This is a genomic window from Amorphus suaedae (assembly GCF_053629675.1).
In genome coordinates this window covers 795029-908102 of the sequence record NZ_JBRJIT010000001.1, presented here as the reverse complement: position 1 = coordinate 908102, position 113074 = coordinate 795029, and the positions used below count along the sequence as shown (strand labels likewise).

At 68.6% G+C, this 113074-nt stretch carries 103 protein-coding genes and 1 tRNA gene (2 of these 104 cut by a window edge); 54 read left to right on the top strand and 50 right to left on the bottom strand.

Annotation, left to right across the window (positions count from 1 at the left end; all coding sequences use genetic code 11):
* The 3 genes in view from AB7M35_RS04050 to AB7M35_RS04040 are tightly spaced (at most 23 nt apart) and all read right to left on the bottom strand, a layout consistent with a single transcriptional unit that may run on beyond the window.
* Nucleotides 1-9: the 5' end (the start) of an efflux RND transporter permease subunit gene (locus AB7M35_RS04050; RefSeq protein ID WP_453957478.1), read on the bottom strand. 3225 nt of this gene lie to the left of the window's left edge; 9 of the gene's 3234 nt are visible here — the first part of the coding sequence; it begins with the start codon at nucleotides 7-9; the stop codon falls past the left edge of the window.
* Nucleotides 6-1115: an efflux RND transporter periplasmic adaptor subunit gene (locus AB7M35_RS04045; RefSeq protein WP_453957476.1), complete on the bottom strand. Its 1110-nt coding sequence runs from the start codon at nucleotides 1113-1115 to the stop codon at nucleotides 6-8. Before AB7M35_RS04045 ends, AB7M35_RS04050 begins: the two co-directional genes overlap by 4 nt.
* Nucleotides 1116-1138: 23 nt before the next feature.
* Nucleotides 1139-1693: a PadR family transcriptional regulator gene (locus AB7M35_RS04040; protein ID WP_453957474.1), complete on the bottom strand. Its 555-nt coding sequence runs from the start codon at nucleotides 1691-1693 to the stop codon at nucleotides 1139-1141.
* Between the two features lie 266 nt (nucleotides 1694-1959).
* Here AB7M35_RS04040 and AB7M35_RS04035 point away from each other — a divergent pair, with 266 nt between their 5' ends.
* The gene (locus AB7M35_RS04035; protein WP_453957473.1) at nucleotides 1960-2280 is read left to right on the top strand and encodes a hypothetical protein; all 321 of its coding nucleotides are present in this window, start codon (nucleotides 1960-1962) and stop codon (nucleotides 2278-2280) included.
* A 151-nt stretch (nucleotides 2281-2431) separates the two neighbouring features.
* Here the strand turns inward: AB7M35_RS04035 and AB7M35_RS04030 are convergent, their stop codons facing one another.
* Complete coding sequence (locus AB7M35_RS04030; protein ID WP_453957472.1) at nucleotides 2432-3325, bottom strand: sugar kinase; 894 nt, start codon at nucleotides 3323-3325, stop codon at nucleotides 2432-2434.
* Nucleotides 3326-3532: 207 nt separating this feature from the next.
* On the opposite strand from AB7M35_RS04030, the gene AB7M35_RS04025 reads away from it, so the two are divergent.
* The 3 genes from AB7M35_RS04025 to AB7M35_RS04015 all read left to right on the top strand — a co-directional run bounded on the left by AB7M35_RS04025 (nucleotide 3533) and on the right by AB7M35_RS04015 (nucleotide 5290).
* Entirely contained in the window at nucleotides 3533-3802 is a 270-nt protein-coding gene (locus AB7M35_RS04025; protein ID WP_453957471.1) for a bacteriocin, read from the top strand.
* 163 nt (nucleotides 3803-3965) lie between these two features.
* Nucleotides 3966-4316, top strand: coding sequence for a lysozyme inhibitor LprI family protein (locus AB7M35_RS04020; protein ID WP_453957470.1), 351 nt, complete (start codon nucleotides 3966-3968; stop codon nucleotides 4314-4316).
* A gap of 167 nt (nucleotides 4317-4483) precedes the next feature.
* Complete coding sequence (locus AB7M35_RS04015) at nucleotides 4484-5290, top strand: DUF72 domain-containing protein (protein ID WP_453957469.1); 807 nt, start codon at nucleotides 4484-4486, stop codon at nucleotides 5288-5290.
* Nucleotides 5291-5311: 21 nt separating this feature from the next.
* On the opposite strand, the gene AB7M35_RS04010 is transcribed toward AB7M35_RS04015, so the two are convergent.
* Complete coding sequence (locus AB7M35_RS04010; RefSeq protein WP_453957467.1) at nucleotides 5312-6181, bottom strand: LysR substrate-binding domain-containing protein; 870 nt, start codon at nucleotides 6179-6181, stop codon at nucleotides 5312-5314.
* 103 nt (nucleotides 6182-6284) lie between these two features.
* On the opposite strand from AB7M35_RS04010, the gene AB7M35_RS04005 reads away from it, so the two are divergent.
* Nucleotides 6285-6668 carry a tautomerase family protein gene (locus AB7M35_RS04005; RefSeq protein ID WP_453957465.1) on the top strand — a complete coding sequence of 128 codons (384 nt, stop codon included), beginning with the start codon at nucleotides 6285-6287 and terminating at the stop codon, nucleotides 6666-6668.
* 128 nt (nucleotides 6669-6796) lie between these two features.
* Here AB7M35_RS04005 and AB7M35_RS04000 read toward each other — a convergent pair whose 3' ends face one another.
* Complete coding sequence (locus tag AB7M35_RS04000) at nucleotides 6797-6967, bottom strand: hypothetical protein (RefSeq protein WP_453957463.1); 171 nt, start codon at nucleotides 6965-6967, stop codon at nucleotides 6797-6799.
* A 229-nt stretch (nucleotides 6968-7196) separates the two neighbouring features.
* On the opposite strand from AB7M35_RS04000, the gene AB7M35_RS03995 reads away from it, so the two are divergent.
* From AB7M35_RS03995 to AB7M35_RS03980, 4 genes are all read left to right on the top strand, one after another.
* Entirely contained in the window at nucleotides 7197-8417 is a 1221-nt protein-coding gene (locus AB7M35_RS03995; RefSeq protein WP_453957461.1) for an alpha/beta hydrolase family protein, read from the top strand.
* A gap of 84 nt (nucleotides 8418-8501) precedes the next feature.
* Entirely contained in the window at nucleotides 8502-8696 is a 195-nt protein-coding gene (locus AB7M35_RS03990; RefSeq protein WP_453957460.1) for a hypothetical protein, read from the top strand.
* A gap of 54 nt (nucleotides 8697-8750) precedes the next feature.
* The gene (locus tag AB7M35_RS03985) at nucleotides 8751-9440 is read left to right on the top strand and encodes an SOS response-associated peptidase (protein WP_453957458.1); all 690 of its coding nucleotides are present in this window, start codon (nucleotides 8751-8753) and stop codon (nucleotides 9438-9440) included.
* An 85-nt stretch (nucleotides 9441-9525) separates the two neighbouring features.
* Complete coding sequence (locus AB7M35_RS03980) at nucleotides 9526-10317, top strand: NYN domain-containing protein (protein ID WP_453957456.1); 792 nt, start codon at nucleotides 9526-9528, stop codon at nucleotides 10315-10317.
* A 432-nt stretch (nucleotides 10318-10749) separates the two neighbouring features.
* Here the strand turns inward: AB7M35_RS03980 and AB7M35_RS03975 are convergent, their stop codons facing one another.
* The gene (locus tag AB7M35_RS03975; RefSeq protein WP_453957454.1) at nucleotides 10750-14475 is read right to left on the bottom strand and encodes a vitamin B12-dependent ribonucleotide reductase; all 3726 of its coding nucleotides are present in this window, start codon (nucleotides 14473-14475) and stop codon (nucleotides 10750-10752) included.
* A 514-nt stretch (nucleotides 14476-14989) separates the two neighbouring features.
* On the opposite strand from AB7M35_RS03975, the gene AB7M35_RS03970 reads away from it, so the two are divergent.
* The 4 genes from AB7M35_RS03970 (at nucleotide 14990) to AB7M35_RS03955 (ending at nucleotide 19092) form a co-directional block, all read left to right on the top strand.
* The gene (locus AB7M35_RS03970) at nucleotides 14990-15943 is read left to right on the top strand and encodes a diacylglycerol/lipid kinase family protein (protein ID WP_453957452.1); all 954 of its coding nucleotides are present in this window, start codon (nucleotides 14990-14992) and stop codon (nucleotides 15941-15943) included.
* Nucleotides 15940-16764, top strand: a complete 825-nt coding sequence (locus AB7M35_RS03965) for a metallophosphoesterase family protein (protein ID WP_453957451.1) — start codon at nucleotides 15940-15942, stop codon at nucleotides 16762-16764. The genes AB7M35_RS03970 and AB7M35_RS03965 overlap by 4 nt, the downstream gene beginning before the upstream one ends.
* Nucleotides 16765-16909: 145 nt before the next feature.
* On the top strand, nucleotides 16910-18526 hold the full coding sequence (locus AB7M35_RS03960) for a peptide chain release factor 3 (protein ID WP_453957449.1): 1617 nt from the start codon (nucleotides 16910-16912) through the stop codon (nucleotides 18524-18526).
* A 152-nt stretch (nucleotides 18527-18678) separates the two neighbouring features.
* Nucleotides 18679-19092 (top strand): NADH:ubiquinone oxidoreductase subunit NDUFA12, encoded by a 414-nt coding sequence (locus AB7M35_RS03955; protein ID WP_453960603.1) that lies wholly within the window; start codon nucleotides 18679-18681, stop codon nucleotides 19090-19092.
* Nucleotides 19093-19205: 113 nt separating this feature from the next.
* Here AB7M35_RS03955 and AB7M35_RS03950 read toward each other — a convergent pair whose 3' ends face one another.
* From AB7M35_RS03950 to AB7M35_RS03915, 8 genes are all read right to left on the bottom strand, one after another.
* Complete coding sequence (locus tag AB7M35_RS03950; RefSeq protein WP_453957447.1) at nucleotides 19206-20078, bottom strand: NAD(P)-dependent oxidoreductase; 873 nt, start codon at nucleotides 20076-20078, stop codon at nucleotides 19206-19208.
* 94 nt (nucleotides 20079-20172) lie between these two features.
* Complete coding sequence (locus tag AB7M35_RS03945) at nucleotides 20173-21336, bottom strand: trans-sulfuration enzyme family protein (RefSeq protein WP_453957446.1); 1164 nt, start codon at nucleotides 21334-21336, stop codon at nucleotides 20173-20175.
* 186 nt (nucleotides 21337-21522) lie between these two features.
* On the bottom strand, nucleotides 21523-22407 hold the full coding sequence (locus AB7M35_RS03940) for an ABC transporter permease (RefSeq protein ID WP_453957445.1): 885 nt from the start codon (nucleotides 22405-22407) through the stop codon (nucleotides 21523-21525).
* On the bottom strand, nucleotides 22407-23114 hold the full coding sequence (locus tag AB7M35_RS03935) for an ABC transporter permease (protein ID WP_453957443.1): 708 nt from the start codon (nucleotides 23112-23114) through the stop codon (nucleotides 22407-22409). The genes AB7M35_RS03940 and AB7M35_RS03935 overlap by 1 nt, the downstream gene beginning before the upstream one ends.
* 159 nt (nucleotides 23115-23273) lie before the next feature.
* A complete protein-coding gene (locus tag AB7M35_RS03930) occupies nucleotides 23274-24050 on the bottom strand; it encodes an ABC transporter substrate-binding protein (RefSeq protein WP_453957441.1) in 777 nt (258 codons plus the stop codon).
* Nucleotides 24051-24246: 196 nt separating this feature from the next.
* Nucleotides 24247-25026, bottom strand: a complete 780-nt coding sequence (locus tag AB7M35_RS03925) for a transporter substrate-binding domain-containing protein (RefSeq protein WP_453957440.1) — start codon at nucleotides 25024-25026, stop codon at nucleotides 24247-24249.
* A gap of 135 nt (nucleotides 25027-25161) precedes the next feature.
* Complete coding sequence (locus tag AB7M35_RS03920; protein ID WP_453957439.1) at nucleotides 25162-26073, bottom strand: c-type cytochrome; 912 nt, start codon at nucleotides 26071-26073, stop codon at nucleotides 25162-25164.
* 130 nt (nucleotides 26074-26203) lie between these two features.
* Entirely contained in the window at nucleotides 26204-26668 is a 465-nt protein-coding gene (locus tag AB7M35_RS03915; protein WP_453957438.1) for a c-type cytochrome, read from the bottom strand.
* A 249-nt stretch (nucleotides 26669-26917) separates the two neighbouring features.
* Between AB7M35_RS03915 and AB7M35_RS03910 the strand changes: the two genes are divergently transcribed.
* The gene (locus AB7M35_RS03910; RefSeq protein WP_453957436.1) at nucleotides 26918-28414 is read left to right on the top strand and encodes a CoA-acylating methylmalonate-semialdehyde dehydrogenase; all 1497 of its coding nucleotides are present in this window, start codon (nucleotides 26918-26920) and stop codon (nucleotides 28412-28414) included.
* A 112-nt stretch (nucleotides 28415-28526) separates the two neighbouring features.
* Here the strand turns inward: AB7M35_RS03910 and AB7M35_RS03905 are convergent, their stop codons facing one another.
* A complete protein-coding gene (locus AB7M35_RS03905) occupies nucleotides 28527-29462 on the bottom strand; it encodes a serine hydrolase domain-containing protein (RefSeq protein WP_453957435.1) in 936 nt (311 codons plus the stop codon).
* Nucleotides 29463-29596: 134 nt separating this feature from the next.
* On the opposite strand from AB7M35_RS03905, the gene AB7M35_RS03900 reads away from it, so the two are divergent.
* From AB7M35_RS03900 to AB7M35_RS03875, 6 genes are all read left to right on the top strand, one after another.
* Nucleotides 29597-30211 (top strand): ATP-dependent Clp protease proteolytic subunit, encoded by a 615-nt coding sequence (locus AB7M35_RS03900; RefSeq protein ID WP_453957434.1) that lies wholly within the window; start codon nucleotides 29597-29599, stop codon nucleotides 30209-30211.
* Between the two features lie 7 nt (nucleotides 30212-30218).
* On the top strand, nucleotides 30219-30563 hold the full coding sequence (locus tag AB7M35_RS03895; RefSeq protein WP_453957433.1) for a hypothetical protein: 345 nt from the start codon (nucleotides 30219-30221) through the stop codon (nucleotides 30561-30563).
* A 183-nt stretch (nucleotides 30564-30746) separates the two neighbouring features.
* Complete coding sequence (locus AB7M35_RS03890) at nucleotides 30747-31571, top strand: aldo/keto reductase (RefSeq protein WP_453957432.1); 825 nt, start codon at nucleotides 30747-30749, stop codon at nucleotides 31569-31571.
* 122 nt (nucleotides 31572-31693) lie between these two features.
* Nucleotides 31694-32494, top strand: a complete 801-nt coding sequence (locus AB7M35_RS03885; protein ID WP_453957430.1) for a YdcF family protein — start codon at nucleotides 31694-31696, stop codon at nucleotides 32492-32494.
* Nucleotides 32495-32615: 121 nt separating this feature from the next.
* A complete protein-coding gene (locus AB7M35_RS03880) occupies nucleotides 32616-33284 on the top strand; it encodes a glutathione S-transferase family protein (RefSeq protein ID WP_453957428.1) in 669 nt (222 codons plus the stop codon).
* A 188-nt stretch (nucleotides 33285-33472) separates the two neighbouring features.
* Complete coding sequence (locus tag AB7M35_RS03875) at nucleotides 33473-34777, top strand: UDP-glucose dehydrogenase family protein (RefSeq protein ID WP_453957426.1); 1305 nt, start codon at nucleotides 33473-33475, stop codon at nucleotides 34775-34777.
* A gap of 23 nt (nucleotides 34778-34800) precedes the next feature.
* Here AB7M35_RS03875 and AB7M35_RS03870 read toward each other — a convergent pair whose 3' ends face one another.
* Entirely contained in the window at nucleotides 34801-35412 is a 612-nt protein-coding gene (locus tag AB7M35_RS03870) for a helix-turn-helix domain-containing protein (protein ID WP_453957424.1), read from the bottom strand.
* 100 nt (nucleotides 35413-35512) lie between these two features.
* Here AB7M35_RS03870 and AB7M35_RS03865 point away from each other — a divergent pair, with 100 nt between their 5' ends.
* The 7 genes from AB7M35_RS03865 to AB7M35_RS03835 all read left to right on the top strand — a co-directional run bounded on the left by AB7M35_RS03865 (nucleotide 35513) and on the right by AB7M35_RS03835 (nucleotide 42858).
* On the top strand, nucleotides 35513-36667 hold the full coding sequence (locus AB7M35_RS03865) for an NAD(P)/FAD-dependent oxidoreductase (protein ID WP_453957423.1): 1155 nt from the start codon (nucleotides 35513-35515) through the stop codon (nucleotides 36665-36667).
* On the top strand, nucleotides 36664-37953 hold the full coding sequence (locus AB7M35_RS03860) for a TRAP transporter large permease (protein ID WP_453957421.1): 1290 nt from the start codon (nucleotides 36664-36666) through the stop codon (nucleotides 37951-37953). Before AB7M35_RS03865 ends, AB7M35_RS03860 begins: the two co-directional genes overlap by 4 nt.
* A gap of 92 nt (nucleotides 37954-38045) precedes the next feature.
* On the top strand, nucleotides 38046-39023 hold the full coding sequence (locus tag AB7M35_RS03855) for a TRAP transporter substrate-binding protein (protein ID WP_453957419.1): 978 nt from the start codon (nucleotides 38046-38048) through the stop codon (nucleotides 39021-39023).
* 13 nt (nucleotides 39024-39036) lie between these two features.
* Complete coding sequence (locus tag AB7M35_RS03850) at nucleotides 39037-39579, top strand: TRAP transporter small permease (protein WP_453957417.1); 543 nt, start codon at nucleotides 39037-39039, stop codon at nucleotides 39577-39579.
* Nucleotides 39576-41030: a M81 family metallopeptidase gene (locus AB7M35_RS03845; protein ID WP_453957415.1), complete on the top strand. Its 1455-nt coding sequence runs from the start codon at nucleotides 39576-39578 to the stop codon at nucleotides 41028-41030. Before AB7M35_RS03850 ends, AB7M35_RS03845 begins: the two co-directional genes overlap by 4 nt.
* Nucleotides 41027-41881 (top strand): alpha/beta fold hydrolase, encoded by an 855-nt coding sequence (locus AB7M35_RS03840; protein ID WP_453957413.1) that lies wholly within the window; start codon nucleotides 41027-41029, stop codon nucleotides 41879-41881. Before AB7M35_RS03845 ends, AB7M35_RS03840 begins: the two co-directional genes overlap by 4 nt.
* Nucleotides 41878-42858, top strand: coding sequence for an ornithine cyclodeaminase family protein (locus AB7M35_RS03835; RefSeq protein ID WP_453957411.1), 981 nt, complete (start codon nucleotides 41878-41880; stop codon nucleotides 42856-42858). Before AB7M35_RS03840 ends, AB7M35_RS03835 begins: the two co-directional genes overlap by 4 nt.
* A gap of 22 nt (nucleotides 42859-42880) precedes the next feature.
* Here the strand turns inward: AB7M35_RS03835 and AB7M35_RS03830 are convergent, their stop codons facing one another.
* The 8 genes from AB7M35_RS03830 to AB7M35_RS03795 form a co-directional block, all read right to left on the bottom strand.
* On the bottom strand, nucleotides 42881-43813 hold the full coding sequence (locus tag AB7M35_RS03830) for a diguanylate cyclase (RefSeq protein WP_453957409.1): 933 nt from the start codon (nucleotides 43811-43813) through the stop codon (nucleotides 42881-42883).
* A 275-nt stretch (nucleotides 43814-44088) separates the two neighbouring features.
* A complete protein-coding gene (locus tag AB7M35_RS03825) occupies nucleotides 44089-44523 on the bottom strand; it encodes a TM2 domain-containing protein (protein WP_453957407.1) in 435 nt (144 codons plus the stop codon).
* 90 nt (nucleotides 44524-44613) lie between these two features.
* The gene (locus tag AB7M35_RS03820) at nucleotides 44614-45879 is read right to left on the bottom strand and encodes a flavin-dependent oxidoreductase (RefSeq protein WP_453960601.1); all 1266 of its coding nucleotides are present in this window, start codon (nucleotides 45877-45879) and stop codon (nucleotides 44614-44616) included.
* Nucleotides 45880-46059: 180 nt separating this feature from the next.
* Complete coding sequence (locus AB7M35_RS03815; protein ID WP_453957406.1) at nucleotides 46060-46518, bottom strand: cupin domain-containing protein; 459 nt, start codon at nucleotides 46516-46518, stop codon at nucleotides 46060-46062.
* A 76-nt stretch (nucleotides 46519-46594) separates the two neighbouring features.
* The gene (locus AB7M35_RS03810; protein WP_453957404.1) at nucleotides 46595-47770 is read right to left on the bottom strand and encodes an ABC transporter substrate-binding protein; all 1176 of its coding nucleotides are present in this window, start codon (nucleotides 47768-47770) and stop codon (nucleotides 46595-46597) included.
* A gap of 329 nt (nucleotides 47771-48099) precedes the next feature.
* On the bottom strand, nucleotides 48100-48384 hold the full coding sequence (locus AB7M35_RS03805; RefSeq protein ID WP_453957402.1) for a helix-turn-helix domain-containing protein: 285 nt from the start codon (nucleotides 48382-48384) through the stop codon (nucleotides 48100-48102).
* A 158-nt stretch (nucleotides 48385-48542) separates the two neighbouring features.
* Nucleotides 48543-48833 carry a hypothetical protein gene (locus AB7M35_RS03800; RefSeq protein WP_453957401.1) on the bottom strand — a complete coding sequence of 97 codons (291 nt, stop codon included), beginning with the start codon at nucleotides 48831-48833 and terminating at the stop codon, nucleotides 48543-48545.
* A 109-nt stretch (nucleotides 48834-48942) separates the two neighbouring features.
* Nucleotides 48943-49428 (bottom strand): winged helix-turn-helix transcriptional regulator, encoded by a 486-nt coding sequence (locus AB7M35_RS03795; RefSeq protein WP_453960600.1) that lies wholly within the window; start codon nucleotides 49426-49428, stop codon nucleotides 48943-48945.
* A gap of 133 nt (nucleotides 49429-49561) precedes the next feature.
* Here AB7M35_RS03795 and AB7M35_RS03790 point away from each other — a divergent pair, with 133 nt between their 5' ends.
* The 6 genes from AB7M35_RS03790 to AB7M35_RS03765 all read left to right on the top strand — a co-directional run bounded on the left by AB7M35_RS03790 (nucleotide 49562) and on the right by AB7M35_RS03765 (nucleotide 60457).
* Nucleotides 49562-50449: an SDR family oxidoreductase gene (locus AB7M35_RS03790; protein WP_453957399.1), complete on the top strand. Its 888-nt coding sequence runs from the start codon at nucleotides 49562-49564 to the stop codon at nucleotides 50447-50449.
* Between the two features lie 171 nt (nucleotides 50450-50620).
* A complete protein-coding gene (locus AB7M35_RS03785) occupies nucleotides 50621-51235 on the top strand; it encodes a HupE/UreJ family protein (protein WP_453957398.1) in 615 nt (204 codons plus the stop codon).
* Nucleotides 51236-51239: 4 nt separating this feature from the next.
* Nucleotides 51240-52019: a hypothetical protein gene (locus tag AB7M35_RS03780; RefSeq protein WP_453957397.1), complete on the top strand. Its 780-nt coding sequence runs from the start codon at nucleotides 51240-51242 to the stop codon at nucleotides 52017-52019.
* 2 nt (nucleotides 52020-52021) lie between these two features.
* The gene (locus tag AB7M35_RS03775) at nucleotides 52022-52651 is read left to right on the top strand and encodes a DUF1007 family protein (protein WP_453957395.1); all 630 of its coding nucleotides are present in this window, start codon (nucleotides 52022-52024) and stop codon (nucleotides 52649-52651) included.
* Nucleotides 52652-52738: 87 nt separating this feature from the next.
* Nucleotides 52739-53359, top strand: coding sequence for a hypothetical protein (locus AB7M35_RS03770; protein WP_453957394.1), 621 nt, complete (start codon nucleotides 52739-52741; stop codon nucleotides 53357-53359).
* 231 nt (nucleotides 53360-53590) lie between these two features.
* Nucleotides 53591-60457, top strand: a complete 6867-nt coding sequence (locus tag AB7M35_RS03765; protein WP_453957392.1) for an autotransporter outer membrane beta-barrel domain-containing protein — start codon at nucleotides 53591-53593, stop codon at nucleotides 60455-60457.
* A gap of 142 nt (nucleotides 60458-60599) precedes the next feature.
* On the opposite strand, the gene AB7M35_RS03760 is transcribed toward AB7M35_RS03765, so the two are convergent.
* Complete coding sequence (locus tag AB7M35_RS03760) at nucleotides 60600-61286, bottom strand: TetR/AcrR family transcriptional regulator (protein WP_453957391.1); 687 nt, start codon at nucleotides 61284-61286, stop codon at nucleotides 60600-60602.
* A gap of 231 nt (nucleotides 61287-61517) precedes the next feature.
* Here AB7M35_RS03760 and AB7M35_RS03755 point away from each other — a divergent pair, with 231 nt between their 5' ends.
* The 5 genes from AB7M35_RS03755 (at nucleotide 61518) to AB7M35_RS03735 (ending at nucleotide 70634) form a co-directional block, all read left to right on the top strand.
* On the top strand, nucleotides 61518-62621 hold the full coding sequence (locus AB7M35_RS03755) for an efflux RND transporter periplasmic adaptor subunit (protein WP_453957389.1): 1104 nt from the start codon (nucleotides 61518-61520) through the stop codon (nucleotides 62619-62621).
* An 8-nt stretch (nucleotides 62622-62629) separates the two neighbouring features.
* The gene (locus AB7M35_RS03750; protein ID WP_453957387.1) at nucleotides 62630-65752 is read left to right on the top strand and encodes an efflux RND transporter permease subunit; all 3123 of its coding nucleotides are present in this window, start codon (nucleotides 62630-62632) and stop codon (nucleotides 65750-65752) included.
* Nucleotides 65753-65815: 63 nt separating this feature from the next.
* A complete protein-coding gene (locus tag AB7M35_RS03745; protein WP_453957386.1) occupies nucleotides 65816-67420 on the top strand; it encodes an efflux transporter outer membrane subunit in 1605 nt (534 codons plus the stop codon).
* Nucleotides 67420-68661, top strand: a complete 1242-nt coding sequence (locus tag AB7M35_RS03740) for an efflux RND transporter periplasmic adaptor subunit (RefSeq protein ID WP_453957384.1) — start codon at nucleotides 67420-67422, stop codon at nucleotides 68659-68661. Before AB7M35_RS03745 ends, AB7M35_RS03740 begins: the two co-directional genes overlap by 1 nt.
* Nucleotides 68662-68666: 5 nt before the next feature.
* Nucleotides 68667-70634, top strand: coding sequence for a MacB family efflux pump subunit (locus AB7M35_RS03735; protein WP_453957383.1), 1968 nt, complete (start codon nucleotides 68667-68669; stop codon nucleotides 70632-70634).
* A gap of 112 nt (nucleotides 70635-70746) precedes the next feature.
* Here AB7M35_RS03735 and AB7M35_RS03730 read toward each other — a convergent pair whose 3' ends face one another.
* From AB7M35_RS03730 to AB7M35_RS03695, 8 genes are all read right to left on the bottom strand, one after another.
* Complete coding sequence (locus tag AB7M35_RS03730; protein ID WP_453957382.1) at nucleotides 70747-71469, bottom strand: DUF5765 domain-containing protein; 723 nt, start codon at nucleotides 71467-71469, stop codon at nucleotides 70747-70749.
* A 216-nt stretch (nucleotides 71470-71685) separates the two neighbouring features.
* A complete protein-coding gene (locus AB7M35_RS03725; RefSeq protein WP_453957380.1) occupies nucleotides 71686-72912 on the bottom strand; it encodes an amidohydrolase family protein in 1227 nt (408 codons plus the stop codon).
* 10 nt (nucleotides 72913-72922) lie between these two features.
* Nucleotides 72923-73429 carry a GAF domain-containing protein gene (locus tag AB7M35_RS03720; protein WP_453957378.1) on the bottom strand — a complete coding sequence of 169 codons (507 nt, stop codon included), beginning with the start codon at nucleotides 73427-73429 and terminating at the stop codon, nucleotides 72923-72925.
* 14 nt (nucleotides 73430-73443) lie between these two features.
* Entirely contained in the window at nucleotides 73444-74754 is a 1311-nt protein-coding gene (locus tag AB7M35_RS03715) for a TRAP transporter large permease (protein ID WP_453957377.1), read from the bottom strand.
* 12 nt (nucleotides 74755-74766) lie between these two features.
* Nucleotides 74767-75291, bottom strand: coding sequence for a TRAP transporter small permease subunit (locus AB7M35_RS03710; protein WP_453957376.1), 525 nt, complete (start codon nucleotides 75289-75291; stop codon nucleotides 74767-74769).
* A 184-nt stretch (nucleotides 75292-75475) separates the two neighbouring features.
* A complete protein-coding gene (locus AB7M35_RS03705; protein WP_453957375.1) occupies nucleotides 75476-76471 on the bottom strand; it encodes a TRAP transporter substrate-binding protein in 996 nt (331 codons plus the stop codon).
* 61 nt (nucleotides 76472-76532) lie between these two features.
* Nucleotides 76533-78227 (bottom strand): hydantoinase B/oxoprolinase family protein, encoded by a 1695-nt coding sequence (locus AB7M35_RS03700; RefSeq protein WP_453957374.1) that lies wholly within the window; start codon nucleotides 78225-78227, stop codon nucleotides 76533-76535.
* Nucleotides 78224-80287 carry a hydantoinase/oxoprolinase family protein gene (locus tag AB7M35_RS03695; RefSeq protein ID WP_453957373.1) on the bottom strand — a complete coding sequence of 688 codons (2064 nt, stop codon included), beginning with the start codon at nucleotides 80285-80287 and terminating at the stop codon, nucleotides 78224-78226. Before AB7M35_RS03695 ends, AB7M35_RS03700 begins: the two co-directional genes overlap by 4 nt.
* A 104-nt stretch (nucleotides 80288-80391) precedes the next feature.
* Here AB7M35_RS03695 and AB7M35_RS03690 point away from each other — a divergent pair, with 104 nt between their 5' ends.
* Complete coding sequence (locus tag AB7M35_RS03690; RefSeq protein ID WP_453957371.1) at nucleotides 80392-81099, top strand: GntR family transcriptional regulator; 708 nt, start codon at nucleotides 80392-80394, stop codon at nucleotides 81097-81099.
* Between the two features lie 42 nt (nucleotides 81100-81141).
* On the opposite strand, the gene AB7M35_RS03685 is transcribed toward AB7M35_RS03690, so the two are convergent.
* The 6 genes from AB7M35_RS03685 to AB7M35_RS03660 form a co-directional block, all read right to left on the bottom strand.
* Nucleotides 81142-81864: a haloacid dehalogenase type II gene (locus AB7M35_RS03685; RefSeq protein WP_453957369.1), complete on the bottom strand. Its 723-nt coding sequence runs from the start codon at nucleotides 81862-81864 to the stop codon at nucleotides 81142-81144.
* Between the two features lie 701 nt (nucleotides 81865-82565).
* Nucleotides 82566-83249 (bottom strand): cephalosporin hydroxylase family protein, encoded by a 684-nt coding sequence (locus tag AB7M35_RS03680; RefSeq protein ID WP_453957368.1) that lies wholly within the window; start codon nucleotides 83247-83249, stop codon nucleotides 82566-82568.
* Complete coding sequence (locus tag AB7M35_RS03675) at nucleotides 83246-84019, bottom strand: class I SAM-dependent methyltransferase (RefSeq protein WP_453957367.1); 774 nt, start codon at nucleotides 84017-84019, stop codon at nucleotides 83246-83248. Before AB7M35_RS03675 ends, AB7M35_RS03680 begins: the two co-directional genes overlap by 4 nt.
* 24 nt (nucleotides 84020-84043) lie before the next feature.
* A complete protein-coding gene (locus AB7M35_RS03670) occupies nucleotides 84044-85186 on the bottom strand; it encodes a DegT/DnrJ/EryC1/StrS family aminotransferase (protein WP_453957366.1) in 1143 nt (380 codons plus the stop codon).
* Nucleotides 85187-85189: 3 nt separating this feature from the next.
* Complete coding sequence (locus AB7M35_RS03665) at nucleotides 85190-86416, bottom strand: class I SAM-dependent methyltransferase (protein WP_453957364.1); 1227 nt, start codon at nucleotides 86414-86416, stop codon at nucleotides 85190-85192.
* The gene (locus AB7M35_RS03660) at nucleotides 86413-86976 is read right to left on the bottom strand and encodes a dTDP-4-dehydrorhamnose 3,5-epimerase family protein (protein ID WP_453957363.1); all 564 of its coding nucleotides are present in this window, start codon (nucleotides 86974-86976) and stop codon (nucleotides 86413-86415) included. The genes AB7M35_RS03665 and AB7M35_RS03660 overlap by 4 nt, the downstream gene beginning before the upstream one ends.
* A 206-nt stretch (nucleotides 86977-87182) precedes the next feature.
* On the opposite strand from AB7M35_RS03660, the gene AB7M35_RS03655 reads away from it, so the two are divergent.
* The gene (locus tag AB7M35_RS03655; RefSeq protein WP_453957362.1) at nucleotides 87183-88340 is read left to right on the top strand and encodes a glycosyltransferase family 2 protein; all 1158 of its coding nucleotides are present in this window, start codon (nucleotides 87183-87185) and stop codon (nucleotides 88338-88340) included.
* A gap of 64 nt (nucleotides 88341-88404) precedes the next feature.
* Here AB7M35_RS03655 and AB7M35_RS03650 read toward each other — a convergent pair.
* Together AB7M35_RS03650 and AB7M35_RS03645 are read right to left on the bottom strand one after the other, a co-directional pair.
* Nucleotides 88405-88480: transfer RNA gene (locus AB7M35_RS03650), tRNA-Lys, on the bottom strand.
* A gap of 250 nt (nucleotides 88481-88730) precedes the next feature.
* Nucleotides 88731-89513, bottom strand: a complete 783-nt coding sequence (locus AB7M35_RS03645; RefSeq protein WP_453957361.1) for a DUF4394 domain-containing protein — start codon at nucleotides 89511-89513, stop codon at nucleotides 88731-88733.
* A 182-nt stretch (nucleotides 89514-89695) separates the two neighbouring features.
* Between AB7M35_RS03645 and AB7M35_RS03640 the strand changes: the two genes are divergently transcribed.
* Complete coding sequence (locus AB7M35_RS03640; protein WP_453957360.1) at nucleotides 89696-90283, top strand: sigma-70 family RNA polymerase sigma factor; 588 nt, start codon at nucleotides 89696-89698, stop codon at nucleotides 90281-90283.
* The gene (locus AB7M35_RS03635) at nucleotides 90280-90987 is read left to right on the top strand and encodes an anti-sigma factor (RefSeq protein ID WP_453957358.1); all 708 of its coding nucleotides are present in this window, start codon (nucleotides 90280-90282) and stop codon (nucleotides 90985-90987) included. Before AB7M35_RS03640 ends, AB7M35_RS03635 begins: the two co-directional genes overlap by 4 nt.
* Before the next feature lie 24 nt (nucleotides 90988-91011).
* On the opposite strand, the gene kdsA is transcribed toward AB7M35_RS03635, so the two are convergent.
* The 5 genes from kdsA to secG form a co-directional block, all read right to left on the bottom strand.
* Entirely contained in the window at nucleotides 91012-91887 is an 876-nt protein-coding gene (gene kdsA, locus AB7M35_RS03630) for a 3-deoxy-8-phosphooctulonate synthase (protein WP_453957357.1), read from the bottom strand.
* A gap of 34 nt (nucleotides 91888-91921) precedes the next feature.
* On the bottom strand, nucleotides 91922-92761 hold the full coding sequence (locus AB7M35_RS03625) for a class I SAM-dependent methyltransferase (RefSeq protein ID WP_453960598.1): 840 nt from the start codon (nucleotides 92759-92761) through the stop codon (nucleotides 91922-91924).
* 199 nt (nucleotides 92762-92960) lie between these two features.
* Nucleotides 92961-93833 carry a VOC family protein gene (locus AB7M35_RS03620; RefSeq protein ID WP_453957356.1) on the bottom strand — a complete coding sequence of 291 codons (873 nt, stop codon included), beginning with the start codon at nucleotides 93831-93833 and terminating at the stop codon, nucleotides 92961-92963.
* Between the two features lie 10 nt (nucleotides 93834-93843).
* A complete protein-coding gene (locus tag AB7M35_RS03615) occupies nucleotides 93844-95472 on the bottom strand; it encodes a CTP synthase (protein WP_453957354.1) in 1629 nt (542 codons plus the stop codon).
* Between the two features lie 102 nt (nucleotides 95473-95574).
* Nucleotides 95575-95997 carry a preprotein translocase subunit SecG gene (gene secG, locus AB7M35_RS03610; RefSeq protein WP_453957352.1) on the bottom strand — a complete coding sequence of 141 codons (423 nt, stop codon included), beginning with the start codon at nucleotides 95995-95997 and terminating at the stop codon, nucleotides 95575-95577.
* Nucleotides 95998-96374: 377 nt separating this feature from the next.
* Here secG and aspS point away from each other — a divergent pair, with 377 nt between their 5' ends.
* The 8 genes from aspS (at nucleotide 96375) to AB7M35_RS03570 (ending at nucleotide 106529) form a co-directional block, all read left to right on the top strand.
* Nucleotides 96375-98150, top strand: coding sequence for an aspartate--tRNA ligase (aspS, locus tag AB7M35_RS03605; protein ID WP_453957350.1), 1776 nt, complete (start codon nucleotides 96375-96377; stop codon nucleotides 98148-98150).
* 575 nt (nucleotides 98151-98725) lie between these two features.
* Nucleotides 98726-98911, top strand: a complete 186-nt coding sequence (locus AB7M35_RS03600; RefSeq protein ID WP_453957348.1) for a hypothetical protein — start codon at nucleotides 98726-98728, stop codon at nucleotides 98909-98911.
* 51 nt (nucleotides 98912-98962) lie between these two features.
* The gene (locus AB7M35_RS03595; RefSeq protein ID WP_453957346.1) at nucleotides 98963-100696 is read left to right on the top strand and encodes an ABC transporter ATP-binding protein; all 1734 of its coding nucleotides are present in this window, start codon (nucleotides 98963-98965) and stop codon (nucleotides 100694-100696) included.
* Complete coding sequence (lanM, locus tag AB7M35_RS03590; protein WP_453957344.1) at nucleotides 100683-103658, top strand: type 2 lanthipeptide synthetase LanM; 2976 nt, start codon at nucleotides 100683-100685, stop codon at nucleotides 103656-103658. Before AB7M35_RS03595 ends, lanM begins: the two co-directional genes overlap by 14 nt.
* Complete coding sequence (locus AB7M35_RS03585; RefSeq protein WP_453957342.1) at nucleotides 103639-104307, top strand: hypothetical protein; 669 nt, start codon at nucleotides 103639-103641, stop codon at nucleotides 104305-104307. Before lanM ends, AB7M35_RS03585 begins: the two co-directional genes overlap by 20 nt.
* Nucleotides 104300-105073, top strand: coding sequence for a phytanoyl-CoA dioxygenase family protein (locus AB7M35_RS03580; protein ID WP_453957340.1), 774 nt, complete (start codon nucleotides 104300-104302; stop codon nucleotides 105071-105073). The genes AB7M35_RS03585 and AB7M35_RS03580 overlap by 8 nt, the downstream gene beginning before the upstream one ends.
* Nucleotides 105070-105732: a CatB-related O-acetyltransferase gene (locus AB7M35_RS03575; RefSeq protein ID WP_453957338.1), complete on the top strand. Its 663-nt coding sequence runs from the start codon at nucleotides 105070-105072 to the stop codon at nucleotides 105730-105732. The genes AB7M35_RS03580 and AB7M35_RS03575 overlap by 4 nt, the downstream gene beginning before the upstream one ends.
* Complete coding sequence (locus tag AB7M35_RS03570) at nucleotides 105729-106529, top strand: hypothetical protein (protein WP_453957336.1); 801 nt, start codon at nucleotides 105729-105731, stop codon at nucleotides 106527-106529. Before AB7M35_RS03575 ends, AB7M35_RS03570 begins: the two co-directional genes overlap by 4 nt.
* Here AB7M35_RS03570 and AB7M35_RS03565 read toward each other — a convergent pair.
* Together AB7M35_RS03565 and AB7M35_RS03560 are read right to left on the bottom strand one after the other, a co-directional pair.
* Nucleotides 106522-106857 (bottom strand): hypothetical protein, encoded by a 336-nt coding sequence (locus AB7M35_RS03565; protein ID WP_453957334.1) that lies wholly within the window; start codon nucleotides 106855-106857, stop codon nucleotides 106522-106524. The two genes, AB7M35_RS03570 and AB7M35_RS03565, sit on opposite strands and share 8 nt — an antisense overlap.
* Before the next feature lie 81 nt (nucleotides 106858-106938).
* Nucleotides 106939-108534 carry a serine hydrolase gene (locus AB7M35_RS03560; protein WP_453957332.1) on the bottom strand — a complete coding sequence of 532 codons (1596 nt, stop codon included), beginning with the start codon at nucleotides 108532-108534 and terminating at the stop codon, nucleotides 106939-106941.
* Between the two features lie 297 nt (nucleotides 108535-108831).
* Here AB7M35_RS03560 and AB7M35_RS03555 point away from each other — a divergent pair, with 297 nt between their 5' ends.
* The 3 genes from AB7M35_RS03555 to AB7M35_RS03545 all read left to right on the top strand — a co-directional run bounded on the left by AB7M35_RS03555 (nucleotide 108832) and on the right by AB7M35_RS03545 (nucleotide 111471).
* On the top strand, nucleotides 108832-109251 hold the full coding sequence (locus tag AB7M35_RS03555; protein WP_453957330.1) for a CopG family transcriptional regulator: 420 nt from the start codon (nucleotides 108832-108834) through the stop codon (nucleotides 109249-109251).
* Between the two features lie 204 nt (nucleotides 109252-109455).
* Nucleotides 109456-110754, top strand: a complete 1299-nt coding sequence (locus AB7M35_RS03550; RefSeq protein WP_453957328.1) for an extracellular catalytic domain type 1 short-chain-length polyhydroxyalkanoate depolymerase — start codon at nucleotides 109456-109458, stop codon at nucleotides 110752-110754.
* Nucleotides 110755-110961: 207 nt separating this feature from the next.
* The gene (locus AB7M35_RS03545) at nucleotides 110962-111471 is read left to right on the top strand and encodes a DUF421 domain-containing protein (RefSeq protein ID WP_453957326.1); all 510 of its coding nucleotides are present in this window, start codon (nucleotides 110962-110964) and stop codon (nucleotides 111469-111471) included.
* Between the two features lie 73 nt (nucleotides 111472-111544).
* On the opposite strand, the gene AB7M35_RS03540 is transcribed toward AB7M35_RS03545, so the two are convergent.
* Nucleotides 111545-112231 carry a DJ-1/PfpI family protein gene (locus AB7M35_RS03540; RefSeq protein ID WP_453957324.1) on the bottom strand — a complete coding sequence of 229 codons (687 nt, stop codon included), beginning with the start codon at nucleotides 112229-112231 and terminating at the stop codon, nucleotides 111545-111547.
* Nucleotides 112232-112316: 85 nt separating this feature from the next.
* Between AB7M35_RS03540 and AB7M35_RS03535 the strand changes: the two genes are divergently transcribed.
* Nucleotides 112317-113074, top strand: partial view of a GlxA family transcriptional regulator gene (locus AB7M35_RS03535; protein ID WP_453960595.1) — the 5' portion only. The gene runs 211 nt beyond the window's last position; 758 of the gene's 969 nt are visible here — the first part of the coding sequence; the start codon lies at nucleotides 112317-112319; its stop codon lies beyond the right edge, outside the window.

The following is a 113074-nucleotide window of genomic DNA, read 5'->3' as shown; positions in this document are numbered from 1 at the left end:
GTCGATCACGAGCGGACTCCCGGCGTGCCTTCGACAGGCGTCACGGTTTCACCGTCGACCACGTAGTCCTGGCCGACGGTGATGACCGTCACCGTTTCGGGAAGCCCCGTCACCCAGACGCCGTCCGTTCCCTGGTCGACGATGGTGACCGGGTGGAAGCCGACGGTTCCGTCGTCAGTGACCGTGCGCACGCCCACGGCCCCGCTGTCCGCCAGCGTCAGGACGGCGGGCGACAGGTGGTGCACGCTGATCGGCTCGAGGGGGATCTCGGCAAGCGCGGTGACGCCGTCGCGCAGTGCCCCGTCCGGATTGGGGACCTCGATCTCGACGGTAAAGGTGCGGGTGTCGGGGTCGGCGGCGCGGGAGATGAAGGCGATGGTCCCGTCGACCTCCTCGCCGGTGACGAGCGACACGTGTGCCTTCATGCCGGACTGCAGCTTGCCGATGTCGCGCTCCGACACCTGGCCGGTCACCGTGATCGGGTCGACGTCGATGATCGTCACGCAGATGTCGCCGATGGCGAGCATGCCGCCGATGTCCGTCATCGGGTCCTCCACCGTGCCGGTGACCGGCGCGGTGATGGTGGTGCGGTCGAGCTCCAGCTGCGCCTCGGCGACAGTGGCCGTCGCGGCATCGAGCTCGGCCTTCGTCGCGGCGACGCGGGTTTCCGATTCGAACTGGCGGGCGCGCAGCTTGGTGGCCGCCTCGAAGTTGAGCTTCGTCTTGGCGGCTTCGGCCTGCGCCTTGAGGAGCTGCGCTTCACGGGCACCGCGATCGAGCTGGCACAGCACGTCGCCGGCGGTGACCTCGTCGCCGGCCGAGACGAGCCGCTTGTCCACCCGGCCGTTGGTTTCCGCCCGCACCGCCACCCGCGCTTCGGCCTCGGTCCGGCCGCGGATCTTCAACGACGTGCGCCGGTCCTCGGCGGAGAGTGTGCTCACCTGCACGCGGAATGGCTCGGCCTCCTTCTCGGCCGCGCGCTCGGCCGGCGGGGGCGCCGCGTTGGGGGAATCCGCCTGTCCGCCGATCACCACGTCGCCGGTGCTCATCCAGCCGGCGATCGCGGCGGTGATGACGATGGCGGCAACCCAGGAGCCGTTGATCTTGAAACGCATGGTCGTGACCTTTCTCCGGTCGGTCAGGCCGAGACGCGCTGCGGGGAGGAAGCGGCGTCGTCAGAAGCGAAGGATTCGAGTTCGGCGCGGCGGGTCTTCAGAAAATCAAGCGACGCCGCCGTGCAGTTGCAGCCGTACTGGGCGATCCACTGGAGGCCGCCCGGTTCGGCGCCCTCGACGATGCCGCCGAGGCTCTTCAGTTCGTGTTCGAGGTGTTCGATCCGCGCGTCGATGGCCCGGACGATGTGCTCGCGGGAGAGCAGCCCCGCGTTCATCGCGACCAGCAGGAACGGCGACCGGAAGACGTCGGGATCGGTCTGGCCGGACAGTTCCTCGATGAGCGCGGCGCGTCCCTGCTCGGTGATCGAGTAGACCTTACGGGCTGGCTTGCCCGGGTGCGTTTCCTCGCGAACCGTCACGCAACCTTCCGCCTCCAGCCGCGCCAGGGCCGGGTAGATCGAGCCGAAGCTCGCATCGACGAAATAGCTGTACTCGCCTTCCACCGACATCTTCTTGATCTCGTAGCCGGTGGCATCTCCGTGCTGGAGAATGGCGAGGCAGAGCGTGCGAACGTTCATGTCGATCCAATCATCTCGGCGAGTCGGACCCGAGGCCCGCCATGTGTTCGGTTGCTATATTCACGTCCGATATATGTCCGGAGACCATATGACGGGTCGATATAGGCTGCGCAAGCCTTTTTCCAACCTCAGGACGCAAAAATATCGCACTGCGGCATCGCGGACACGCAGGACTGGCCGGTTCGGCTCGGCGCGGCAAAGTTGCCCCTACCCGAACGGCATGCGGAGCCCTACCTTCAGTTCACAAGAAAATGGGAGACGTCGCGATGGACCACTCGAACGGTCAACTGGTTCGGTTTCTGGTCAGGCACTGGCTGGTGGGGGCAGGGGCGACATTCGTGGTCGTCGCCACGCTGTTTGCCGCCGACATCGGTGGTCTGAGGGGGCTGGTCATGAGCGCCCAGAACCCGGTTCTGCCGGCCACCATGCTGTTCTTCGGCTTTCTCGTTACCCTCACCAGCGCCTCGATGGGCGCCGCTCTCATGAGCCTCGGCAACGGCCGGTCGCCGAGAGGACCGCGGGGGCGGGGCCTTTTCTCCCAGCCCGAGCTGGTGCCGATCCCGGTGCGCGCACGACGCCGGACCTAGAGGCGCTCCCTGCCGGCGCCGAAACTTCGTCTCGGCGCCAGAAATCGAAAAGCCGTTCGGACCACCCCGTCCGAACGGCTTTTCTCGTTTCTGCGTCTGTACTTATCGCGCTATTGGCCCGGCCGGTCGCCCGGCGGGCCCTGACCGAGGCTCAGGCCACGTCGGCGTAGGCGGCGCGGCTTGCGGCGATGTCCTCGAGAGTCGGGATGCTGCGCTCGTTGCCGAGGTGCTGGATCGCGTGGGCCGAGGCGGAGCGCGCGAAGTCGAAGTGCTCGGCCCAGCTCTTTTCCGGATTGGCCATCGCCGAATACATGTAGGCGCCATGGAAGACGTCGCCGGCGCCGTTGGTGTCGACGACCTTGTCGTGGGGGACGCCGAGGGCGGCCATCCATTCCGGGGCGCCGTCGTCCTCGTACCAGACGAGGCCGCGCTCGCCGAGGGTGATGCCGCCCACCTTGACGCCCTTGGAGCGGAGGTAGTCCAGCATGCCCGTCTGCGAGAGCCGCATCTGCTCGCACATCCGCTCCGACACCACTGCGACGTCGATGTACTCCAGCAGCTCGTCGGTGTTCGACCGCACGGCGCCGCCGTCGAGCGACGTCAGAATCCCGGATTCCCGGCAGATCTTGGCGTAGTGCAGGGCCGCGTCGGCCATGTGGCCGTCGAGGTGGAGGCCCTTGCAGCCGTCGAGGTTCAGGTTCGGGTAGGGATGCAGATAGTCGTCGTCGCGGCAGCGCACGATGGCGCGCTTGCCGTCGTTCGGCATGATGAAGGACAGCGAGGATTCCCGCACCTTCCGGCTGTGGATGGTGATCTGGTACCGGTAGGCCATTTCGCGGAACATGCGCGACAGCCAGTCGTCGGACATCTGGCAGACCACGTCGGGGACCACGCCGAGCTTGGCGGCCGTGAAGGCCGCGGTTACGGCGTTGCCGCCGAACGACACCGAGTAGTCGTCGGCGATGGTCTTCTCGTCGCCGCTCGGGATCCGGTCCGTCAGGAACGTGATGTCGATATACGCCTGCCCTATGAACAGAGCGTCCATCTGCCATTCTCCATGGGTTTGGACTGGTGGGTCTGGATTGCGTCGCCAGGGTCGGGGGCCGCCCCGGGTGGCCATTCAGCAACAATCCGTGAGTTCGAGGTCGGCACTGCGAAGGCGCCTTGGATTGTTGAACCAAATATTTGAATTTACCGTATGGTTCTAAAGTCGTATTTCGTCAACGTGGCGAAGGGAGTCATAGGAGCGGTTATGAGAATTCTCGTTGTTCCGATCATCATCGGGCTCATGGTTGGTGCGTGCACCGAAACGCAGACGCAGCGCGGTGCCACCGGTGCACTGATCGGTGGCGGACTTGGTGCTGCGACCGGCGCGATCGTCGGCGGCGGTGACGTCGGCTCCGCGGTAGCGGGCGGTCTGATCGGTGCAGCGGTCGGCGGCGCCGCAGGCGTGGCGACGGCTCCGAAGGAAGACTGCTACGTGCGCAACCAGTACGGCGAGCTCGTCCGGGTTTCGTGCTGATCACGTCTGGTCTCACTGTCTGAAAAGGGCGCCTCCGGGCGCCCTTTTTTTGTGCGTGGCGCCGGCGGCCCGCCCGTGCGGCGACATCCGCCCGTTGCGGGGACGGGCCGGAATCGCGATGGTTCGCCTGTGCCTGTCGGCAGGATCCAGAAGGAGGCCTCAGATGCCCCGCGTCCCCACCCTCGTCCTTTCCGCCGCCTTCGCCGTGGCGCTCGCAGCCCCTGCGGCGGCCCAGAGTTTTGCGTGCGCGAACGCCGGAAAACCTGACGAAAAGGCGATCTGCGGCAGCCGCGAACTCGCTAATCTCGACGTGAAGAATGCCACGCTCTACGACGTCGCACGCAACCTCGTGGCCATGGGCCAGCGCGGCGACCTGCAGGACAACGAGGCGGCTTTCCTGACGAAACGCGCGGCCTGCGGGGCGGACGTGTCGTGCATCGCGGCCGCCTACCAGGCCAACATCGCGTCGATCCAGTCGGTGCTGGAGAGGATCTACAAGAACGGGCCGTACTGAGGCTCAAACGACGGATTTCCGCGCTCGAGCGGTGCGCGCGCGCAGGCGAACGGCGTGCGCGCAAGCGGGTTGATCTGCTGCGCGATTCTGCGCGTTTTTGCGCATTTCCGCGCGCGGCGCGCATCGGGCGCGCGCACGCGCGCCGGCTTGATGAGGACGAGGACGAGATGGCGAAGACATCGGCGGGAACGATCCGGGTCGGCATCGGCGGATGGACCTTCGCGCCCTGGCGCGGGGTGTTCTATCCCGACAAGCTGCCGCAGAAGCGCGAGCTCGAATATGCCGGCGAGCACCTGACCTCCATCGAGATCAACGGCACCTATTACGGCAGCCAGAAGCCGGCGAGCTTCATCAAGTGGCGCGACGAGACGCCGGACGACTTCGTCTTCTCGCTGAAGGCGCCGCGGTTCGCCACCAACCGGCGGGTGCTGGCGGAGGCGGGCGAGTCCATCGACCGCTTCTTCGACAGCGGCGTGATGGAGCTCGGCGACAAGCTCGGGCCCGTCAACTGGCAGTTCGCCACCACCAAGGCGTTCGACCCTGAGGACTTCGAGGCGTTCCTGACGCTTTTGCCGAAGGAGATCGGCGGGCGGGCGATCCGGCACGTGGTGGAGGTCCGCCACGCGAGCTTCCAGGTGCCCGAGTTCGTGGAGCTGGTCGGCAGGCACGGGGTGGCCGTGGTGATTGCCGTCGATTCGGAGTTTCCGCTGATCGCCGACGTGACGGCGCCGTTCGTCTACGTGCGGGCGATGGGGACGCAAGAGGGGGAGGCGCAGGGCTATCCGGCCGCCGGGCTCGACCGCTGGGCGAAGCGGGCCGAGGCCTGGGCCGGCGGCGGCGCGCCCGACGACCTGGAGACCATCGCCAAGCCGGCGAAGGGGGCGGGGCCGCGCGACGTGTTCCTCTACTTCATCTCCGGCCACAAGCCGGCCAATCCGGCCGCCGCCATGGCGGTGATCGAGCGGCTGGGCTAGCCGCCGCGCGACGGCGACCGGTCACGCGCTGAGCGCCTCGACCAGCAGGGCGCGGAGCGCCAGCGCCGGGGGCGCGAGCGCGTCGCGGCCCTCGTGCAGGCAGAGGGCGACGTCGCCGAGAGCGGGCAGCGGCGCCGACTGCGGCAGGACGGCGAGCCCCGCCGGCATGCCGTCGGTGGTGCGGGCGACGACGCCGAGCCCGGCGCGGGCGGCCGCCCAGAGCCCGGCGACGCTGGGGCTCATCACCGCCTGGCGCCAGCCGATCCCCTCGCGCTCCAGCGCGGCGAGGGCGGCGCTGCGGAAGGCGCAGGGGGCGTCGAAGGCGACGAGGGGCAGCTCCCGGCCGGCCTCCACCGCGTAGCCGTCCGCGGCGATCCAGACGATCGGCCGCGCGGCGACCACGAGGGCGGGGGCGCGCTCGGGCGCGTGCCAGACGAGGGCGAGGTCGAGGCCGCCGTCGGCGCATCCCTCCATCAGCCGCGCGCCCCGGTCGACCCGGAGCTCCACCCGCGCCTTGGGGTGGGCGCGGGCGAACCGGCCGAGCAAGGCGGGCAGCCAGCTTTCGGCGAAATCCTCCGGCACGCCGACGCGGACGCGGCCCTCGATGGCCGCGCCGAGATCGTCGAGGCGGGCGGCGGCCTCGTCGTTGAGGTCGAGGATGCGGCGGGCGTAGTCGAGCAGCACCGCGCCCGCCTCGGTGAGCGCCAGTCCGCGCCCCTGCTTCAAAAACAGGACCTGCCCGCTCTGCTCCTCCAGCTTGCGCAGCTGCAGGCTGAGCGCCGAGGGCGAGCGTCCGAGCCGCTCGCCGGCTTTGGCGAAACTGCCGAGATCGACGCCGGTGACGAAGCTGCGCAGCACGTCCATGGAGAAGTTCGGGCGGTGGCCGATCATGCAGTTTTCCTGAATGGATCGCAAGAAATTCCAAATTTTCCAAATGATCGTGCCGTGCGACACCTGCGTCGTCAAGGCCGGTGGTCGGCCCGGGAGATGCAAGATGCCCTTCGTTCACGTGCGCATTCATGGCGAGCCGCTGTCGGCGGACCAGTCCGGCCGCGTCGCCGCGGAGATGACCCGCCTGATGGCGGAGGTGATGGGAAAGAAGAAGGAGCTCACCGCCGTGTTCGTCGAGCCGGCGGCGGGGACGTGGACGGTGGGCGGCGCGCCGGCGCCGCGGGCGGCGCATGTGGAGGCGGCCGTCACCGAGGGAACGAACAGCGAGGCGGAGAAGGCGGGCTTCATCGCGGCGGCGGCGGCGATGCTGCGCGACGTGCTGGGCGCGGCGCTGCCGATCGCCACCTACGTCATCGTCCGCCAGCTCCCCGCCGACGCCTGGGGCTACGACGGGCGCACCCAGGCCGACCGCCGGGCGCGGGGCTGAACGGGCAGGGCGCTGGCCGCTGACCGACCCGGAGACACGGAAAAGGGCACCGAACGCGGCCGGGAAATCCCGGTGGTTCGGTGCCCTTTTCGCGGGGCTCGCTTTGGGGGGAGAGGCGGGCGGTCGCCCTACTTCTCCTTGCGAACGCCCTTGAACGGCTGGTCGTCCTGCTTCTGGTCCATGAACTGGCCGGTCTCGGCGTCGCGCTTGGTCCAGACGTCCTGCGGGTTCTTCACCTGGGAGCGGTCGCGCACCGCGCCGTTGCGGTGTCCGTCGCCGACGGGAGGGTTCGTAGCCATGGGATTGTTCTCCGCTAACTGATTGCCTGCGTTGCATATTATCAACGCGCAACCGGCGGGATTGTTCACTGGGAAGGAATTTTTTCGGACTGCCCGTGGATTGTCCCCACCCAACGATCGCCGGTGCATACTGTCATCCCGCCGGGTCTGCTGCGCGTCCGGGGGACGCGCACGGGCCGCTCATTGGCCGCTTCAAGGGGCGCGCCGGCGGGTGCCGGGAGGGGGAGCGATGGGGCTGCTGTTCAAGGACGACCTGCACGACGAGTTCGGGACCTGGCCGCTCGGCTACATCCCCACCGGCGGCGCCGACTATGGCGAGGTCCGCGCGGTCGCGGCGGCGGTCGGCGACGGCGACGACGACGCCTTCTGCGACGCCTGGTGCGCCGCGGGCGACCGGCTTGCCGCCGAGGCGGCGGAGAACGAGGCGGCCGGACGGCGCGCCAGCGCGCGCGAGGGCTGGCTGCGGGCGGCCTGCTTCTACGGCGCCGCCTATCACCCGATCTTCGGCGCCCCGGTGAACCCGCGGCTGCTCGCGGCCTACCGCCGGCAGATGGCCGCCTTCGACCGGGGGCTCGCGCTCGGCGACCCGGCGGTGACGCCGATGGGCATTCCGCTCGGCGATCTCACCATGCCCGCCTATCTGCTGCGGGCCGAGGGGCGGGCGGACGAGACGCGGCCGCTGCTGATCCTCACCAACGGCTACGACGGCACCGTCACCGACATGTATTTCGCCTCGGCCGTGGCGGCGACGCGGCGTGGCTATCACGTGCTGGTCTTCGACGGGCCGGGGCAGGGCGGCCTGCTCTACGAGCAGAGGGTGCCGCTGCGGCCGGACTGGGAAACCGTGATCGCCGCCGTGGTCGACGCGGCGCTGGAGCTGCCCGGGATCGATCCCCGGCGCATCGCGCTCTCCGGCTGGAGCCTCGGCGGGCATCTCGCCGCGCGGGCCGCGACGGGCGAGCACCGGCTGGCGGCGCTGATCCTCGACCCGGCGCTGTGGAGCATGCTGGCCGGCTTCACCCCCCTTGCGGCGAAGCTCGGCATCGCGGTCGATGCCTCGACCAATCTCGCCGACCCCGACGATGCCATCATCTCCCGGCTGAACGATGCGATCGAGGGCAATCGCCAGCTGCGCTGGAGTTTCGTGCAGCGCGGCTACTGGGTGCACGGGGTCCGGGACCTGCGCGGCTATCTCGCGTCGGCGGCGGCGTTCACGCTGGACGGCCGGGCCGGCGAGATCCGCTGCCCGACGCTGCTGGCGGCGGCCGGCGACGACACGCGCTCGGCCTCGGCGCAGAGGGTGATGGACGGGCTCTCCTGCCCGAAGACGCTGATCCGCTTCACCAGCGCCGAGGGGGCGGGCGACCACTGCGAGATGATGAACCGCTCGCTCCTGAATCGCCGCACGCTGGATTGGCTGGACGGGGTGCTGGGGGTGGGCCGAAATTAACGCCCAACGGTTGGAAATCGTTCTTTACACACCTTACAATTGTGAGATGATCTCCTATCAACCAGCGGTCGGGGTGGCGGCGAGATGGGCAGCAAGAAGCGTGCAGCGTCGGCGACGGACGTCGCAAACTATGTTGGCTCGATCACGTGCGAGCTCCGAGACATGTCACTGGATGCCGACCTGACGTTCCTCTCCTACCTTCTCGGGATGGCGCATCTGGTCGCAAACGAGCACCCGGAGCGGGCTCCAGAAGCGAAGGCGACTACGCAGGTGCAGTGAAAGGTCTCCAGCTGCGACAGTTGCGTGGCACACGCCCGCCGGACAAAGTGCGGCATGTGCAACCTTTACAGCATCACCAAGGGCCAGCAGGCGATCGTCCAGTTCACGCGCTCGATGCGTGATCGGGTGGGGAATTTGCCGCCGCTCCCGGCGGTATTCCCGGACATGTTCGCCCCCGTCGTTCGGGCCGGCGACGACGGTGAGCGGGAACTCGTGATGCTGCGATGGGGAATGCCGACCCCGCCGCGGTACCTCAAGGGCCCGGTCGACCGAGGCGTTACCAATATCCGCAACGTCGCCTCGCCGCACTGGCGGCGCTGGACGGGGCCGGAATCGCGCTGCCTGGTGGTGGCGACTTCCTTTTGCGAGCCGAGCGACGAGCCTGGCCCGGACGGACGCAAGGTATGGACCTGGTTTGCTCTGTCTGAGGAGCGTCCGCTCTTTGCCTTCGCTGGCATCTGGGGCCGCTGGACGGGCACGCGCGGCACGCAGAAGGCACCCGAGGAGGGCGAGCACGAACTCTTCGGCTTCCTCACCACGGAGCCGAATGAGGTAGTATGCCCGGTCCACTCCAAGGCGATGCCGGTGATCCTTACGAGCGAAGAAGAGATGGACGTCTGGATGTCGGCGCCGATGAAAGAGGCCCTAGGATTGCAACGGCCGTTGCCGGAGGAGATGTTGAAGATCGTGGGTACAGGAGAAAGATACGACCGGCCCATAGGCGACCCGAAGTTAAATGGCTGAAGTCTAGTCTTGCCGCGAAAATTCCATGACGCTTTGCCGTGGATCCAACATAATCCAGAACACCTCTGGTCGAAATGGAGAGGCAATGACCCACTACTTATTTATTGATGGCGAGTGCCTTCGAGAGCGATTGCGAAGTATTTCAGATCGATATTGTGGCGGGCGAAAGTTATCGATCCAATGGAGTCAATTCCATATTAAGTACGATAAAATATACTACTATGATTCACTGCCTGCGCGGCGCCCGAAACAATCAGCCGATGAGTACAACCAAGAGAAAGATGAGGCGACCAAGCTTCATGCGCAGATATCGACGGTTGATCGATTCCGGGTGAATGAAGGTGACGCAAGATACCGGAGCGGGCGCGGCCTTGAGCAGAAAAAGGTTGATGTCATGATCGCTGTAGACATGCTCGTCCACACAATCCGAAGAAACATGACCGAAGCAACGCTGCTTTCTGGGGACGGCGATTTCGCGCCGCTACTAACTGCGCTTTCAAACGAAGGAATGTTTGTAAGATTGCTGCACCCACCCATTTCATCAAATGATTTGCGCTCAGCAGCCGACGCTCGGGAGCGAATAACCGTAAGAATGGTATATGAGCTACTTGATGACGGATCCCGTGAAATACTTGGTTATGTGCCGTGCGCGTCAACTGGAATGAAACGGCTTCGGCCTGACGATATTCTGGTCTGGAAAAGTGAGAAAATTGAAATTTACTGGCGACCGGAGTTCGACGATTACATTTCTTTCTTTAGATTTCAACAATATAATAAGATTCTAGGCTGTAAGGACTTGGAAAGATTGAGAATGGTTCTCAAGGACGACTTTGATATTGTTGTTCCGTTTCTTGATGAATCCAAAATAGGTGATTAGCTTCAATCGTTGCTAGCCCTCCCAGCCCAATGCCCCCGGAGGCCGTCACGATCAGAACACTCATCGATCCGGCACGTCTCACATTCGCGCTCTATAATATTCCCAAGCTCGGATTACTTCGTTTGTTTTTGAATGACTTAGGGCTGCCCGCGGATCTGGCGATCGGTGGAGTCGCAAGGGCGGCGTAAGTTTGGTTGGCAGTCCGGACCGTCTGGACAGGGAACTATGTGCGAGCGCTAATCCTGCTTATGTCGTTGAGATTACGTCGGTTTCCGCGTGATTCCGGCAAATCCCGGTTGATCCCGCCAAACCTAGGCCTATGCCAACCGACCTTGTGCGTTGCAGGTCGCGGGTTCGAATCCCCCCCCTGAAACGCAGAACGGCCGGGCATTTCTGCCCGGCCGTTTGTTTTTGTCGCGCAGGCTGTAAGGATCAGCTGCAGCCGCTGGTGGAGCCGCAGGTGTCGCACTTCAGGCAAGTGCCGTTGCGGACCATGGTGAAGTTGCCGCATTCGCCGCAGGCTTCGCCCTCGTAGCCCTGCAGGCGGGCCAGCGCGACTTTGCTGGCCTTCTGCTTGCGGGCGTTCTTGTCCTTCGTGGCCGGATCGGCGTCGTGGAGGCCGTGGACGTCGCGGTGGACCTCCTCTTCCTCCTGCACCTCGACCTCCACCTCGCGGTGGAAGGCGGTCTGCACGTCGGTGCGGATCGCGGTCACCGTGGCCGCCACATGGGCGGTGGCGCCGGCACCGGCCGCGCCGCGCGGCTCGCCCTTCACCACCTGGAAGCGCTGGGTCTGGCCGCGGACAAGGCCATGGGACACCGGGGCGATGTTGTTGGGCTTGTCGCCCTCCACGCCGCGGCCGATGGTCGTGGAGCCCATGTCCTCCGGCTGCACGTGCGCCAGGTCGTGGCGGTCGAGATAGGAGACCGCCAGCTCGCGGAACACGTAGTCGAGGATCGACGTGGCGTTCTTGATCGCCTCGTTGCCCTGGACCATGCCGGCCGGCTCGAACCGGGTGAAGGTGAAGGCGTCGACATATTCCTCCAGCGGCACGCCGTACTGGAGGCCGAGCGAGATGGCGATGGCGAAGTTGTTCATCATCGCCCGGAAGGCCGCGCCCTCCTTGTGCATGTCGATGAAGATCTCGCCGATGCGCCCGTCGTCGTACTCGCCGGTGCGCAGGTAGACCTTGTGGCCGCCGACGATCGCCTTCTGGGTGTAGCCCTTGCGGCGGTTCGGCATCGGATCCCGGTCGCGGACGGCCCGCTCGACGATCCGCTCGACGATCCGCTCGGCGGCGACCGCCGCGCGGGCCTGGGCCGGCTGGGTGGCGGCCATCGCCTCGGCCTGCTCCTCCGCCTCGTCCTCGTCGTCGGAGAGGATCTGGCTGTTGAGGGGCTGCGAGAGCTTGGAGCCGTCGCGGTAGAGGGCGTTCGCCTTCAGGGCCAGGCGCCAGGAGGTCATGTAGGCCTGCTTGCAGTCGTCCACCGTCGCATCGTTCGGCATGTTGATCGTCTTGGAGATCGCGCCGGAGATGAACGGCTGGGCGGCGGCCATCATGTGGATGTGGCTCGACACCGAGAGGTAGCGCTTGCCGATGCGGCCGCACGGGTTGGCGCAGTCGAACACCGGCAGGTGCTCGTCCTTCAGGTGGGGTGCGCCCTCGACGGTCATCGCGCCGCAGACGTAGATGTTGGCGGCCTCGATCTCGGCCTTCGGGAAGCCGAGCTCGGCGAGCACGTCGAAGGACGGGTCGTCGAGCTTGTCGGCCGGGATGCCGAGGCTCTCGGTGAGGAAGGCCTCGCCGAGCGACCACTTGGTGAAGGCGAAGCGGATGTCGAACGCCGCCTTCAGGCCGGCCTCGATCGCGGCGATCTTCTCGTCGGTGAAGCCCTTCGCCTTCAGCGCGTCATGGCCGAGGGTGGGCGAGCCCACCAGCGTGCCGTTGCCGACCGCGTAGGTGATGACGTCGGCGATCTGCGCCTCGCTGTAGCCGAGCCCGCGCAGCGCCTGCGGCACCGCCTGGTTGATGATCTTGAAGTAGCCGCCGCCGGCGAGCTTCTTGAACTTCACCAGCGCGAAGTCGGGCTCGATGCCGGTGGTGTCGCAGTCCATCACCAGGCCGATGGTGCCGGTCGGCGCGATCACCGTCGACTGGGCGTTGCGGTAGCCATGGCGCTCGCCGAGCTCGAGAGCGCGGTCCCAGGCGGCGCGGGCATGCGCGACGAGCGTCTTGTCCGGGCAGGAGGCGTGGTCGAGCGGCACCGGCAGGGTGCTGAGCGCCTCGTAGCCGGCGGCCTCGCCGTGGGCGGCGCGGCGATGGTTGCGGATGACCCGCAGCATGGAGTCGCGGTTGTTGGCGTACTCGGGGAAGGGCCCGAGGTCGCGGGCGATCTCGGCGGAGGTGGCGTAGGAGACGCCGGTCATCACCGCGGTGATGGCGCCGCAGATGGCGCGGCCCTCGTCGGAATCGTAGGGGATGCCGGAGGTCATCAGGAGGCCGCCGATGTTGGCGTAGCCGAGGCCGAGCGTGCGGTAGTCGTAGGAGAGCTTGGCGATCTGCGGCGAGGGGAACTGCGCCATCATCACCGAGACCTCCAGGACGAGGGTCCACAGCCGCACGGCGTGCTCGAAGGAGTCCACGTCGAAGACGCCGTCCTCGGCCCGGAACTGCAAGAGGTTCGCCGAGGCGAGATTGCAGGCCGTGTCGTCGAGGAACATGTACTCCGAGCACGGATTGGAGGCGCGGATGTCGCCGCCGGCCGGGCAGGTGTGCCAGTCGTTGATGGTGGTGTGGAACTGGATGCCCGGGTCGGCCGAGGCCCACGCGGCGTGGCCGATCTTCTCCCACAGCTCGTCCGCCTTGATGGTCTTGGCGAGCTTGCCGTCGGTGCGGCGCATCAGGTTCCAGTCGCCGCCGGCCTCCACCGCGTTGAGGAACGCATCGGTGACGCGGACGGAGTTGTTGGAGTTCTGGCCGGAGACGGTGAGGTAGGCCTCGGAGTCCCAGTCGGTGTCGAAGATCGGGAACTCGATCTCGGAGTAGCCCTGGCGGGCGAACTGCATGACGCGCTGGATGTAGTTGTCCGGCACCATCGCCTTCTTGGCGGCGCGGATCTCGCGCTTCAGGGCCGGGTTCTTCTCCGGCAGGAAGCAGTCGTCGCCCGAGCCCTCGCAGTTCACGCACGCCTTCATGATGGCGGCGAGGTGCTTCTTCACGGTCTTGGAGCCGGTGACGAGCGCCGCCACCTTCTGCTCCTCGCGGACCTTCCAGTTGACGTAGGCCTCGATGTCCGGGTGGTCGACGTCGACGACGACCATCTTGGCGGCGCGGCGGGTGGTGCCGCCGGACTTGATGGCGCCGGCGGCGCGGTCGCCGATGCGCAGGAAGCTCATCAGGCCGGACGAGCGGCCGCCGCCGGAGAGCGGCTCGCCCTCACCACGCAGCATGGAGAAGTTGGAGCCGGTGCCGGAGCCGTACTTGAAGAGGCGCGCCTCGCGCACCCACAGGTCCATGATGCCCGAGTCGTTGACGAGGTCGTCGGTGACCGACTGGATGAAGCAGGCGTGCGGCTGCGGGTGCTCGTAGGCGGTCTTCGAGCGGGTCAGCTCGCCGGTCTTGTGGTCGACGTAGAAGTGGCCCTGGCTCGGGCCGTCGATGCCGTAGGCCCAGTGCAGGCCGGTGTTGAACCACTGCGGCGAGTTCGGCGCCACCTTCTGGGTGGCGAGCATGTAGGCGAGCTCGTCGAAGAAGGCGCGGGCGTCCTCCTCGCCGTCGAAGTAGCCGCCCTTCCAGCCCCAGTAGGTCCAGGTGCCGGCGAGACGGTCGAACACCTGGCGGGCGTCCATCTCCGGTCCGGCGCGCTTCTCCTTCGGCAGCTTGGCGAGCGCCGCGGTGTCGGCGGTGGAGCGCCACAGCCAGCTCGGCACGGTCTCTTCCTCGACGCGCTTCAGCGCCGTCGGCACGCCCGCCTTGCGGAAGTACTTCTGGGCGAGCACGTCGGTCGCCACCTGGCTCCAGGCGGCCGGCACGGCGATGTTCTCCAGGCGGAACACGACCGAGCCGTCGGGATTGCGGATCTCGCTCGTCGACTGACGGAATTCGATGCCGTCATAGGCCGACTGGCCAGCCTTCGTGTAGCGTCGTTCGATCCGCATCGTTTCGTGTCCCTTGAAGCTGTCTGGCGCGGCCGGGGCGCCCGAAATGTCACCCGGCGCACCGCACGGCGAAGGTTACATCAAACCTCCGCCGATTGGAATCGCCGATTCTCTATGTAGTACGCACGAGGGGTCGTTAACACTATATGAAGTGTCGGCGGCCCCGATCGCGACGAGTCGATGCACCCTCTGGAAAATCGCGCGCACCATCCCCCATCGCCGACGCATATCGCGCCGTCGCCGCTGAAATTTGCTATATGAGGGGTGCCCGCACTGACCGTTCGGATCGGGCTGTCGATGGGTCTGAGACTAGTGCGAGTCGGAACCGACGGTCAAGGGAGCTGACGCTAGCTATTGTGTGTCCATCCCTATTATCGACCATATGTTGGTGCGGGCTGTGAATAGCGGGGACGAACCCCGGGCGGCCCGCGGAACCCCGCAGTTTCCGGTTCGTTTAAGCGGGACGACAGGTCCGCGCGGCGGGACGGATGGGTGCCGACAGGTGGAAAAAACGGTGCGGTGCTTCGTGGTCATCAATCCGCGGTCGGGGGCAGGCCTCGACCAGGAGGACTTTGCCGGCCAGATCCGGACGCTGTTCGCCGAGGCGGGCATCGACGCCGTCTACGCCAGCGCCGGCGCCACCGACATCGCGGCGCAGTTGCAGGAGGCGCGCGACAGCGGCATGGGCACCGTGGCGGTGGCCGGCGGCGACGGCACCATCATGGCCGGCGCCGAGGCCTTCGCCGGCACCGACACCGTGCTGGCGGTGATTCCGGCCGGCACCATGAACGTGCTCGCCCACGAACTCGGCCTGCCGCTGGCGATCGCCGACGCGATTCGCCTGATCGCCGACGGCGAGGTGCGGGCCATCGACGTGGGCGAGGTGAACGGCCGCATCTTCATCGGCAGCTCCATCCTCGGCGCGCCGTCGCGGCTGGCGCGGCGGCGGGAACGGTTCCGGGGAAAATCCACCGGGCTCTCCTATGCGCGGCTGCTACGTGCCGGGATTCGCGCGCTGGTGCGCTATCCGGCGGTGGGCGTCACCATCCACGCCGGCGGCGAGCACAAGCCGGTGCGCACCCGCGCGCTGGCGGTGGTGGTCAACGACTACGCGGAAGGGTTCGGCAAGGTGCTCACCCGCTCGTCTCTCGACGGCGGCAAGCTTGTCCTTTATGCGCTGAAGCCGATCACGCCGTGGCACCTGATCGGGCTCGTCGTGGCGATGGTCATGGGGCGGTGGCGGCACGACCGGCACCTGCAGCGCCTGTCGGTGGAAACGGTGAGGATCACCGCCCATCGCAAGAGCGTCCGACTGATGAATGACGGCGAGAGCTTTCTCGTCTCGCCGCCGCTCGAATATCGTATCCGGCCGAAGGCGCTGCGCGTCATCGGCCCGAAAAGGTCCGTGGAGACAGACGTGCCCAGTGAACCGGAGGAACCCGCCGCCGAGGTCGCCGCCGCCAGATGACGGTTCTCGCGCATATCTCGGACCTGCATTTCGGCCGCGTCGACGAGAAGGCGGCGGAAGCGCTGATCACCGACCTCCAGGACCACAGCCCCGACCTGATCCTCGTCTCCGGCGACCTGACCCAGGGCGCCCACTATTCGGAGTTCCTGGCGGCGCGGCAGTATCTCGACAGCCTGGACGTGCCGTGGCTCTCGGTGCCCGGCAACCACGACATTTCGCCCTACCGGCTGTTCGAGCGCTTCACCGATCCGTTCCGCGCCTACCGCACCTTCATCCACAAGACCACCGAGCCGGTGCACGTGGGCGACGACGTGGTGGTGGTGGGGGTGAACACCGCGCGGCGGATGGCGCTGGAGCTCAACTGGGCGCACGGCCGCATCAGCCGCCGGCAGATCCGCCGGGTGGAGCAGGAGTTCGCCCGCGTACCCGAGGACCGGGTGAAGATCGTCGTCGCGCACCATCCGTTCCAGGCGCCCGAGAATGAGCCGCGGACGCGGCTGGTGGGCCGCTCGGTCGAGGCGCTGGAGCGCTTCGCCAATGCCGGCGTCCGGCTGGTTCTGGCGGGACACCTCCATCGGGGCTATATCCGGGTGGTGACGCCGACCGAAGTGGCCCGCACCGGGGACCTGAAGGTGGTGCAGGCGGCCTCGGCCATGTCGACCCGGCTCAGGGGCGAGCCGAACGCCTACAACATCATCACGGTTGCCGGCGGCGACCTCGACATCCGGACCCGGATATTCGAGGGTAGGAAGTGGCGCACGTCCGACGCCGACGTCGTGATCCCGGCACGCGGCCAGGCTCCGATCGGCGCACCCGACTGACGGCTCGCGCATCCGGCGCCGGCGGGACCGCCCGCCGGGCCGACGCGGCACCGCTTCATCCCGTCACGGCCGCACCGGCGGCCACGACCAACCCGCCGCCGACCGAACGGTCGCCGGCCGGCATCAAACAAGGGACTGTCTCCGCATGGACGCTGCCCTCGAGAGCAAGTCCGCCTCCGGCGGGCTCGAGGCCGAAATCGCCACCCGGCGCACGTTCGCGATCATTTCGCATCCGGACGCCGGCAAGACGACGCTGACCGAGAAGCTGCTGTATTTCGGCGGCGCGATCCGGCTTGCCGGACAGGTGCGCGCGCGCGGCGAGCGGCGGCGCACCCAGTCGGACTGGATGGCCATCGAGCAGCAGCGCGGCATCTCGGTGACGAGCTCGGTGATGACCTTCGAGCGCGACGGCATCACCTTCAACCTGCTCGACACGCCGGGCCATGAGGACTTCTCCGAGGACACCTACCGGACGCTGACGGCGGTCGATTCCGCCGTCATGGTGATCGACGCGGCGAAGGGCATCGAGACCCAGACGCTGAAGCTGTTCGAGGTCTGCCGGTTGCGCGACGTGCCGATCATCACGTTCATCAACAAGGTCGACCGCGAGGGCCGCGATCCCTTCGAGCTGATGGACGAGATCTCCGAGAAGCTCGCCCTCGACGTCTCGCCGGTCACCTGGCCGATCGGCATGGGGACGCAGTTCCGGGGCTGCTACAACCTGCTCGACAACACGGTGCTGAAGCCGAAGAAGGAAGGCGCCGGGTTCTTCGACGTGGAGGAGCGCGTCAACGGCGTGATGGATCCGAAGTTCGCGGAGATCGTCGGCGACGACGCGATCCTGGAGAACTTCCGCTCCGAGGCCGACCTCGCCAGCTCCGCCTGTTCGCCGATGGACATCGAATCCTACCGGGAAGGGCACCTGACGCCGGCCTATTTCGGCTCGGCGCTGCGCGACTTCTGCGTTTCCGACCTGCTGGACGGGCTGGCCGCCTGGGCGCCGCCGCCGCGGGTGCAGCCGGCCGAGCCGGAGCCGGTGGTGCCGACCGAGGAAAAGGTCACCGCCTTCGTCTTCAAGGTGCAGGCGAACATGGATCCGAATCACCGCGACCGGATCGCCTTCACCCGCATCTGCTCGGGCCGCTTCAAGCGCGGCATGCGGCTGAACCAGGTGGGCACCGGCAAGACGCTGGCCGTGCAGGCGCCGATCTTCTTCTTCGCCCAGGACCGCGACATCGCCGAGGAGGCCTATCCGGGCGACATCATCGGCATCCCGAACCACGGCACGCTCCGGGTGGGCGACACGCTGAGCGAGCGCACCGACGTGAAGGTGACGGGGCTGCCGCGCTTCGCGCCGGAAATCATGCGCCGGGTGCGCTCGGGCGATCCGATGAAGGTGAAGCAGATCCGCCGCGCGCTGCACGACCTCTCCGAAGAGGGGCTGGCGCAGGTGTTCCGCACCCGGCTCGGCTCCGACTGGATCGTCGGCGTCGTCGGCGCGCTGCAGCTCGACGTGATGATCGATCGCATCAAGGCGGAGTACAAGGTGGAGATCGGCTTCGAGGCGTCGCCCTATTCGGCGGCGCGCTGGATCCACGGGCCGAAGGACAAGGTGGAGGACTTCCTGTCGAAGAACTCCTCGCAGATCGGCGAGGACAACGACGGAAGCCCGGTCTACCTGGCCAAGAGCGCCTGGGAGCTGAACTACACGGCCGAACGCTGGCCGGACCTGACGTTCGGGTCGACCAAGGAACTGGTCTGAGCCGATCGCCCGCGACGCTTTGCGCCGGGACGGCGCGGCGCGCGGGCGCTGGACACGAGGCAGGGCGGACGCCATAGTCCGCCGCAACGCACACGACTGACCCGAGCCGGCGGGCGAGAACCGGCACACGATCGACAGAGGCTCTTGCCGTGCTGAAACGCTTCTTCCTCGACCTGTTCACCTGGTGGCATTCCGCGACGCTCGGAACCCGGCTTCACACGAGGCTGGCCGGCGAGTTCGTCGGCGAGGACGAGTTCGGGAACCGCTACTACCGGTCCCGCGGCGGCAAGATCGACCCGACACTCGGCTTCCAGCGCCGCTGGGTGATCTACAACGGCGTGGCCGAGGCAACGAAGATCCCCGCCGGCTGGCACGGCTGGATCCACCACAAGGACGGGCCGGCGCCGAGCGAGATGACCTATACCGCGCGCGCCTGGGAAAAGCCCTCCAGGCCGAACATGACCGGCACGCCGGCCGCCTACCGGCCGAAGGGCTCGATCCTCCAGGAAGATCCGCACCGCCCGGCGGCCACCGGCGACTACGACGCCTGGACGCCCGGCCAGTAGGCTGGGCTTCCGCCTCGTCGGGCGGTTTCGAGACAGGTCCGAAAGCCATAAAGGCGCCCCGAAAGGGCGCCTTTTTCAATGGGTTGGCGGAAAGTCCTCAGGCGCTCGAACGTTCACTTCCGGTCGAGGCGGGCGATCAGGCTGGAGGTGTCCCAGCGCTTGCCGCCCATCGCCTGCACGTCGCTGTAGAACTGGTCGACGAGGGCGGTGACGGGAAGCTGGGCGCCGTTCCGGTTCGCCTCGGCGAGGCAGATCGCCAGGTCCTTGCGCATCCAGTCGACGGCGAAGCCGAAGTCGAACGTGCCGTCGCGCATGGTCTCCCAGCGGTTCTCCATCTGCCACGACTGGGCGGCGCCCTTGGAGATGACGCCGATCACCTTTTCCACGTCGAGATCGGCCTTGCCGGCGAAGTTGATGGCTTCCGACAGGCCCTGGACCAGCCCGGCGATGCAGATCTGGTTGACCATCTTGGTGAGCTGGCCGGCGCCGGCCTCGCCCATGTGGCCGATCATCTTGGCGTAGCAGTCGATCACCGGGCGGGCGCGGCCGAAGGCGTCCGCGCCGCCGCCGACCATCACCGTCAGCGCGCCGTTCTCCGCGCCGGCCTGGCCGCCGGAGACCGGCGCGTCGAGGGCGGCGAACCCGCGGGCATCGGCCTCGGTGGCGAGCTCGCGGGCGATCTCGGCGGAGGCGGTGGTGTTGTCGATGAAGATCGCGCCCTTCGCCATGCCGTGGAAGGCGCCGTCGTCCCCGAGTGTGACCTCGCGCAGGTCGTCGTCGTTGCCGACGCAGGCGAACACGAAGTCGGCGCCTTCGGCCGCGGCCTTCGGGGTCGGGGCGGCCGTGCCGCCGAACTCGGCAACCCACTTTTCCGCCTTGGCGGCGGTGCGGTTGTAGACGGTGAGGTCGTGTCCGCCGCGGGTCTTCAGGTGCCCGGCCATCGGATAGCCCATCACTCCGAGCCCGATAAAGGCGACCTTGGCCATGACGCGTCTCCTGCTGTGGTGTGTGAACGGCGCCGGGTCGGTTCGCCCGGCGCGGGTGGGTCTGGGGGGAGCCTAATGCGAAGTGCTGCGCCTGTCAGGCATGCGGGGCGAGCGCCTGGCCGAGATCGTCGAGCAGGTCCTGGATGTGCTCGATGCCGACCGACAGCCGCAGCAGGCCGCCGGGCATGTTGGTCATCGGATCCTCGACCGACCGGCGGTGCTCGATCAGCGTCTCGATGCCGCCGAGCGAGGTGGCGCGGATGATCCGGTTCAGCCGCCCGGCGACCCTGAGCGCCGCCTCCGCGCCGCCGCGGACGTCGAACGACATCAGGCTGCCGTAGCCGCCGACCATCTGGCGGCGGGCGACGGCGTGCTGGGGATGATCGACGAGGCCGGGATAGCGGACGGTTTCCACCGCCGGGTGGCCGGCGAGGTAGCCGGCGATCGCGCTGGCGTTGGCATTGGCGGCGTGGACGCGCACGCCGAGGGTGCGCATGCCGCGGATCAGGAGCCAGGCCTCGAACGTGCCGAGGACGGCGCCGGCGTCGTGGCGCTCGCGGCAGATGGCGGCCCAGAGAGCCGAGTCGACGTCGTTGGTGGCGATGACGCCGGCCAGCAGGTCGGAGTGGCCGTTGAGCGACTTGGTGGCGGAGTGGACGACGAAGTCGGCGCCCAGCGTCAGCGGCGTGGTGACGATCGGGGTGGCGGCGGTGGAATCGACCGCCAGCTTCGCACCGTGGGCGTGGGCGATCTTCGCGGCGGCGGCGATGTCGAGGACGGTGAGCCATGGGTTCGACGGGCTCTCGCCGAAGACCAGGGCGGGCGCGCCGTCCTTCAGCGCCTCGGCCAGCGTGTCGAGCCGGTCGGCCTCGAACCAGCGGACGTCGACACCCTTCTCGCCAAGCGCCCGCAGCGCGAACATCTGGGTTCCGTAGTAGATGCCCTTCTGGACGACGATCGGGCGATCGGAGGCGGCCCGCAGCAGCGTCGCGATGGCGGCCATGCCGGAGGCGAACAGGCGCGCGGTGGCGGCCCTTTCCATGGCGGCGATGATCGCCTCGGCCTCGCGGACCGTCGGCGCGTCGTCGCGGGCGTAGACGTTGCCCGGCACCATCAGGCTGTAGTCGGTCTCGCGGGCGAAGGTGGTCGACGGCTGGATCGGCGGCACCACGCCGCCGGTGACGCCGTCGATCGCGCCCAGCGCCTGCACGGCGATGGTCTCGGGGTGGGAGGATCCCTCGGGCCTGCGGTGGGTCATGGCGGAACCTGCATGGGTGGGGGGCGTGCGGCCGGCCGGCCGACGGGCGCCTGGGGATACGCGGGCAGTGGGGCGCCGCCGGTCCGCAGTCAGCCGGGGCGGCACGGCGCGGGCGCCGGTTCGGTGCGCCGGCACGATGCCATCGATCCGCCCGCCGGCGCCAGAGGATTTCCGGCCGGGAGGGCGCTAGTCGACGGTGGCGTCCGGGCGGCCGGCGGCGGCTTCCTGCGCGGTGGCGCTGGGCGCCGCCTGGGTGGGGCGCCGCAGATGGCGGGTCAGCCGCCGCTCCAGCACCGTCCAGATGCGGCTCACCGTCTCGACGATCGAGAGGTAGAGCAGGGCGGCCCACATGTAGGCCTGGAAGTCGAAGGAGCGGGAGAAGGCGCGCCGGGTCTCGCCCATCAGGTCGTAGACGGTGATGATCGAGGCGATGGCCGAGCCCTTCACCATCAGGATGATCTCGTTGCCGTAGGGGCGCAGCGCGATGATGAAGGCCTGGGGGAGGATGACCCGCAGGAAGATCACGTGGCGGGGCAGGCCGAGCGCCTTGGCGCCCTCCATCTGGCCCTTCGGCACGCTGCGGATGGCGCCGCGCAGGATCTCGGCCTGGTAGGCGGAGGTGTTGAGCGCGAAGGTGAACACCGCGCAGGTGAAGGCGTCGCGGAAGATCCACCAGGCGCCGATGGACTTGAGTTCGGTGCTGAAGCTGCCGGCGCCGTAGTAGAACAGGAATGCCTGGGCGATCAGCGGCGTGCCGCGGAAGAAGTAGGAGTAGCCGAAGGCGATCGCCCCGATGAACGGGTTCTTCGACATCCGCCCGAAGGCCACCGGGATCGACAGCGCCGCGCCGATCGCCAGCGACAGCAGGACCAGCTGGATGGTGACGACGAAGCCGTCGAGCAGCTTCTGGCCGTAGCGGCCGAGGAAGTTCATGCCCGAGGCGTTGATCAGGAAATAGGCGGTGGCGAGCCCGAACACGATCCACAGCGCCAGGAGCGCGTTGCCGAGGATGCGCGCGGAGGTCCAGGGGCGGGGCGGCGTCCCGGGACGGGCGAGCGACAGGATGCCCATCAGCGCGACATCCCCCGCTCGGCCCAGCGCTCGATGCGCGAGATGCCGATCGACGAGATGACGGAGAACACCAGGTAGATCAGGCAGGCGACGCCGAAGAACAGGAACGCTTCCTTGCTCACCCGCGCCGCCACGCCGGCCTGGCGTAGCACGTCCTGGATCCCGATGACGGAGACCAGCGCGGTGTCCTTCAGGAGCACCAGCCAGAGGTTGGAGAGCCCGGGAAGCGCCAGCCGGATAAGCTGCGGGAACACCACCAGCCGCATCGTCTTGCCGCGCGGCAGGCCGAGGGCGGCGGCGCCTTCGTACTGGCCCGTCGGGATGCCCCGGAACGCCGACAGGAAGACCTCGCTGGCGTAGGAGGAGAACACCAGCCCGAGGGCGATCATGCCGGCCAGGAAGCCGCTGATCTGCACCTGCTGGTCGGTGAACAGGCCGGCCACCCGCTGCAGCAGCATCTGCGCGCCGAAGTAGATCAGGAACAGCGTGAGCAGCTCCGGCAGGCCGCGGAACACCGTGGTGTAGATGCTGGCCGCGGAGCGCAGCGAGGGTTCGCTGGAGTTCTTGGCGAGCGCCACCACGAAGCCCAGGAACAGCCCGAACGGCAGGGTGGCCAGCGCCAGGCCTGCGGTGACGAGGGCGCCCGCCGCGATCTGGTTGCCCCAGCCGCCGGGACCGAACGAGAGAAGATGGAGCCAGTCGGGCATGGGGGCTTGCGCTCTCGTGAGGGCCTGGGCCTGGGAAGGAAGCAAGAAGCGGGCCTATGCGGTCCGCTCGCTGCCGCGCGGTGTTCCGGCAGGCCGGCGGACCCGATGGACGCGGACCCCGGCGCGCGCCGGGGTCCGGAAGGCGGAGCCGGCGAGGGCTCAGTCGCCGTAGACGTCGAACTCGAAGTACTTGTCGTTGATCGTCTTGTAGGTGCCGTTCTCGCGGATCGCGACGATCGCCTTGTTGAACATCTCCACCAGGTCCTTGTCCTCCTTGCGGATGGCGATGCCGATGCCCTCGCCGAAGATCGCGGGGTCGACCGGCAGGGTCGAGACGATCTTGCAGCAGGTGCCGTCGCTCTTCACCCACTCGCCGATGACCACGACGTCGTCGACCGCGCCGTCGAGACGGCCGTTCTGGAGGTCGAGCTTGTACTCCTCGGCGGTCGGGTAGAGCTTCAGGTTGGCGTCCGGATACTTCTCCTCGACGTAGTTGGCGAAGGTGGTCGAGGCCTGGGCGCCGATGGTCTTGCCCTTCAGGCTGGCGGCGGTGCCCTCGGTCAGCTTGGAGTCCTTCGGGACCACCAGGGCGGGGGGCGTGTTGTAGTACTTGTTGGTGAAGGCGACCTCCTGCTTGCGCTCGTCGGTGATCGACATGGAGGCGATGATGGCGTCGTACTTGTTGGCCTTCAGCGCGGTGATCATGCCTTCCCAGTCCTGGGTGACGAAGGTGCACTTGACCTTCATCTCGTCACAGAGCGCGTTGGCGATGTCGATGTCGAAGCCTTCGAGCTTGCCATCGGAGGTCAGCGTGTTGAACGGCGGGTAGGCGCCCTCCGTGCCGATGCGGACTTCTTTCCAGTCCTTGGCGAGGGCGGGGCCGGCGACCAGGGCGGTCGCGATGGCGGCGGAGACGAGGAGACGGCGGAAAGGCATGGATCACTCCACGGGCTCTGGAAGGGGGGACGGGCCGCGCGTTCGTCGCATGGTCCCGGATTGAAGCCCCGCCGGCCGCCCGGCGAGGCGCTCGGGCGGGGCGGTCGATCCGAAAGTTTCCTTTAAATAATCGATGGTTGCAACGGGACCGTCGCGGCGCGCCGCCGAGCGGGCCGTCCACCCGGTCGGACGGGTGCTAGTCGCCGTAGATGTCGAAGGGAAAATAGGCGTCGTTGATGCGCCGGTAGGTGCCGTCGGCACGGATGGCGGCGATCGCGGCGTTGAACGCGTCCGTCAGTTCGGGGCTCGTCTTTCGCACGGCGATGCCGATGCCCTCGCCGTTGATGGCGGTGTCGACGGGCAGCGACGCCAGCACCCTGCAGCACTTGCCGGCATCGCTGTCGGTCCAGCCCCTCAGGAGGATCAGGTCGTCGATGGCCGCGTCCAGGCGGCCGTTCTGAAGCTCCTCCTGATAGGAGAGCGGGATCGGATAGAGCTTCAGCCGGGCGGAGGGGAACTTCGCCTCGGCGTAGTTGGCGTGGGTCGTGCCCGACTGGGCGCCGATGGAGCGGCCGGCGAGCCCGGCGTCGGTCGCCGCCTCGATGGGGCTGTCGCGCGGCACCACGATGGCCGGCCGCGTGGCGTAGTACCGGTCGGTGAATGCGACTTTCCGCTTGCGCTCCTCGGTGATCGCCATGGAAGCGACGATGGCGTCGTAGCGTCGGGCGATGAGGCCGGGAATCATCCCCTCCCAGTCCTGCACGACGAACACGCACTCCCTCTCCATGCGGTCGCAGAGCGCCCTGGCGATGTCGACGTCGAAGCCGACCAGATCGCCGTCGGCGGTGCGGGCGTTGAAAGGGGGATAGGCACCCTCGGTGGCGATCCGCAGCGGCGGCCGGTCGCTCGCGCAGACGCCGGTGACCACGGCGGCGAGACCGACGGCAGCAATGGCCAGTGCGCGGAGTCGAACCATGGGTGTCCCCCTGCGCCTCGACGGGATCGCAGGCGCCGTGCGCACCATGCGCAGCCTTGCGCGGCAATGCACGGGCGTTCGCTTCCTTGTCGCCCAGTGCCTTGCGGCTTGCAAGCGACATGCCGCTCTCGGCGATCAGTCCGTCGGCGGCTGGGCGGGCACGGCCTTGAGATAGGCGGCCACCGCCTCGCGGTCGGCGGCGGGCACGTGCGCCCAGTTCTGCTGGACGCCGGCCATCGCGCCGCCCACGGCGTCGTAGTCCGGGGTAAAGCCGGATTCCAGGTAATAGGCGATGTCGGAGGCGCTCCAGCCGCTGATCTCCTTGCCTCCGGGCGTGATGTTCGGGACGGTTCCGGTGCCCTCGAGCGCCGGTGCGCCGGCCAGCCAGCGGCTGGTGTCCATACCGAAGAACACCGTTCGCGGCGTGTGGCACTCGCCGCAGTGGCCCGGCCCGGTGACCAGGTAGGCGCCGCGGTTCTCGGTCTCGGAGAGAGCGGGATCGGGCGTGAAGCCGGGGTCGGTCACGTAAAGGTGCTTCCAGAGCCCGATGCCACGGCGGATCGAGAAGGGGAACGGCAGCGAGGCGGCGGCGACGCGGTTGTCGACGGCCGGCAGCGTGTCCATGAACGCCTTCAGGTCGATCAGGTCCTCCAGCGTGATGTGCTGGTAGGAGGCGTAGGGGAAGGCGGGGTAGAAGTGCTCGCCCTGCGGCGACACGCCGAAGCGCAGCGCGTTGACGAAATCGACTGTCGACCAGTCGCCGATGCCCGTCGCCTTGTCCGGCGAGATGTTGGGGACGGTGAACGCGCCGAGCGGCGAGCCGAGCTCGGCGCCGCCGCCGAGCTTCATGAGATCGTCGCCCTTGGCGCCAGGCGCGGCGTGGCACGACGCGCAGCCGCCCGCCCAGAACAGCGTCTCGCCGTTGGCGGGATCGGGCGTGTGGGCCGGCAGGTCGGCCGAGGCGAGGGTGGTGGGTGCGGTGAGCACCCAGAACGCCGCCGCGCCGACCAGCGCGAGCACGATCAGGACGAGGAGGATGCGCCGCATGGGGGCTCCGTTGCTGGTCCGGCCTGCACCGCTCGACCGGCGCCGGCCCGGACGGAACGCGGTTGCCCGGCCCGTCCGGCGACTGCCGGCCGGTCAGGCCGGGCGCTCACGAGGATGTGCCGTCCGGATGTCAGTCGGTGCGGAACTTCTCGTGGCAGCTGCGGCAGTTGCCCGCGGCCTTGCCGAACGCCGGCTTGAAGGCGTCGAGGCCACCGGCGGCCGCCATCTTGGCAGCCTCGGCATCCGTCGCGAGCGAGGCGGCGTGCGCCTCGAAATCGGCCTTGTCCTCCCAGATCGCCGGAGCGGCCTCGGTCTTGCCGCCGGTCTTGGAATCGTCGGGGAACAGCGTCGGGAACTGGGTGCCGACGTCGACCAGGGTCTGCATGGCTGCTTCCGCGGCGGCGGCATCCCAGGCGGTCTCGCCCTTGACCATCTGGCCGGCGGCCTTGGTGGCGCGGCCGGCGGACTTCATCAGCTCCTGGCGCTTCTCGATGGCCGCCATGCCCGTCGGGGCCTGCTGCGACCAGCTGGCCGTCGTCGACAGGGCGAAGGAGGCACCGAGCGCCACCGCAAGTCCGATCGCCAAAGTTCTCATCTGACACTTCCCTGATGCTGCCTTAGAATGGGTCCAACTCTAGCAGAGGCAACGCGCTGGACACATGACGATGGACGTGGCGCAGGGCGTTGTGGCGGCCCCGGCGATCACGTTTGCGAGAAGCTGCCCTGCAAAGCTGGGCCTTTCTCCGTGCGGCCAGCTGCGCTATGAGGCCTCCAGATTATCGATATTTTCCGATGGGAGCCGGCTGACGCTTCTTTCGTCGGGGCCGGATCAAGGAGAGACAGAATGCGTACGATCGGACACTTCATTGGCGGCAAGACCGTTGCCGGGGCCTCGGGGCGGACCTCGCCGGTCTACAACCCGAACACCGGCGAGGTGCAGGCCGAGGTGTCGCTGGCCACCAAGGCGGAAGTCGCCGCGGCGGTCGCCAACGCGGTCGAGGCGCAGCCGAAGTGGGCCGCGACGAACCCGCAGCGCCGCGCCCGCGTGATGATGAAGTTCGTCGATCTCCTGAACCAGAACATGGAGGAGCTGGCCGAGCTGCTGTCCTCCGAGCACGGCAAGACCGTGCCCGACGCGAAGGGCGACATCATCCGCGGCCTGGAGGTCGCGGAGTTCGCGATCGGCGTGCCGCACCTGATGAAGGGCGAGTTCACCGACGGCGCCGGTCCGGCGATCGACATGTACTCGCTGCGCCAGCCGCTCGGCGTGGTCGCCGGCATCACCCCGTTCAACTTCCCGGCCATGATCCCGATGTGGAAGTTCGCGCCGGCGATCGCCTGCGGCAACGCCTTCATCCTGAAGCCGTCCGAGCGCGATCCGTCCGTGCCGATCCGGCTGGCGGAGCTGATGATGGAGGCGGGGCTTCCGGCCGGCATCCTCAACGTCGTCAACGGCGACAAGGAATCGGTCGACGCGATCCTCACCGATCCGGACATCAAGGCGGTCGGCTTCGTCGGCTCCTCCGACATCGCCCAGTACGTCTACGCGACGGCGGCCGCCCACGGTAAGCGCGCCCAGTGCTTCGGCGGCGCCAAGAACCACATGATCGTCATGCCGGACGCCGACATGGAGCAGGCCGCCAACGCGCTGATCGGCGCCGGCTACGGCTCCGCCGGCGAGCGCTGCATGGCGATCTCCGTCGCCGTGCCGGTGGGCGAGCAGACCGCCGACCGCCTGATGGAGACGCTGGTTCCGAAGGTGAACGCGCTGAAGATCGGGCTCTCCACCGATGCCGAGGCCGACTACGGCCCGCTGGTCACCAAGGCGGCGCTCGACCGCGTGCGCGGCTACGTGGACCTGGGCGTGGAAGAGGGCGCCGAGCTGGTCGTCGACGGCCGCGGCTTCACCATGCAGGGCTACGAGAACGGCTTCTTCATGGGCGGCTGCCTGTTCGACCGAGTGACCCCGGACATGCGCATCTACAAGGAAGAGATCTTCGGCCCGGTGCTCTCCGTCGTGCGCGCCAAGGACTACGAGGAAGGCCTGGCGCTCGCCAGCGACCACGAATACGGCAACGGCGTCGCGATCTTCACCCGCGACGGCGACGCGGCCCGCGACTTCACGGCGCGCGTCAACGTCGGCATGGTCGGCGTGAACGTGCCGATCCCGGTGCCGCTGGCCTACCACACGTTTGGCGGCTGGAAGCGCTCGGGCTTCGGCGACCTGAACCAGCACGGACCGGACTCGATTCGCTTCTACACGAAGACGAAGACGGTCACCTCGCGCTGGCCCTCGGGCATCAAGGACTCCGCCGAGTTCGTCATCCCGACGATGGGCTGATCCCTCCGCGCCGGTCCCTGGAACGGGTTTCGGGGACCGATCGGGAGATTCGAGGCGCGTGCCGGATGCGGCGCGCGCCTTTTTCACGCGACGATCGTTAGCCGGCTCAGGTTCAGGCGTCGGCGAGCAGGAGCCGGACGGCCAGATGCTCCGGCCGTCCCTCGTCGGCGTCGTCGGAAAAGACGGCCGCGGTGCGCAGGCCGTCCGGCGCGTGCCAGCCATAGACCGCGCCGACGCTGCCCGGACCGCCGGCCGAATGCCCGAACACCGGCAGCGGGTCCGTGCGGTCATGGCCCGCCATGGTTCCGATCATCAGGCCGAGCCCGTAGCCGGTGGTGAGCCAGGGGCGCCCGGCGAGCGCGCCGCCGAGCGGCCGCGCCGCCAGCATGGCGGTGCGCGAGACCTTCGACAGGAGATCGGTCGCGAACAGGCGGTGGAGGGCGAGGGCGGCCTCCTCGACGGGCCCGATCACCAGCCCGTGGTAAACCCAGCCCGGATGATAGGAGCGGCCGCCGGGAAACCCGGTCGCGGCCATGTCGGCGCGCGAGGTGGCGACCCGCGCGGTGGGCAGCCCGAGCGGATCGAGGATCAGATCGCGCAGCGCCCGGTCGAAGGGCGCGCCGGCGGCTTCCTCCACAAGCTGGCGCAGCATCAGGTAGCCGATGTTGGAGTAGGCCCACCCCTCGCCGGGCGGATGGAGGAGGGCGTCGGCGTCGGCGCGCTCCAGAAGGGTCTCCACCGGCCACGGGTCGTCGTCGCGGGCGACGGCCCGGTGGTAGGCGTCGAGCCCGCCGTAGTCGCGCACGCCGGCGGTGTTCTGCAGCAGCTGCCGCGCGGTGAACGGCCTGGCCGGAAGCGGCGCGTCGAGCGACAGCGCGCCGCGCTCGGCGAGGCGCATCGCGGCGGCGGCGAGCAGCGTCTTGGTGAAGCTCCACCACGGCACGGGGGCGCCGGGCGCGATCGCCTCGACGTTTCCGGCCGGCCCGACGCGCGCGGCGACCGTCCGGCGGCCGTCATCGGCGGTAAAATCCGGGTCGTTCAGCTCCAAGGCACACTCCGCATTGACGCGAGGGGTTTGCGTGACGACATCGGGGGCACTACAAAACGACAGCACGACACGACAACGGTTTCGCGCCTGCCCAGGTGCGCCTCACCGACTTTCCCACACCGGATTGGACCAACATGCCTCAGGCCTACGTGACAGAGCCCCGCCTCGACGACGACGAGGACGAGGAGAAGATCAAGGCGCAGCAGTCGATCCCGGTCGACAAGCACCTGTTCGACGCCCGCACCGTGATGGTGATCGGCCAGGTGTCGATGGACATGGCCCGCGACGTGACCCAGCGCCTGCTGGCGCTCGCCCACGTGTCGAACGAGCCGATCAACCTGATCGTCTCCTCGCCGGGCGGCCACGTCGAATCGGGCGACATGATCCACGACACGATCCGCTTCATCGCGCCGAAGGTGAACATCCTCGGCATGGGCTGGGTCGCCTCCGCCGGCGCGCTGATCTACGTGTCGGTGCCGAAGGAGCGCCGCTACTGCACGCCGAACACTCGCTTCCTGCTGCATCAACCGTCCGGCGGTGCCGGCGGCGCGGCGACGGACATCGAGATCCAGGCGCGCGAGATGATCAAGATGCGCGATCGTCTCAACAAGATGTTCTCCGAGGCGACCGGCCAGCCGATCGAGCGGATCGCCAAGGACACCGACCGCGACTACTGGATGGGTCCGGACGAGGCGATCGCCTACGGCCTCGTCGGCAAGGTCGTGCAGACGGCCTCCGAGATCGGGTGAGGGCGCGATGCGTCTCGCCTCGATGGTCGCGGCCTGCGTGATCGGCGCCCTGCCGATCATTGTCGGCGAGGCGCAGGCCCAGGCGCCGAGCCCCTACGACATGACCTACTCAGCGCGGACGGAGGCAAAGCTCCGCTCCGCGATCGAGGCGAACGCCGCGACCGTCGCCACCATCCCCAAGGGGGCGGACGGCATCGTCCTGCGCTGGTGCCGCCCGGAAATGCCGTTCGGCAAGTGGCAGTTCGGGTCGCCCGCCGTCTGGCGCGCGCTCCTCGACGAGCGCGCCTGCGAGATCGGCTGGAACGGCAAGGTCGGCTTCGTCGACGGCACGACGCTCAACCCCGAGCGCTGACTCCGGTGGGCGCCTTCCGCGGCGCCGGCCACGAAACCTGTTGGGTTGCAACGCGTTGAGGGGGTGTCCTGAGACGCTTGCCGGGCCGATCCCGCCGCGCGTCACCGCGCGCCGGCGGGGCGTCCCGGTCCCGCGGCCGGGCGAGCGCCCCGGCATCTCCCACACGGTCGAACGAGGTTCTTCATGCACACCGTCCACGCCGCAGGAGCAGACATCCCGGCCCTCGGGTTCGGCACGTGGCGCCTCAGGGACGCCGAGTGCGAGCGCATGGTGGCGGCCGCCATCGGTGCCGGCTTCCGCCACATCGACACCGCCGAGATGTACGACAACGAGGAGGCGGTCGGCCGCGGGCTCAAGGCCGCGCGCGTCCCGCGCGACGAGCTGTTCGTGACCACCAAGGTGTGGCCGTCGCACCTGCGCGACGGCGCGCTCCAGCATGCCGCCGAGGAAAGCCTGAAGCGGCTGGGGCTCGAGTACGTCGACCTCTATCTGATCCACTGGCCGAGCGACGAGGTGCCCATGCAGGAGGCCATCGGCGCGCTCAACGAGGTGCGTACGCGCGGTCTCGCCCGGTCGATCGGGGTCGCCAACTTCACCGTCAGGCTGATCGAGGAGGCGGTCGCCGCCAGCGAGGCGCCGCTCGCCACCAACCAGGTCGAGTATCACGCCCACCTGGACCAGACGCCGGTGCTGGAGGCCTGCCGCCGCCACGACATGTCGGTGACGGCCTACAGCCCGCTCGGGCGCGGCACGATCCTCAAGGAGAAGGTGCTTATCGAGATCGCCGAGGCGCACGGCCGCACGCCCGCCCAGGTGCTGCTGCGCTGGCTGATCCAGCAGGACGGCGTCATCGCGATCCCGAAGACCGCCAGCCCGGAGCGGCTGGAGGAGAATCTCGGCGCCGACGGGTTCAGCCTGACCGACGACGAGATGGCGAAGATCTTCGCGCTGAAGCGCCCGGACGGCCGCATCGTGCGGATGGCGGGCGAGCCGGAGTGGGACACCTGAGCGCGCGAGGCGGCTCCGCGGCGGCCAGGCTTCTCTCCGCATTCGGCCCCAGGGCGTTGGCGCGCAAGGCGTTTTTCCGTTCAGGGCCGGCGCGGCCCGCGACGATCGGGGCCTAGGCGTCCATGCCGGACCTTCTCTCCGAAATCGTCTTCTTCGTGCTGCGGCCGTCGAACCTCCTGGTGCTGATCCTGTTCCTCGGGCTCGGCTGCCTGGTGGCGAACTGGCGGCGGATGGGGCTGGCGCTGGTGGCGCTTGGCACGGTCGGCTTCGTGATCGCCGGCTTCGCGCCGATGTCGACGCTGCTGCTGCATCCGCTCGAGCAGCGCTATGCCAAGGGCACGCCGCCGGCCGACGGTCCGACCGGAATCCTGGTGTTCGGCGGTGCGATCGACTCAGGCATCGCCCGCACCCGGCAGATCCCGGAGGTGAACGAGGGCGCCGACCGGCTGATCGCGGTCGCCGAGCTGGCGCGGCGCTATCCGGACGCGCTGGTGGCGATCTCCAACGGGCCGCCGGGCAGGGATGGCAGGACCGGCAACGCCGAGTTCGCGGCCCGGCTGTTCGAAAGCTTCGGCGTGGCGCGCGACCGGATCCGCATCGAGGACCGGGCCGGCTCGACCTGGCAGAACGCCGTGTTCCTCAAGACGCTCCTCGACCCGCAGCCGGGCCAGAGCTGGATCGTCGTCACCTCCGCCTGGCACATGCCGCGCACCATGGGCGTCATGGAGAAGGCCGGCTGGACCGGGATGGTGCCGTGGCCGGTCGACTACCGGACGCCCGGCGGCGACGACCCCTACGCCTGGACCCAGTCGATGGCGTTCGGGCTGTTCAAGACCAACCTCGCGGTGCGCGAATGGCTGTCGCTGATCGCCTACCGGCTGACCGGCAAGACGCCGGCGCTGGTGCCGGGACCCGCGCCCTAGAACCGTCCGGACGGCGCGACTCATCAGGCAGACGCGTCCGACGCATCATAAAGCTGCATTGGACGGCGCGGCCTTTGCGCGGGACACTGTCGGCCTGAGATGACGGTGGGGAGAGATGCGGATGAGCGTCGTACTGGTGATCGGCAACAAGGCCTACTCGAGCTGGTCGCTCCGGCCATGGCTTCTGATGAGCGAGCTGGGGATCGACTTCGACGAGATCCTGATTCCCCTCGACCAGCCCGACACCAAGGCGCGGATCACCCGCCACTCGCCGTCGGGGCGCGTGCCGTGCCTGCTGATCGACGACCTGTCCGTCTGGGAATCGCTGGCGATCATGGAGACGCTCGCCGAGCGCTTCCCCGACCGCGCCGTCTGGCCCGCCGACCCGGACGCGCGCGCGGTCGCCCGGGCGGTGTCGTGCGAGATGCACGCCGGCTTCTCGGCGCTGCGCTCGGCGTGCCCGATGAACCTGCGCAAGCGCTTCGCCTTCCGCGACTGGGGCGGGGCGGAGGGGCAGAAGGACGTCGCCCGCATCCAGGAGCTCTGGGCCGACTGCCGCGCCCGATTCGGGGCAGGCGGGCCGTTCCTGTTCGGGGCGTTCTCCGCCGCCGACGCCATGTACGCACCGGTGGTGGCCCGCCTCGACCGCTACGGCTGGGAGGTGACGCCGGAGACGCGCGCCTACATGGACGCGGTGCTGGCGCTGCCGTCGTTCCAGCGCTGGGCCGACCAGGGCGTCGACGAGCCGTGGATCCTCGAGCACGACGAGGTCGACGCGCCGGCGCTCTGATCCGGAGGCTTCCCGGCAGGGCGCGGCGCCGCTCGTGCGCTTTCGCCCGCCGGCGCGCGCCTTCGCGATGAGGCGGGCGACTTCGCGGCTTGCATGGATGCGGTCGGAGGGGCAAGAAAGCGGCCAACCAACGTCGCATCCCCTGCGATGCTCCTGCGACATCGGCTCAGCCGCGGAACGGGTCTCCCATGCGCATCACCATGATTGGCGCCGGCTATGTCGGCCTCGTCTCCGGCGCCTGCTTCGCCGACTTCGGCCACATCGTCACCTGCGTCGACACCGATCCCGAGAAGGTCGCCCGGCTCAAGCGCGGCGAGATCCCGATCTTCGAGCCGGCGCTGGAAGAGCACGTCGCGCGCAACCAGTCCGAGGAGCGGTTGTTCTTCACCACCGAGGTGGCCGAGAGCGTCGCCGCTGCCGACGTGGTCTTCATCGCGGTGGGCACGCCGTCGCGGCGCGGTGACGGGCGCGCCGACCTGACCTACGTCTACGCGGCCGCCGAAGAGGTCGCCCGCCACGTCGACGGCTACACCGTGGTGGTCACCAAATCGACGGTCCCCGTCGGCACCGGAGACGCGGTGGAGCGGATCATGCGCGAGGCGCGGCCGGACATCGACGTGTCGGTGGTCTCCAACCCCGAGTTCCTGCGCGAGGGTGCGGCGATCGAAGACTTCAAGCGTCCCGACCGCATCGTCATCGGCGTCGAGGACGATCGGGCGCGGGAGGTGATGGCGGAGGTCTACCGGCCGCTGTTCGTCAACCAGGCACCGGTGATCTATACGGGCCGGCGCACCGCCGAGCTGATCAAGTACGCTTCGAACGCGTTCCTGGCGACCAAGATCACCTTCATCAACGAGATGGCGGACCTGTGCGAGCGGACCGGCGCGAACGTCCAAGAGGTGGCGCGCGGCATCGGCCTCGACAACCGCATCGGCACCAAGTTCCTGCACGCCGGGCCCGGCTTCGGCGGGTCGTGCTTCCCGAAGGACACCCGGGCGCTGGTGGAGACGGCGCGCGAATACGACGTGCCCTGCCGCATCGTGGAAAGCGTCGTGCAGGTGAACGAGGAGCGCAAGACGCAGATGGCGCGCAAGATCGTCAAGGCCTGCGGCGGCTCCGTCGCCGGCAAGACGGTTGCGCTGCTGGGCCTCACCTTCAAGCCGAACACCGACGACATGCGCGAGAGCCCGGCGATCGCCATCGCCGACGCGCTGCGCGAGGCCGGCGCCACCGTGCGCGGACACGATCCGGAAGGCATGGAGCAGGCGAAGGCCGTGCTGCCGGACCTCCAGTATGCCGACACCGCCTACCAGTGCGTGGAGGGGGCCGACGCGATCGTGCTGGTCACCGAGTGGGATGCCTACCGCGCCCTCGACCTGCCGCGGCTGAAGGAGCTCGTCCGGGTGCCGGTGTTCGTCGACCTGCGCAACGTCTACCGGCGCGCCGAGGTGGAACGCCACGGCTTCACCTACGTGGACGTCGGCCGCGGCTGACCTCTTCGGCTGAGGCGGTAGCGCTACTCGGGCCAGGCGCCGAGCTTGGTGCAGACGACCAGGATGCGGGCGGGCTCGCTGCCGGCCGAGGCGTAGAGATGGCCGCGACGGCTGTCGAAGTAGATGCTGTCGCCGGCCGCCAGAACCTCCGGCGGGCGGTCCTCGAAATAGACGGTCAGGCTGCCGTCGAGGACCAGCAGGAACTCCTCGCCGGCGTGGCTGACGAAGCGCTCGAAGTTCATCTTCTCGTAGGGCTGCAGCGTGCCGAGCATCGGCACCATCGCCTTGTTCCACACGTCCGCAAACAGCATCTCGTAGACGTAGTTTTCGGTGACGTGGACGGCGAACTCGCCGCGTCGCGACACGGCGACCTGGCCGGGCTGGAAGCGCGTGCCGTGCTCGCTGAAGAGCTCGGCGAGGTCGACGCCGAGGCCGTCGGCGAGCTGGGTGAAGCGGTCGTAGGTGAGCGCCATGCGGCCGCGCTCGACCTTGGAGACCGTGGACACCGCGAGGCCGGCCTTCGCCGCCACCTCGGCCAGCGTCAGGCCCTGTTCGTGGCGGATGGCGCGCAGGCGCTCTCCCATCCGGATCCGCCGGTCGTCGGCCTGCGCCTTGCTGTCGATCGTCGCGCTCATGCCGGGAATCTACGGTCCGGGAGCGCCAGCGTCCACCAAAGATTTTCCGATCGGAAAATACCCGTTTTCCAATCGGAAAACCTTTGCTAGGCTCGCCCCCATGATCGACCAGGCCTCCTCCCATCCGCGTTTCGACATCGCCGTCATCGGCGCCGGTATCGCCGGCGCCTCGGTCGCGGCGGAGCTTGCCGCCGCCGGCCGGCACGTGCTGCTGATCGAACGGGAATCCCAGCCGGGCTACCACACCACCGGGCGCTCGGCGGCGCTGTTCAGCGAGACCTACGGGCCCCCGGCCATCCGGGCGCTGTCGCGCGCCTCGGCGTCCTTCTTCGACAACCCGCCGGTTGGCTTCTGCGCCAATCCGATGCTGTCCGAGCGCGGCGTGCTGATGGTGGCGCGACCCGACCAGATGGGCACGCTCGAGTCCCATTTCGCCGCCATCGGCGCGAAAAGCGGCGTCCGCCTGGTCGGGCCGTCGGAGGCGCGGGACATGGCGCCGCTGCTGCGCGAGGACTACGTGGCCGGCGGCATGGTCGAGCCCGGCGCGCGGGACATCGACGTGCACGGCCTGCACCACGGCTACCTGAAGGCCTTCCGCGCCGCCGGCGGCGAGATGCTCACCAACGCGACGGTGCGCGGGCTCGCCCGCGACGGCGCCGGCTGGGCGATCGACCTCGGCCAGCGGACGCTCAACGCCGACATCGTGGTCAATGCCGCGGGCGCCTGGGCCGACGAGATCGCCGCCCTGGCGGGGGCCGCACCCATCCATCTCGTCCCGAAGCGGCGCACCGCGGTGATCGTCGCCGCGCCCTCGGGGCTCGACCCGTCGTCCTGGCCGATGGTCGTCGACATCGACGAGGGCTTCTACATGAAGCCCGACGCCGGACGGCTGCTGATCTCGCCCGCCGACGAGACGCCGTCGCCGCCGTGCGACGCGCAGCCCGACGAGTACGACGTCGCCGTGTGCGTCGACCGGATCGAGACCGCGTTCGACGTGTCCATCCGCGCGATCGAGAACAAGTGGGCGGGCCTGCGCTCGTTCGTCGCCGACAAGACGCCGGTCGCCTGCTACGACCCGGCGGTCGCCGGCTTCTTCTGGCTGGCCGGGCAGGGCGGCTACGGCATCCAGTCGGCGCCGGCGCTGGCGCGGACCGCCGCAGCCCTTGTTCTGGGGCGCGCGCTGCCGCCCGACATCGCCGACGAAGGGATCGTCGAGGCGGATCTCGCCGCCGGCCGGCTGGACATCGCGGCATGATCGCGCTCGTTCCGGTCGCGGCGGTCATCCTCCTCGCGTCCGGGCTCGCGCTCGCCTACGTCATCGGCGGCTCCGCCGTCCTCGCCTTCCTCGCCACCGACAACGCCCGCTACCTGGCGATCCTGCCGCAGCAGATCTTTTCCAAGATCGACGTTTTCGCGCTGATGGCGATGCCGCTGTTCATCCTGGCCGGCGAGGTGATGAACCGCGGCGGCGTCACCCGCGCGCTCATCGACCTGTCGATGTCGCTGGTGGGGCGCCTGCGCGGCGGCCTCGGCCACGTCAACATCATGACCAGCGTGTTCTTCGCCGGCATTTCCGGATCGGCGGTGGCCGACGCGGCGGCGCTCTCCAACACGCTGGTGCCGGCGATGCGCCAGCGCGGCTACTCCGCCGCCTATGCCAGCGCGATCACCGCCGCCTCGTCGATCATCGGGCCGATCGTGCCGCCGTCGATCATCCTGATCTTCTACGGCGCGCTGATGCAGACGTCGGTGACGGCGCTGTTCCTGGCCGGCATCGTGCCCGGCCTGCTGCTCGCCTGCGCGCTGTTCGTCGTCAACGCCATCTATGCGTGGAAGGACGACCATCCCCGGCTGTCGCGCGCCGAGGCGCCCCCGCTGCTGCCGACGCTGCTGCGCTCGGCGCCGGCGCTGATCCTGCCGGTGATCATCGTCGGCGGCATCGTGCTCGGCTGGATGACGCCCACCGAGGCGGCGGCGGTGGCCGTCGTGGTGGCGCTGATCGCCGCCAACTTCTACGACGGGCTCACCTTGAGCGGCCTGATGGAGGGGCTGCGCCGCACGGTGACGCTCTCCGGCTCGATCTTCATGATCATCACGGCGATCTCGGCGCTCGGCCACCTGGGCGCGCTGGAGCGGCTGCCCGAGGCGATCTCCTCGACGGTCACCGGGCTGGGTCTCGGGCCGGTCGAGTACATGATCCTGCTGAACGTGCTGTTCCTGCTGGCCGGCATGGTGCTGGACGTGCCGGTGGCGCTGGCGCTGCTGGTGCCGCTGCTCGCCCCGGTGGCGCTCGCCCAGGGCGCCGATCCGGTCCACCTGGGCATCGTCCTGTGCTTCAATCTGTGCATCGGACTGGTGTCGCCGCCGTTCGGAGGCTGCCTGCTGGTCGTCTCCGCGGTGACGAAGACCGACTACTGGCAGCTCGCGCGGGCGGTCATCCCGTTCGTGCTGGTCGAAATCGTCGTGCTCGCGATCCTGGTCGCCTTTCCGGAGATCAGCCTGTTCGTGCCGCGCGCATTCGGAGTTCTCGGCGGCGGGTAGGGATTGGGAGATCCGCCCGCTGGAGCGCTTTCCATCCGACCGGAAAGGGCTGCAGGCCGCCAGGCGCACTTCAACAAGAGGGGAACTGGAACATGCATCTGTCCCGTATCGCGCTCGCGGCCGCGTTCGCCGCGACCCTGACGGTCTCCGGACCGGCATTCGCCCAGATCAAGGTGGCGCTCGACAGCCCGCCCGACCTGGAAGGCTCCGGCAGCTACGTCTGGGCCCACGCCTTCACCGAATACCTCAACGCCCACGGCGTCGCGGCGGCCGAATTCCAGCGCGGTGCGCTGGGCGGCGACGACGAACTCCTCGATCAGGTGTCCCAGGGGCTGCTGGAGGTGTCGATGTCGCCGCTGGCGATCACCGCCTCCATGGACGACCTCATCTACGGGCTGCGCCTGCCGTACTTCTTCAACGGCATCGAGGAGGTCGACAAGGCGCTCTACGACGGCGGGATGCTGGCGAAGATCAACGAGAAGCTCGCCTCCAACGGCGTGCGCGTGCTCGGCGTCGACGCGGTCGGGCAGGGTGTCGGGATCTTCAACACCAAGCATCCGGTCGCGACCATGGCCGACATGTCGGATCTCCGCATGCGCGCCCTCGACGAGAGCCAGATCGAGCTGTTCAAGGCGTGGGGCTCGACGGGCACCATCGTCAGCTGGGCGGAGGTTCCGAACGCCCTGCAGACCGGCGTCGCCGACGGCTACCTGAACCCGCCGATCGTGCCGCTGCTGTTCGGCCACACGGACTTCATCAAGTACTTCACCGACGCCGACATCTCGCCGTCGCTGCGCGTGGCGATCGCCTCGGAGGACTGGTACTCGGGGCTTTCCGACGAGGACCGCAAGACCGTCGACGCCGCCGTGGAGGCGGCCAACAAGGCCAACCGCGACTGGCTCGCCAACCAGGGCGGCGTCTACGACCGGCTGAAGGCGGCCGGCGTGGAGATCACCGAGCTGACGCCCGAGGCGCGCGCCGAGTTCGAGAAGGCCTCGCAGACGACCTACGAGGGCGGTCTCGTCACCGCCGAGCAGGTCGAGATGTGGACCAAGGCGAAGGGCCAGTAGTCCGGTGCGGGCGGTGACGGGTCTCGTCCGTTTCTCGGACGTCCTCAACAGGGTGGCCCTGGCCGCCGCCATCATCGCGCTGGTGGTGATGGCGGGGTCGGCCTTCTATCAGGTCATCGCCCGCTACATCTTCGACGCCCCGCCCATCTGGACGGAGGAGCTGGCACGGCGGGCGATGGTGTGGGCCGGCATGCTCGGCGCCTCCGTCGCCTTCCACGAACGCTCCGACCCGACGCTGTTTCCCGGCGTCGCGCGCAGGACCGGCGGCATCGGCCGGGTGCTCGCGCTGGTGCGCGCCGCCGGCGTGACCATCTTCGCGATCCCCATCCTCTACTACTCGCTGTTCGGCCCGAACTGGACGCTGGCCCGGGGCTTCCTCGGCCGCAGCCTCGGGCGCGAGGCGGAAATGCTGTCGATCCCGATGATCTGGTTCACCGCCGCCGTGCCGGTGGCGTTCGTGATCATCATGGTCCACGTCACCGCCACGCTGGCGCTGCACCTCTCCACCGGCGCGCCGCCGCCGGAACATCACCATCCGGAAGACGAACCCGCATGAAGCTGTTCATCGCCAGTCTCCACACGGAGACCAACTCGTTCTCGCCGCTGCCGACCGGGGCCATCAGCTTCGAGGAAGGCGGCATCGCCCACGGCACCGCCTCGCGGCTGCCGCTGCAGTACTGGTCGGGGCCGGCGCGCATCTGGCGCGAGGCGGCCGAGGCGAAGGGCTGGGAGGTGGCGGAAAGCCTGTCGGCAAACGCCCAGCCCGGCGGGCCGACGGTGCGCTCGGTCTACGAGGCGTTTCGGGCGGAGATCATCGAGGACCTGAAGGCGGCGATGCCCGTCGACGTGGTGCTGCTGTCGCTGCACGGCGGGATGATCGCCGACGGGTACGACGACGCCGAGGGCGACCTGATCGCCCACTGCCGGGCGGTGGTCGGGCCCGATGCGGTGATCGGCGGGCTGCTCGATCCGCACAGCCACCTGACCGAGGAGATGCTCCAGAACGCCACCGCGCTGGTCGCCTACAAGGAATATCCGCACGTCGACATCCCCGATCGGGCGCGCGACCTGTTCAGGATCGCCGCCGATGCGGCGGAAGGCCGGACGCGGCCGGTGATGCGGGACTTCGACTGCCGCATGATCCACGCCATGCACACGCCGTTCGAGCCGATGCGCGGCTTCGTGGACCGGCTGATCGCGCGCGAGAAGGAGCCGGGCATCCTGTCGCTCTCGCTGATCCACGGCTTCCCGTGGGGCGACCATCCGCGCGTCGGCGCGCGCATGCTGGTCACCACCGACGGCGATTCGGAGCGCGCCGCGGCGCTAGCGGAGGAGATCGGCGGCGAGCTGTTCGCGCTTCGCCACCAGATCGCGCGACCCTATCCCGACATCGACGGGGCGCTCGACCGCGCGGTCGCCGCGCCGGAGGGGCCGATCGTGCTGGCCGACGTGTCGGACAACGCCGGCGGCGGCGCGCCCTCCGACGCGACCTTCCTGCTGAAGGCCATCCTGGAGCGCGGGCTGAGCGACGTGGTGACCGGGATCTACTGGGATCCGATCGTCGTGCGCATCTGCCGGGAGGCGGGCGAGGGCGCGCGCCTCAAGGTGCGCCTCGGCGGCAAGTGCGGGCCGATGTCCGGCGATCCGCTGGATCTCGAGGTGACCGTGAAGAAGCTCGCGAGCGGTCTCACCCAGCGCTTCGGTGAACTCGCCTCCGGGCTCGGCGAGATGGTGTGGCTGCAGGCGGACGGCGTCGACATCGTCGTCAACGACAACCGCTGCCAGACCTTCCACCCGGAGGCCTACACCGGCCTCGGGATCGACCTTGCCTCGAAGAAGATCGTCTGCGTGAAGTCGTCCCAGCACTTCTACGCCGGCTTCGCGCCGATCGCGCGCGAGGTCATCTATGTCGCGACGCCCGGCTCCATCACGCCGGACTACGCCAACATCCCGTTCACGAAGCGCGCGCCGACCTACTGGCCGAAGGTGGAGAACCCGTTCGCATGACGAATGCGCTGATCGAAAGCCGCGACGCGTTCGCGCAAGAGCACCCGGAAGAGCGCGTGACGCTGAACGGGCGCGAGTGGGGCGTCATCGAGGTCGGCTCGGCGGGGCCGGTGCTGCTGCTGGTGCCGGGTACGCTCGGGCGCGGCGACATCTTCTGGCAGCAGATACGGGCGCTGGAGGACCGGGTGCGGATCATCGCCGTCACCTATCCGGCGCAAGGCGGCGTGGCGGAATGGGCCGACGACCTAGCGCTGCTGTTCGATCAGCGCGGCATCGAGCGCGCAACGGTGCTGGGATCCTCGCTCGGCGGCTTCCTGGTCCAGTATTTCGCGGCGACCCATCCCGACAAGGTGGTCCGGCTGCTGCCGGCCAACACGCTCGTCTCCACCGAGTCGGCGCGCTCGCGGCCGCCCTACACCGCGGACCTCGACACCGCCCCTATCGACGAGCTGCGCGCCGGCTTCGCCATGGGCCTCGGCGCGTGGCGCGAGGCGCATCCCGACCAGGCCGAGCTGGTGGAGCTGCTCCTGGCGGAAGTCGGCGGGCGCATTCCCGAGATAGAGCTGCGCGCCCGGCTGAACGGCCTGAAGAAGGCGCCGCCGCTGCCGCACATCGATCTGCCGAAGGGGAGCATCGCCACCATCGAGGGCGACGACGACCCGCTGATCACCAAGGAGATGCGGGAGGAGGCGCGGTCGGTGCTGCAGCCCGGAACGTCCTACCACTTCAGCTGGGGCGGGCATTTCCCCTACGTCGTGCGGCCTGACGACTACGTCTCGCTGCTGGAGACCGAGCTCGGGCTGCCGGTCACGGGAGAGGGCTGGGGCGACGCGGTGGTGCGCGTGAAATGATCGTTCTCTCCGAAAAGGACATCAAGGCGCTGCTGCCGATGGAGCGGGCGATCGAGGTGATCACCGACACGATGATGGCGGTGTCGCGGGGCGCGGCGACGCTGCCGCTCCGCCAGATCATGCCCGTCGGCGGCAACAACATGCTGGGCCTGATGCCGGGCGCGATGAGCGACCCCGCCTGCTTCGGCGTGAAGCTCGTCTGCCTGTTCCCGGAGAATCCGGAGTTCGGCTATTCGTCCCACCAGGGCGCGATGGTGCTGTTCGAGACCCGGCACGGGGCGGCGGTCGCGATGATGAACGCCGGGCGGCTGACGGCGGTCCGGACCGCCGCGGCGAGCGCGGTCGCCACAAGGGTGCTCGCGAACGAGGATGCCGCGACGCTGGCGATCGTCGGCACCGGCGAGCAGGCTGAGTTCCACCTGGAGGCGATGCTGGCGGTCCGCCAGATCCGCCGGGTGCGGATCGTTGGTCGCCGCTCGGAGCGGGCCGAGGCGTTCGCGGCGCTCGCCAGGGGGCGGTATCCCGGCGTGGCGTTCGACTGGGGCACCGACGTGAAGGCCGCCGTCGCTGGGGCGGACATCGTCTGCACGGTGACCGCCGCCGCCGAGCCGATCCTGTTCGGCGACTGGATCGCGCCGGGCACGCACCTCAACGTGGTCGGCGCCTCGGTGCCGTCGAAGACCGAAATCGACCAGGACCTCGTCGTGCGCTCGGCGCTGTTCGCCGACTACCGGCCGTCGATCTTCGCACAGGCGGGCGAACTGGTGGGCGCCATCGAGGCCGGCCGGGTGGGCAAGGAGCACGTTCTGGCGGAAATCGGCGAAGTGCTCTCCGGCGCGCATCCCGGCCGCACCGATGCGGACCAGATCACGCTCTACCGGTCCCTCGGCATCGCCGCCCAGGACCTCGCGTGCGCGCAGTTTTGCTACGAGACGGCGAAAGCGCGCGGCCTCGGCGTCGACGCGCCGCTCGACTGAGGAGCGGCGGGCTCCCCCGCCGTCAGTGGCGGGTGTCCTGGCCGGCAAGCGCGATCTTGATGCGGTCGCGGCCGGCCGCCTTGGCGTCGTAGAGCGCCCGGTCGGCGCGGGCGAACGTGTCATCTAGGTCTTCCCCGTCTTCCGCGCGCGTCGTCAGCCCCGCCGAGAGGGAGAGCGTCATGCCATGCGCCCGGGCGACGTCGGTGCGGGCCAGCGCGAGGCGCATGCGCTCGACGGCGGCGGCCGCCTCCTCGACGGTGCATTGCAGGAAGATGATGCAGAACTCGTCGCCGCCGAGCCTGCCGACCAGATCGGTGGGCCGGGAGTAGGTGGTCAGGATCTCGCCGAGCCGTTTCAGCACCGCGTCGCCGACGGCATGGCCGCAGGTGTCGTTGATGGCCTTGAAGCAGTCGAGGTCGATGAGCGCCACCGTGGTGGGCGCCCACGCATTCGCCTCCTTGGTCAGGATCGCTTCGGCCTTGCCGAGCAGCCAGCGTCGGTTTCCGATGCCGACCAGCGCATCCATGTTGGACAGCGTCTCGAGCTCCGACTTGGTGGCGATGAACTGGCGGATCAGCGTGTTCACGCTGTGCATCAGCGAGGCCGCCTCGTCCTTGCCGGCGCGGGGAAGCTCGGTGAATTCCTCCGTCTGCCGGTAGCGCTCCAGCTCCGCGGTGACCGCGGCGATCGGCGCCAGCATGGCGCGCACGCAGAAGACCGTCGCCGTCGCCGCGACGACCGTTCCCCCCAGCATGATCAGGATGATGGGCACCTCGGTGGAGGCGGGCACGTTGAGGATCAGAAGGCTCAGGACGACGGTGGCCAGCAGCGGAATGTGCGTGCCGACGAAGCACAGAACCAGGATCTTCATGTAGTACGACCGGGGCCAGCGGAGCGCCGACAGGGCGGAATAGAGTCGCATCCGGCCATGCTGGGTCTGCGTCGACATCGCCATGGGGTACCCCTCCCGTTCTTATCGTTGGTGGCGGCCTGCCGCGGCGGTGATGTCGTGCGCCGGGGGCCGTGGTCGATATCTCTCCCTACGCAGGCTGAAATTGGATGGATCGCTTTCGCCTGCACCGCTGGTTGCGTCGATCAGATCGCACCGCCGGGGCGGGCGCAACCGGGATTGACCGCGCGCGGCCGGGCGCACCCGGCGAGCCGGACCGTTGGTGGGGCGTTGCCGTGGCGAAAACGGCTCCGGGAGGGGCGGACTGTTGCGACGGCGCGTCAGCCGCGGGGCGGCACGCTCGGAACGGAGCTGCGGGTGCTGTCCATGTAGCGGGCGCGATCGGATGCGCTCCACTTGCTCATGTCGACGGACGGGGCACGAACCTCGCCGCCGGCGACCAGGGCGTCCATGCCGAGGGTCCGGCGCAACTCGTCTTTCTGCTTCTGGATGATCGAGGGGATCAGGAACGCGTCGACCACCCACCAGATGCCGACGATCGCCCACAGCAGGAAGCCGATACCGAACGCGGCGGTGGCGACGCCGCCGATCGTCAGAAGCAGCATCGTGAACGCCGTGCCGAGCCGCCCGAGATAGAAGCGGTGACCGCCGATCCCGCCGAGAAAGAACCACAGCAGGTAGGCGGCACCGGCCGACTTGGCGTCGTTGGCGACGCGCTGTTCGATCAGGATCTGCTGCTCGGTCGAAAGTCCCATCTCGGCCCCGATCGTCGTTGGCGGTGTCGCTCCGACCGCTGCAATAGGCTGCGCAGCCCGGCGCCGCAACCGGTCGGGGCCGTGGGGGCGCTACCGGTTGGCGACGCGCAGCTCGGCCACCTTGTCCTTGTCGGTGGCGAAGCCCGCCTTGCCGGCATAGCCGCCGACGATCGCCTGGCGCTCGGCGCGGGTCATCACGTCGTCGATCCGATCGAACCCGCCCGGCGCCCGCTTCTCGGCCTCGTCGATGACCCGTTCCGGCCCGCCCTTGCGGTTGAGCCGCACGACCTCGGCCGTCTTCGGCAGGCGGTCCTTCTCGTAGGCGAAGAGGGCCTGGCAGGGGTGCTCGGCCACGGCCAGCGCATCGGCGAGCGCGCGGGCGTCGAGGATCGCCTGGGAGGCGCCGTTGGAGCCAACCGGATACATGGGATGGGCGGAATCGCCGAGCAGGGTCACGCGCCCGAAGGTCCACTGGGGCAGCGGGTCGCGATCCGCCATCGGGTATTCGTAGGCCTGCGGCGTGGCCTCGACCAGGCCGATGTGGTCGAAGTCCGGGATGCGGAAGCGCTTGGCGTAGGGCAGCACCAGCGCGCGCTGGGCCGGGCGCGACCAGCTCTCCTTCGGCGGCGGCGACCGGTCGCCGTCGGCCATCTTGATGTTGACCACCCAGTTCATCAGCTGGCGGCCGTCCTTCTCCGGATGGGCGATCGGATAGAGCACGAACTTGGCGCCCATGCCGCCGCCGATCGCCATGGTGCGGCCGTCGCCCCAGGGCGTCCACATGGCGGCGCCGCGCCACATCAGGACGCCGGTCCAGCTCGGCGGGCCCTCGTTGGGATAGAAGGTCCGGCGGCCGACCGAATGGATGCCGTCGGCGCAGACGAGGACGTCGCCGGTGACCGTCAGGCCGGGGCCGCCGGTGACCGCGTCGGCGAAGTGGGCGGTGACGCCCCCCTCCGACTGCATGAAGCCGGCGAGCTGCAGGCCGGTCTTCACCGCGCCCGGACCCATCCGGTCGACGACCGCGTCGTAGATCAGCTTCTGCAGGCGGCCGCGGTGGATGGAGAACTGGGGAACCGGATGGCCGGCATCGGTGCCGCGCGGCTCGCGCCAGACCTCCTGGCCGAGACGGTTGTAGTAGACGAGCTCGCGGGTGCGGACGCCGACCGCGTCGAGCGCGGGGAGCAGGCCGATCTCGGCCAGCTCGCGGATCGCGTGGGGGAGGGTGTTGATGCCGACGCCGACCTCGCGGACCTCCGGCGACTGCTCGTAGACCTCGACCGGGATGCCCCGGCGATGCAGCATCAGGGCGAGCGTCAGCCCGCCGATGCCGGCTCCGACGACGATGACTTTCATGAACCCCTCCTCCTGAGCCGCTGCGGCGTGGCCCGGCACGGTGCGGGCCATGGGGCAGGCTCCCCAAATGCAGTCCAGATCCGCTTCAGGCCGCGCGGCGGATGGGCCGTGCGGCGGTGTCCCTGGCACCGGTGCGGCCGGGGCCCGGCCCCGACCGCAGGCCCGACGGGACGCGCCGGTCTATTCGGCGTCCGGCGGCGGCAGGAAGTCCACCTCGTGCTTGGCCGAGACGGCGACCACCTCCGCGGGATCCGCATCGGGCCCGAGATTGTGGAGCGCCCAGAACAGATCGTAAAGACGGGCGGTGGGCGACACCCAGAACAGGCACTTGAACTCGGCGTCGGTCTTGTTGAACAGGCCGTGCGGGACGCCGCGCGGCAGCTTCAGCGTGTCGCCCGGCTCGGCGACGCCCTCCTTGCCGTCCAGCACGTAGTCCAGCCGGCCGGAGAGCATGTAGATGAACTCTTCCTGGGTCGGGTGGATGTGCGGCGGCACGAAGGTGCCGACCGGGAACGTCGCGTGCCAGGAAAAGGAGCTCTCGCAGTTGTGCTTGGGCACGTAGATCTGGCCGAGAATGTTCCAGCGGATGTTGTCGATGCCGTCGCCGGCCTTGGTCAGGCCCCCCGTCAGGGTCGTCATGGCTTGCCTCGCGAAATGTCGGGATCCGTGCTGAACCCGGCCGGCGCGACGGCCGGCCGGGTCCGGTGTCCGCAGGCTACATCTTGCACTGGGACGCGTAGTTGTCGACGTAGTCGTCGAAGATCTTCTCGACGATCTCGGTCTGGTACTTGCCGTCGTCGCGCTTGGCGACCTTGACGAGGTAGAAGTCCTGGATCGGGAAGTGGTTGTGTCCGAGCTTGAAGTCGCCGCGCAGCGACTGGAAGTCGGCCTTCTCGAGCGCCGCGACGAGGCCCTCCTTGTCGGAAAGGTCGCCGTTCACGGCCTTCACGGCGGAGTTGATCATCTGGGCCGCGTCATAGGCCTGCATGGCGTAGGTGCCCGGCACGTAGCCGTACTTCGCCTCGAAGGCCTTCACGAATGCCTTCGACTGGGGAAGATCCGTGTTGGGGGCCCAGTTCGCGCCGCCGAAGAAGCCGATCGCGGCATCCTGCTGGGCGGGAAGGGTGGTCTCGTCGACGGTGAAGGCGGAGAGGAACGGGATGTCCTCCAGGCCCGCCTGGCGGTACTGCTTGACCAGGTTCACGCCCATGCCGCCCGGCATGAAGGTGTAGACCGCGTCGGGCTTGGCGGCCGCGATGCGGGCGAGCTCGGCGGAGAAATCGAGCTGGCCGAGCGGGGTGTAGACCTCGTCCACGACCTCGCCGGTGTAGGAGTGCTTGAAGCCGGCCAGCCCGTCCTTGCCGGCCTGGTAGTTCGGGGCCATCAGGAAGACCTTCTTGTAGCCCTTGTCCTCGGCGTACTTGCCCAGCACCTCGTGCATCTGGTCGTTCTGGTAGGACGACACGAACAGGTACTCGTTGCAGCCCGGACCGGCGAGCACGGAGGTGCCGGCGTTCGGGCTGATGAGGATGACCTTCTCGTCGGTGATCGGCTTGGTGATCGCCATCAGGATGTTGGAGAAGATCGGGCCGACGACGAAGTCGGCGCCGTCGCGCTCGACGAGTTCCTTCGCCTTGTTGACGGCGGAGTCGGGCTTCAGCTCGTCGTCGACGACGATGACGTCGGTGTCGAGGCCGCCGAGCTTGCCGCCCATGTCCTCGACGGCGAGCTGGAAGCCGTCGCGCGCCTGCTGGCCGATGACGGCGGCCGGGCCGGAAAGGGTCAGCATCAGCCCGACGGTGAGCTTGTCGTCGGAGGACTGGGCAAACGCCGTGCCCGCTAGGGTCGCGGCCATTGCGAGGCCAAGAACTGTGGTCCGGATGGATGGCATGGAACGGGTCTCCGCGGGTGGGTGCTGTTTCGGTCTGGAATGGCGCCGGCCCGATGGTGCAGGGGGCTTGCGCGCCGGGGCGGCGGTGTCGTTGGCGACGGACGATCGCGCATCCGGCGTTCTCCCGGGCCGGCGCACGCTCTCCGGCTGGGGCCCAGCGGTTCCGGCGACGAGGCGTCGCGGAGGTGCGGGGCCGGCAGCGAAATTATTTTATGCCTAAACTATCTCCGTCGACAACTGGCTCTGATCAATCGGACGACACGGCGCGCATTTGGGCAAGGCCGGAGCGCGGGGCGTGGCCGTGCGGCGACGGCGGGCGGGGCGCGTCGTCAGCCGTCGTTGGAGGCGTTGAGATCCTCCGGCCGGATGCCCTCGCAGGCCGGCAGCGGCGCGTCGGCGGCGCGCACGCCCGGGCCGCCGCTGTCGTCGGCGTCGAGGAACACCACGCCCTCGGCCTCGAAGGCCATCCTGAGCCGGTCCGCCGTGTCCGGATCGGCGTCGACGCCCTGTTCGAGCCGCTCGATCTCGCCCGCCTGGAGGCCGATGCGGCCGGCAAGTTCCTCTGGGGCCCAGCCGAGCGCGGCGCGCGCCATCCGGATCTGTACGGGTTTCATGCGGTCGTCACCTGTTCTGGAGGGCGTGCGGGCCGGTTTCCCTGAGGAGGGGACGTCGACTGCGCCCGGCCGGGAGCCTGCCGGCCGACGGAGCGGACCGTCGGTCGCGGGCAGGCGCGTCGGGGAGCCGGGGATCCTTCATCGCCGCGCCATCAGCCTCACCGTCGCCACGCGTCGGACGGGGTGACCGCGTCGACGTGAAGGTGGCCGATCCGGAGAGTGTGGATCCGTGCGTCGCCGATCTCGGCGCGGCGGACCGAAAGCCGGCCGATGGCGAAGGCGCCGACGGCGATGGCCCCGATGGCGAGGCTGCCCAGCGCCAGCGCGCCGATGGCGCCGGCCCCGACGGCGGCGGATTTCGCGGCGACGCGCCGGTGCTTGCCGACGGGGCCGCCGCGCACGGTCGCGGGCAGCGTGGATCGCGTCTCGCCCGCCTTCGATTTGCCCATGCCGCGCGCTCCACATCATCCCGTCGGATCAACGCTCACGGTAGTGCCGCCCCGGCGCGCGGGCAAGCCGGGTCGAACGGCGCCGGTTAAGGCGTCTGTTGCGGGTGGATCAGGCGTCGGCGGCGGCGTCGAAGCGGAGGCGGGCGGTCCGCACGTCGTCGTGGTGGTGGTTCGCCCAGTCGACGAGGGCGACCAGGGGAGTGAAGACGGACTGGCCCAGCGGCGACAGCCGGTATTCCACGCTCGGGGGCTTCGTCGGGAAGACGTGGCGTGTGACCAGGCCGTCGCGCTCCAGGGTGCGCAGGGTCTGGGTCAGCATGCGCTTGGAGATGTCGGGGACGGCCCTGCGGATCGCCGAGAAGCGGAGCGGCTCCTCCGCCAGCACCAGCAGGATCAGCGACGTCCACTTGTCTCCGATGTGGTCGAGCACGTCCCGCACCGGGCAGGTGGAGGCGTCGAACCCGTACGTTCGCCACTCGGCGAGGCGGGACGGGCGGCGCGGAACGTCGGACTGAGGCCGGGCGTCGGATGGCCCGGCTGCCGCAGCGGGGGCGCTGGCGTTGCGGGCGGGCCGCGCGGCGGCGCGCGTGGACACGGTCAATGCAGGTTCCCTCGACGTAACCATGGCACGAAATGATGCCTCCTTCCGGACGATGAGGGAGGTCTCTATTTGAGACCTTGACCCGGATCAAGTCCTGATCCGGCACGGTTCCGAATGGAGTTTCAAGATGTCGACATCCAACCGCACGATCCTGGTCACCGGCGCGAGCGGCGCGCTCGGGCGCCTGGTGGTCCAGCGCCTGCTCGCCCTCGATCCCGGCCGGCCGGTGGTGGCGGCGGCGCGCCGGCCCGAGGCCGTCGACGACCTCGTGCGCCTCGGCGCGGAGGCGCTCCTTGCCGACTACGAGCGGCCCGACACGCTGGCGCGCGCCTTCGAGGGCGTCCACACGGCGCTGCTGGTCTCGTCGAGCGAGATCGGCAAGCGGGTCGCCCAGCATCGCAACGTGATCGAGGCGGCGCGGGCCGCCGGCGTGTCGCTCATCGCCTACACCAGCCTGCTGCGCGCCGACACGTCGCCGCTTGCACTGGGACGGGAGCACAGCGAGACGGAAGCGCTGCTGCGCGCCTCGGGCGTGCCGTTCGTGCTGCTGCGCAACGGGTGGTACACGGAGAATTACCTGGCGTCGGTGCCGGCGGCGCTGCAGCACGGTGCCCTGTTCGGCGCGGCGGGCGAGGGGCGGATCGCCTCGGCGGCGCGCGCGGACTACGCCGATGCCGCGGCCGCCGTGCTCGCCGCCGAGGCCGACCAGGCGGGCCGGACCTACGAGCTTGCCGGTGACACCGCCTACACGCTGACCGAGCTCGCCGCCGAGATCTCCCGGCAGACGGGGCGGGAGATTCCCTACCGCAACCTCACCCCGGAGGCGTACGAGCAGGCGCTGCTCGGGGCCGGCCTTCCCGCTCCGGTCGCCTCCCTGCTCGCCGATTCCGACGCGGGCGCCGCCGCCGGCGGCCTCTATGACGACAGCGGCGACCTCCGGGGCCTCATCGGGCGGCCGACGACCTCCATGGCGGAGATGGTGGCGGCCGCGGTGAAGACGGCGGACGCCGCCTGACGCGACCCTGTCGGCCGGCGATCACGCCGGCCGGCGAGGGGCAGGGTGACACGCGCGGGTGCCACAGGAAGGCCTCAATAGGTGTAACGTTATTACACCGCCGAGAGGGCGCACGGCGGTCGTCGCCGCCCCCGGTCGGCGCGGTTTCGTGCAACTTCCCAGAGCGTTCCCATGACCCCACGCGCCGTCCTGTCGCTGATGCTGCGATGCGCCGCCCTTGCCGCCGTGATGTGCGTCGTCCCGCGCGCCGCCCACGCCCACATCATCCAGGGTGCGGCCGGCGGGTTCGGCAGCGGCTTCAAGCACCCGCTGTCGGGACCGGATCATTTCCTGGCGATGTTCGCGGTCGGCCTGTGGGGCGCCCAGATGGGCGGCCGGTCGATCTGGACGCTGCCGGTGGCGTTTCCGCTGATCATGGTGGTCGGCGGCATCGTCGGCATCGCAGGCATCCAGATCCCCGGGGTGGAGATCGGTATCGCGCTGTCGATCCTGGCGCTGGGGCTGGCGATCGCCGTCGACTGGCGGCCGGCCGAATGGATCGCGCTGGGCTTGATCGCCATCTTTGCCATCTGCCATGGCCACGCTCACGGCGCGGAGCTGCCCTACGCCGCCGATCCCGCCGACTACGCGATCGGCTTCGTCGTCGCCACCGGCTTCATCCACCTGGTGGGCATCGGTGTGGGCCTCGCGCTGCACAAGCCGTTCGACGGCAGGCTCTCGCGGGCGCTCGGCGGGGTCATCGCCCTCGGCGGCGTCTACTTCCTGGTCGCGGCGCTCGCGGCCTGAGGCGATGCGCGCGCTCCGCCTGGCCGGACCCGTCCTGATCCTTGCCGGGGCAATGGCTCTGGCCGTCGGGGTGGCGATGGCGCCGCCCGGCGACACGCTGATGACGCGGTGGCTGCTGACGCGCCTGCTCGCGCCGGAGCGGCTGCTGCCGCTGGTCGGGCTGGCGATCGCGATCGCCATGGCCGGGCCCCGGACGTTCGGCCTCGGGCTTGCGGCGTTCGCGCTCGGCGCCGTCGCAGGCTTCGAGGCGAGGGGCCCGATCCTGGCGGTGCTCGCCGGCCTTCCCCAGGCGGTCGCCCAGGACTTCATGACCGGCCCGATCCTCTGCCTGCTGGCCGGCCTGGCGCTGGTGGCCGGCGGGCGGCTGCGGCCGGTGGTGACGCCGGTCGCGGCCCTCCTCGGCGGCGTCGCGGCGGCGATCGCGGTGAAGGTCACCGACCCGAGCTTCCACGATCCGTCGTTCCCCATGGTCGGGACGGCGGTGGTCGGCTGGCTGGTGCTTTCGGTCAGCCTGACGGTGCTGGCGTTCCGCCGGACGTGGTTCGCCATCGGGGCGCCGATCCTCGGGAGCTGGCTGCTGGCGATCGGGCTTCTCTACGGCGGCGCGTCGTTCGCCCAGAAGCCGCCGTGGGTGGCGGCCCCCGTCCAGACGCCGCCTGCGCAGCCCCCGTCAGCGGCGGCGCGCGACGCGCCGCTGTTTCCCGAGACCGGCGACCGCACCCGCGACATCCTCAACTGGGGTCTCGACGCGCCAGGCGGCCCGCAACCCGCAGGGAGGCCCTGATCATGAGGGACACTCACCCCGGCCATCCGCGCACCCGGCGCGCGCGCCTCGTGGCCACCGCCCTTGTCGCCGGTGCGGCAATGGTCGGTGTCGGTCCGGCCGCCGCCCATCCCGACATCCAGATGAGCTACCGCATCCTGTTCGACGTGCACGACGGGATGCTCGACACCATCGGCGAATCCTGGACGTTCGACGGGACGTTCAGCCAGGAACTCTTGACCGATTTCGACCGCGACGGCGACGGACAGTTCAGCGCCGAGGAGAGCGCCGCGGTGGAGCAGGAAGTGCTGCCGAACCTCGAGGGAGTGCGCTACTTCACCTATGTCGACGTCGACGGGACGGACATCGGCGCGCTGACGCCGAGCGCCTTTCAGGCGGCCGCCCGCAACGGCATCGTGACCTTCGCGCTGGCGCTGGCGCTGCCGCAGCCCCTCGATCCGGCGCGCAAGACCCTGACGCTGGAGATCGAGGATCCCGATTTCAGCGTCTACGCCCAGCCGGTCGCGGGCGAGGCGGCCAGCGTGCGCTCCGACGGCTCGACATCGTGCGAGGCGAAGCTAGGCTCCGGCCGGAGCGAGGCCTCGGCGGACCCGACGCTGATCCAGACCACCATCACCATCTCCTGCCGCTAGGCCCGCGCAAGATCCGGCAGCGCAGGTGATACCACCCGACGGGAAAAGCCTCTAAAGCTGTCGCCAGGGGACGGCACGGGAGAGGGCATGGCGGTGGGTCGGGAACAGCGGTCTGTCAGGGCGACGATCGTCAGGCTCGTGCCGTTCGTGGCGCTGTTCGGCAATCTGGCGTCGGTCTTCGCGATGGCGATCGCCTTCTATGCCATCGTCAATCCCGGCGCGGTCTCCGACTATCTCGACGACATCGCGGAAAGCTCCGAGAAGTCGCCGCGCGGCGGGGCGCATGGGCGCGACCTTCTGCCGGGCGGCTCCGCCGTCGACCCCGCGGCGGGCGCGGTCGGACCCGCCTACTGGCTGGAGACCGAACGCATCGAGCGGACAGGGACGACATACGCGATCGATCTCAAGAACCGCTCGGCCGATGCCTTCGACGAGGTCCGCGTCTGGCTCGTCGGCGCCCAGGGCGCGCCCATCTGGACGTCCCGGGAGATCGTCCTGCCGCCCCACGAAGGCGTCAGCCTGCGGGCCGGTCCCGTGGCCGGCGACGCGGATGCCGCGGTTTACTGCGTGACCGGCTACAGCCGGGCGGCGAGAGAGACCTTCCACGAGGCGCGCGGGCTCTATCCCCCCGACGGCGACCGGGTCGGCCTGCAGGTCAGGTCGTGGGAGCTCGCCCGCGAGCCGCTGGATCCCTGCATCCCGCGTTGAGCAAGATGGTCCGCGCGGGGGCTTGCCGGCTGTCGGCGTGCCGGTCCCAGGCTGCGGCGAAGCCTCCTCGACTTCTCTCCGAGCGACGACCAGAGGCGGGGGGCTTGCCCGACGCTTGCAATCGGGGCGCGAAACGGTTGCCTGCCCTGTGGCGACGACTTAATCAGGAAGACTGGGGAGTTGGTTTGAGTCTCGCATCGACGCGGGCTGCCGGCATTCTGGGGGGACGGCATGCGAGACACGGGGACATCTGCCGAGGCGCAGGATACGGACGTCGGCAGCAGCCGCGATGCCCCTTCCGCCGCGGCTCCCGCCAGCGCCCCCAAAGCCCGCAGCCACCGCACGCGGATCCGGCGCGTCGCGTCGTCGCTCTTGTTCCAGTCGACCGCGCTCGCCGGCACCTTCGCCGGCATGCCCATCCCGGTCTATTCGCGCGCCTACGCGCAGGCGACGTGCAGCCCGTCGTCGACCGACAGTTTCAAGTTTCCCAAGTATGCCTCCGGCCCCCCCGGCATCCCGACGACGACGTTCGACTGCACCATCTCGTCCAGTTCGACGGTCACCACCCCGCAATACGCCTACGGCGGCGCACTGACCTGGTACTCCAATCCGCAGAACTACAAGCAGCAGTATCCATTCCCGCCCACCAGCGGCGTGCCCGGCCTCAATATCAAGGTCACCAACACGGCGGCGATCGACGTGAATGAGGCGGCCAGGGTGTCGCCGATGATCTCGTTCACCGGCTCCTATCTCTACGGAACCAACTATTACCACGCGATTCTGACGCACGACGAGGCCATCCGCGTGATCTCGGTCGGCGGCAACTCGAATTTCGGCCAGGGCGGCAAGAGCGACGACCGGTCGAAATATCCCGGCGGCGTAGGCGGCACCGTCACGATCGTCAACAACGGAGCGATCACCGGTGCTCCCGGCAGCGGGATCTATGCCGTCAGCGCCGGCGGCAGCGCCTATGTCGGCGCCGACGGCGGCGACGGCGGTGCGGTCAGCGTCTCGACCACAAAGAACATCTCGGCCGACGGCTTCGCCATCGTCGCCATCAGCCGCGGCGGCGCCTCGTGGGCGGAGACGGGCGGCAGCGGCGGGACCACGACCGTCACCGTCTCCGGCGACGTCTCGTCGATCGCCTCCACGAGTGCCGGCGGCGGCATCCTCGCCGCCTCCTACGGCGGCAACAGCCCGAACAACGCCGTGTTCACTGGCTCGACCGGAGGAAAGGGGGGGCAGGCTGGCGCCGTCACCCTGACGCTCGGATCGTCATCGACCCCGTTCGCCGGCTCCGTCACCACCACCGTGCCGGGCAAAGTGGGCAAGGAGTGGGGCTTCCTCACCCGCAACAGCGGAGCAGCACTTGCCGCCATCAGCTACGGCGGCCAGGGCACGGTGACCAACAACGGGTCCGGTGCGGGCTTCGACGGGGGCGACGGCAATACCGCGACGCTCAAGGTCTACGGGACGTCCGCCACGCTCCTGAAAACGGGCGGCGATTATTCAGTCGGCGTCCTGGCGGCCAGCTACGGCGGCACCAGCCTCGATGCGTATGACGCCTCCAGGTCCGGCGGCGGGGCAAGTACGGCCACCGTCTCGCTGTCCGGCGGCGGAGCGATCCAGACGGCCGGCAACCACTCCAGCGGCATCGTCGCCGTCTCTCTCGGCGGTCTCGGCAATCTCTCCTCGACGGCCACCTCGAACGGTTCCGGCAAGGGCGGCGTCGCCGGCGACGTGAAGGTCACCAACGACTTCGCCATCACCACCAAGGGCAACCATTCGCATGGCATCGCCGCCGTTTCGGCCGGCGCCGGTGGCGGTATCTTCATCTGGTCGAAGGACTCTTCCTTCCAATGGGGCGACGGCAATCCGGCGTCGAACACCTCAAGCACGGTGACCGTCACCAACACCGGCGCCATCAAGACCTACGGTGTCGATTCCCACGGCATCATCGCTCAGTCGATCGGCGGCGGCGGCGGCGCGCTGACCTCCTATTCGAACGTCTCGACCGACAGCTACGGCGCCGTTACCACCTCTTCCCCGACCCAGACCATCGGCGGCCCGTCCGGCAGCTCGAACGCCTACGGCGTCACCGTGATCAACCACGGCTCGATCACCACCTACGGCGGCTACGCCTCCGGCGCGGCGGCGAAGAGCGCCGACGGCACCAATGTCGACGCGGGCGGCGGCATCGCGATCCTCGCCCAGTCGATCGGCGGAGGTGGCGGCGACAACACCGGCCACGGTGCCATCGGCGGCATCGGCGGCAGCGGAAAGTCCGGCGGCAGCGGCTCCAATGGCGGCACGACTTACGTCCGCAACTACGCCGCGCTAACCACCTACGGCTCCGAGGCGCACGGCATCGTCGCCCAGTCCATCGGCGGCGGCGGCGGCACCGGCCGCAACCGCAAGGGCCTCTTCGTCGCGGTCGGCGGGACCGGCGGCAGCGGCGGCGACGGCAACACCGTCTATGTCCTCGACGAGGGCGCGATCACCCTGACCGGCGACTACGCCACCGGCATCGTCGCCCAGTCCATCGGCGGCGGCGGCGGCGCCGGCGGCAAGGCGACCGCCTGGGGCGTCGGCTTCTCCGATGCGATCGGCGGGTACGCCGGCGATGGCGGCTCGGGAGGCGAGGCGAAGGTCGTCACGTCTTCGGCAGGCTCCATCACCACCTCCGGAACCAACGGCGTCGGAATTCTCGTCCAGTCGATCGGCGGCGGCGGCGGCAGCGGCGGAGCCGCCAAGTCCTCGTCGGCGGGCAAAACCTTCGACATCTCCATCGCGAGCGGCGGCGGTGGTGGCGATGGCGGCGGCGGCGGCACGGCCTACGTGAAGCACAGCGGTTCGATCGCGACCAGCGGCTACGATTCGGCGGCCATCATCGTGCAGTCGATCGGTGGCGGCGGCGGTCAGGGCGGCGTCTCCACCGCCCATTCGCTCGCCGCCGGCCTGCCGTTCGACGAAAAGGGCGACAGCTTCGCCATGTCCGTCTCGATCTCCCACGGCGGCAACGGTGGCGGGGGCGGCGATGGCGGCGAGGCCAAGGCGATCATCGAGAAAGGGGCGTCGGCCACCACCAAGAATGACGGGTCGATCGGCGTCCACGTGCAGTCAGTCGGTGGCGGTGGCGGCGCCGGTGGCGACTCCACGGCGGCGGCGGCGACCGCCACGCTGCAGAGCGTGATCGACAAGGCGACCGCTGGCCAGGGCGAAGGCGCCAAGGGCGACTCCGTCACCACCACGCTCAAATTCTCCATCGGCGGCGGCGGCGGCACGCCCGGTGACGGCGGCACGGCATACGCCCACACCTACGGTGCGATCGCGACCTCCGGCGCCTTCTCCGACGGCATGCTGGTGCAGTCGATCGGCGGCGGCGGCGGCGCCGGCGGAACCGGCGAGACCGACAGCGTCTCGACCTTTGGCGATTCCACCGTCACGCTCGGCCTGTCGATCGGCGGCACGGCCGGCGGCGGCGGCGACGGCGGAACGGCGTCCGGCGGGATCGCCGACACCGGCTCCATCACCACCGGCGGCTCCACCTCGCCGGCCCTCGTCGTCCACTCGATCGGCGGCGGCGGCGGCGAAGGCGGCGGCGGTTCCGGCGACAACGACGCCGACAACTCGCTGACCGTGGGCATCGGCGCCACTGGCGGCAAGGGCGGCGACGGCGGCAGCGTCTACGCCTGGAACAACGGCACCATTACCACGACCGGCGATTCCTCGTCCGGCATCGTCGCCCAGTCGGTCGGCGGCGGCGGCGGCCAGGGCGGTTCCGGCACCAGTTCGATCGGCCATGCGTTCGAGTTCAAGAAGGAAACCGAAAAGTCCTTCAAGGACTGGGTGAAGCTGAATCCCGGCTTCGACGTGACCACGACGCTCACCGCCAACACGGGCGCATCGGGTGGCGCGGGCGGCGACGGCGGTCAGGTGGTCGTGGGCAATGCCAAGCTCGGCAACACGAACGTCTCCAAAGGGACGACGACCACGTCAGGCTCCTTCTCCGCCGGCGTGCTGGCTCAGTCGATCGGCGGCGGCGGTGGTGCCGTCTCGGTCTCCTCCAGCGTCAACGATGCCGACCTGGACCTCCCCGATGCCGATGTCGATCTCGACATCGCGACGATCTCCTTCGGCGCAAGCGGCGGCAGCTTCGGCCAGGGCGGCACGGTCATCGTCTATGCCGCCAACACCTACACGTCGGGTTTCTCCGCGCCTGGCGTGATCGCCCAGTCGATCGGGGGCGGCGGCGGCGTCGGCATCGTCACCGGCTACGCCATGGACAAGGTCAACGTGAAGCTGGGCGCCACGTCGGGAGCATCTGGCGACGCCTCGGCCGTGACCGTCAACACCCTGGCCGGCACCACGATCAAGACCACCGGCGACAATTCGAATGGTGTGATTGCCCAGTCGATCGGCGGCGGTGGCGGCATCGCCGGCATCGCGCTCGGCACCTACTATGCGGTCAACGACGACACCATCGCCGACGTCATCAGCGTGACGTTCGGCGGGGGCAGCGGCAACGGCGCCTCCCATGGCGAAGCGGTCACCGTCGATCATGCGGGATCGCTGACGACCGGCGGAATCCGGGCGGTCGGCATCGTCGCCCAGTCCATCAGCGGCGGCGGCGGTTTCGTCGCGGCCTCGGCCACCAGCTTCGACGCGGTCAGGTTCGTTCAGAACCAGGCGCCAAACAGCGCCAAGAGCGCCAGCGTGACCGTGGAAGCGGGCGCCACCATTGTAACCAGTGGCGACGGCGCCGTGGGCATCCTTGCGCAGACCGTCTCCGGCGGCGGCGGCGTCGCGGCCGACCTCACCTTGGCGCTCACGCCGATCTACGGCTACTACAACTCCAACCGCGAGACCCGCGGGACGAAATACTACTACAGCAACGGCACCGGCGTGGCGGAGAGCACGGGCACCGTCACCGTGAGCGTCGACGGATCCATCGCGACATCGGGCAAATACGCCCACGGCATCATCGCCCAGGCGGTCGCCGGATCTGGCGGCATCTTCACCCGCGACGGCAAGACCTACGCGGGTTCGCTCGGACGCTTCAACAATCCGCAGGACGACCAGGCCCTCGGGAACATCCAGACCGGCTCGGTGTCGGTCACCGTCAACGGCAGCGTCACGGTCAGCGATCCGACCGCCTGGGCGATCTGGGGCCAGGCGACGGGTACCGCGCTGACCGTTACCGTCGGCTCCGGCGGCGTGGTCACCGGCTCTCAGGCGGCCGGGTCGGGAGGCGTCTACGCGGGCGGCGCGATCTTCGCCTCCGGCGCGATCTCGACGTCGGTGAAACTCGACAACTCGGGCACGGTCACCGGCAACGTGGTGCGCTACAAGTTCGCCGACGCCTCCGAGCAACTCGACCCCGACACGGTCGCCAGCGTGACCCAGGGCCAGACCGCCGACTTCGCCGGCCAGGCGTTGTTCGTCAACCAGGGCACCGGAACGTTTGCGACCGGCGCGATCGCCGATCTCGACGCGGTGCTGAACGCCGGCACCATCAGTCTCGGCGGCTCCAACCGGACGATGACGACGACGGTCACCGGCGATCTCATCGGCATCGGCACGACCGACACCGGCAGCGCCTTCGATGTCGACGACGCCGGCATGGCGCGGACCTTCACGCCGGTCAGCTATTTCGACGGGACCGACCGGAAGGACTGGCGGACGGCCACCTCCAGTCGCGGCGGCCTGATCGACGGCCTCAACGTGGACATGGAGAAGCGCACCGGCGACCAGCTCGTCGTGCGCGGCGACTTCGCCGGCACCTGGGGCACCATCCTCAACCCCTACGCCATGCTGCCCAACGTCCGCACCGACTTCGTCCGCGTCGAGGGCACCGACCTCAGCGACCTGTCGGTGCTTCCCACGCTGGTCTACCGGTTCACCGACGTGACCACGTCCGACACCGGCTGGAAGGGCTTCCAGGTAAAGAGCGCCACCTTCGAGGGCACCGGCGTCGCCATGGGAAGCAACGCGGCGGAGGTCTCGCGCGGGCTGCAGAGCGCCTGGAACAACCTCGCCGACGGCAGCGCCTCGACGGTCGCGACCGGCGACGGCGGCCCGTCCATCGCCCAGGCGTTCGCGGCCTTCCATGCGGCCACGCCGTCGACCTTCGAGCAGATGCTGATCGTGGCGGCCTCCCAGACGACGGCGGCGGCCCCGGCCGGCGCCCCCCAGAGCGCCATGGCGGCGGCCAGCAGCGTGATGTCGTGCCCCGCCTTCACCACCGGCGCGACGATCCAGGAGGGCGAATGCGTCTGGGGCCGCTTCCTGGGAAGCCGCGCCGAGCAGGACCCGACCGTCGACACCTCCGGCTTCTCCCAGCAGACCACGGGCTTTGCCGCCGGCGGCCAGAAGGCGCTGGGCGACGGCTGGTTCCTCGGCGGCAGCCTGACCTACGAGGATTCCTGGCTGCGCAACGACGCCGGCACCGAGAAGGTGGAGGCCAACTCGTTCACCGCCGCCGCGGCGCTGAAGAAGGAGGTGGGCTCCTGGCTGTTCGCGCTGGCCGGCGGCGCCGGCTACACGTGGGGCGATTCCTCGCGCTACCTGGCGCTCGGCACGCTGTCGACGGTGGCCGAGGCCGAGCCGTCCTCAGCGTTCGCCTTCGGTCGGGCGCGCGCGTCCTACGAATTCGCATTCGACGAGCGCTTCTACATGCGGCCGATGGTCGATCTCGACGTGATCACGGTGCACCAGAAGGGCTACACCGAGACCGGCGCCGGCGCCCTCAACCTGATCGTCGACGACGCCACCAAGACGGTGTTCGCGGTCACGCCGGGGGTGGAGTTCGGTCGCCGCCTCGACATGTCCGCCGACCTGCCGGCGCGGCTGTTCGCGGGGCTGGGCGTGTCGTTCCTGTCCGACGACCAGTGGGAATCGAAGGCCCGCTTCGCCGGCATCACCGCCATGGACCAGTTCACCACCGTCATGCCGATCAACGACACGGTGGGCCGGGTCACCGCCGGCATCGACATGCAGAAGGTGCACGGCATGCAGCTCAAGCTGCAGTATGACGGCGCCTTCGCCGACGGCTACCAGTCCCACGGCGGATCGCTGAGGTTCGGCTACCGGTTCTGAGGCGCGGCGGCGCGCTCCGGGGGGCTCGTCGCCCCGCGTCTTCCGTGCGGTGGTATGTCGGGCCGCCGATCGGGCGCGGCTTGACGGGCCGACGATCGTCGCGACCGAGCACCAGGCGACGCCCTCCGGGGCATCGCCGGGGCTATCCGTCGCGCGCCACCCCGTGCAGGAAGATCGAGATGCACCGCCGCAGGTGACGGGCGCGGTCAGGGCCCACCGGCGTTCCCGGAAAGTCCGGCCCTTTCATCGCGAGCGCCCCGAAGATCATGTCCATCAGAATGCGGGCGCAGACGCCGGCGTCGTCGACCGCCAGTTCGCCGGCTGCAGTTCGCGCGGCGAGCCACGCCGCCAGATCGGCATGTGAAACGACGGCGCCTTCGCGCGTCATGATCTCGTGCAACTCGGGAAACTGCGCCGATTCCACGTGCACGAGCCGAAGAAGCGCCAGTCTCTCCATCTCCGCCTCGGGATCCAGATCGATCCGGAAGATGCGCTCAAGGGCCTCGCCGGCGGCCATCCCCTCGTAGTCGCCCGGAAGATCCAGCATGGACGGTCGGTGCATCCGCACGATCGCGGCGAACAGCTCGCTCTTGCCGGCAAACAGCCGGTAGATCGTCCGTTTCGAGACGTTACAGTGCGCGGCGATGTCATCCATCGTGGTCTGCCCGTAGCCCCTTGCCACGAACAGCGCCTGCGCCGAGCGGATGATCGTTTCGCTCTGTTCGCTATCGGGCCGCACCTTCGGCCGCCCGCGCGGACGCCGGCCCACGGTCTTCTCTGCAACGATTTCCGTTCTCCTCACCGTGCCCTGCGTAGGGCGCGTGCCCATCCGCGCGTTCCCACTCTCGATTGACTTGAGTGCATCCGAATATTAAGGGTACCCTTTAGTTTCGTAAATAGGTGCACATTGGTTTCATTCCTCACAAGATCGACGGCCGAGCGGGGCTCCGGGCGCTTTCCTCGCTGTCGTCGCGCGGCCCTTGTGGGGCTGCTGCTGACGGTTTCCGGGGCGCTTTCCGGATGCAACGACCAAACCGAAGGCGCGCCGCGCAAGGGCGAGATGGTGCATGAGGTCAGCGTCGTCGTCCTTCATCCGAAATCGGTCACGATCACGGCGGAACTGCCGGGGCGAACCGCGGCTTCGCTCGTGGCCGAGGTAAGGCCCCAGGTCGGCGGCATCATTCGCGAGCGCCTCTTCAAGGAGGGGAGCGAGGTCGAGGCCGGCGACGTCCTCTACCAGATCGATCCGTCAACCTATCAGGCGTCGTACGACGCGGCGAGCGCGGTGCTGCAGAAGAGCGAGGCGGTGGTCCCGAGCGCCCAGGCGAAAGTCGAGCGCTACGAAAACCTCGTCCGGCAGAGCGCCGTGTCGAAACAGGAGGTCGACGACGCGCAGTCGGAGCTTCTGCAGGCGAAGGCCGACGTGGCGTCCGCCAGGGCGGACGTCGAGACCGCCAAGATCAATCTCGACCACACCACCGTCCGGGCGCCCATCGGCGGGCGGATCGGCGTGTCGAGCGTCACCGTGGGGGCGCTCGTGACCGCCAATCAGGAGACCGAGCTGACGACCATCCGGACGCTCGACCCGATCAACGTGGACGTGACCCAGTCGAGCACGAACCTCCTGAAGCTTCGTCGGGCCGTCACGGAGGGTCGGATCTCCACGTCCGGCGAGGACATCGCGGTGAAGCTGAAGCTTGAGGACGGCTCGATCTACGACCATGTGGGCGAGCTGGAGTTCAGGGACTCGGTGATCGACGAGCAGACCGGCACCTTCACCGTGCGCGCCGAATTTCCAAACCCCGACCGGCTGCTTCTGCCCGGCATGTACGTGCGCGGAAGCCTCGAGGAGGGCGTGTCGGAGGGCAGCTATCTGCTTCCCCAGCGCGCGGTCAGCCACAATCGGAGCGGCGAGGCGACCGCCCTTTTCGTGGATGCCGATGGAAAGGCGGAGCGTCGAACGCTGAGCGTGCAGCGGTCCGTCGGCAACGACTGGCTCGTCGACAGCGGCGTTTCCGACGGTGACCGGCTGGTGGTGGAGGGCGCAGCCTCGGTCGAGGACGGCCAGACCGTGAAGGTGACCGAGGTCGAGCTGGATGAGGTGACCGGTGAGGTCAAACCCGTTGCCGGCGAGGCAACGTCGCCGCCGTCCGGCAAGCGTTAAGGATCTCCATGTCGCGCTTCTTCATCGAGCGGCCGATCTTCGCAGCGGTCATCGCGATCGTCGTGATGCTCGGCGGTCTGCTTGCCGTCTACACGCTGCCGATTTCGCAGTACCCGCAGATCTCGCCGACGACCGTCAGCGTCAGCGCCACCTATACCGGCGCCGATGCGGAAACGGTCGAGAACTCGGTCACCAAGGTGATCGAGCAGGGCATGACCGGCATCGACAATCTCGACTACATGACCTCGTCGTCGACCTCGACCGGCAGCTCGTCGATCACGCTGACCTTTACGAACGATGCCGATCCCGACGTCGCGCAGATGCAGGTGCAGAACAAGCTGCAGCTGGTGGAATCGCAGCTTCCCCAGGCGGTCCGCAACACCGGCGTGACGGTGACGAAATCCTCCGACAGCTTCGCGATGGTGATCGGCTTCGTCTCGACCGACGGGTCGATGACGTCGACCGACATCGCCGATTACGTGAGCGGTACGCTGGAGGACAGTCTGAAGCGCATCGCCGGGGTGGGATCCACACGGCTGTTCGGCTCCGGCTACGCCATGCGCGTCTGGCTCGATCCGGACAAGCTCGAAAAGTACGCGCTCATGCCGAGCGACGTGACGAGCGCCATCGAGGCCCAGAACACCCAGGTTTCGGCAGGCCAGATCGGCGGCATGCCGCAATCCAAGGGCCAGCAGCTCAACGTCACGCTGACGGCGAAAAGCCGGCTCACCACGGTGGCCGAATTCGAGAACATCATTCTCAAGAGCACGTCCGGCGGCTCACTCGTCCGCCTCAACGACGTTGCGACGGTCGAGATCGGCGCGGAGAGCTACGATACCGCGGCGAAGTTCAACCGCATGCCGGCGGCGGGTCTCGCCATCAGCCTGGCGACGGGCGCCAACGCGATCAGCACCGCCGAGGCGGTGCGCGCGGAGATCGACGCGATGGCCCGCACGATGCCCGCCAGCGTCGAGGTGGTCTATCCCTACGACACGACGCCGTTCGTCGAGCTTTCCATCGAGGAAGTGGTGCGGACGCTGTTCGAAGCGATCGTGCTCGTCTTCCTGGTCATGTTCCTCTTCCTGCAGAACCTCCGGGCGACGCTCATCCCGACGATCGCCGTCCCCGTCGTCCTGCTGGGGACGTTCGGGATCCTCTCGCTGGCCGGCTATTCGATCAACACGCTGACCATGTTCGCCATGGTGCTGGCGATCGGGCTGCTGGTCGACGATGCCATCGTGGTGGTGGAGAACGTCGAACGGGTGATGGAGGAGGAGGGACTGTCGCCGAAGGAGGCGACGATCAAGTCGATGAACGAAATCACCGGGGCACTGATCGGCATCGCCACGGTGCTTTCGGCGGTGTTCGTGCCGATGGCGTTCTTCTCCGGCTCCGTCGGCATCATCTATCGCCAGTTTTCGGTGACGATCGTCTCCGCGATGGTCCTGTCGGTCGGGGTGGCCCTGATCCTGACGCCCGCGCTCTGCGCCACGATGCTCAAGCCGGCATCGGCACGCCACAAGCAGACCGGCTTTTTCGGCTGGTTCAATCGGAACTTCGACCGTACGACGCGCGCCTATCAGTCGTCTGTCGGGGGCGTGCTCAACCGGCCGGCGCGGTTCCTGATCGTCTTCCTGCTGTTCGTGGCCGGGGCGGGCGTTCTGTTCATGGACCTGCCAAGCTCGTTCCTGCCTGAAGAGGACCAGGGAATCCTGCTGACCAGCGTGCAGATGCCCCCGGGCACCACCCAGGAGGGCACGCAGCGCGTCCTGGACAAGGTGACCGACTATTACCTCGATCAGGAGAGCGATTACGTCGACGGCATCCTGTCGACCGTCGGATTTGGCTTCGGCGGCCAGGGGCAAAACGTTGGCCTTGCCTTCGTGAAGCTGAAGGATTTCGACGACCGGACCGGCAAGGCAGCGACGGCCCAGGCGGTGGCGGGCCGCGCCATGGCGGCATTCTCGCAGTTCAAGGAGGGCCAGGTCTTCGCGCTCGCACCGCCGCCGATCCAGGGATTCGGAACCTCCGGCGGCTTCGATTTCTATCTCCAGGACGCCGGGGGTGCCGGCCACGCGGCGCTCATCGACGCGCGCAACCAGGTGCTCGGGCAGGCGGCCCAGAGCCAGCTCCTGACGAGCACCCGCCCGAACGGCCAGGAGGACACGTCCCAGTTTCACGTCGACATCGATCAGGAGAAGGCGAGCGCGTTCTCGCTGGCGCTGGCCGACATCGACGCCACATTGTCGACCGCGTGGGGCGGCAACTATGTCAACGACTTCATCTATGAAACGCGAATCAAGCCGGTCTACGTGCAGGGCGAGGCGGGGGCTCGCATGCAGCCGGAGGATATCGGCCGCTGGTATGTCCGCAACCAAGACGGGGCGATGGTCCCGTTCTCCGCCTTTGCGACAGGCTCATGGACCTACGGCTCGCCGCGACTGGAGCGCTTCAACGGGCTTTCGGCGGTGGAGATCCAGGGCTCGGCCGGAAGCGGCGTGAGTTCGGGCGACGCGATGGACGAAGTGACCCGCATCGTGAACAGCCTGCCGGAAGGCTTCAATTTCGAGTGGACCGGACTTTCCCACCAGGAGCAACTCGCCGGCAGCCAGGCGCTCTCGCTCTACGCCATTTCGCTCCTCGTCGTGTTTCTTGCGCTGGCGGCGCTTTACGAGAGCTGGACGACCCCGCTTGCCGTCGTCCTGACCGTGCCGATCGGAATTTTCGGTGCCTTGCTGGCGGCGACGCTGTTTGGCCAGTCGAACGACGTCTATTTCAAGGTCGGCCTCCTCACCACGATCGGTCTCGCGGCGAAGAATGCCATCCTGATCGTCGAGTTCGCGATCGACGGGCAGAAACAGGGCAAGGGACTGATCACCGCGACCCTGGAAGCGTCGCGGCAACGGCTCAGACCGATCCTGATGACCTCGTTCGCGTTCATCCTCGGTGTGACCCCGCTTGCCATTGCGACCGGCGCGGGATCGGGCAGCCAGAACTCGATCGGTATCGGCGTGATGGGCGGGATGATCGCGGCGACCCTGCTTGGCATCTTCTTTGCGCCGCTTCTCTTCGTGGCGGTGCGGCGGATGTTCGCCCGCCGGACCGACATGACCGGGGCTGACGCAAGCTAGACCGAGATACTGCCGATTTGCTCCTGGCACCCGACATCCCTTGAAGACGAGACACGGACCGGCATGACCCGCCCAGTAACAGTATCTGCTTCCGCTGCCCCGTCGCGGACGTCGCGCCACGCCCGCCGGCTCCTGCTCGTCGTCTCGGCCTCGGCTGCGCTCGCCGGCTGCGCGGTCGGACCCGACTACCAGACGCCGCTGCTGGCGGTGCCGGCCCAGTGGACGCACATCGGTTCGGTGACGACGGAGAAGCCGCCGGAGCTGTCGGAGTGGTGGACGCGGTTCGACGATCCGTTGCTGACCGCCCTGATCGAAGAGGCGGTCGCGAGCAATCTGGACGTGCGCACCGCCAAGGCGAAGATCCGCGAGGCGCGGGCGACCTACCGCCAGGAGGTGGGCACGCTGTTCCCGTCGGTCGACGGCTCGGGCTCCTACACCCGCGCCAAGAACGGGTCGAACGTCTCCAGCGGCGGCGACGTCACCGTGCGGGGCGCGTTCGACCAGTACCAAGCGGGCTTCGACGCCAGCTGGGAGCTCGACCTGTTCGGCGCCAACCGCCGCGCCGTCGAGGCGGCGAAGTACGGGCTGGACGCGGCATCCGAAGAGCTGCGCAACACGCTGCTGACCCTGATCGGCGATGTCGCCGAGAACTACGTGATGGCGCGCGGCTACCAGGCGCGCATCGCGCTCGCCCAGCGCACCGCGTCCTCCCAGCGCGAAACGTCCGGCCTGACGCGCACCAAGTTCCGCGAGGGAAGCGCCTCCGGTCTCGATGTGGCCAACGCCGAGGGGCAGGCGTCGAGCACGGAAGCCAACATCCCGACCCTGCGCGCCTCCTACGCCGAGACCGTGCACCGGCTCGGCGTGCTGCTCGGCCAGGCGCCGAACGCGGTTGCCGAACGGATGAAGAAGCCGAAGCCGATCCCGTCGCCCAAGCTGCCGGTGCCCACCGGCATCCCGGCCGACATTCTGCTCGCCCGTCCGGACGTGCGGCTCGCCGAGCGCCAGCTGGCGCAGTACACGGCGCGGGTCGGCCAGGCGCAGGCGGCGCGGTATCCGAGCGTCAGCCTCACCGGAGCGATCTCGACGTCTGGCGTGGAGATCGGCGACCTCGCGCAGAATTCCAGCATCAGCTGGTCGTTCGGGCCGTCGCTCTCCGTGCCGGTGTTCAATGCCGGTCAGCTGAAGGCCGCCGTCGATGCCGCGAAGGCGGTGCGCGACGAGTACTACCTCGCCTATTTCTCGTCGGTGCTGACCGCGCTGGAGGACGTCGAGAACGCCGTCGTGGCGCTCGCCCAGGAGCGCATCCGGCGGCAGAAGCTTGCCTCGTCGGCCGCCTCCTACCGCAGCGCCGCGTCGCTCTCCCAGTCGCTCTACAAGACCGGCGCGTCGAGCTTCCTCGACGTGCTGGACGCGGAGCGGTCGCTCTATTCCGCGGAGGATTCCCTGATCCAGAGCCGGGTTGCCATCGCCACCGACTACATCGCCCTCAACAAGGCGCTGGGCGGCGGCTGGAGCGGAACGGTCGACACGTCGACACCCGAAGTGGTCGACAAGAACACTGGGCCGCGCCTTGCGAAGCCGCTGCTGCCGCCGGTCGCGCCCGCCCTGCAGCCCGCGTCGGCCGGGAAGGGGGCGCCGCGGTCGATCCTTCCGGGACGGTCGTGATGGCGGCATCGCGCAGACCGCGCCGGCGGCGGCTTCTCTGGGTCCTGCTCGTCCTGCTGATCGCGGGCGGCGCGGCGGGCTGGTACCTCTATCCAAGGGTTTTTGCCGAGGAGGCGCCGACGGTGCTGAGCGTCCCGGTGACGCGCGGCGACATCGAGCTGACGGTGCTCGCCACCGGCACCCTCAAGCCCGTCAAGCTGGTGGCGGTCGGCGCCCAGGTCTCCGGGCGCGTGACCTCGGTCGACGTGAAGGTCGGCGACACGGTGGCCGAGGGCGACCTGATCGCGCAGATCGATTCCGTGACCCAGGAGAACGCCCTCAGGACCTCCGAGGCCCAGCTCGACAACATGCGGGCGCAGCTCGACGAGAAGACCGCCAACCTGACCTATGCGGAATCCTCGCTCGGGCGGCAGGAGCGGCTGTTCAAGCAGAACGCCACCTCGCGCGACGAGTTCGAGACGGCGATGGAGTCGCTCGCCGCCACCAAGGCGCAGATCGCCGCGCTGAAGGCGCAGATCTCCGAGGCCGAGGTGGCCGTCGAGACGGCCAAGGTCGACCTCGACTACACGCGCATCACCGCGCCGATTTCCGGCACCGTGCTCTGGGTGGTGACCCAGGAGGGGCAGACGGTCAACGCGTCCCAGTCGGCGCCGACCATCGTCATCCTCGGCCAGCTCGACACGATGCGGGTGCGCGCCGAGATCTCCGAGGTCGACGTTGTGAAGGTGCGGCCCGGCCAGCCGATCTATTTCACCATCCTGGGCGATCCGGACACCCGCTACGACGCGACCCTTTCGCAGATCGAGCCGGCGCCGGAGACGATCACCAGCGACAGCGCCGTCTCGACGTCGAGCAGTTCGGCCAGTTCGTCGTCGTCGTCCTCTTCGTCGGCGATCTACTACAACGGCATCTTCGACGTTCCCAACCCGGACGGCCGGCTCAGGACCTACATGACGGCGGAGGTGCACATCGTCGTCGGCGAGGCGAAGGACGCGCTGACGATCCCGTCCGCCGCCCTCACCAGCCGCAACGCCGACGGCACCTACCAGGTGCGGGTGCTCGGCGCCGACGGGCAGGTGAGCGCGCGCAAGGTCGGGATCGGCCTCAACACCAACGTCACCGCCGAGGTCATCTCCGGGCTTGAGGAGGGCGACCGGGTCGTGACGGGAGAGCTGGGTGTTGGCGCGGCCGGCGCGAGGGGCGGGGGCCGGCGCGGTCCCCGCTCGCCGATGGGGTTCTAGCTGCCGTGGGCGAGCCGCTGATCGTCGTCGAAAAGCTCAGGCGCGAATTTCCCGCCGGCGAGCGCATGCTCGCCGTCCTGAAGGACGTCGACCTGACGATCGACAGGGGCGAGATGGTCGCCATCATCGGCGCGTCCGGCTCGGGCAAGTCGACGCTGATGAACATCCTCGGCTGCCTCGACCGGCCGACCTCCGGCCGCTACTCGATCTCCGGCCGTGAAACCGGGCAGCTCGATCCCGACGAACTCGCCGAGCTCCGCCGCGAGCATTTCGGCTTCATCTTCCAGCGCTATCACCTGCTGGCCGAGCTGACGGCGCTCGGCAACGTCGAGATCCCGGCGATCTATGCCGGCCGCTCTCCGCGCGAGCGGGAGGAGCAAGCCGGCGCCCTGCTGGACCGGCTCGGCATGGGCGAGCGGACCGAGCACCGCCCCGGCCAGCTCTCCGGCGGGCAGCAGCAGCGCGTGTCGATCGCCCGGGCGCTGATGAACGGCGGCGAGGTGATCCTCGCCGACGAGCCCACCGGCGCCCTCGACAAGCAGTCCGGCGAGGAGGTCCTCAAGATCCTCGACGAACTCCACGCCGAGGGGAAGACGGTCGTCATCGTCACCCACGACGCGGCCGTGGCGGCGCGCGCCGACCGCATCATCGAGATCAGCGACGGCGAGATCATCTCCGACACCCGTACCGAGAAGGGCGCGGGCCGGTCGGCGGATCCGGCGCCGGCGGTGGCTCCGGCCGGCCCGCGCCGCCGCGGCGCCGGGATCGGCGCGCTCGCGGACCGGGCCCGGGAGGCGTTGCGCATGGCGCTGCTCTCCATGCGCGCCCACAAGCTCCGCACCTTCCTGACGATGCTGGGCATCATCATCGGCATCGCCTCGGTGGTGTGCGTGGTGGCGCTCGGCGAGGGGTCGCGCCAGAAGGTGCTGGAGAACATCTCCAGCCTCGGCACCAACACATTGGAGATCTTCCCCGGCGAGAGCTTCGGCGACGTCCGCTCTGGCAAGGTGAAGACGCTGGTGATCGCCGATTCCGACGCGCTCGCCCAGCAGCCCTACGTGGCGGCGGTCACGCCGACCGTGTCGACCAACAGCACCGTGCGCTACGGCACGCTCGAGGCGAACGCCCTGGTGAACGGCGTCGGCGCGCAGTATTTCGACGTGAAGGGCACGAAGCTCGCCCAGGGCCAGTTCTTCGACGCGAAGGCCTCGCGGGAGATGGCCCAGGACGTCGTCATCGACGACAACACCATGTCGACGCTGTTCGGCGACGGCACCGACCCGATCGGCAAGGTGATCCTCGTCGGCACCGTGCCGTGCCGCATCGTCGGGGTGATGCAGGCGCAGCAGGGCGGCTTCGGCTCGTCGAGCAACCTGTCGCTCTACATGCCCTACAAGACCGTGCAGGCCCGCTTCCTCGGCAACACCTCGCTCCGCTCCATCACCGTGCGGGTTGCCGACGACACCGCCACCGATCTCGCCGAGCAGGCGGTGGTGCAGTTCCTGACGCTGCGCCACAAGTCGAAGGACTTCTTCATTCTCAACACCGACGACATCCGCCAGACGATCACCTCGACCACGGAGACCCTGACGCTGCTGATCGCCGCGATCGCGGTGATCTCGCTGATCGTCGGCGGCATCGGCGTCATGAACATCATGCTGGTGTCGGTGTCGGAGCGGGTCAGCGAGATCGGCGTGCGGATGGCCGTGGGGGCGCGGCAGAGCGACATCCTTCAGCAGTTCCTCATCGAGGCGGTGCTGGTCTGCCTGATCGGCGGCGTGCTCGGGATCGCGCTGGCGCTGTCGATCGGCGTCGCGTTCTCCGCGCTCGGGACCAGCTTCAGCCTGGTCTACTCGCAGACGTCGATCGTGCTGGCGTTCCTGACGTCGACGGCCATCGGCGTGGTGTTCGGCTACCTGCCGGCGCGCAGCGCCTCGCAGCTCGATCCGGTGGTGGCGCTGTCGCGCGACTGAGGGGCGTTCCCGGCCCGGCGGCCCCGCCCGTCCTTCCCGAAAACGACTTCGGAAACAGGATCTTGCGCGCTTCTCCTCGTCCGCGACGCCGCCGCCCGGAACGGGAACGGCGTCAGCCGCTGGAGATCGCCGGCGCCCGCCACTCCAGCTTTCGCCAGAGCCACGGACTGAGGCTCGCCACGACGATCGCCACGGAGAACAGGCACCACACCGCGGGCATCTCGTTGGGATCGTCGGTGAGCAGGCTGACGAGGACCGGGCCGAAGATGGCGTGGAAGATCACGAACCGCCACGCCCCGTAGAAGAGCGGCAGGACGAAGATCGCGAGGGCATAGGTGGGGAAGGCCGCGTGAAAGCCCACGAGGCGCTCGAACGGCGCCATCAGCCCGTTGTACGGGATGTCCCAGCCGATGTGCCACGTGCCGGAGACGGTGCAGAGCGCCGGTCCGCAGAGCGTGCTGCCCGGCCTGCACAGGCCCGCCCAGTCGAAGGGATAGAGCTGCAGCAGCATCACGGCGGCCGACGCGGCGCACAGCAGGTAGACGGTCAGCCGGGCCCGGGCACGAACCGGCGCGGGCACCAGTTCCATCGCGAACGCGTTGATGACGAACGGCTGGAAGACGATGTGGAGGTAGGAGAGCAGGGTGATCGTCTGGTTCAGCGCGCTGCCGCACTGATCGACGACCAGGTAGCCGGCCACCTGCAGCCCCTCCATCAGCGTGAAGTAGCCGATGGTCAGCGGAATCGCGAGCGGCCTTCGGATCGTGGCGGCTGTCGCGAGCGTGCCGGCGCCAGCCATCACGATCGAAGCGGGCAATCCCCAGCACATCGGCATCGGGCCACAATTTCCCGCGCGGAACATACCGTGGGCAGCGGGTGGGCCCTTGTTGCATAAACTTTGGGTGGAGGCGAGGACGGGGGCGCATTGGCGCGCGGGTGCCGCCGAAGCCGTCTCCGTCTACGTCGTCCACCGGGTCCCGTCATTCCCCGAAAGCGGCGAGACGGAACCGGGCGGGAGGCGGCGCCACCCCCGCCCGGGTGTCGGTGCGGTCTACAGGTGGTTCACGAACACCTTGCCTTCTTTCATGACCAGCTTCGGCGAGCGCTCGGGATCCTCCATGATGCGGATGTCGTCGAGCGGGTTGCCGTCGACCACGATCATGTCGGCGAGGTAGCCGTCCTGCACCAGCCCGAGGTCGGCCTCGCGCCGGATCAGGCGGGCGCCGTTGATGGTCGCGGCGCGCACCAGGTCCACCGGCTTGACGACCTCGGCACGCAGGCCGAACTCGGTCAGCTGGCGCCGGTGCATGATGCCCAGCAGGTCGGTGCCGTAGGCCATCGGCACGCCGGCCTTGTAGGCCATCTCGACGGCGTTGATGCCGGCGTCCAGCACCTCGTAGGTCTTGTCGACGAGCTCCTCGGGGAGGCCGGCCTTCACGCCTTCCTCCACGAGCGCCCGGTAGATCGCCAGCGTCGGCACCAGGATCGCGCCGTGCTTCTTCATCAGCGCGATCGACTGCTCGGTGGCGAGGTTGCCGTGCTCGATGGAGCGCACGCCGAGCTTTACGCAGCGCTCGATAGAGCGCGCGGTGTAGGCGTGGACGGCGACGTAGAGGTTCGCCATCTCCGCTTCCTCGACCACCGCGGCGATCTCCTCCTCGGAGAACTGGTCGGAGGTGATCCGGTCGGTGGGCGAGGAGATGCCGCCGCCGCCCATGATCTTGATCAGGTGCGCGCCGCGGCGGACCTCGCCGCGGGCGGCGCGGCGCAGTTCCGGAACGCCATCGACGATGTAGCCGAGGCCGGGCTGGGCGTAGGCGGTGTCGTAGGCCTCCACGCCGGGAGCGCGGACGTCGCCGTGGCCCCCGGTCTGCGACAGCGCCTTGCCGCAGAACTGCAGGCGCGGCGCGTCGAACACGCCTTCCTCGACGGCCCGGGACAGGCCGTGGTCGGCGCCGCCGACGTCGCGCACGGTGGTGAAGCCGCGCTTCAGCATGCCGTTCATGATCTCGCCGGCCTTGGCGGCGACGTAGAAGGGCGAGGTGCGGGCGAGCTCGGCGAAGTTGGCGGTGAACGCGGTGACGTGGACGTGGCAGTCGATCAGGCCGGGCATCAGCGTCTTGCCCTTGAGATCGATGCGGGTCGCATCGGAGGCCGAGACCTTCGCGTCCGAGACCTCGGCGATGCGTCCGTCACGGACCAGCACGGTGCGGTCCGGCAGGATGTCTCCCGCCTCCACGTCCAGCACCGATGCGTTCTCGAAGATGAAGGATGTCACGTGAGATCTCCTAGAGTGTCTGGTCGGAAAGCAGCAGGGCGGCGGCCAGATGGGGCGCCATCAGGGTGACGAGCGCCAGGTCGCCCTCCGCGTAGGCGCCCGGCCCATCGAGCACGCTGATCACCCCGAGCGTCCGTCCGTCGAAGCGGACGGGGGCGTTGAGGATCGTTTCGCAGCCGAGCGACAGGATGAGCTCGTGATCGGGAAACGCCCAGCGGATGTCGTCGGCGGAGGCGCCGAACCAGGGCTTGCCGCCCTTCAGGACGACGTCGCCCCAGGGCGTCGGCCCCATCTTCTTGCGGCCGAGCAGCGGGTATTCCGCCGGCCGGCTGGAGTACATGCGCTCGACCTCGCCGGCCGCGGCGCGGAAGGCGAGGATGGTGAACAGGCGGTGGCCGAGAAGCTCGGCGGCGATCCGGTCGGCCGCCTCGAAGGCGGGCAAAGGCTGGCCGGGCGCGGCGAGGGCATCCGCGAGCTGCGCGGAGACGGCGAGGGCGTCGAAGGTCATGGTGGTCATGGCAAGCTTTCGGATCAGCCGTACAGCAGACGGGGCAGCCACAGCGCGATCTCCGGGAAGACGGCGATGATCGCCACGCCGAGGCACATGAGGAAGAAGAACGGCAGCGAGGCCCTGGCCACCCGGCCGATCGGATCGCCGGTCAGTCCCTGCAGCACGAAGAGGTTGAAGCCGACCGGCGGCGTGATCTGGCCCATCTCGGTCATGATGACGAGGTAGATGCCGAACCAGATCGGGTCGAAGCCCGCCTGCATGGCGAGCGGCAGGGTGATGGGCAGGCTCATCACCACGATCGAGATGCCGTCGAGGAACAGCCCGAGCACGATGTAGAACAGCGACAGGACGATGAGCAGGCCGATCGGCGACAGATCCAGCGCGGCGATCGCCTTGGCGACGTTCGCGGGGACGTGCAGGTAGCCCATCGCCGTCGACAGGAACGCCGCGGAAATGAGGATGATGCAGACCATGCAGCTCGTCCGCAGCGTCCCCATCAGCGTTTCGACGAACAGGCGGAACGTCAGCTGTCCCATGACCAGCGCGAGGACGAGCGCCGCCGCCACGCCGACGGCGGCCGCCTCCGAGGGCGTCGAGACGCCGCTGTAGATCGAGCCCAGCACGATCCCCATCAGCACGATGATCGGGAAGATGTTGCCGAGCCCCTTCACCCGGTCGCGCCAGGTGTAGGTCTCGGCGCCCTTCGGCGCGATCTCCGGGTTGATGAGGGCGCGGATCATGATCCAGCCGGAGTAGAGGCTGGCGATCATCAGCCCCGGCAGCACGCCGGCGGCGAACAGCCGGCTGACCGACACCTCCGCCAGGATGCCGTAGACGATCATCACGATGGAGGGCGGGATCAGCAGGCCGAGGCTGCCGGCGCCGGCGAGCGACCCGAGCGAGAGGTCCCGGTCGTAGCCGCGCCGGGCGAGCTCGGTTGTGGTGATCTTGCCGATGGTGGCGGCGGTGGCCGCGCTGGAGCCCGAGACGGCGGCAAACAGCGTGCAGCCGAGCACGTTGGTGTGCAGCAGGCGGCCCGGGATCTTGTCGACGAACGGCGCCAGCCCCCGGAACAGCCGGTCGGAGATGTCGGTTCGGAAGATGATCTCGCCCATCCAGATGAACATCGGGATGGCGGCCAGCTCCCAGGTGGAGGCGTAGCGGTAGCTGATCGACGCGGCGATCGTGCCGATGCGCGTCAGGTTCATGTCGAGGAGGAACGCCAGGCCGGTGATCGAGACCAGGAACAGGCCCGCGAACACCCAGATGCCGAGCCCGAGATAGATCAGGATCAGGGCCAGGACGACGGCGGCGGAGATCACGGCATCCATGAAGCTGCTCCGCTATTCCTGAGGGATGCCGGCATCGTCGGGCGCGACCGGCGGTGCCGTGTCGGTGACCTGACGAAGGAAGTAGGCGACGAGCTGCAGCCAGAACACGGCGAGGCCGACGAGCACGAGCCCCTCGGGAATCCACATAGGTACCTCGGCGATCGAGCTCGACACCCGTCCGCGCACCCAGTTGCGCTCGACGCTGATCCAGAAGAAGCGGATCAGCACGCTGACGACGAACAGCGCGCCGAGGGCGCTGAGGCATTCGAACACGCGCAGGGCCCGTCCCTCGAGCCGGCCGATCAGCAGGTTCACCCGGATCAGGCTGCCGTGCTCCAGCGCGTAGCCGAGCGACAGGAAGGTCACCGCCGCAACGCCGTATCCGACGAACTCGGAGAGCACGAACGTCGAGGTGGCGAAGAACGTCCTGAGGATGATCTCGAACAGGACGTGGCCGACCATGCCGATCAGGATGAGCGCGGCAAGCACCGCCGAGAGGCGGGAGAGGGCAAACACTCCGAACTGGAGAATGCGCATGATCGCTCCGGGTCTTCGGACGCCGTGATCGTGGCGGGACGGACGCGGCGCGCGGGACCTGAGGTCCCGTGGTGCGGTCGGTATCCGTGACAGCCAGGAGCAGGACGGCCACCAGGCGGGGACGTGCCGGCCAATGAAGAAGGGCCGCTGCGCGGGTGCGCAACGGCCCGTCTGGCTGCCCGGGCTACTGCTTCGGCCGGGCCGTCTCGTAGCTGGCCAACAGTTCGTCTGCCTGCGGGAACTTCGCCTTCCAGTCCTTCATGGACTCCTCGCCGGCCTTGGTCAGGGCGGCGATGTATTCCGGCGACACGTCCTCGACCACGGTCATGCCGTTGTCGCGCATGGTCTTGTAGTTGTTCTTCACCCGCTCGGCGAGGAGATCCCAGCCGTAGGTCTCGGCCGCCTTGGCGGCCTTGAGCACGGCTTCCTTCTGGGCGTCCGTCAGCGAGTCGTAGGTGTCCTTGTTCATGTGCATGATCTGCAGCGGCATCGCGTAGTTCACTTCCGTGAACACCGGCAGGTGCTCCCAGAGATGCGCGGCGGCGCCACCGTCGGCCGAGGTCAGGACGGCGTCGATGCCGTTGGTCGCGAGCTGCGGGACCACGTCGGCCCAGGACAGCTGGATGGGCGAGGCCCCGGCGGCGCGCATGGTCACCGTGCCGTTGGAATCGTAGGTGCGGATCTTAAGGCCCTTCAGGGCTTCCATGCTGTCGACCGGCTTCTTCGCCCAGATGCCCGACGGCGGCCACGGGTTGGCGAACAGCAGGACCTGGTTGTTCGCTTCCAGAACCTTGGCGTAATAGGGCTTGGCCGCCTCGTAGAGCGCCCAGGTGTCCTGGGTGGTGGGCGCCAGGAACGGCAGCGAGGGCAGCAGGAAGACCGGGTCGATGCCCGCCCAGGCGCCGATGTAGGACGTCGCCACCTGGACCGCGCCGTCGCCGACCGCGTCGAACTGGTCGACGGACTTGTAGCCGAGCGATGCGCCGTGGTGCGCCGTGACGTTGATCTCGCCGTTGGAGTCGGCCTTCAGTTCCTCGATGAACTTGTCGGACACCTGGGCGTGGATCGAGTTGGGATCGTACTCGTTGACGAGGTCCCAATTCAGCGTCTGGGCGAAGGCCGGCGTTCCGGCGAGAACGATGCCGACGGCGGCGAGGGTCGAAAGTGCCTTATATTTCATTGCTTTGAGTTTCCCTGGTTCTGGAAGGTGAAGCCCTGTTTTTGTTGGTCTGGCGAGCAGGTTAGCGCGTCACCCCCGCGTGCGGGTAGTGGCGATTCAGAAACTCGGTCGAGAACTTGCCGGAGCGGCCGTCTTCGGCCACCAGCGCGGGGTCGCGCCGGTCGGCCGGGCCGTAGCCGCCCGATCCCGGCGTCTCGATGACGACGACCTCGTCGGGGCCGATGTCGACCGACGACGGTTTGACGGGAAGCGGCTCCTCGCCGGCGGGCGTGCGCAGCGCAAAGCGCCCGGGCCGGCCCTCCTCGCCGCCGAAAACGCCCCAGGGCGCGTTCAGGAAGCGCTCGCCGGCGCCGTTGAAGGTGCAGGCATGATCGAGGGGCTGGATGACCCGGCGCAGGCCGCCGCCGCCGCGGTAGGTACCGGCGCCGCCGGAATCCTGGATGATCTCGTAGGCCACCACCCGCAGCGGATACTCGGTCTCGATCGCCTCGATGGGCAGGTTGGACGTGTTGGTGATGTGCACCTGGACACCGTCCTTGCCGTCGCGGTCGTCGCGTCCGCCGAAGCCGCCGGCCAGCGTCTCCAGGTAGAGATACGGCTTGCCGCTGCGCGGATCGATGCCGGAGAACACGGCGGTGGTGTTGGCGCCGTTGGAGGCGCCGACGGCGCGGTCGGGAAGCGCCGGGGCCAGCGCTCCGATGATCATGTCGATCAGCCGCTGCGAGGTGTGGGCACGAGCGGCGACCGGGGCGGGGGCCACGCAGTCGACGATGCTGCCGGGGTCGGTGATGAGCTCGCAGCAGTCGATGACGCCCTGGTTGTTGGGAATCTCGGGGTCGAGCAGCGCCTTCAGCGAGTAGGCGACGGCCGACTGGGTGGCGTTGATGGGCACGTTGATGTTGCCCTTCACCTGGGGCGACGAGCCGCGCCAGTCGAACACCGCGCGGTCGCCCGAAACCTCGATCCGGAGCCGGATCGGGATGTTCTGGGTGCCGAGACCGTCGTCGTCCATGACGTCCTCGAACGCGTAGACGCCGTCCGGGATCTCCGCGATGGCCGACCGCATCCGCCGGTATGTGCGGGCGATCAGGTCGTCGAACGCGGCGCGCATGGTCGGCAGGCCGTAGCGCCCGGCGATCTCCTTCACCCGACGCACGCCGAGCTGGGCGGCGGCGATCTGGGCGTAGTGGTCGCCGCGGCGCTCGTCGGGGATGCGCGCGTTCAGCAGGAACAGGTCGAAGAGGTCGGTCTGCAGGACGCCCTTGCGGAACAGGCGGACGACCGGGATCCGCAGGCCTTCCTGGTAGATCTCCGACATGCCGCCCGCCATCGAGCCTGGCGCCATTCCGCCGATGTCGGCGTGATGGGCGATGTTGCAGACGAAGCAGAACAGCTCGCCCTCGAAGAACACGGGGGCTGCGAAATTGATGTCGGGCAGGTGGGTTCCGCCGGCGACATGCGGGTCGTTGGCGACGAAGATGTCGCCCTCCTCGATCTCCTCGGGCTTCACCTTGGCGAGCACCGCCTTCATCAGGCCCGTCATCGAGCCCAGATGGATCGGCAGCGACATGTCCGCCTGGACGATCAGCCGCCCGTCGCGGTCGCAGATGGCCGTGGAGTGGTCGTGGCGTTCCTTGATGTTGGTCGAGTAGGCGCTCTTCATCAGCGCGATGAAGGTCTCGTCGACGACGGAGCGCATGGCGCTTGCCATGACCTCGAGCGTGATCGGATCGATCTGCGGGGCGGCGTCGGTCACTGAGCGATCTCCATCAGGATGTTCAGCGCATCGTCGACGCGCGCCACGTCGCCGGGGAAGACAAGCGTGGTGGCGTCGAACTGGTCGATGACGGCCGGCCCCTCGATCACCGTTCCGGCCGCGAAGGTGGCGCGGTCGTAGACCGGGGTGTGGACCGGGTCGGGATCGAAGAACCACACGTCGCGCACCTCGACCGGCGTGGGCGTGGTGGTGGCATCGTCGGCGGCGCTCGGCATTCCGGGCGAGGGCAGGCGGCCGATGGCGGTGAGCCGAACCGCGACCACGTCGACCGGGTCGTCGGGATTGTGGAAGCCGTAGGCCTGGTCGTGGGCGGCGAAGAACGCGGCCCTCAGCGTGTCGACCTCCGGCGGGCGGAGCGTCAGGCCGTCGGTCTCCACGGGCACGCGCAGCTCGTAGTTCTGGCTCGCGTAGCGCATGTCGACCACCGCCTGCAGGGAGCGGCGGTCGGTCGCCACGTCCTCGTGCGTCCACCAGGCCTCGGCCTCGGCCATCATGTCCTCGGCGAGCGCGACGATCCGCTCGCCTGCGGCGTCGTCGAGCCGGAACCGCTGGCCGCGGACCAAGTTCTCCGACAGGTCGGCGACCAGCAGGCCTTCGGCGCAGAGGATGCCCGGGGAGTAGGGCACGACGATCTCGCGGATGCCGAGGGCCTTGGCGCAGGCGTTCGCGTGCAGCGGGCCGGCCCCGCCGAACGGCATCAGCGCGAAGTCGCGCGGATCATGGCCGCGCTCCACCGAGATCGCCCGGATCGCGCGGACCATGTTGGCGGTCACGATGTCGAGCATGCCCTGGGCGGTGCGCTCCGGCGTGAAGCCCAGCCGCTCGGCCACCGGCGCGATCACCCGGCGCGAGGCCTCGGTGTCGAGGGTCATCGTGCCGCCGAGGAGGCCGCGCTCGGAGAGCCGGCCGAGCACGGCGTTGGCGTCGGTGACGGTGGGCTCTGTGCCGCCGTGGCCGTAGCAGGCCGGACCCGGGACGGCGCCGGCGCTCTTCGGTCCGACCTTCATCAGCCCGTCGCGGTCGAACCAGGCGACCGAGCCGCCGCCCGCGCCCACGGTGTGGATGTCCACCATCGGCAGGCGCACGGGGAAGCCGGCGACCTCGCGGTCGAAGGCGGTGCTCACCTGGTAGTCGCGGATCAGCGTGACGTCGGCGCTGGTGCCGCCCATGTCGAGGGTGATGATGTTGCCGCGCGATGCCTTCCGCGCGGTGCTGATCGCGCCCATGGCGCCCGCCGCCGGCCCCGACAGCGCGGTGCGGACGGGATATTCGCGAGCGCGCTCGGGCGACATCAGGCCGCCGCTCGACTGGTTGATGCCGACCCGGGCATCGGGGGCGAGCGAGGTCAGCTCCGACTGCAGGTGGCGCATGTAGCGGTTCAGGAGCGGCTGCAGGTAGGCGTTGAGCAGCGTCGTGGAGAAGCGCTCGTACTCGCGGAACTCCGGCTGCACGTCCGACGACAGCGAGATCGAGAGGTCCGGCAGGGCGGCGGCGAGGCTGGCGCCGACGGCGCGCTCGTGGTCCGGGTTGAGGTAGGAGAACAGGAAGCAGACCGCGCAGGCCTCGGCGCCGCTCTCCCGCACGGCTTCGACCGCCGCCGCGACGCTGTCTGCGTCGAGGGGCGTCACCACGCCGCCATCGGCGCCGACGCGCTCGTCGACCTCGAAGCGGTGTTCGCGGGCGGCGAGCGGGGCCGGCTGGTCGGCCTTGAGATCGTAGAGGCGGGGGCGGATCTGGCGGCCGATCTCCAGCAGGTCGCGGAAATTGCGCGTCGTCACGACCGCGACCGGCGCGCCGGTCCGCTGGATCAGGGCGTTGGTCGCAACGGTGGTCCCATGGGCGAGGACGCCGACGGTCGCCGGGTCGAAGCGGGCCTTCTCCGCCAGCTCGCGCAGCCCCTCGAGGATGGCGACGGCCGGATTGTCCGGGGTGCTCGGTCGCTTGTGGAGGGCCAGCTGGCCGCTCGCGCGCTCGAAGGCGTAGAGGTCGGTGAAGGTGCCGCCGACGTCGACGCCAATGATCCATTCCGGTCGCTGCATGAGATCTCGCGGCTGGGGCCCTCTGGGTTCACACAGCGTATGCACCAAGTATATAATCCGTCAACACGCGAACTCCGCACAGGCGGCAAGGCGAGGCAGGACCCATGACGGCGAACGATCCCAAGGCGGCTCCCGACAGCGTCTACCACCTGATCCGGGCGGCCATCCTGCGCCTCGACTTCGCGCCCGGCAGCGAGCTGGAGGAGGGGGTGCTGTCGCGCATGTTCGACGTCTCCCGCACGCCGATCCGCGAGGCGCTGATCCGGCTCTCCTCCGAGGGGCTCGTCTCGATCCAGCGCGGCCGCGGCGCGCGGGTGGCGATGCTCGACCTCTCCGACCTGCGCGACTATTTCGAGGGGCTGGATCTCCTGCAGCGGGCGGCGACGCGGCTCGCGGCCGTGCGGCGCACGAAGGAGGATCTGGAGGAGATCGAGATCCATCTCGTCGCCTTCGAGAAGGCGTCGGCGGCCTTCGACAGCATCGCCACCAACGACGCCAACCACGCCCTCCACACGGCGATCGGCGCGGCCGCCCATTCCGGGCGCATCTTCGCCGCCTATCACCAGATCCTCTCCGAGACCCAGCGGATCGCGCACCTGTGCTTCAGCGAGAGCGCGCGCGCCGACGAGCGGCTGGAAACCCATCTGGAGAAGACGATGGCCGATCACCGCCAGATGTACGAGGCGATCCGCGCCGGCGACGCCAACGCCGCCGAGCGCGTGGCCGGCGCCCACGTCGAGCTGTTCCGGCGCCGGGTGGTCGACGCGCTGATGTCGACGCGCCTCACCGAGCCGCTCTCCGTCGCCGTGTGACGGCAGGCGCCGGGTGGCGCCTGCGTCGCGTCCCGGCTGCGATCAGCCGCCGATTTCCTGGCGGTGCGCCTCGGCGAGGTCCGCCATGGAATTGAAGCGGAAGTCGTACCGCGGCATGTCGCCGGGGTTCATCGTCGCGCCGAATCCCTCCTGCTCGTAGCGCCGGTAGATCCAGCAGTTGGCGAGGCCGTGGCGGTTCGCCGGACCGTGATCGTGGAACATGCTCTCGGCGGTGTGCAGGATGTCCTGCTTCTCGATGCCCATGCGGGCGAGGTTCTTCAGCATGTAGTCGAAGTTGCGGTCGGCGGGCTTGTAGGAGCCAGCGTCCTCGGCGGTGTAGACGGCGTCGAACTCGACGCCGAGCTTCTGCTGGCTCGCCCAGAAGCTGCCATTGTCGACGTTGGAGAGGATCACCAGCTTGAAGTGCTGCTTGAGATAGCGCAGCGCCTCGGCAGTGTCGGGGAAGGCGGGCCAGGCCTGCACCGAGGCGCCATAGGCGAGGCACTCGCCCCAGCTCACCGGCACGCCCCATTCCTCCGCCAGCCGCTTGTAGACGACGGCGAGCAGCTCCGGATAGCGCTTGGCCGGCGTCTGCGCCTGGGTGGAGGATTCGTGGAAGGCGTGCGCCTCGAGGATGTCGTCGCGGCCGAGCGTCCGGGGGACCTTCGCCACCAGCGGCTGGAGGCCGGTGAAGATGCCGGTCTCCCAGTCGATCAGGGTTCCGTAGCAATCGAACGTGAGCGCCTTGAAGTCGGTGAGTCGCATGCCGGATACGTCCTTCCTCTGCGTTCCGCGACGGGCATCGAACGGTCCGCCGCACCGGGCCATGCAGCAAGTATACGCCGCGTATAATCCGGAGCCAATGCCGTTCGCGCCGGCGCCCCCGCGACCCCTCGCCACCGCCGGGCCCGCCCGTCACCGGATCGGCCGGGTTGGAGGATCCCCGGTAACCCCAGGCTTGCCGCGGTCACGGGAACCGCGAACCGTGCTGTCGGCCGACGGACGTCGGGTCGGGATCGAGGTGGAGCGCGATGAGCCCGATGAACAGCAGCGCTCCCACGAGGACCGGCCGACCGGATGGCGCCCGCCGCACCGTCCGCGGCGGAAGGCTCAGGCTTTTTGCGAAGGTGAGGGCGCTCGGTCTCGTCCTGATCGCCGCCACGAGCGTTCTGGGCACCGGCGCGACCGGAGCGCCTGCCGCCGATTATGCGGTCTAAGAGGAGTGCTCGCCGCAAACGAAGCCGATGCAGCCCGGGGCGAAACGCCGGGTCCTGAACCGGGTGGGGACCGAGGTGGGCGAAGCCATCCATCTCGATCCGGAAACCGGCATCGTTACCCTGAAGGCGGGGACCTGCCGGATCGTCGGCGTGTTGGTGCCGACCTACTTCGACGCCGAGGCGGACACGGACGGGCGGGTTCGGCTCAAGCCTGGCCCAACGCAGCCTACATCGGAAGGCGTTCCTGTCTCAGCCTGTGCGCCGAAGATATCCATCGGGCGCGACGGTTGTGAGCAGGCGCGTATTCATCGTCTCGTCGATCTCGAAGTTGGGATGCGTCTTCAGCCAGGCGTTCACAGCTGTTTTGGGGCTGTTGCCCTTGTCCCAGGGCCTGTCGGGAAACGAACCTTCCGGCAGATCTTCGATAATGGTGTCGAACACGACGCAGTAATTGCCGACGGTGGTGAGCTCGGCGTAGGCCTCGAGTTCCGCCATGACGTGGGCGTGGGTGTGATTGGAATCCAGGAAGACGACCACGCTGCCGGCACCCTTGGCGCGGCTGTGAACCTCCGACACGATATCCGGTGCAACGGACGATCCCTCAAGCATCGAAATGCGCTTGAACATCGGATGGGCTTCGATGGCGCTTCGGTTGTGGGCGCGGATGTCGATGTCGATGCCAAGGACCTGAGCGTCCGGATTGCCGCCGCAGGCTGCATTCAGTTCCAGCATCGCTGCCGAAAAAATAAGGGAGCCGCCATGCGCGATACCGGTCTCGATGATCAGATCCGGTTGCGCGGACCAGATGATTTCCTGCATCGCGACCATATCCTGAGGGTACTGGATGATCGGACGTCCGAGCCAGGAAAAATTGTAGGAATACTTGTCCTCGAGGGATCTGGTGATGAAATCGAGGCCACGAGGATCGATCATTTTCTTCTCAGGACTAGCATGCGCACCGGGCCATATTCACCTGCGAAAGGCAGGCCTGCGGCGTACTCATGATGTTTATCGAAATAGTCGGGGCTTTCATTGGAGTCTTCGCAAAGTTTGGAGTATATCACCCGACTAACTAAGTAGTATGTGCTGCTGATGTTCCGCTCGAACTCGACGTCGAATGATTCCTGGAGGAATTCAATCAGCCGGTCACGCTCGAAGAACGTGTTGTGGTCGCGGATCCCGATGGCAGGGAGTCCGAAGGATTCCCGAACCTCATTGAAATTCGCCTGACCCTCAACGAAATTCTCGACCATCACATAGTAGCCATTCGGCCGCACGGCGTCTCGAATGTTCGATATCGCCTGCTTCTGCAGGTCCCATCCGGGCAGATTGATGAGACAGCGACTGGTGTAGGCCAGGTCGACCGGGTCCTTGAGAGGAAGCGGCTCGAGAACGTCTGCAATCGACAGGGTCAAATTGGACAGCGATGCCTGGGAAACAACACGCTGTGCGTTCCCGATCATCGAAGCGGAATAGTCCATTCCCTCAAAAAGAACGTCGGGGAATGTGTCGGCGAGTTGACCAGTCGTACGCGCGTCGCCGCAACCGATATCCGCCACCCGTTTCGGTCCACGAGCTCGGATCTGCTCCATGATGGAGCGTGCTTCTATGCTCCGGAGAAAATGGTCCTGCGTGGTCGACTGGGAACTCGGGTCATCAGCTGCCCGCGTCTCCCAATATCGCTTGATCTCATCGACGTTCATGTACTTCTCGTTTGCTCTCGGTGGTCAGTCACGGCCCAAGCCGACCAAAGCAGGCCCACGGCGACCCTGTCTGGGAAAGCAACTTCTCACCGCTTCGACGACCCGATCCTGATCGTCGGTGGTCATGTCGTGGTAGCTCGGAATATTGACGGCTCGGCCGCATATGAGATGCGCGTTGGGTGTGTGCACGCCACTGCTCTCGAACAGGCCGGTCGATGACAGGGGATGGAAGAAGGGGCGCGCGTCGATATCGTGGGAGGCGAATTTGTCACGCGCCACATCCGAGGTCACGCCGGTGTCCTCGTCGAACACAACGGTGGGCATCCATGCTCCCATGGTGGCGTACCCGTCGCTCGGATTGAGCGTCACGGGGAGATCTCTCAAGGCGTCCCGATAGTAAGCAAGGATCTGCTTTTTGCGCGCGATGAGTTCATCGATGCGCTCCATCTGCGCCAGCCCCAGCGCCGCCTGGATGTTTGACATCTTGAACTTGTAGCCTACGGTTTCCGGCCAGAACTGTCTGGTATCGCCGCGGCGGCGGCCGTGGTTCGACAGCGTCAGCGCCCGCTCGAACAGGCCGCTGTCGTCAGTGACCAGCATCCCGCCTTCGCCCGTGGTCACGGTTTTCGTTCCGTGGAACGAGAAGCATCCGAAGGTCCCGATGCTGCCCGCCTTCTGCTCACCAAGTGACGAACCGATCGCCTCTGCGGCGTCCTCGATCACGGGGATGCCGTAGCGTCGGCCGATGTCGTTGAGCCTCTGCATGTCGCACATGTTGCCGTAGATGTGCACGGCGAGGATCGCTTTGGTTCGGGGAGTGATGGCGAGCTCTACCTTTTCAGGATCGAGGCACCAGGTGTCGGGCAGGATGTCGACAAAGACGGGTTTGATGCCGAGATGGACCAACGGCGCCACCGAGGCCACCCAGTTCGTGTCGGCCAGGATGACCTCGCTTTCGGCCTCTATCGGAAGCGCGGCGAAGCCGAGATGCAGAGCTCCCGTGCACGAAGAGGTGGCGATCGCGTGCTTGACGCCGATGTGCTCCGCGAAGGCGCGCTCGAAGCGCACGATGTAGTCGTAGCAGTGCTCGCCCCATCCGTTCTGGGCGGCATCAGTGGCATAAGCCACTTCGAGGGCGGTAATGGAAGGTTTGGTGTAGGGGATCATCCGTCACCTGATGGTGAGGTTTGGTATCGCAGTCACGAGTCGCGCACCCCAATCCCGCACGTACTCTAGCTGCGCCAATACCTCGTCCGCAATGTTCCACGGTAGAATGACAATAATATCAGGCTTGTCGGACAGAAGCCGCTCCTCTCCGACGATCGGAATTCGGCTGCCCGGCATCAGCTTGCCCTGCTTGAACGGGCTGCGGTCCACAACGTAGGGGATCAGGTCGGGCCTTACGCCGGCGAAGTTCAGCAACGTGTTGCCTTTGGCCGCGGCGCCATAGGCGGCCACACGCAGTCCGGCGCGCTGCGACTCAATGAGGAAGGCGAGAAAATCGTTCTTTGCTTTCTCCGCGCGGTGCTGGAACTCGGCGTAAAATGCCGCCTTGCCGATCCCCGCTCCGGCCTCACGGGCGAGAACCCGATCGACGTTCTCCGAGACGATCATCCGGCCCGCATCGAGCCGCTCCGCGAACACCCTCAGGCTGCCCCCATGGGTGGTGAGTTCCTCCACATCGATGATTCTCAAACCGTTCTGGTCGAAAATCCGCGCGACGGCGGTGAGTGACAGGTAGGAGAAATGCTCGTGATAGATCGTGTCGAACTGGTTGTTCCGGACGAGTTCCAGCAGGTGGGGAAACTCGAATGTCGCGACGCCGTGCGGCTTGAGCAGCATCGCGAAGCTTCGCACGAAGTCGTTGATATCGGGCACGTGGGCCAGAACATTGTTCGCCGTCATCAGGTCGGCGGAAATGCCTCGCCCGTTGAGCTCCGCGGCCATCTTCGTTCCGAAGAAGCCTTCGACGATCTCGATCCCTTTTTCGCGTGCAGCAGCGGCCGTACTCGCCGTGGGTTCGATCCCAAGGCAGCGCAGTCCCCGCGCCTTTGCATGCTTCAGGAGATAGCCGTCATTGGCCGCGACCTCGACCACGAGAGATGAGTGACCGAGCGAGAAGCGGTCGATCGCCATGTCGACGTAGTCGGCGGCGTGTTTGAGCCATGCGGCCGAATAGGAGCTGAAATAGGCATAGTTGACGTCGAAGAGTTCGGTGAAGTGCGGAAAATCCTCGGTCTGCACCAGCCAGCAGTTGGAGCAGACCCCAACCCGCAAAGGATACCATCGCTCGGGCAGATTGAGCGCTTCGTCGCTCAGATAGGCATTCGATGGCGGGGCTGCCCCAAGGTCGAGGAAAGGAATGTCGACCGGCATGGCGCAATGGCGGCACCTCAAGGCTCTATCCCATCAAAGTCGGCAGCCACATTCGGATGGGCACGGTCCCGGTCGGACATGTCGGTTATGTCGAGCGGCCAGACGATGCCCAGGGCGGGGTCGAGCGCGTTGAGGGCTCCCTCACATTGCGGTTGATAGGGTTCCGAATGGAGGTAGAGAAGCTCGCAGTCATCCGTCAGGGTCTGGAAGCCATGGGCGCATCCCGGGGGGATATAGAGACTCTGGAAGTTCTCCCCCGACAGGGTCTGGCCGTGCCACTGCAAGAAGGTCGGCGACGACCGCCGCAAGTCGACGGCTACGTCGAAAATTTCGCCCTTCAGGCAGGAGACCAGTTTTGCCTCCGCGTGGGGGCGGTGCTGGAAATGCATTCCGCGAATGGTGCCGCGCCGTCGCGTCCTTGACTGGTTGATCTGGCGAACGCTGGGCATCAAGCCCAACTCCCTGAACTCCTCATCGCAGAAGAGGCGCGCCAGGAGCCCGCGATCATCACCGACCGGCTTCCGCAGGAGTGTGACAACCCCCAGAATGGACGTCGGTTCGACATCGAATCGCTTCCTCATGGCCCTTCATATCCAGCGCACCAATCGTTGCCCAGCGTCCCACGCGACGGAGCACGCGCTTTCCCCACCCGTAACGGCTCGTTCAGGTCCATACCCTTATCGCTGCGTTGCGGGTTTGTTACGGTCAGAAATGCAGCGTGCGCCCTCTGAACAGCTAAGCTCGTCACGTGTCAAGCTGGTCGCGTTCCCTCCAGAAGAGCCCTTTCATGAACATCATCACCGTCGTCATTCCCACCTATAACAGGAAGGAGAAGCTGCAGAACGCGATCGAGAGCGTGTTGGCGGAAACCCGCGTTCCGTTGCAGGTGCACGTCTTTGACAATGCGTCGACCGACGAAACGGGGCCCTTCGTGACCGCGTGGGCAGCCGCCGATAGCCGGATCAAATATACCCGAAATGAGTATAATATCGGCGGGCACCAGAATTACGCTCGCGCCATTCAGCATATAGATACTGAATATTTTGTCCCGCTTGCGGACGACGATTGGCTGCTGCCGGATTTTCTCTTTGTGGCATATTCTCTTCTGGAAGAAAATGCTCAGGCCGGCGCCGCTATCTTTATGACCGAAGCCCGGAATGAGGCGGGCGACGTTCTTGAAACATACCCTCCGCATCCCGATAAGATTCAATTCGGATTGCTTGATCCGAAGACCCATCTTCGAAATTGGATGATCTACGGTCACTATTCCTGGACTTCAATCCTCTGGAGACGGCAGAGCTTGCTGGCTATCGGGTTCCCCTATCTTCACACGGGAATCACGAGCGACATGGATTTCCAGCTGCAGACGTTCTGTCGATTTCCCGTGTATCTCGTCAACAAGCCGGGGGCCGTCTATTCCCTGCACCCCGCTCAGGCGAGCCGGACGCTGGACGTGTCCGACGTCCCCGCGTGGAGCAAGGTATTCGCCCGGTTCAACCGGACCGTTGCCGACCTGCGCCTCTTCGAGAGCGACGATTTCGCGGGCATGCTCCGGATTGTCCAGGAGCGATACAAGGGCGCCTGGAACGCTCCCGTTTCGAAAGCCATTCCCGACGGCCGGCTCGTACCGCTTGCGGCCTTGGCCGCCGTCCGCCTGGGCGATTGGACGTTGGCATCCTCTCTTCTCGATCAGGCCGATAGGGGAGAGCCGAGGCGCGACGTCGGACTCCTGCACGCGCTCCTGCGATCGCTGAAAAGCGAGCGCGACACGGTTGCCGGCCTGCGGACGGAGGTTGTTGAGCTGAACATGAAGGTGCAGCAACTGACCGCGCTGGCCGCATCGAAAGAAGCCGTGGAAACGCCCCCGAGTGAACCGCTCGCGGCCAGGCGGCCCCTGATCACGCGCATACTCGAGAAGCTCGACAACATCAGGACGGGGGCCTGACAGCCGTCGGGTCGAGCCATCCGGCGAGGGGGGCGCCACGTGCGTCTCTGAACAGAAGGTGGTTTGGTGTGCCCGCTCGGACTCGAACCGAGGACCATTCGATTAAAAGTCGAATGCTCTACCAACTGAGCTACGGGCACCCAGGCCACCGCATCGAGGCGGGCAGGCCCGCGGCGGTCGCTCTTGGCCGGCATCCGGGGATGCCGGGCGCGCAGCAGGGCCGCGCATGACGTTCGGGTAGTGGGTTTGCCGCGTCGCGTCAACCGCGTGGACGCCGGCTCCGGGGCGGGGCTGTGCGCAGACGGCATGAAGGGAGGCGCGGGGGCGCCTCCCTCGTGTGGCCTGGTGGCGGATCCCGGGGGGCGGAGTGCCCGCCGGGCCTGCGTCCGCCTACATCGCCGGCAGGATCGTGATGTCGCGGATGGCGCCGCCGGCACCCTCGATCGCGCCCTTGCCGGTCGCCTTGCCGCTCGCGAGATCAACCTCGTAGAGCATGCCGCCGGTGACCAGCCAGGCGGTGTTGGTCATGTCGGCATCGGTGGCGATGTCGAAGGCGTAGGTGTCGCCCGGCTTGTCGATGCCGAGCTTGCCGATGGCGCCGAGCGTGCCGTCGTTCGGCGAGGTCTGCTGGATGACGGCGACGATGGTGGAATCGATATCGTACATCGCCGTCTTTTCCGGCTTGCCGAACGAGTTGATGTAGGCGGCGGCGACGATCGCCGGTGCCTCGCCTGCGTGCATGTCCTTCGCCTCGAAGGCGAGGCTGCCGTCGACGGTCACCGCGCCGGTGTCGACGTCGACCCGGTGGTTGGTCGTGCCGGTCATGTAGCGCAGCTTGTCGGCCATCGGGTTGAAGTCGACGATCACCGGCGCGTCGGTCATCGGCAGCGGCTTGTCCATGGTGGAGAGTTCGCTGGCCTTGCCGGTCTTCGTGTCGATGGTCACGACGACGTTGTCCGGGGTGACGCCCACGAGGGTCTTGTTGGAGGGACGCAGGTCGATGCCGACGAGGCTGTCGACGCCGTCGACGTCCATGCTGCCACTCACTTTCAGCGTCTCCGTGTCGAACATCACCAGCGTCTTGTCGCCGACGAGGCCGACGGCGGGAGCGGCGGCGACGGCGGCCGTGGACAGCAGGAAGGCGGTGGTCGACAGAAGGGCGAAACGGGTCATTGGAAGGTCTCCCTGGTTGCGGGCCTGAATGCGGCACCGCCCCTGAGGACACGGCGGCCAGCGGTTTGGATGCAGGCGGGCGAAACTTTTTTTGCATCCGTTTCGCCGTCGCCCGTGTCAGTCTCGTCATGAGACATCAAGCGAGTGGACGCGCGCCGCGCGCGCCGACGACGGGACCTGTCATGGACCAGACCAATCCCAGCGGGACGGCGGAGGGCGCCGCATCGGCGGAGGCACGGCTCAGCGCCGCGCTCGTCGCCTGCGGGCGCGGCGAGCGGTCCGGGATGGGCGACATCCTGGAGGTCGAGGGCCGGCAGCTGCTCGGCGTCGCCCGGCGGATGCTTCAGCGCCACGAGCTCGCCGAGGAGGCGCTGCAGGACGCCATGGTGCAGGTCTGGCGCAAGGCGTCCCAGTTCCGCGCCGGCGAGGGATCGGCCCGCGGCTGGATCTACGCCGTGCTGCGCAACCGCTGCCTCAACATCCTGCGCGACGACCGCCGGCTGTCCATCGTGCCGCCGGAGGACCTGACCGCCATGCAGGACGCCCGCCAGCACGCCGCCTCCGAGGAGGTCTGGCAGAGCCTGCCGGATTCGGAAGGGCTGCGCGGCTGCCTGGAGGCGCTGGAGCCGGAGACGCGGCGCTGCGTGCTGCTCGCCCATGTCGCCGGATACAGCCACGGCGAGATCGCGGCGCTCCGGCGCATCCCGCTGGGCACGGCGAAGTCGTGGATCAGGCGGGGGCTCCTCAGCCTTCGGGAGTGCCTGTCATGAGCCGGCCCATCGACGATCTGGCGGACGAGTTCGTCCTCGGTCTCCTCGACGACGGCGAGGCGGCGGAGGTGGAGCGCCGGCTGCCCGCCGAGCCGGCGCTGGCCCGGGCGGTGGCGCGGGCGCGCGACCGCTACCTGGCGCTCGACCTGACGGCCGCGCCGGAGGAGCTTCCCGACGGGTTCGCCGCGCGCATCGGCGCCGAGATCGACCGGTCGTCCGCCTCCGGGGGCGCACCGGCCCCGGGACTCAAGCCCGCCGCCAACGAGAACCGGCCGCGCCGGCTGGCGTCGCGCTGGGCTGCCGCGGCGGCGGCGCTGCTCATCTTCGTGGCGGGCGTCGGCATCGGCTGGCAGGTCAGCCAGAGCGAGCCGGTGGTGATCGCCGTGCTCCTCGACGACACCGGCACGCCGCGGGCGATGGTCGAGGACTTCGGCAACGACACCGCGCGCATCCGCTTCCTGTCGAACGTGGAGGTCCCGCAGGGCCGCGTGATGGAGGTCTGGACGCTGCCGTCGGCCGACCGCGGTCCGGTCTCGCTGGGCCTGGTGGAGGCCGCGCGCTCGGCCGTCCTGCACGGACCGGACCTGCCGGCGCCGGCGGGCGACCAGCTCTACGAGATCACGCTGGAGCAGGCGGGCGGATCGCCGACCGGGCGTCCCACCGGCCCGATCGTTGCGAAGGGCTACGCGGCGCGGCAGATCTGACCGCGGCGGGAGCGGGCGGGGGGCCTATCCGAAATCGGCGAGCGGCCGCTCCTTGGCGATCCAGTCGAACGCCATCAGGTCGGAAAGAAGCGCCTCCAGATCGTTCAGCGGCACCATGTTCGGCCCGTCCGAGGGCGCGCGGTCGGGGTCGTCGTGGGTCTCGATGAAGACGCCGGCGATGCCGACGGCCACGGCGGCGCGCGCCAGCACCGGCACGAAGCGCCGATCGCCGCCCGACGAGGTGCCCTGGCCGCCCGGCTGCTGCACCGAATGGGTGGCGTCGAAGATCACCGGCGCGCCCGTTGCCGCCATCACCGGCAGGCCGCGCATGTCGGTCACCAGCGTGTTGTAGCCGAAGCTCGCGCCGCGCTCGGTCAGCAGTACCCGGCCGTTGCCGGCGCTGGTGATCTTCTCCACCACGTTCGCCATGTCCCAGGGGGCGAGGAACTGGCCCTTCTTCACGTTGATGACGGCGCCGGTCTCGGCCGCCGCCACCAGCAGGTCCGTCTGCCGGCACAGGAAGGCCGGGATCTGCAGGACGTCGACCACCTCGGCCACCCGCGCGCACTGCTCGGCGGTGTGGACATCGGTCAGCACCGGCATTCCGAACGCCTCGCGGATCTCGGCGAAGATCGGCAGCGACGCGTCCAGGCCCATGCCGCGGGCGCCCGAGCGGCTGGTCCGGTTCGCCTTGTCGAACGAGGTCTTGTAGACGCAGCCGATCCCCAGCCGCTCGGTGATCTCCCGGATCGCCGCCGCCATTTCCAGGCCGTGGGCGCGGCTTTCCAGCTGGCACGGCCCGGCGATGAGGGCGAGGGGCGCGGTCTGCGCGAAGCGGACCTTGCCGACTTCGACGGTGGCGTCGGGTCGAGCAGCCTCGGGGGCCGTGGCAGCGGACATGTCTGGAACTCTCCTGGATGCGCGTGCGCCGTTCCTACCGCCTGGCGGCAGTTGCGTCGAGATGCAGGCGGGCGATCGCGTAGATCGGAACGCCGAAGACGCCCTCGACGACGGCGCTCCACACGGCCACCGGCGGCGGCAGCTGCTCCATCACGTCGCAGATCTCGTCCAGCTTCCAGCGCGGCTCGCCCCAGCAGTAGTCCGATCTTGTCTTCACGCCCGAGACGAACTCGATCGAGGGGTCGTCGCGGGCGAGCGGGCCGATGGACGGGTGATAGCGGGCCGTGCCGACCATCAGGTAGGAGAAGGTGTCGTAGACGAGCTCCACCTCGCGTCCCGCCAGGCCGTCGGCCAGCACCCGCAGCAGCGTGCCGATGGCCTCCGCCGGCAGGTAGGGCATCAGGCCCTCGGCGATCACCAGCGTGGGGGCCGCGGGCAGGGCGGCGCTGTCGAGCCAGCCGGCCTCGTCCAGCGCGGCGGAGACCAGGCTGCACCTCGGCGCCTCCGGCGAGACGCGGGCGCGCAGCGCGGTCACCGCGGGAAGGTCGACCGAGAACCACCGGGCGGGGTCCACGGGGTGCCGTTCGCAGGCGGTGGAGAGGCCGGCGCCGAGGTCGAGGACGATGCCGTCCGGGTGGGCGGAGAGGAAGCGCGCGACGTGCGCGTCGAAGATCTTCGCGCGGGTGATGAAGCCGAGGATGCTCATCGGATCGGAGACGACCGAGGACGCATCGATCCCGAGCTCGCCGACGATCCGCTCCGCCGGGGTGTCTGAGAAACCCGCGGCGGGAAACAGCCGCGCCGCCTGGGCGCGCGCGCACAGGGGAACCAGCAGGGTGCGCGCCACGCCGCTCAGTCCGAGATTTTCTCCCATAGGCACGACGCCCCTCCCGGACGGCCTCGGCGGGAACGCGGAGAACCGAGTCCCGTCGACCCCGCGCTTCTTCGTCCACGGGTCCACGCAGACGCGCTCGTCTGCGTGGACCCGTGTGGCGGTGTCTTGATCGCTTCCGAAGAGGAGCAGTGTGCCGCAGGGCGCGGCCGCCGTCACGCGGCTTGTCGGCCGGGCGGAGTCAGGCCGCGACGAAGCGGTAGCCGCAGCCGCCGCCGTCCTCCGCGGCCACGGTGAGCGTGTCGCCGGCGGTCTCGGTGAACGGCATCGCGCCGGCGGCCAGGGCCGCCCGGGTCGCCGACAGGTCCGCCACCGAAATGGTCATCGCGGCGAAGCGTGGCAGGATCTTGCCGTCGAACGCCTCGGACCCGTAGCGCTCGGCGAAGGTCGCGCCGTCCAGCACCTCGATCGCGGCGCCGTCGGCAAGCGCGATGCGGAGGCCGCCGTCGGCGTGGACCGGGACGGCGCCGACGACCGCGCCGAGCGTCCGGGCGGTGGCATCGGGATGCGGCGCGACCATGGTGATCGCGGTCATCGCCAGCGCGGTGTTGGGGTGGGCCTGGTAGGCGGCGTGCCAGAAGTTCTCCGGTTGGTGATGGGCAACGGCGAACACGCCGGCGCGGACGAAGTCCGGATGGCTGGCGAAGGCGAGGGTGAACGACACCGGAAGCTCGCGGCCGTCGGGGGCCTGGGCCGTGCGCTCGAAGGAGAAGGTCGGATGGCGCGACAGGCCCACCTCGGCCAGCCGCGCGGCGAGCGCGTCCGGATCGTCGGTCTTCAGCGCCAGCATGGAGATGCCGGCGCCTTCGCCGATCAGGAAGTCCCGGTTGAAGCTCGGAAACGAGAACGCGTCCGGCCGCTCCTCCGGAAACAGGCTCTCGTCCATGATCGCCAGGTATTCCAGGAAGCTGCCGCGCAGCTGCACCAGAGCGTTCGCCGTTCCGAACGGGTGGGTGGCCGGCGGGGTCGTGCGGAAGCCGAGCCGGCCGGCGGTGAGCGCGGCTTCGACCAGGCTCTCGGCGACGACGACGGTGTGGTCTATCCCGGTGATCATGGCGCCCCCGTCAGACGAGGCGGCTCTGCTCGACCGCTGCGGTGATGAACGAGGCAAAGAGCGGGTGCGGATCGAATGGACGCGACTTCAGCTCCGGATGATACTGCACGCCAATGAACCACGGGTGGTCGACGAGCTCCATCGTTTCCGGCAGCAGCCCGTCGGGCGACATGCCGGCGAACCGGACGCCCTGGGCGGCCAGCCGCTCGATGTAGCCGGAGTTCACCTCGTAGCGGTGGCGGTGGCGCTCGGAAATGTCGGTGGCGCCGTAGATCTCGGCGATCCGGCTGCCGGCGCTGAGGTGCGCCTCGTAGGCGCCGAGCCGCATCGTGCCGCCGAGGTCGCCTTCGGCGAAGCGGCGCTCGAGCTCGTTGCCGCGCATCCATTCGGTCAGCAGGCCGACCACCGGTTCGTCGGTCGGGCCGAACTCGGTCGAGCCCGCCTTCTCGATCCCGGCCATATTGCGGGCCGCTTCCAGGACGGCCATCTGCATGCCGAAGCAGATGCCGAAATAGGGGACCTTGTGGGTGCGCGCGAACGTGGCGGCGGCGATCTTGCCTTCCGCACCGCGCTCGCCGAAGCCGCCCGGCACCAGGATGCCGTGCACGCTCTCCAGCCACGGGCCGGGATCTTCCTTCTCGAAGATCTCCGATTCGAACCATTCGATCTCGACGCGCACGTTGTTGGCGATGCCGCCGTGCACCAGCGCCTCGCTGAGCGACTTGTAGGCGTCCTTCAGCCCCGTGTACTTGCCGACGATGCCGATCTTCACCGAGCCCTCGGGCGAGCCGACTCGCTTGGAGATCTCCGTCCAGCGCTCCAGATCCGGGTGGGGCGCGCCGGTGATGCCGAACGCCGACAGCACCTCGGTGTCGAGGCCCTCGTTGTGGTAGGCGATCGGCACGTCGTAGATGGACTCCACGTCCAGCGCCGGGATGATCGCCTCCTCGCGGACGTTGCAGAACAGCGCCAGCTTGCGCCGCTCGCCGGCCGGGATCGTGCGGTCGCAGCGCACCAGCAGGATGTCCGGCTGGATGCCGATGGAGCGCAGCTCCTTCACCGAGTGCTGGGTCGGCTTGGTCTTCAGTTCGCCGGCCGACTTGATGAACGGGACCAGCGTCAGGTGGACGAAGATCGCATCGTTGCGCGGCAGGTCGTTGGAGAGCTGGCGGATCGCCTCGAAGAAGGGCAGGCCCTCGATGTCGCCGACGGTGCCGCCGATCTCAACGAGCACGAAGTCGTAGTCCTCGTTGCCGGAGACCACGAACTCCTTGATGGCGTCGGTGACGTGCGGGATCACCTGCACGGTGGCGCCCAGATAGTCGCCGCGGCGTTCCTTGGCGATGATGTCCTGGTAGATGCGCCCGGTGGTGATGTTGTCCATGCGGTTGCATGGACGGCCGGTGAAGCGCTCGTAGTGGCCGAGGTCGAGGTCGGTCTCGGCGCCGTCGTCGGTCACGAACACTTCGCCGTGCTGGTAGGGCGACATCGTGCCGGGGTCGACGTTGAGATAGGGGTCCAGCTTGCGCAGCCGTACCCGATAGCCGCGTGCCTGGAGCAACGCGCCGAGAGCCGCCGAGGCCAGTCCCTTGCCAAGCGAAGAGACCACGCCGCCGGTAATGAATACGTACCGAGCCATCGGGCAGCTATCCTAGAGGTTCGACGGCGCTTTGGGAGAGGAGAACCGGGGGCCAGCGGCGCTGTCCCCGGTTTTCTCGTGCGAGTGGGCTGGAGCCCGTCCTCACTGGGAGGAGGGGACCTGCGGGCCGGCCGGCGCCGCGGGCGCGGCCGGCTGGCCGGTGCCCTGGGCGTCGCCGCCGGTGCCCGACGGCCGCAGCGTGTCCAGGATGCCCTGGCCGGAGCCGCGGGTCCGATCGGCGCCGGCGGGCGCGGTCTGCGAGGCCGGCTGGTTCAGGTCGTCGAGGATCGACGACGGCGTGCCCTGGGTGCGCGCCAGCACGGTGAGGCCCATCGACGTGGCGAAGAACAAAAGCGCGAACACCGCGGTCGCCTTCGTCAGCGCGTTGCCGGTGCCGCGCGCCGACATGAAGCCGCCGCCCCCGCCGCCGATGCCGAGCGCACCGCCTTCGGAGCGCTGGAGGAGGATCACCGCGATCAGCGCGACGACCACCATGAGATGAATGACGATGAGAACGGTTTCCATCGTGCCCTTCGAGGTGTTGTTCGAGATCCCGGCCGCTTTCGCGAATGCTCGAAACGCATCCCGCACGGCCGACGTCGGTCTTGCCTGCAACGAGGCGAAGATGACCATGAGGAGAAGCGCCGGCAAGATCGCTGCGCGGCCCGTTCGGACGCTCCCGCATGGGAACGACGGCGCGGTGATACACGATGATCGGTCGATCCGCCAAGCGCCGCGTTTCACTTGCACCCGGAGTTGGCAGTTGGGGCCTGCCGCGAACCTTGACAAGTGCCGGCCTGCGTGTCCTGTCTCGCCGCGATTTCAGAACACCCTGTCCCGCCGCAAATGGCGGACGAATGGGCGGCCTTTGCACCGGTCGCCCCCAGTATCGAGGCGATTTGATGCACCGCTACCGTAGCCACACATGCGGCGCGTTGCGCCAGGAGGACGTCGGAACGTCCGTGCGGATTTCCGGCTGGGTCCACCGCGTGCGCGACCACGGCGGCCTTCTCTTCATCGACCTGCGCGACCACTACGGCATCACCCAGGTGGTGGCCGACCCGGATTCGCCCGCCTTCAAGACCGCCGAGACGGTGCGCGCGGAGTGGGTGATTCGTGTCGACGGCACCGTCAAGGCGCGCACCGACGACACCGTCAACGAGCGGCTGCCGACCGGCCGCATCGAGCTGTTCGCCACCGAGATCGAGATCCTGTCGACGGCGGGCGAGCTGCCGCTGCCGGTGTTCGGCGACCAGGAGTACCCCGAGGACACGCGCCTCAAGTACCGCTTCCTGGATCTGCGCCGCGAGAAGATGCACGCCAACATCGTCAAGCGCTCGAAGATCATCGCCTCGCTGCGCCGGCGCATGACCGACTCGGGCTTCATGGAATTCCAGACGCCGATCCTGACGGCGTCGTCGCCGGAGGGCGCGCGCGACTTCCTCGTTCCCTCGCGCCTGCACCCGGGCAAGTTCTACGCGCTGCCCCAGGCGCCGCAGCAGTTCAAGCAGCTGATCATGGTGGCGGGCTTCGACCGCTACTTCCAGATCGCGCCCTGCTTCCGCGACGAGGACGCCCGCGCCGACCGCTCTCCCGGCGAGTTCTACCAGCTCGATATCGAGATGAGCTTCGTCGAGCAGGAGGACGTGTTCCAGGCGGTGGAGCCGGTGCTGCGCGACCTGTTCGTCGAGTTCGGCGGCGGCCGGCCGGTCACCGAGCAATTCCCGATGATCGCCTACGCCGATTCCATGCGCCTCTACGGCTCCGACAAGCCGGACCTGCGCAACCCGATCGAGATGGCCGACGTCACCGAGCACTTCGCCGGCTCCGGCTTCAAGGTGTTCGCCCGCCAGATCGAGGCCGACGCGCGCGTCCAGGTGTGGGCGATCCCGGCGAAGACCGGCGGCAGCCGCGCCTTCTGCGACCGCATGAACTCGTGGGCGCAGGGCGAGGGCCAGCCCGGCCTCGGCTACATCTTCTTCCGCGAGGGGGAGGAGGAGGGCGCCGGCCCGATCGCCAAGAACATCGGCCCGGAGCGCACCGAAGCCATCCGGACAAAACTTGGATTGATGGATGGCGACGCCGTCTTCTTCGTCTGCGGCGTGCCGAAGACCTTCGTCGACTTCGCCGGCCGCGCCCGCCAGAAGATCGGCTTCGACCTCGGCCTCGTCGACGAGAACCAGTTCAAATTCTGCTGGATCGTCGACTTCCCGATGTTCGAGTGGGACGACGAGAACGACAAGGTCGACTTCTCCCACAACCCGTTCTCCATGCCCCAGGGCGGGCTGGAGGCGCTGGAGACGATGGATCCGCTCGACATCAAGGCGTTCCAGTACGACATCGTCTGCAACGGCGTGGAGCTCTCCTCGGGCGCGATCCGGAACCACAAGCCGGACATCATGCGCAAGGCCTTCGCCATCGCCGGCTACGGCGAGGAGGTGCTGCAGGAGAAGTTCGGCGGCATGATCCGCGCGCTGGAGATGGGCGCCCCGCCGCACGGCGGGCTCGCCCCGGGCATCGACCGCATCGTCATGCTGCTCTGCGACGCGGAGAACCTGCGCGACGTGACGCTGTTCCCGATGAACCAGAAGGCCGAGGACCTCCTCATGGGCGCCCCGTCCGAGGTCTCCGCCAAGCAGCTCCGCGAGCTCCACATCCGGCTGAACCTGCCGGAGTAGGTTCTCGGGGTCGGCGATTGGTGCAGGGCGGTTGCTTCAGACTCCGCTCATTCCCGCGAAGGCGGGAATCCAGGGCGGCCGATCTCAGCGTGTCCTTTTACCCCTCGCGCCGAGTGCGCTTGCGTGCAACGGCTCCGTACCGGCGGCCTGACCGGCCGGCGCGCGGTCGCGCGCTGGTGGGTGCGGTCCGGCCGGGGCCAAGGCGGAAAGCGGGTTCACTTCGCGCTCGCTCCGCCCTCGGCTCAGCGTGAGTTGGCACAAGTGGCCGAAAGCGTCCTGACGGCAATTGATGAATCGATCGCCTGTAGCGGTCGTTCCGCCTTTTCGTTATTTCCGCTCGGTCAGGACGGCATCGAAAAGAAGCATCCCGAATGCTGGCTCGGTCAGGCTCGTCGGCGAGGCGGGGGCCGGACGGATGGCCTGGTTTTTCGTCCGGCTCTACCTGGCCGGCCAACAGACTAAGGCCAGATTTTTCGATAGCGATCACAAATAGGCGCGGATATCATCCGTGATGTTGCGGACGAAGGATGACCGCACGCGCAGCATGAGCATTGAAAAACGAGGGATGCGATCGAATGCATAGCTTCACAGTGGACATCAAAAATCAGGTGCAGGACGAGATTGCTGACACCTGCTCGATCGACACGCAGGTCGAGCCGTCCGTCGACGAGAAGATGATCGACACGGTCTTCATGCCCACTGCCAGCGCCCCCGGCCAGGGCACGTGCATTCATCAGTCGCGGTCGATCACCAAGGGCTGAGGTCCCGGTTCCGGCCCGCGCGCTGCGCGCCGGAACCTCCTTGGGACGTGAATGGTGCCACCCTGGGTTCTTGCAACGCTCAAGCTGGCGCGTGTCAGCGTCGCAACGGCGCTGGCGCTGATCGTTCTTGAAAAGTGCCTCTACTCCGCACTGCCACTGATCTTCGGTGCCCTGATCAATGCGTACGTGTCCGACGGGGCGGGCGCGCTGGTGGTTGCCCTTCTGATCGGTTACGGCGCGGCCGGATTCTTCGCCGTCGCGTCCGAACAGATCCGTGACCTCGTCTTTCTTCCCATCATCCAGCGGGCACAGCGGGTACTGGTCTCCAGCGCGCTGGTCGGCCTTCATGCCAAGCGCCCGGACTTCCACGCCGCGCACGCATCGCCGACGCTGACCCGGCTGATCGGTCGCGCCGCCTGGAGCATCGAGTCGGTCTTTTCGGTCGGTCTCTTCGATATCGTTCCCACGCTTCTCCAGGTCGTGATCGCCATCGGCATCCTCGCTGTGGCGGTGGACTGGCAAGTGGCGGCCATCCTTACCGTCATGGCGGGCGCCTACGGCGCCACGACCCTTTACGCGGTCAGCCGGCAAAAGGTGCTTTACCGGGACCGCCTGGATGCCGATGGACGGGTCAACGCGATCGTCGGCGACAGCCTGTTCAACCGCGACCTGGTTGCGGCGTACGGAAACGCGCCCGAGGAGGCGCGCCGGCTGGGGCTCGCCCAGGACACGCTCGACCTCGCCTGGTCGCGGCAGAAGCGCCAGCAGGCGACGATGCGGACCTGGCCCGGCCTGATCCTGCAGGCCGGTATCGTCCTGATCCTCCTGGCCACGATGAGGCTGTCGGGCGACGAACCCGTCACCGCCGGCACGCTGGTGATGGTGAACATGCTCGTTCTCAACGCCTTCATGCCGCTTCAGTCGGTCGGCCTGCTCTATACCGCCTTCATGCAGTCGCTGGCGGATCTGCGCGAACTCGAGCGGGTTCTCGGCGAAGCAGGGGCCCCAGAAAGGGCGGAAGCCGTTCCAATCCAGGCGCTGACCCGGGCGGTCACGGCCGACGGCCTGACGGCGACCACGGCAACGGGCGTCAGGCTGGTCGATGGCGTGAGTCTCGTCCTTGCCGCCGGTACGATCACCGCGGTGGTCGGGCCGTCCGGGGCCGGCAAGTCGACATTGGTGCGGCTGCTCGCCGGCCTCGCCGAGCCGGCGTCGGGGCGCATCGCCTGGGATGGCGAGCGGGTCGGGCAGGCCGCGCTCCGTGCCAGTTCCCTGTATGTGTCCCAGACTCCGGCCCTCCTGAACGAAAGCGTGCTCTACAACATCCGCTATGGCAGGCTCGCTGCCAGCGATGCGGAGGCAAGCGAAGCGGCTCACCTCGCGCGCCTTCGCGATGCCCTGCAGACGCAGTCCGCCGGCCTCGACCGGCAGGCGGGCGAGGCCGGCGTCAACCTGTCGGGCGGCGAGCGCCAGCGTGTCTGTCTGGCGCGCGCGCTGCTCGCACCACGGCCGCTGATGATCCTCGACGAGGCGACGTCGCAACTCGATTCCATTACCGAGCGCGACGTCTTCGCCAATCTCCACGCCACCCTTCCGGATGCGACCTTCGTGGTGATCACGCACCGCCTCGAAACCGTCAGCGGCGCGGACCGGATTCTCTACATGGAAGGCGGCTCGGTCCGGGAAGCGGGGACACATGACGAACTGGTCCGGCTTGGCGGGGGGTACAGCGCGCTCTGGGCCGCTCGCCGTCGCGAGATAGCAGGCGCCCATGCAGCGGGATGAATTCGCCGGGCTGATCGCGAGCCGCACGGAAACGCTCGACAACCGACTGACAGCGGAAGCGCCGTCCCGTATCCCGGACGCCGATGCGCTGGCGGTTGCCGACCGCCGTCTCGATCGCTGGCGCGCGCACCTGACCCGCTTCGATGCGCACGGCTTCGATCGCCGGCTGCGCCTGTCATGCTACGACCTCTCGATCGGCGAGCTTCGACACCGCCTGGCCCCCCGCGCCCAAAGTGACGACAGAGGCGCCCCATCGCCCTGGATCGCAGAGGCATGGGACCTCGCTGGGCACCTTTCCATTGCCCCGTCCGACCACCTTCACGACGATGCCGATCCGGTGCCGTTCGAGGATCTGTTCTCCGGGCTTGCGGAGAGGGAACGGCGGCGCCTCTGGGCCGAATGTCCCGACGCGGCGAGGCTTCTCTGCCCGGCGTCCGGGAACGCGCTTGCGCGCGGCCTGGTCGGGGAGCTCTCGGCCCTTCTGGCGGACTGCCTCGAGCACGAGTTCTCCCGGTTCCGCCTGCTCTATCAGACCGACCGTCAACCGACGTCGCGGACCGGGTACCGTGCCTTTCTCGACCTCCTGCGAGAGAGCCAGGCGCACAGCTTTCTGGTCAAGTACGCTGCGGCGACACAGGCGGCGGTCGAAGCGCTCGCTCAATGGCGCAGGAACCAGAGGGATCTCCTTCTCCGGTTCGCTTCCGACAGGCAGGCGATCGGGCGCGCCTTCGGCTGGGACCCCGACGACCTCCGCGTCGAGGGCGTCGCGTTCGGCCGGTCCGACCGGCACAACGGTGGTGCGCAGGTTCACCGGCTCGATCTCCCCGGGGGCCGCAGCCTGTACTACAAGCCGCGCGCCCTCGGCATCGAGACGGCGGTCGGCGAGCTCGTCGCCACCTTCGGCCGGGACGGCCCGGCGATCCTTCCGCCGATGGTCGACCGCGGCGGCTACGGCTGGTCGCTCGCCGTGCCGCCCGGACCGGCGGAGTTTGCCGACTACTACGCATCGGCAGGGCGGACCCTCGCGATCGCCTGGATCCTGGGCGCGACGGATCTGCACGACGAGAACGTCGTGCCGGGTCCGGACGGACCGGTCATCGTCGATGCCGAGACCTTCGCCTCGCCCGTGCCGCGGCTGTTTTCGTCGCGCCCCGAGGACATTCTGTCGTCCGCCGAGCAGGAGACCGTGCTCCGGACGGGGCTCCTGCACCGCCGGTTCGCCTACGCGGACGGGACGCCTGTGCAGACGAACGGGTTCGCCCGGGGAGCGATCGGCCCGACCAGGGTGCGGGCCCGCCGCTTCGTCAACGTCAACACCGACGCGATGGCCGTGGCGGAATGCGATGCGGCGCTCGATGCGGACACTGGATACAGTCTCCCTCCGCACGATCCCGGCCGCTACGCGGAGACCATCGCATCGGCATTCGAGGCCGCATGCGAGAGGTTCCGGTTTCCGGAGCCGGACGAGCTCGCTTCAGTGCTGAAGCAGGCCTTCGCGCGACGGCAGATCCGCGTCATCGTGCGCGACACGAACGCCTATGCGAGCCTGCTTCGACGGCTGCGCCTGCCGCAGCACAGCCTCATGACGATCGACGCGGAAATCGAGGTCGAGAGCCTGGCCGCCACGCTTGTCGCCAGCGACGCAACGCAGGAGCTTTGGCCGCTCTTTCTCAAGGAGAAGGCCGATCTTCTCCGGGGCGACATTCCCTATTTCTCCGTCCCGGCCGAGGAGACGGTCTGGCGCAATGACAGCGGTGACGAAACGCGGCTCTACGCCCGATCCGGCGTCGATCGGATCAGCGATACCATCGCATCCCTCGACCGGGAGGCGATCGAAATCCAGTGCTCGCTGATCCGGGCGTCCTTCCGGGGCTCTCGTCCCTGGCCGCAGCCGAACCCCGCCGGGTCCAGCCTCCTCTCCCAGAAGGACGCTGTCGCGGAGGCGTCTCGGATCGCCGATCTGCTTCTGGCGGCGGCCAGGCGCACCCGGGACGGAGACGGGCGGGACGTCCTGTCCTGGTTCGCGACGCGCCTGTCGCCGGGCGGAAGCGAAGCGCGGGTGGCCGCCACGACACCCGACCTCTACGACGGGCGGGCTGGTATCGGTCTCTTTCTCGCAGCACTGGCCTTCGTCCGCTCCGACTCCCGCTATCGGGCTGCCGCCCTGGGCGCGCTGCGTCCGCTCTGCGCAGGGCCGATCGCGCCGATGGGTCGGACCGGCGGGCTCCATGGCGGATGCGTCGGCCCGCCCTCCATTGCCTATGCCCTCCACCAGGCCGGCCGCCTGCTCGCCGATGAGGCCATCGAGACGGCGGGGAGGGCATGGGCCAGGGCGGCAACCGGCGGCCTGCGCTCCAACGGTCGACCCGACTGGATCGACGGCCTTGCCGGCGAGGCTATAGCGTTGCTTCCGTTTCGCGACCTTCTGCCGGGAGGATGGGCGGACGCCGTTTTGAGCCGGCTCGCCGGCTGCGAGATGACGCAGGCGGGCGCCGGTCACGGCATCGCCGGCGTTCGCCACGCCCTCCATCGTCTCGGCGGGCGCTTTGAGCGGTCCTCGGATGTCCCGCCGCCGTCGATCGATACGGTCGGCTGGGCCCACGGCCGGGAAGGGATCGTGATCATGGCGCAAAGGACGGACGATCCGGCGCCGTCCCTCTCCGCAATGTTCGATGCCATCGCCACAGACACCGCCTCTGACTGGGACACGCTCTCCAGCGGGATGGCGGCCCGGATCGAAATGTGGCTGACGGTCGGCGACGAACGCCGTGCAAGGGAGGCCGCCTTCGCGATTTGCGACCGAGCGGCTCGGGAGGGAGGCTACCGGGTCCCCGGGGGAGGCATTCCGAACCCGGGACTTTTCGACGGACTGGCGGGGATCGGATACTCGCTCCTGCGTCTTGATCATCGGACGGCGCTTCCGTCCGTGCTCCTGCTGGAGGATGCGGATGCGCCCTTATGATCCCGGTCACATTCTGGTCTCGGTCCATGTGCCGAAGTGCGCGGGGACGTCGCTCGCGGAGTGGCTCCGCGCCGCATTCGGCGGCCGGCTGCATCTGCACTATCCGGACGAAGTGCCGCCCGGCCGCGCGCCCGGCGAAGCCGGCTGGTGCGTGCATGGCCATTTCTATCACCATGCCTGGCCAATCGGCGTCCGCAACTATTATCCCGATGCCCGTCAACTGATCACGGTTCTGCGCGACCCGCTGGAGATGATGGTCTCCAGCTACTTCTTTCAGGTCGCCCAGGGCGACCGGCCAGCCGCCACGCTTCGCGACTGGCTCGCGGATGTCCTGACCTGGCCCTGCCTGTTCCCCTATCTCGGTCTTCCCGTCGACTTCCGCGACCCCGACTTCCTCGCCCGCCTCGCGCCGGCGCTCGTCTGGATCAGCACCGTCGAGCGGCTGCCGGAGAGCCTCCCGATCCTCGCCGATCGCCTCGGCGTTGCCGGTCCAGCTGTCGCGCGGGCCAACGCAGCCCCCCGCAGCGAGGCCGTCACCGATGCGGATGAGTATGGCGCGCGCTTGCGGGAGCGCTTCCCCGCCGAGTATCGGTTGTACGATTTCGCGCGGGAGACGGCGGACAGAGACATGGACGAACGAAATGCGTGACCCGTCGGACGCGGCGGTGCCGGACCTCGGCTCGCTTCTCGCCAGCCTTCGACGGGACGGCGTCGTCGTCCTTCCGGCCCTCCATGGCGGTGCCGTGGAGGCGCTGCTGGACGAACACCGGCGCGCGACCTCGGGTGCACTCGCGGCCATCAAGCCGCCGCACGAGATGGATGGGGAACGCATCTTCGCCGCGACCACCGCCGATCTCGCAACCGCCGGCCTGCGCCATCTCGTCGGCGCGCTCGCGCCCGACTGGTTCGCCGACCTTGCGGCGGCCTATTTCGGCCAGCCGGCGCCGCAGCGGGTCGAGTTCGTGTCGCTCGCGGTCGACAGCCCGAAGCGGGATGTGGATGGCGCGGGCAATCATCACGCCCACTGGGATCCGACGCTGTGCCTGCGGCTGATGCTCTACGTCAGCGACGTCGACGTCGAAAGTGGAGCACTGGCCGTCAAGCGCGGCACGCATCACGACAATCACCGCATCCGCCTCGCCGAATGGCGCGACGGGCTGGAGTACAGCGAACGTCCGGTGTGCGCGGGCGCCGACCTGCCGTTCGAGGACATCGATGGCCCGGCCGGAACGGTCCTGGTGTTCGACACTTCGATCACCCATCGACGGGGCCTGCTTGCCGAGGGGCGCTCGCGCCGCGTCGCCTTCGGTCATGCGCATTCAGATCTCGCCTGGCAGCAGCTGGAAGGCATCCCCTACGCCGCTGTCGATGTTGCTGCGCTCTGGCCCCACGTCCGCGAAGGCGACCGCCCATGAGTCCCGCCGAACGGCAGCTGCACGTCCTTGCCGGCTACACCGACTGGCTCGCGCCTGACGCGGTCGACATCACCGACTTCGGCGGCGACGTCTCACGCTTCCAGTTCCTCGAACGCAGCTGTCGGGTGGGCGAGGCGTTCACCGCCTACAACTTCCTGATGGGGCGCAATTCCTACTACCACTGCCGAACGCAGATGCCGAACAACGTGATCGTCGGACGGCATTGCTCGATCAACGCGCTGGCGCTCATCGGCGCGGTCTCCCATTCGCTCGACCGGCTGACGACCGGCCTGCTGGACATCGATGCGGAGGCGCGCGACGACCTCACCGAGGCCGAAATGGTCGCCGGGACGAGCCCGACCGTCATCGGCTGCGACGTGTGGATCGGCGCGAATGCGATCGTTCTGGACGGATGCCACATCGGTCACGGCGCCTGCGTGGCGGCCGGCGCGGTCGTGACCGGCGTGGTTCCTCCCTATGCGATCATGGCCGGAGTCCCGGCCCGCGTCCTCCGCTACCGGTTCGACGAGGCGACCCGCGAACGCCTTCTGGCCAGCCGCTGGTGGGAACTCCCGCAGTCCGTCGTGAGCACCCTGCCTGCCGGCGACATCGCCGCGGTTCTCGAACTCTGCAATCGCCATTGGGAACGACGCCCGTGAGCCTCCCGTCCGAACAGCACTTCCTCGATCTCATTGCCGAATGCGCCGTCGACGAGACGCCGTGCCCGCATCTCGTGATCGACGGGCTGTTCACCGCGGAAGACCTCGAGGGGCTGTACGCGCACCTTCCCGAGGAAGCGCAATTTGAAGATGTCGGCGGTGGTCTCCTGACGTTCCAGACCTGGCGGGACGCCGAGGATCTCGACAAGCTCGACCCGCCTCGGCGCGCCTATTTTGCCGAGCTGGAAGAGCGCGTGTTCACCCCGCGGGTGGGCGACGCCATCTATTCGAAGTTTCGCCCGGCCCTCGAAGCTCTGTTCGGTCGGCTGTTCGGTGACGACGCCGAGCGCCAGCTCGGGCGGGTCGATCTCGCCGACTGGGCGATGGCCGGCGCCCTCAACATCCGCGAACAGTCGAACGAACTCCCGATCCATCTGGACTGGCCGAACCGGCTGATCAGCATCGTCGTCTATCTGGCGCCGGAGGACGGCTGGCGGGAGGACTGGGGCACCCGCCTCTACGAGGTTCCACGGGATCTGTCCCCGGAAGACGAACTCGCCGTCCTGGCCCGCACCGGCCCTCAGGATCTGGTGAAAGTCGACGGCAATCGCTACCGGACGATCGGGTTCCGGCCCGGACGCGTGACGGCCTTCATGAACACGCCGTGGTCGCATCATGGCGCCTTTATCGAAGCCGCTTCCGGATCCGATGCGCGCCGCTGGTGCCTCGTAAAGGGCTTGAACCTTACCCTTCCGGCGACTGAAGCGATCTTCGGGCTACCGCCCGAACTCAGATAGGCGCGAACTGCGACGTGCGGATGGTGGCTAGAATCTCCATTTGAAATCGATGCGAAAGCGAGCTTCGGACACTTTTGCGAGTTGCCACCCAATGCCGCCGTCTGGGCCGGGATGAGGGCCGAGGACGATCTCCGTTAGCCTGCCAGGCAGCCATCACCGAGACGGGGTCGAAGCGGCCGACGGCAAGCAGGATTTCCAGCGGCACGTCGCCTTGGCGGGCCTCGACGATGCGGATGCGCTGCAGGTAGGCGCCGATCCAGTCGTGGATCACAGCGACATGGTCCGGCTCGACCAGGTCGACCTTGTTGAGGGGCTGTCCGCAGGGCATTTGTGTCGACTGGGGGCATTGGCTTCCCGGTCTCTGCCGTCGTTCAGAGTACCCGCCGCCACACTTGGCGAGCGCCTTTACCTATTCCGCGTCCTTCGGCTCCGTCGTTTCCTCGCGGGTGAAGACGTAGGTCTGGCCGTCTTCGAGCATCAGGCTGAGGCGGTTGGGTGCGCCGCTCGGGTCGATCTGGAACTGGGCGACCGCGAGCGGGTCCGGGCCGAGCGCCCTGGCGAGCGTCTCGAAGGCGCCGACGGGGGAGAGGGTGGCGGTGAAGACGCCGTCCTTCCACGGCGCCAGACGGATGACGGCCCCGGAGGAGAACGCCATCGCGAGGCCGTCTCCCTCGGGGCTGACGGTGACCCGGCCCATGGCGTCGCTCCGGTAGGCGCCCGTCTGGCGGGCGAGTTCGTCGGACGGTAGCGAAGCCGCCGGCGCGTCCCAGTGCGCGGCCGACGCCTCCGCCGCCGCCGTCGCGGCCTTCAGCTTGTCGGCGGCGTAGTCGGTCTCCGGATTGCCGAGGACCCGGTCGAGCATCCACAGGCCCACCGCATCCGGAAAGCCGACGTTGGCGGCGTTGGTGAGGACGACGATGCCGATGTCCTTCGACGGCAGGAAGCCCACGAAGGCGCCGAACGACAGCGTGCCGCCGTTGTGCCAGACGATCTCGCCGTTCGCCGTCTGCTGGAGGGCCCAGCCCATCGCGTAGGCGTTCTCCTCGTTGATGCCGATGCGCGCCGTGCGGGTCGCCGCGAGGTTCTGCGCCGAGACGATCTGGCGTCCCTCGACGGTGCCGTCGCCGAGCTGCAGCCGCAGCCACTGCGCCATGTCCTCGACCGTTGAGTTGATCGCGCCGGCGCCATCGACGTTGTAGGGGAAGAGGTCCGTGAACGGCACCTCGACGGTGCCGTCCGGCGTCCAGCGATGGCCGACCGCGTGGTTGGGCGCCGCCTCGATGGCGGCGGCGTTGGCCGAGGAGGCGGCCATTCCGAGCGGTTCGAAGATATCGGCGCGGAGCGCGTCTTCCCAGCCTGGCACGCGGGCCGCCTCGGCCACCAGGCGCCCGGCCTCCAGGTGGGTGACGTTGGTGTAGGTGAACGTCGAGCGGAAGCTCGTGCGCGGCTCCACGAACCGCAGCGAGCGGATCATGGCGTCGCGGTCGAAGCCCAGGAAGGCGTAGATGTCGTTGACGTAAGGGGGCAGGCCGGAGCGCTGCGCGACGATGTCGTAGACGCGGAATTCCCGGCTCACCCACGGATCCATCAGCCGGAACTCCGGATCGAGGTCGACGATCCGGTCGTCCCAGCGGAAGCTGCCCCGGTCGACGGCGATCGCCAGCGTCGTGGCGAGGAAGGCCTTCGAGGTCGAGCCGATCTGGAAGACGGTGCCCGGATCGACCGGTTCGCCGCCCTTGCGGCGCGCGCCGAAGCCCTTCGCGTAGACGAGCGTGTCGCCGGCGACGATGCCCACCGACAGGCCGGGGATGTCGAACGCGGCCATGCCCTGGGCGATATAGGTTTCCAGCCGGGGGATCAGCTCGAGCAGCGGGGCTTTCGGTTCGGGGCTGTCGGCGACGGCCTGGGTGGCCGCCGCGAGCAGCGCCAACGACAGGCCGACGAGGCCACGCGTCACGCCGGCGAACGCGCCGGCGGCAGGCCACCGGGAGGAAGATGCGCGCATGGACCCCGAACCCCTTCGATGTCGCAGCCCTGAACCGCCGAGACGGTGACACAACCCCAAAATGCGGTCCAGCCCATTGTCCCTGTGCGGTTGGGCGGGTACGCGCCCCGCGGGGCTGGTCGCGCCGGGCAGGGAAGCCGGGGCTACGGCACCTTTCGGCCCGCGCGGCGTTTACCACCCGGCGCCGTTCGCTCCGCCGACTGGCTTGCGGGGGTAACGAGGGCGCCTCCGCGGCGTTTGCTCCTTGTGCACCAGCCGCAGGCCATCCATATACCATCCAACGGGATGGAGGCGGTGATGACGGAACGGGCGGGGCTGGTGCGCGACAAGGGCGGGGAGACGGAGAAGATCACCGTCAACCTCGGCCATGTGGACCTGGGACGGATCGATCTGCTGGTGCAGGAGGGGTTTTACTCCAACCGCGCCGACTTCATCCGCACCGCCATCCGCAGCCAGCTTGCCGAACACGGCGACGTCGTCACCCGCTCCATCGAGCGCCACAGTCTGCAGCTCGGCCTCAGCGACTATCGCGCCGCCGATCTCGAAACGGCCCGGGACGCGGGCCACAAACTGCACATCAAGGTGGTCGGGCTCGCCCGCATCGCCCCGGACGTCTCGCCCGAGCTTGCCCGCGCCGCGATCGGATCGATCACCGTGCTGGGCGCGCTTCAGGCGAGCCCCGAGGTGAAGAAGGCGCTCGCCGACCGGATCAGCTAGCGCGGGATGAGGAAAAGGGCAGGTCGGCTTTCCGCCCGCATCCCGCGCCAGCAAGGAGCGGGATGAGGAAAAGGGGAGACCGGTTCTCCCCCCGCATCCTGCTTCGCGACAGCCGGATCGCCTAGGTTTTCGACGTTCGGCGGGCTGAGGCCCGCATGCGCGGCCCTCCAGCGCGGCGGCCCGCACCCAACAAGGACACGGTTCATGAAACCCGATTTTGCCACGGCCATGCGCTGGGCCACCCAGGCCACCCGGGCCGGCGACCCGAGCGCCGCGACGCGCATCCTGCAGGAGGCGCTGACCGGGCGCGCGCCCGCCGGGGGCGGAGCGGCGACGCCCGCGCCGGAGACGGCCGACGGCTTCGCCGGCCGCACACTCGACCTCAAGGCCAACGCCCCGCGGTCCGCATCCGAGGCGCCTGGCGTCGCCAGCGCGCCGGCCGACGCGCCGCAGTCTTCCCCGAAGGCCGCGACGGAGCCCGACCGGCGGACGGCGCCTCAGGGGGAGGCGTCGGAGCGGGCTCGCATGCCGCTCGGCGACGTGGTCCGTCTCCTCAGCCGGGCCCGCAAGTCCGGTCCGCACCCGCTCCCCAACGTGCCCGGCCGGCGCGGCGGCGCGAGCCGTGCCGAGGTGCCGGTGTCGGAGGGAGCGCAGTTCGCCGCCCGGTCGTTTTCCTGCCCGGCCGGCGCGCGCCAGTACAAGCTCTACCGGCCGGCGTCGGCGGCGGAGCGCCCGCGGGCGCTGATCGTCATGCTGCACGGCTGCCAGCAGGATCCGGACGATTTCGCCGTCGGCACCGGCATGAACGCGGTCGCCGAGGCCGAGGGCGTGCTGGTCGCCTATCCCGGCCAGCCGGGGTCGGCCAACGCGTCGAGCTGCTGGAACTGGTTCCAGCCCGGCCACCAGGCCCGCAACGCCGGCGAGCCGGCGATCATCGCCGGCATCACCCGCGAGCTGATGGACGAATTCGGCCTCGGCCGCGACCAGGTGTTCGTGGCGGGGCTGTCGGCGGGGGCGGCGATGGCCGTCGTGATGGGGCAGACCTATCCGGACCTCTTCGCCGCCGTTGGCGCCCATTCCGGCCTGCCGTACCGGGCCGCGAACGACGTGATCAGCGCCTTCGCGGCGATGCGCGGCCAGGCGGCCGATCGCGGCCGCTCGCCCACGGAAACCGGCAATTTCCGCGACCCGACCCGCACCATCGTGTTCCACGGCAGCGCCGATTCCACGGTCCATCCGAGCAACGGCGAGATGATCGCGGCGGCCGTCCGCGAGGCCGGCGAGCCCAGCACCTCCCACGGCCGCTCGCCGGGCGGGCGGGCCTACAGGCGGAGCGTCGCCACCGGCGCGGGCGGCGTGCCGGTGCTTGAGCACTGGATCGTCGAGGGGGCCGGCCACGCCTGGGCCGGCGGCTCCGCGGCGGGCTCGTTCACCGATCCGAAGGGCCCGGACGCGTCGCGCGAGATGATGCGCTTCTTCCTGGCGGAGCGCGCGCAGGCCTGAAAACGCGCAGCTCCGGCGTCCGTCCGGAGCTGCGCGTTTTTGCGCGTATGTGCGCGTTTTTGCGCGCGCGCAGCGGTTGGCGCCAGCGCGCGCGGCGGGCGAGGGGAACGCTTGGGTCGCGGTGCGGTTGTCCCCGGTCCCCAACCGGACGCCGCGCGTCAATTCGACGAGGGCGGCGGTCCACGACCCTGAATCGGAATCGCCGCCATGTTCGGACTGCCCCTCTACGCCGACGCGGTCGTTCGCGGTCTCGTGCTCGGATCCGTCGCCCTCATATTCATCATCGTGATGGTCCGATGCGTCGGGCTGCGGTCGTTCTCGAAGATGACCGCCTTCGACTTCGTCATCACCATCGCCACCGGCTCGCTGCTCGCCAATGCGGCGACGGCGACCGCGTGGGACGGGTTCCTGCAGACCCTGGTCGCCATCGCCGCGCTGATGGGGGTCCAGGTGGCCCTGGCGCTGGTCCGGCGCTCGTCGGAGGAGGCCAGCCAGACGATGGAGAACGCCCCGCTGCTCTTGATGCGCGACGGGGTGTTCATCGAGGCGGCGCTTGCCACCAGCCGGGTGAGGCGCTCGGACGTCTACGCCAAGCTCAGGGAGGCGAACGCGCTGGAGCTGGACCGGGTGCGGGCCGTGGTGCTGGAGACCACCGGCGACATCAGCGTCCTGCACGGGGACGGGCTGGACGGGGTGCTGCTCGAGGACGTGCGCTGAGGCGGCGCGTCCCGCCCGCCGCCGCGAGCCCGTGGTCCGGTCGCGGCGGCTGATAGGGTCAGGCGATCGACCGTCAGAGACTGGCGACGATCGCCTCGCGCTCGGCCCGCATGGGCGCCAGCCGCTTGCGGGCAAGGGCGAGGACCTCGGCCGGGGCCTCATGCGGGGTCCCGGAGGCGAACGGCGGCGCCGGCGCGTATTCCATCGCAAGCTGCACCGTCTGCGCCTCCACCTCTCCGAACAGTTCCGCCAGCACGGTCAGCCCGAAATCGATGCCGGAGGTGACGCCGCCGGCGGTGATCAAGTTGCCGTCGCGGACGACCCGGTCGTCCACCGGGATGGCGCCGAAGCGCGACAGCATGTCGTGGGCGTTCCAGTGGGTGGTGGCGCGCCTGCCCTTCAGAAGGCCGGCGGCGCCCAGCACCAGCGATCCGGTGCAGACGGACGTGACCAGCCGCGCCCCCGCCGCCTGCCGGCGGATGAAGTCCAGCACCTCGGCATCGGTCAGGAGCGGGTTGATGCCGCCGCCGCCGGGCACGCAGATCACGTCGAGGGCGGGGCAGTCGGCGAAGGTGACGGTCGGGGCGAGCGTCAGGCCGGTCGCCGAGGTGAGCGGCGCGAGATCCTTCCAGACCAAGTGCACCTGCGTCCCCGGAGCCGAGGCGAACACCTCGTAGGGGGCGGTGAGGTCGAGCTGCTGGACCTTGGGGAAGACGAGAAGACCGATCTGAAGCGGGCGGGATGGGGCGGTGGCGGACATGGAAGCATCTCCTGATTGACACCCTCACGCTAGCAGGCCCATGAATGGCCGGAGAGACAATCATCCCTCGGTTCAGGCCAAAATGATCCGCCGCATCGACGTCCTCGCCTTCGACAACTGCCAGCTCCTCGACGTCGCCGGGCCCCTGCAGGTGTTCGCCACCGCCAACGACCTGGCGCGGATCGAGGGCCGGGCGCGACCGTACGAGCCCGTGACGGTGGGCGTCGACGGGCCGGTGGTGACCTCGTCCGGGCTGAGCCTCGGGGCGGCGCCGCTGCCGGAGGCCGGCACGCCGGTCGATACGATGATCGTGGCCGGCGGATGGGGCGTCGAGCGGGCCTGCGAGGACGAGCGGCTGCTCGCCTGGATCCGCGCGCGGGCCGCCACGGCGCGGCGGGTGGCGTCGGTGTGCAGCGGCGCCTACCTGCTGGCGACGGCGGGGCTGCTGGACGGGCGCCGCGCCGCGACCCACTGGCAGCGGTGCGAGGAGTTCGGGCGGCGCTTTCCCAAGGTGCGGGTGGAGCCCGATCCGATCTTCGTGCGCGACGGCGACGTATGGACCTCGGCCGGGGTGACGGCGGGCATCGACCTGGCGCTGGCGCTGGTGGAGGCGGATCTGGGCCGCGAGCCGGCGCTGGCGATCGCGCGCCAGCTCGTCGTCTTTCTGAAGCGGCCCGGCGGGCAGTCGCAGTTCAGCGCGGTGATGGCCCTGCAGGGCAGCGACCGCCGCTTCGACGACCTGCACGCCTGGATCCTGGACAACCTCGACCGCCGGCTGACGCTCGCCGACCTGGCCGACCATGCTGGCATGAGCATCCGCAGCTTCACCCGCCACTATCACAG

Coding starts and splice junctions, on each gene's coding strand:
- AB7M35_RS04015 (WP_453957469.1), top strand. CDS start 4,484: ATGGCGAAGACATCGGCGGGAACGATCCGGGTCGGCATCGGCGGATGG.
- AB7M35_RS03620 (WP_453957356.1), bottom strand. CDS start 93,833: ATGATCACCGGGATAGACCACACCGTCGTCGTCGCCGAGAGCCTGGTC.
- AB7M35_RS03930 (WP_453957441.1), bottom strand. CDS start 24,050: ATGCCTTTCCGCCGTCTCCTCGTCTCCGCCGCCATCGCGACCGCCCTG.
- AB7M35_RS03775 (WP_453957395.1), top strand. CDS start 52,022: ATGAGGGACACTCACCCCGGCCATCCGCGCACCCGGCGCGCGCGCCTC.
- AB7M35_RS03680 (WP_453957368.1), bottom strand. CDS start 83,249: ATGATCGATCCTCGTGGCCTCGATTTCATCACCAGATCCCTCGAGGAC.
- AB7M35_RS03950 (WP_453957447.1), bottom strand. CDS start 20,078: ATGGCCAAGGTCGCCTTTATCGGGCTCGGAGTGATGGGCTATCCGATG.
- AB7M35_RS03760 (WP_453957391.1), bottom strand. CDS start 61,286: ATGGGCACGCGCCCTACGCAGGGCACGGTGAGGAGAACGGAAATCGTT.
- AB7M35_RS04030 (WP_453957472.1), bottom strand. CDS start 3,325: ATGGACGCTCTGTTCATAGGGCAGGCGTATATCGACATCACGTTCCTG.
- AB7M35_RS03890 (WP_453957432.1), top strand. CDS start 30,747: ATGCACACCGTCCACGCCGCAGGAGCAGACATCCCGGCCCTCGGGTTC.
- AB7M35_RS03770 (WP_453957394.1), top strand. CDS start 52,739: ATGGCGGTGGGTCGGGAACAGCGGTCTGTCAGGGCGACGATCGTCAGG.
- AB7M35_RS03565 (WP_453957334.1), bottom strand. CDS start 106,857: ATGCCCTGCGGACAGCCCCTCAACAAGGTCGACCTGGTCGAGCCGGAC.
- AB7M35_RS03615 (WP_453957354.1), bottom strand. CDS start 95,472: ATGGCTCGGTACGTATTCATTACCGGCGGCGTGGTCTCTTCGCTTGGC.
- AB7M35_RS03900 (WP_453957434.1), top strand. CDS start 29,597: ATGCCTCAGGCCTACGTGACAGAGCCCCGCCTCGACGACGACGAGGAC.
- AB7M35_RS03635 (WP_453957358.1), top strand. CDS start 90,280: ATGAGCCGGCCCATCGACGATCTGGCGGACGAGTTCGTCCTCGGTCTC.
- AB7M35_RS04005 (WP_453957465.1), top strand. CDS start 6,285: ATGCCCTTCGTTCACGTGCGCATTCATGGCGAGCCGCTGTCGGCGGAC.
- AB7M35_RS03915 (WP_453957438.1), bottom strand. CDS start 26,668: ATGAGAACTTTGGCGATCGGACTTGCGGTGGCGCTCGGTGCCTCCTTC.
- AB7M35_RS03545 (WP_453957326.1), top strand. CDS start 110,962: ATGTTCGGACTGCCCCTCTACGCCGACGCGGTCGTTCGCGGTCTCGTG.
- AB7M35_RS03790 (WP_453957399.1), top strand. CDS start 49,562: ATGTCGACATCCAACCGCACGATCCTGGTCACCGGCGCGAGCGGCGCG.
- AB7M35_RS03785 (WP_453957398.1), top strand. CDS start 50,621: ATGACCCCACGCGCCGTCCTGTCGCTGATGCTGCGATGCGCCGCCCTT.
- AB7M35_RS03815 (WP_453957406.1), bottom strand. CDS start 46,518: ATGACGACCCTGACGGGGGGCCTGACCAAGGCCGGCGACGGCATCGAC.
- AB7M35_RS03745 (WP_453957386.1), top strand. CDS start 65,816: ATGACCCGCCCAGTAACAGTATCTGCTTCCGCTGCCCCGTCGCGGACG.
- AB7M35_RS03865 (WP_453957423.1), top strand. CDS start 35,513: ATGATCGACCAGGCCTCCTCCCATCCGCGTTTCGACATCGCCGTCATC.
- AB7M35_RS03705 (WP_453957375.1), bottom strand. CDS start 76,471: ATGAAATATAAGGCACTTTCGACCCTCGCCGCCGTCGGCATCGTTCTC.
- AB7M35_RS03810 (WP_453957404.1), bottom strand. CDS start 47,770: ATGCCATCCATCCGGACCACAGTTCTTGGCCTCGCAATGGCCGCGACC.
- AB7M35_RS04035 (WP_453957473.1), top strand. CDS start 1,960: ATGGACCACTCGAACGGTCAACTGGTTCGGTTTCTGGTCAGGCACTGG.
- AB7M35_RS04000 (WP_453957463.1), bottom strand. CDS start 6,967: ATGGCTACGAACCCTCCCGTCGGCGACGGACACCGCAACGGCGCGGTG.
- AB7M35_RS03980 (WP_453957456.1), top strand. CDS start 9,526: ATGACCCACTACTTATTTATTGATGGCGAGTGCCTTCGAGAGCGATTG.
- aspS (WP_453957350.1), top strand. CDS start 96,375: ATGCACCGCTACCGTAGCCACACATGCGGCGCGTTGCGCCAGGAGGAC.
- AB7M35_RS04045 (WP_453957476.1), bottom strand. CDS start 1,115: ATGCGTTTCAAGATCAACGGCTCCTGGGTTGCCGCCATCGTCATCACC.
- AB7M35_RS03830 (WP_453957409.1), bottom strand. CDS start 43,813: ATGGCGATGTCGACGCAGACCCAGCATGGCCGGATGCGACTCTATTCC.
- AB7M35_RS03885 (WP_453957430.1), top strand. CDS start 31,694: ATGCCGGACCTTCTCTCCGAAATCGTCTTCTTCGTGCTGCGGCCGTCG.
- AB7M35_RS03625 (WP_453960598.1), bottom strand. CDS start 92,761: ATGGGAGAAAATCTCGGACTGAGCGGCGTGGCGCGCACCCTGCTGGTT.
- AB7M35_RS03755 (WP_453957389.1), top strand. CDS start 61,518: ATGGTGCATGAGGTCAGCGTCGTCGTCCTTCATCCGAAATCGGTCACG.
- AB7M35_RS03920 (WP_453957439.1), bottom strand. CDS start 26,073: ATGCGGCGCATCCTCCTCGTCCTGATCGTGCTCGCGCTGGTCGGCGCG.
- AB7M35_RS03555 (WP_453957330.1), top strand. CDS start 108,832: ATGACGGAACGGGCGGGGCTGGTGCGCGACAAGGGCGGGGAGACGGAG.
- AB7M35_RS03805 (WP_453957402.1), bottom strand. CDS start 48,384: ATGAAACCCGTACAGATCCGGATGGCGCGCGCCGCGCTCGGCTGGGCC.
- AB7M35_RS03835 (WP_453957411.1), top strand. CDS start 41,878: ATGATCGTTCTCTCCGAAAAGGACATCAAGGCGCTGCTGCCGATGGAG.
- AB7M35_RS04040 (WP_453957474.1), bottom strand. CDS start 1,693: ATGAACGTTCGCACGCTCTGCCTCGCCATTCTCCAGCACGGAGATGCC.
- AB7M35_RS03655 (WP_453957362.1), top strand. CDS start 87,183: ATGAACATCATCACCGTCGTCATTCCCACCTATAACAGGAAGGAGAAG.
- AB7M35_RS03870 (WP_453957424.1), bottom strand. CDS start 35,412: ATGAGCGCGACGATCGACAGCAAGGCGCAGGCCGACGACCGGCGGATC.
- kdsA (WP_453957357.1), bottom strand. CDS start 91,887: ATGTCCGCTGCCACGGCCCCCGAGGCTGCTCGACCCGACGCCACCGTC.
- AB7M35_RS03840 (WP_453957413.1), top strand. CDS start 41,027: ATGACGAATGCGCTGATCGAAAGCCGCGACGCGTTCGCGCAAGAGCAC.
- AB7M35_RS03945 (WP_453957446.1), bottom strand. CDS start 21,336: ATGACCCACCGCAGGCCCGAGGGATCCTCCCACCCCGAGACCATCGCC.
- AB7M35_RS03715 (WP_453957377.1), bottom strand. CDS start 74,754: ATGGATGCCGTGATCTCCGCCGCCGTCGTCCTGGCCCTGATCCTGATC.
- AB7M35_RS03875 (WP_453957426.1), top strand. CDS start 33,473: ATGCGCATCACCATGATTGGCGCCGGCTATGTCGGCCTCGTCTCCGGC.
- AB7M35_RS03965 (WP_453957451.1), top strand. CDS start 15,940: ATGACGGTTCTCGCGCATATCTCGGACCTGCATTTCGGCCGCGTCGAC.
- AB7M35_RS03740 (WP_453957384.1), top strand. CDS start 67,420: ATGGCGGCATCGCGCAGACCGCGCCGGCGGCGGCTTCTCTGGGTCCTG.
- AB7M35_RS03940 (WP_453957445.1), bottom strand. CDS start 22,407: ATGGGCATCCTGTCGCTCGCCCGTCCCGGGACGCCGCCCCGCCCCTGG.
- AB7M35_RS03540 (WP_453957324.1), bottom strand. CDS start 112,231: ATGTCCGCCACCGCCCCATCCCGCCCGCTTCAGATCGGTCTTCTCGTC.
- AB7M35_RS03935 (WP_453957443.1), bottom strand. CDS start 23,114: ATGCCCGACTGGCTCCATCTTCTCTCGTTCGGTCCCGGCGGCTGGGGC.
- AB7M35_RS03645 (WP_453957361.1), bottom strand. CDS start 89,513: ATGACCCGTTTCGCCCTTCTGTCGACCACCGCCTTCCTGCTGTCCACG.
- AB7M35_RS03765 (WP_453957392.1), top strand. CDS start 53,591: ATGCGAGACACGGGGACATCTGCCGAGGCGCAGGATACGGACGTCGGC.
- AB7M35_RS03690 (WP_453957371.1), top strand. CDS start 80,392: ATGACGGCGAACGATCCCAAGGCGGCTCCCGACAGCGTCTACCACCTG.
- AB7M35_RS03710 (WP_453957376.1), bottom strand. CDS start 75,291: ATGCGCATTCTCCAGTTCGGAGTGTTTGCCCTCTCCCGCCTCTCGGCG.
- AB7M35_RS03825 (WP_453957407.1), bottom strand. CDS start 44,523: ATGGGACTTTCGACCGAGCAGCAGATCCTGATCGAACAGCGCGTCGCC.
- AB7M35_RS03660 (WP_453957363.1), bottom strand. CDS start 86,976: ATGAGGAAGCGATTCGATGTCGAACCGACGTCCATTCTGGGGGTTGTC.
- AB7M35_RS03720 (WP_453957378.1), bottom strand. CDS start 73,429: ATGACCACCATGACCTTCGACGCCCTCGCCGTCTCCGCGCAGCTCGCG.
- AB7M35_RS03990 (WP_453957460.1), top strand. CDS start 8,502: ATGGGCAGCAAGAAGCGTGCAGCGTCGGCGACGGACGTCGCAAACTAT.
- lanM (WP_453957344.1), top strand. CDS start 100,683: ATGCAGCGGGATGAATTCGCCGGGCTGATCGCGAGCCGCACGGAAACG.
- AB7M35_RS03925 (WP_453957440.1), bottom strand. CDS start 25,026: ATGGTTCGACTCCGCGCACTGGCCATTGCTGCCGTCGGTCTCGCCGCC.
- AB7M35_RS03975 (WP_453957454.1), bottom strand. CDS start 14,475: ATGCGGATCGAACGACGCTACACGAAGGCTGGCCAGTCGGCCTATGAC.
- AB7M35_RS03845 (WP_453957415.1), top strand. CDS start 39,576: ATGAAGCTGTTCATCGCCAGTCTCCACACGGAGACCAACTCGTTCTCG.
- AB7M35_RS03600 (WP_453957348.1), top strand. CDS start 98,726: ATGCATAGCTTCACAGTGGACATCAAAAATCAGGTGCAGGACGAGATT.
- AB7M35_RS03580 (WP_453957340.1), top strand. CDS start 104,300: ATGCGTGACCCGTCGGACGCGGCGGTGCCGGACCTCGGCTCGCTTCTC.
- AB7M35_RS03685 (WP_453957369.1), bottom strand. CDS start 81,864: ATGCGACTCACCGACTTCAAGGCGCTCACGTTCGATTGCTACGGAACC.
- AB7M35_RS03560 (WP_453957332.1), bottom strand. CDS start 108,534: ATGCGCGCATCTTCCTCCCGGTGGCCTGCCGCCGGCGCGTTCGCCGGC.
- AB7M35_RS03855 (WP_453957419.1), top strand. CDS start 38,046: ATGCATCTGTCCCGTATCGCGCTCGCGGCCGCGTTCGCCGCGACCCTG.
- AB7M35_RS04020 (WP_453957470.1), top strand. CDS start 3,966: ATGCCCCGCGTCCCCACCCTCGTCCTTTCCGCCGCCTTCGCCGTGGCG.
- AB7M35_RS03860 (WP_453957421.1), top strand. CDS start 36,664: ATGATCGCGCTCGTTCCGGTCGCGGCGGTCATCCTCCTCGCGTCCGGG.
- AB7M35_RS03550 (WP_453957328.1), top strand. CDS start 109,456: ATGAAACCCGATTTTGCCACGGCCATGCGCTGGGCCACCCAGGCCACC.
- AB7M35_RS03995 (WP_453957461.1), top strand. CDS start 7,197: ATGGGGCTGCTGTTCAAGGACGACCTGCACGACGAGTTCGGGACCTGG.
- AB7M35_RS03780 (WP_453957397.1), top strand. CDS start 51,240: ATGCGCGCGCTCCGCCTGGCCGGACCCGTCCTGATCCTTGCCGGGGCA.
- AB7M35_RS03695 (WP_453957373.1), bottom strand. CDS start 80,287: ATGCAGCGACCGGAATGGATCATTGGCGTCGACGTCGGCGGCACCTTC.
- AB7M35_RS03910 (WP_453957436.1), top strand. CDS start 26,918: ATGCGTACGATCGGACACTTCATTGGCGGCAAGACCGTTGCCGGGGCC.
- AB7M35_RS03820 (WP_453960601.1), bottom strand. CDS start 45,879: ATGAAAGTCATCGTCGTCGGAGCCGGCATCGGCGGGCTGACGCTCGCC.
- AB7M35_RS03960 (WP_453957449.1), top strand. CDS start 16,910: ATGGACGCTGCCCTCGAGAGCAAGTCCGCCTCCGGCGGGCTCGAGGCC.
- AB7M35_RS03750 (WP_453957387.1), top strand. CDS start 62,630: ATGTCGCGCTTCTTCATCGAGCGGCCGATCTTCGCAGCGGTCATCGCG.
- AB7M35_RS03575 (WP_453957338.1), top strand. CDS start 105,070: ATGAGTCCCGCCGAACGGCAGCTGCACGTCCTTGCCGGCTACACCGAC.
- AB7M35_RS03670 (WP_453957366.1), bottom strand. CDS start 85,186: ATGATCCCCTACACCAAACCTTCCATTACCGCCCTCGAAGTGGCTTAT.
- AB7M35_RS04025 (WP_453957471.1), top strand. CDS start 3,533: ATGAGAATTCTCGTTGTTCCGATCATCATCGGGCTCATGGTTGGTGCG.
- AB7M35_RS03985 (WP_453957458.1), top strand. CDS start 8,751: ATGTGCAACCTTTACAGCATCACCAAGGGCCAGCAGGCGATCGTCCAG.
- AB7M35_RS03595 (WP_453957346.1), top strand. CDS start 98,963: ATGGTGCCACCCTGGGTTCTTGCAACGCTCAAGCTGGCGCGTGTCAGC.
- AB7M35_RS03675 (WP_453957367.1), bottom strand. CDS start 84,019: ATGAACGTCGATGAGATCAAGCGATATTGGGAGACGCGGGCAGCTGAT.
- AB7M35_RS03880 (WP_453957428.1), top strand. CDS start 32,616: ATGAGCGTCGTACTGGTGATCGGCAACAAGGCCTACTCGAGCTGGTCG.
- AB7M35_RS03585 (WP_453957342.1), top strand. CDS start 103,639: ATGCGGATGCGCCCTTATGATCCCGGTCACATTCTGGTCTCGGTCCAT.
- AB7M35_RS04010 (WP_453957467.1), bottom strand. CDS start 6,181: ATGATCGGCCACCGCCCGAACTTCTCCATGGACGTGCTGCGCAGCTTC.
- AB7M35_RS03640 (WP_453957360.1), top strand. CDS start 89,696: ATGGACCAGACCAATCCCAGCGGGACGGCGGAGGGCGCCGCATCGGCG.
- AB7M35_RS03730 (WP_453957382.1), bottom strand. CDS start 71,469: ATGCCGATGTGCTGGGGATTGCCCGCTTCGATCGTGATGGCTGGCGCC.
- AB7M35_RS03895 (WP_453957433.1), top strand. CDS start 30,219: ATGCGTCTCGCCTCGATGGTCGCGGCCTGCGTGATCGGCGCCCTGCCG.
- AB7M35_RS03800 (WP_453957401.1), bottom strand. CDS start 48,833: ATGGGCAAATCGAAGGCGGGCGAGACGCGATCCACGCTGCCCGCGACC.
- secG (WP_453957352.1), bottom strand. CDS start 95,997: ATGGAAACCGTTCTCATCGTCATTCATCTCATGGTGGTCGTCGCGCTG.